The following is a 115,343-nucleotide window of genomic DNA, read 5'->3' as shown; positions in this document are numbered from 1 at the left end:
GCGCGATATCTCTGGCGACCACCCGATCGTCTTCGACTACAAGAATGCGTGCGGGCGTCATCATTTGCGCTTATCCACGTCCGTTTGCGTTGAAAAGAATGCTGCATGTCGTGCCACCCATGCGGCTTAGTTCCAGCGTTCCGTGCAGTTGATGCGTGAGATCGTGGACCAGCTGCAACCCAAGCGAGTCGGCTTCGTCGAGCGAAAATTCCGGCGCGATGCCAACGCCGTCATCGGCAACAGCCAGCCTGCACCGCCCTTCGCCGACCAGTCCGAGTTCCACGCGCACGCAGCCGCTACGCCCATCCGGAAACGCGTGTTTCAAGGCGTTGGAAACCAGTTCGTTGATAATCAGGCCGCAGGATACCGCCCGGTTCATGTCCAGTTGCACATCGTCAACCTCGATCTGCAATTCCACTGCCATCTGACGCATATCGTAGGCGCGCGCAAGATGACCGCACAGGTTCTTCACGTGCGTCGCCATCACAATGCGCGCGAAGTTGCCCGCGCGATACAGGTTCTCGTGCACCAGCGCCATCGACCGCACGCGGTTGCGGCTATCCGCGAAGAGTTCGGCGACCGACCTGTCGGTTACGCGCGACGCCTGCAGATTGAGCAGACTGCTGATCAGTTGCAGATTGTTCTTCACCCGATGGTGGACTTCCTGCAGCAGCGCCTCCTTCTCTTCGAGCAGCGCTTCTTTCTCTTCCAGCGACGCGTTTTCAAGAGAAATCGCGGCCTGCGACGCCAGAAGGTCGAGCACGGCGATGCGTGGCGGTGTGAACACGCCCGGTGCGAGGTCGTTTTCCAGATACAGCACACCGATCAGTTTCGCCTGCTTCATGAGCGGAAGACACAGAACGGCGCGAGAACGGCTTGAGCGCAGGTATTCGTCCGCCGAAAACGGATTGGGCAGCGATGCGTCGTCGAGCAGTACACGTTCCTGGGTGCGAATGCTGTGATGCAGAATCGATGCGGGCAAGTGGCGCGGTGTCACGACTTCGCTTTGAAGATGCACCTCCACGCCTTCGCGACCCGCCAGCGCTTCCGCTTCGATCCACAATGTCTCCGCACGCGGCAAAACAAGCAGCGCCCGTCCCGCGCCGGCATGCTCCAGCACGATGGTCATCAGCGTATGAATCAGCTTTTCGAACGCAATCTCACCCGAAATGGCCTGGGACGCCTTGACGACCGTCTCGACATCAAGTTGTTGCGCGACAAAGCTCCGCGTTGGTGCGTCGTTCGCCAGTTCACGGACCAGATTCGGATAACGCCGGTCAAGCGACTGAACCTTGGCCAGCGCCCCCCACCGAAGGTAGGCAAGCCGCGCATTGCCGAGATAGACGAACGCGATAGTCGCGAATCCGCGCGCCATAAAGAACGTTCCGGCAATTTCGTGCGCAAGCGCTTCGATCAGGGAGGACTCGTGCTCACGCGCGAGACGGATTGCGCTTTCGTATTCACGCATCGCCTCGAATTCGTTCCCCTTGATGCGCGCAATCTCGCCGGCGACCAATGCTGCGCGGCTGGCGAAATTACTCGGACAGTGTTCGGCCCAGGTCGCGAGTCTGGCGTGATGCTCGACGAGTTCGCGGAATTGCTCCGCCTGCTCCTCGGGCGTCGCATCGTCGTGCCGGCGCGCTCGTGCGAGTGCGGCGTAGAAATGGTACTCGGCAAGCTCGAAGTGCCCGGATGAAGTCCACAACAAGGGGGCCGCCTTCGTCGCGGCCGCCAGCGCCTGCGCTATATCCCCGGCGAAATAGCGCCCTTGCAGTTTGCGAATCCAGTACCAGCATGTTGCAATCGCCAGGCACGGATCGGCTTCGAGATGCTGCTCGAATGCCGCTTCGTCGAACGCTTCGTCATTGAAGGACCCAAACGTGGCGGTCAGGCCGCGCAAGGTTCGAATGAGTTGCAACTGCGCGCCGATGATATCGACAATCAGCCCAAATTTCGCGGCTTGCACCACACCCAGGCGCTGCTGGGCTTCGCGTTCGACGTCGGGGAGCGGATCGCCCGCAGCCAGTAGGCTGGTCACCAGGCAGCAACTGCTGAAGCCGGTGTACGTGAGGTCCCCGCTCTCACTCGCGGCATCGAACGCACGCCGCAAGAGCGGAAGTCCCGCGCGAATATGCCTGGTCCACGGCATCACGTGATAAGCAAAGCACATATACACGCGGGGCTTGAAGCGTTGCAGACCGCGTTCGTCGACGAGACCCAAGCCAAGCTGGCCAAAGCGGAACCCTGCCTCGTAATCACCGAACACCGGGCCGGCCACCATGCCGAGGTAGGCATAGCCGATCGACGACGCGTCGCAGTTGCCATGCTCGAGACTCAGATTCGCCATACGGGACAACACGAGACAGACCAGGTTTTCATCGCTGAAGAACGCCGGCGGCAAGACCGCTGTGAGCACGTCCAGGGTCGCGCGCCGGTCGGTATCGGTGAGCAGCGGCAGATCGATCAGCGATTCGATCGGCGACTCGCCGATTTGCAGCAGAAGCCGGTCGTATTCGCTGCGCGCCTGCTCGCGGGTGGGGTGCGGGTCCCAGTCAATCCCGACATCGCGCAGATAATCCAGGCAGATTTCCACTGCCCGGTCGCTTTGATCGAGCGCGGTGAACAGGGTCACTCGCAGCCACGTCACGGCAGCGCGGTCAGCCAGCGTAACAGCACGCCTCGACAGGTTCGATAGCCGCTCTTTGGCCGAGTCCGTGTCGCCGGTCAGAAACTCGCACTCCGCAAGGCTACTTTCCAGTGCGAACTTGAGTGAATAGCGGGTAACCCAAGCCTCAGCGCCGAGCATCGCGCTGCCCGCCGACAGGTAAGCCGCCGCCGACGCGTAGGCAGACGATGTCTTCGCACGCCGCCCGGCAATCAGATTGAATTCCACGACCCGTTCGCGCTCCGCCGGGTCGTGGATGAGTTCGGCCGCGCGGTTGTACTGGTTGACGATCTCGAAGATATTCTGTTCGAGATCCGCCGCCGTCGCGCTAGTCGCGAACATGCGACCGATGCCCAGATGGGCGGCCGCGCGCTCACCGGCGGGAATCAGCGCGTAGGCCGCTTCCCGCACGCGGTCGTGAAGAAATGCGTAGCCGTGCTCACGCCGAAACACGAGGCCGGCTTCCACCGCCTCGGCGAGTGCGCGATGCACGGCTGTGTCGGACGTACCCCCGACACGCGTGAGCATCGCGGTCGTCGCACTGTTGCCGAAACACGCAAATTGTTTGAGCGCGGTCTGCGTGATATCCGGCACACGTCCGATCTTGCCGACCATCAGGTCGACGACGCTATCCGAGAAGCGCGCCTCGCGAAGGCGCGCGACGTCCCATCCCCATCTGCGCCGCACCGGATCGAACACCAGGTGATGCTCGTCGGCAAGCGTCTTGAGAAACTGCACCGTGAAAAAGGGGTTGCCGCCCGTCTTCTCCAACATGAATTGCGCGAGGCCAAGCACTTCAGCCGTCCCGGCGTGCAGTGTTTCGCCGATCAGGCGCGCCACATCGCCTACTTGCAGGGGCGTCAGCACGATATCGTGAACCGGCACGCCCAACTTGCGGATCGCAGCCAGTGCACGGCTGAGCGGGTGCGCGGGACCCACTTCGTTGTCGCGATAGGCGCCGACGAGCAGGAGACTCGGCAGCTTCGGCGTGGCAAGAAGACTCTCGAGCAGGCAGATCGTGCCGGCGTCGAGCCATTGGAGATCGTCCAGAAAGAGCACGAGCGGATGATCGACGTGCGTCAAGGCGCCGATAAAACGTCCGAATACCCCGTGAAATCGAATCTGTGCATCCTGCGCCGGAAGTTCCGGCACGGCCGGCTGCGGACCGATGATTTTTTCCACTTCCGGAATCAGGTTGACGATCAATTGTCCGTTCGAACCGACTGCTTCGCTTAGCCGCTCGCGCCAATACGCGAACTCTGCCTGCCCCCTGTCGAGTATTTGCCGCGTCAGGCTTTGAAACGCCTGCCCGAGCGTCGTATAGGGAATGTCGCGCTTGTACTGCTCGAATTTGCCGGCGGCGAAGTGCCCATGAGAGAGCCCGAGCTTTTTTTTCAGTTCATGCACTAGCGACGATTTGCCGATACCGGAATATCCCGATACCAGCACAAGTTCGGCCTTGCCTTGCTGCACCACACGGTCGAACGCAGCATTCAATGCGGATGTCTGCGCTTCGCGTCCATACAACCGCTCCGGAATGAGCAAGCGCTCAGGGGCATCCTGTGCGCCGAGCGGAAATGGGTCGATACGTCCCGTTTGCTCCCACGCATCGAGACAGCGGCGCAGATCGCTTTCAAGGCCTTTTGCGGTTTGATACCGGTCCTCGGCGGTTTTCGCGAGCAGGCGCGTGACAATTGCGGCGAGCGGGGACGGCACATCGCTCGCGCGTTCGTTCAATGGAATCGGCGGTCTGGCGATGTGGCAGTGAATCCATTCACTGGGCGAGTTCGCGTGATAGGGAAACTCGCCGGTCAGCATTTCGTAGAACGTGATACCCAGCGAATAGAGGTCGGCGCGCGAATCGACCGGACGATTCATGCGACCGGTCTGCTCAGGCGCGAGGTAGGCGAGCGCTCCCGCTGTGACGTCAGACAGCACGCTCGCCGGCGCCTCGCCAAAAGCGCGTGAGGCGATGCCGAAGCCGGTCAGCGCCACGCTCCCCGTTTCCGCGTTGACGAGAACGTTTGCCGGCCTGATGTCCTTGTGAACAAGACCACGTCCGTGCAGCGCGCCGAGCGCCGCAGCGAGATTTCCGGCCATCGCGAGGAAGCGGCCGAGCGCTAGCGAACCCATCGGCATCGCAGAAAGCGAGACACCCCCGGGGTCTTCGAGTACCAGCGCGGCACTCCCACGGTACTCGATCAGCGCATGCGGCCGGGTGAGGAAGCGGCCGTCGAGCTGGCTGCGCAACTCATAAGCCTGTTCAAGACGTGCCTGACTGTTGGCCGCGGGCTGCAGGGCCGCCAAGCTGACAGTCAGCCATGTCTGGGCGCCGTCGTGCCTGTTGATCCGGGATAGTACGAACTCGCCATCGTCACAGAGCGTCTCGAATCTGAAATCTGACAACTCAATCATGCCGCTCCCGCCCGCCACTGTCGGACTAATCGTTCGCCGTCAACACATAGCCTGCATTGCGAACCGTCCTCAGCAAGGACCGCTCGAACCCCGCATCGATCTTGTGACGCAACTTGCTCACATGCACATCGATCACGTTCGTTTGCGGATCAAAGTGATAGTCCCAGATATTTTCGAGCAGCATGGTACGCGTGACGACCTGGTCCGCGTGCCGCATCAGGTATTCGAGCAACTTGAATTCGCGCGGCTTCAGCGCGATCGGCTTGCCGGCGCGCGCCGCTTTGCGTGCGAGCAGATCGATCGAGAGATCGCCCACCTTCAACGCGGTTTCCGCGTAGCTCTCGTCCGAGCGGCGCACCAGCGCTTCGAGCCTCGCTAGCACCTCGCCGAACGCAAACGGCTTGACGACGTAGTCGTCGCCGCCCGCCTTCAACCCGCGAATCCGCTCGTCAACCTCGTCTAGCGCGCTCACGATCAGAATGGGGACGCGATTTCCCGCTGCGCGCAAGCGTGCGATGATTCCCAGACCGTCGATACCGCCGGGAAGCATGCGATCCATGATAATTGCGTCATAGGTCTCGCTTTCAGCGAAGAGCATGCCGTCACGGCCGTTGTCCGCGCAATCGGCCACATGCCCCGCCTCCATCAGGCCTTTTTTCAGAAATCCGGCGACCTGTTCGTTATCTTCGACGAGCAAGATTTTCATTTTAATTCGAGAACTCCAAAACCCTCCCTAATCGCCCCGGCGTCCAGGCTCACCCGGGTTCAGTGCGCCCCGCTCTTGCGCCCGATAGCAAGCTCGATCGAATCGAGCAATACCTCTTCCGCAAAGGGTTTGCGCAGGAAACTGACCGCGCCGTGTTCCATCGCCCGCTGCACCGACTCGTCGTCGCCATGCGCGGACATGAACACGACAGGGATACGCCGTTGTTCCGCGTTCAGTTGCCGTTGCACTTCGAGACCCTGCATGCCTTGCATTCTAAGGTCGAGTAAAACACACAGCGCATCGTCGACCATCGGGGAGGCGAGGAATTCCTCTCCCGATGAAAACGTCATACTCGTATAACCCACTGCCTTAAGCAGGTTCCCGACGCCACTTCGTACCGAGGCGTCATCGTCGACGATGCAAACAAAGCTCATAGCTGCCAATACTCCAATTGCGCCGACGTAGTAACAGAGACAAATATCCGGCGCGATATTTACTGCATCAGGATGCTCACCGCGTCCGACGTATCAATTCCCACATTTTCGCCAGCTCAATGAGGGTCTTTGCCCGCATCTTGGTCATCACGCGCCGTTTGTGCACCTTCACCGTCACTTCCTGCGTGCCCAGCTCATGCGCGATCTGCTTGATCATCCTGCCTTCCACCGCGAGTTCGAAGACATCCCTTTCACGCGGCGTCAGCGACGCGGCACGCTGCAGCACCTCCGCGTTGAATGCGCGCTCCGCGAGGTTGGCCTCGTCCTGTGCAAGCGCCCGCCTGACCGCGTCGAGCAGTTCTTCGTCGTCGATCGGTTTGGTGAGGAATTCATGCGCGCCCGCCTTGATCGCACGCACCGACATCGGAATGGACCCGTACCCGGTCAGAAAAATAATCGGCACCTGCACGCCCTTCTGCGCGAGCTGGCTCTGGACGTCGAAGCCGGTCGTGGATTGCAGGTTCATATCCAGCAGGATGCACATGGGCACACTGGGCAAATCTTTTGACAGTATCTCGGCGGGCGACGCAAAACCCTGCGCGTTGAAACCCGCTGAGCGCAGCAGGCGCCATAGCGCGTCGCGCACCATTTCTTCGTCGTCGATCACATACACCATCGACTCGTGCTGCGAAGGACCCGGCATTTCAGATTCCAGAGAAATTGGGATTTGAGTGCCGTCATGGTACATGAGGCCAGGCTCCGAAAGGCCCTCTCCAAGTCTCATTGCCGCCCACTTCACCGCGCTGCGGCGGATTTCGCCGCAAGGCTGCTGCCAAGCGTCGCCGGCCTGAAACCGCGCTCGTAAGGCTGCTGGTAAGACCGCGCCAGATAGGCCGCGTTTCTCGTCAGCACGTCATCCGCCTCGTCCGATTCGTACAGTTTTCGCAGGGCATATTCGCGCGTCGATTCGAGCAGGAAATATTCTTTGGCCCTGCTGTCGAAGGTTGTCATGACGACGCACTTGGAAGCAAGGCCGACAATCGCCTCCGTCACTTCGGCGGGCGACAGGCGCTGACAGGCAGCAACGGCACAGGCCGCATCAAGGGAAAACCTTGCCGGCAAAATACCGAGCCGGTGCAGCACGGTCCGCTCCGTCGCGCTGAGAAGCTGATAGCTCCAGTCGAGCGTAGCCTCCAGCGTCTGCTGCCGTGGCGGCGCAGTACGACGGCCGCCCGTCAGAAACTGGAACCGGTCGTCGAGCTCGGAAACCGTCTTGCGGATGCCGAACACTGCCGCACGGGCCGCTGCCAGTTCGAGCGCAAGCGGCAAGCCGTCGAGCCGGCGGCAGATCGTCGCGACCATGTCGAGGCTGCCAGGGTCGGTGTCAACGCCGGCATTGAGTGCGCGCATCTGCGCCAGAAACATCCGTACCGAACTGCAGTCTGAAATTGCCTCCGGGCCTGCCTCGGCGCCCGGCGTGTCAAGCGGCGCGACCCAATAGAATTTCTCGTCCCGAGTTCGCAACGGCTCGCGGCTCGTCGTCAGAATGCGCAGGTCCGCGCTTGCCTGGACAAGCAGTTCGCACACGGTTGCCGCCGATTCGATCACATGCTCGCAGTTGTCCAGCACGACCAGCAATTTGCGCCCCTGGACCGCGGCGACGAGCGACTGTAGCGGAACGTCGCCATCGGCACGGCCGACGCCCAGCGCTTCGGCGATCATGCTGACAACGCGCTGGGCGTTCTCCACCGCGGCCAGCGTGATGAAGCACACTTCCCTGTCCGACAGAGCCGCGATCGACCTCGCCACCGCGATGCCGAGTTGCGTCTTGCCGATGCCCCCTGGTCCAAGCAAGGTGACAATCGGCGTCCCATTCAAGGCCCGCGTGATTTCAGCCATTGCGCCTTCGCGCCCAATCAATGGCGCATGGCAAATCGGCAGACCGCTCACGCGCGTCGCGCCTGCCTGTCCGCCCTGAACGGCTCCGGCGAGAGCAGCCGGCTCATTGCCTTCGGTTGGAATGGCGAGCCGGTAACCCCGCCCCGAGATCGTGCGAATCGCCTGTTTGTCCGCTCCCAGGATCCTCCTGAGCGCCGACAGTTGGACATGGATATTATTTTCTTCCACCACCGAATTCGGCCACACGCGCCGAAGAATCTCGTCTTTCGTGACAGTCTTGCCCCTCGCCTGGATCAGCAGCTCGAGGATATCGAATGCCCTTGACCCGACCTGGACCAGCCGATCATCCAGGTACACCTCGCGCATGTCCAGCGACACTGTTACTCGACCGATCTTTATCATGCTGCACTCACGCCTGGTTGATTAGCGGGACGGGCACGTTCGAAGTCCGCACCCTTGGCACTTACGTTGCCGGAGTGAGGCTTGCGTCGTTAGAACCATACTAATTGGGAAAATCATCCGAATCTATTACCCATAGGGATACGTACCCACGGTTGCGGCGGGCCACGGCTCAAACCCGCCAGAAGCGGTCCGGGGCGCATTAGCCACACCAGGCCGCGTCCTCACATCACACCTTGGTATGACTTCCTCATGCGTTCGCAGGATCACGCCTCCTCGGGATAGATGCCCGCGGACACAAGGCAAACGAATGCCGTTGCCTTTAATACGCACTCCACCGAAGACAGCAGGAATCCCAGCGGAAACACCCGGTATTCGGCAGGCAGGCCGAATGCAACGGCCATCAATCCAATCGTGCAAATAAACGCATAGGCGATGCGCGCTGAACGGCTTCCGGCCAGAACGAAGGACACGAGCGCCAGCCATAGCGCCTTTGCCGCGACGCAGCAGACTGCCTCCTGTGTGGTGCGACTGAACCAGACCTCAAATGGAAGCTCGCAGAGCGACCAGACGGCCGTCGCGATGACCACCCGCCGTGTCCATCGCCCGAGTACCGGCGCATCAGGCGCCGGCAGATCGGACGCGGGCCACGCCTTCATATCGGCCAGATCGGCATCCCGCAGGAACGCCGGATCGCTTCGATTCATGTCGTGTTGTGTATTGTCCAGGTAGCGCATGATGGTTCTCCAGGTTTCTTCTCGGACTCTGACGCGAAGACCGCGGGGACGCTGCCGCCAACGTTCAAGCCGCCTCTGCGTGTTGAGAACATTATTCGGCCGCCTGATCCGCCGATCTTTCCAGATCGCCTGTGCGGTTTCGAAAATGCACGGCACACAAGGCGCCGCATTCGGCGTGCGTGGCGCGCGTACCGATCGGCGTGCGAATATGAAACGGGCGGGCGTTTGAACAAGCACCGTGCGCAACAGCGAGCCATGATCTGCACTTCATGTTCCTCAACGAACGTCAAGTCACGCTTCGCACCGCGGGAGTTCATCATGCATCTCACTGGCGTACTCGATCTGTCGCGCGCCCAGTTCGCTATGACAGCCCTTTTTCACATCATGTGGCCGATCCTGACCATCAGTCTTTCGGCCTTCCTCGTACTGATCGAAGTATTGTGGCTGCGCACCGATAACATCCATTACTATCGGCAAGCGCGCTTCTGGAGCAAGCTGCTGGTGCTGAACTTTGCGGTGGGCGTGGTCAGCGGCATCCCGATGGAGTTCCAGTTCGGCACCAACTGGGCCGGCTTTTCCCGTTACAGCGGACAGTTCTTCGGCAACATCCTCGGCTTCGAAGGCGCGATGGCTTTCATGCTCGAAGCAGGTTTCATCGGCGTGATGCTGCGCGGCTGGGGACGCGTGCCGCGCGGCGTGCATCTCTTCGCCACCTCGATGGTCGCGCTGGGCTCCAGCATCTCCGCCTTCTGGATCATGGTCGCCAATTCGTGGATGCAAACGCCGGCGGGCATTACGGTCCAGAACGGCAAGATCGTCGTGACCGACTACGCTGCCGCGATCTTCAATCCGGATATGGTCTGGGGGGTCACGCACATGTGGGTCGCGGCGATCGAAACCGGCATGTTCGTGATCGCCGGCATTTCCGCGTGGAATCTGTTCAAACGCCGTAATCCGGATTTCTTCGCACGCTCATTCAAGATCGCGCTGCTGGTGCTCGTATTCGCCGCGCCGATCCAGATCTGGCTCGGCGATTCGAGCGGCGGCAGCGTATTCAAAACGCAGCCGGCAAAGGGCGCGGCGATTGAAGGCAACTGGATCACGAACAAGCCCGGCACCGGTGCGTCATGGTCGTTGCTCGCATGGCCGAACCAGAAGGCGCAGCGCAACGACTGGTCGATTGAAGTGCCGGGAATGCTGAGCATTCTCAGCACCCATACGCTGCACGGCCAGGTCAAAGGCCTCACCGATTTCCCGCCGGCCGAGCAGCCGCCGATGATTCCGCTGCTGTATTACGCGTTTCGTGTGATGGCCGGCATCGGCTTCGCTTTCATGGCGCTGGCGTTCTGGACTGCGTACGTGCTGCGCAAGACGCGCGGCGACCTCGAGCGCCTGCTCGCTCAACGCAAGCTACTGCTCGCATGGGTCCTGTGCATTCCCCTGCCCTATGCGGCGGTCGAGGCCGGCTGGATCGTGCGCGAGGTAGGCCGCCAACCTTGGGTCGTGTACGGGCTGTTACGCACGAAAGACGCTGTGTCGAGTGTGGCGCCGACGTCGGTGACCCTGAGCATGGTGATGTTCTTCGCCTTCTATGTGGTGCTGCTGCTCACCTTCTTCGTGCTCGCGCGCAACTGGCTGCGCACCGGTCCCGATCTCACGTTGATCCCGCCCGCGCCAGTCAAAGCCGAAGCCGCGGCGACCGTTACCGGGTACTAACCCATTCCCGTTACGAGGACATCTCATGGACAACGCGATTCACACGACGCTCGCATTCACCTGGTTCGGCCTGATCGGCCTGATGCTGGCGTTCTACGTGGTCACCGACGGCTTCGACCTCGGCATCGGCATACTCAGCCTGCTACGCAAGCGCCGCGAAGATCACGACGTGATGGTGCAGACGATCGGCCACGTCTGGGACGCCAACGAAACGTGGCTCGTCGTGCTCGGCGGTGCGCTTTTCGGGGCATTCCCCGAGGCGTATGCGCGGCTTTTGCAGGATCTGTATCTGCCGGTCATGGCGCTCATCGCAGGTCTGATCATGCGCGGCTCCGCGATCGAATTCCGTCATAGCGCGACGCACGGTCCACTGTGGGACAAGGTCTTCGGCATCGGCAGTCTCATCGCCGCGATCGCTCAGGGCGTGGTGCTCGGCAAGGTCATCACGGGATTCCTGCCGGGCGAACGGAGCGGCGTGTTCGTCACCGTTTCGGCGGTCGGCGTGGTGGCCGGTTATTCATTGCTCGGCTCGACCTACCTCGTCAACAAGACCGTGGGGGAGCTCGAACAATGGGCGCGCCGTCTCGCGCTGCTGAGCGCCTTCGTCACGGTCGCGGCGGCCGCGCTGCTGACCGCCGCGACCTGGTTCATCAGCGCGGTCGGCCATGACCGCTGGACCCAGCGCGGCGTGTTTCATCTGCTGATCGGGCTCGGCGCGGCCGCGGCGTTCGCATTCGCCTACGTCGTGGGCGCGCTCTCCATGGGAAGATCGCGCGCGCCATTCCGCGCGTCGGTCGCCCTGTTCGGTGTGTCGTTCATTGGCCTCGCGGTCAGCTTCTTTCCCGACTTCATTCCGGGCAAGCTCGGCATCGTCGAAGCAGCATCCGACTCTTCGACTCTCGTGTTCATGCTGATCGGGATCGGACTCATCTTCCCGGTGATGATCGGCTACAACCTCTATCAGTACTACATCTTCCGCGGCAAGGTAACGGCTGGTTCACACGTGGCTGAGCGGCCGTCGCATTAAGAGTCTGAAGTCCAGCCCAGGCCCGATGTACGGCCGGCTGGACGACCGCATGGCAATGCTGGCGGCGGGTAGCCAAACGCGCTGCCGCAGCCGCAAATGCCTGCCTGGCGGGGCTGCTAACGGTTCTTAGCAAAGGTTAACTGACGCGCCAAGGGGCACGTCCATGAGAATAGGTGCTGACGGATCAGGACACCATTAACCTTCCTACATTGGGGCACTCAATCATGAAACTGGGACGTTTCGACATTGATCTGGGAATGCGTCGCTTGCAACTGGATGGCCAGCTCGTTCGTCTCGGTTCTCGCGCCTTCGACATTCTTGCGGTGATCGTCTCCGCAGGTGGGCGTCTGGTGACGCGAGACGAGTTGATGAATGCAGTATGGCCAGGCATCATCGTCGAAGAAGGCAATATCGATGTGCATATGTCCGCGCTTCGCAAAGTACTCGGCGCGAATCGGGATCTCATCGTCACGGTGCCCGGTCGCGGATACCAACTTGCACGGCCTCAGATTCAGTCGGCGCCGGACCAGCCCCGGTCGCCGGCAACGGTGAAACCGTCCTTGCCGGCCCGTCGCGCGGCGCTTGTAGGACGGGATGCCGCGGCCAGCCAATTGCGCGAAGCATTGGATCGAGCGCCGGTCGTGACGCTGACCGGCACGGGTGGTGTCGGCAAGACCAGTCTCGCGATTGAAGTGGCCCACCAGCTGGCTTCCCAGTTCGACGAAATCGTCTCGTTCGTCGAGTTGGCTCCGCTGAACACAAAAGAAGCCGTGCTGCGCGCGATCATGGAAAGCTGTGGGCTACCGGTGGAAAGCAGCAGCGTTACCGTCCCGTCTCTCGCAGCGGCGCTGTCTGAAACACCACGACTGCTGTTGCTCGACAGCGCGGAGCATATCGTCAGCAGCGTTGCGGAAATCGTCGAGCCGTTGCTCTCGCAAAACGATGCGCTGCGGGTGCTGGTCACGAGTCGGGAACCATTGCGCATCCGCTCGGAGATGCTCTTCAAAGTCGACCCGCTGGACGTGCCGAAAGCCGATTCCAACGATGCAGACATTCTGCGAAGTCCCGCCGTCGACCTGTTCATTCAGCGTGCGAATTCGCTGCAGGCAAACGTCTGCACCGATAAGGGCGAAGTTCAGCTGATCGGCGAGATTTGCCGCAGACTGGACGGCATCCCGCTTGCGATCGAGCTGGCCGCGGGCCGTGCGGAGGCGCTGGGCGTCGAAGGTGTGCGTCGGCGCCTGGATGACCGTTTGGCGATTCTGACCGGCGGCTATCGCACCGCCATGCCACGCCACCGAACGTTGCGCGCAACATTTGATGCAAGCTTTGCGCTACTGAGCGAAACCGCTCAGTGCCTGTTCCAGCGCCTGTCCCTATTCAATAGTCCGTTCACCTTCGACTCGATGCGCGCCGTCGTGTGCGATACGGAACTGCCCGAAGAGGATGTGATCGATGGAATCGGCGAACTGGTGGCGAAATCGCTTGTGAACGTCATTCTCGACGAATCGGAAGCGAAGTATCGGCTGTTCGAGTCCACGCGCGCCTATGCCGCCGACAAGCTGCGGGATAAAGCCGACATGCGGCTGGTTGCGTCGCGCTATGCGCAATTTGTGTCGATGAACTTCGCGGCGGGCGCCAACCGTCATCACGCGGCTGCTGACGCTGCGGCGGATTCGCTGGTCATCGCATAGGGATACGCGCGGCTGCAAGGATGACCAGCGAGTCGTCAATCACCAAGGAAGCAACGTTCGACCGCCAGATCGACTAAAGCGTCGCGCTCAGAGTGCGACGGCGTTGTCGAGCACGGTGCGCAGAATCATCGCACCGGAGTTGAGCGGCACGGGACGGCAGGGCCGGGGCTTGTAGATCGCATCGCCCGGCTGGATCCCGCGTCCGCTCATGGCGCAAACGCCGGTCACGCGCGCGCGGCTTGCGTGCCAGACCTGATCGCCATAGGAACAGCGGGTCGGGTCGCGCCATATGACCGTTGCGGTCGACTTCGACGGCCGGTCGATCACATGCACCTGGACTTCAAAGCGTTTCCCCATGACCGGCAGCTCGCAATTCTTGCGGCCGTTCCGGGAAACCGCCGCGGCCAATTCGTTGACGCCAGCGTCGGCTCCGCCGGACAGGACAGACAGCAAACCAAGGGTTTGCATCCAGGGATCGGTGAAATTCGCATTCGCCAGCATGATTGCACTCCTGTTTCGGATAATCCGGTTGATCATCGAGGCGGCTCTGTTTAGCGATCGCCATTCGTTTTCCTCCTCCAGCAAAATGGGGTCTCCCCTACCAGGCGTTTGAACACCGTCGTAAAGTGAGCCTGCGATCGGAAGCCGCAGCTCAACGCAACGTCGAGCACGTTGTGTCTCGACTGGGCTAGAAGATGTTGTGCGTGTTCGATCCGGCGTCGCAACAGGTATTCGTGCGGACGCATGCCGGTCGCGCGACGGAACTGCGAAGCGAAATGCATGCGGGTCAACCCCGCGCTGCTGGCAATGTCCGCGAGACCGATCGACTCGGACAAATGCGCGTCGACATATTCAATCGCGCGGCTGAGCCGCCACGGCGGCAATGCACTCGCTTCGCGGGTCTGCCGTTCGGCAACCGTGAAGTGACGTGCGATCACGCGCGATACGATTGCGAGACTGACGCTGTCCGTGAAAACCTGACCGAGCGCGGCGTCGTCAGACTGCGACACGGCAAGCGCCTGACCGAGACGTTCGAGCGCCGGATCGCGCACGAGCTTCGGATCGTCGATACGAATATCGCCCGCATGCGGGTGGCCGAACATGTCTTCGAAGCATTCGCCAAGCACCTCTTGGGAGACGAATAGATGCAGGACGTCACCCGGCGACTCGAACACGGCGCTGCATGGCACCTCCGGTGCGGTGATCTGCACCGCGCCCGCAGTCACCCATCCACGCACGAGCGTCCTGCCGGCGTGAACGAACGTCAGCGACGTGCACTTCAGATTCATGGCGACACAATGGAGAGCGGCGCTGCCCGGATTGACAACCTCCAGTGGCTGGGCATCGTTCCGGGTCCAGCGCGAGACGAGAATATTCCTTCGCTGCCGCGCGCTGGCATCGGTGTCGCCGGGAGTGCGCCATTGATCCTCCACGGCGATCGGGCTACCCCGACTCCTCTGCACGACGTGCGCAGCGGGCGAAGTCAACGAGCTGATCATGGTCTGGTCATCCGATTGGTGGTGAGACAGTGCCCAATTGATCGGGCCCTGTGATGGCTCCAAGGTATCGCACCGCAAATACTCCAACTAGCCCTACATACGGTTGCCCGCAATGACCAATGGTAGGGTCGACTCATATCCAGGTTTAGTCATGTCTCAAAGGATGCGGACGGCACGGCCCCCGTCTGGCCGCCGCGAGCGCCAGAACATGGGGATTAAGACGGGATAGAGGCGGTATTCTTGCCAGAAACGGTGAGCGGCCTATACACAGGTATGAGATCGATGCCGGTGATGAGCGCGTGAACCACGCGCCAACAACGGACGGTCCCGCACGATGTGCTCAGGTACGCGAGTTGCGCGCCGCCGTCATGCCTTGCGGCGCCTTGATGCCGAGCGCCTCCGCCTTTAGCACGAAGTCGGCGAGCGAACGTGCGCCCATCTTGCGCATCGCCTGACCGCGATGAATCTTGACGGTGATTTCGCTCAGATTCAATTCGCCCGCGATCTGCTTGTTCATCAGCCCGGCCGCGACAAAGGCCATGACTTCGCGCTCGCGCGTGGTCAACGATTCATAACAACTCCGCAGATCCGCGACGGACCGGCTGGCCGCGCGTCGCGTCTCGTCGCTCGCCAGCGCATTCGCGACAGCATCCAGCATGTCCTGGTCACGAAACGGCTTGGCCAGAAAATCCTGCGCGCCGGCCTTCATGGCTTTGACTGTCATCGCGATATCGCCGTGGGCGGTCATGAAGACGATCGGCAAGCTGAGTTGACTGGCCGCGATCTGTTCCTGCACCGCGAGCCCGCTTTGACCTTTGAGGCGAACGTCGAGGATCAGACAACTCGGCACGTCCGGCATGTCGTAGGCGAGGAATTCCTGCGCGGAGCCGAAGGTTTCAACGCCGAGTCCGACCGAACGCAGCAACATGCTGACGGCCTCGCGCATCGACTCGTCGTCATCCACGACATAGACCACGGTGTGGCCCGCGTCGCTGCCGGCACTGCTATGCACATCACTGCTCATGACATCTCCCTTCATCAACGGGCAGGATGAACTGCAGCACCGCGCCGCCTGCTGCCGGCGATTCGGCCCAGATACGGCCGCCGTGTGCCTCAACGATCGAACGGCAGATCGACAACCCCATGCCCATGCCCTCGGCTTTGGTCGTAAAAAACGCATTGAACAAATGGCGGCTGTTTTCCTCACTGATCCCCGTGCCCGAATCCTGCACGATCACCTGCACATGCTCGTGGTCGAACCGGCGCGTGGCGATCCGGAGCTTGCGCGGCCCGGTCACATCGGCCATGGCCTGGACGCTGTTCATGATCAGGTTGATGAGCACCTGCTGCAGTTGCACACGATCGCAGCACGCCGTGGGCGGGGGCGCCACGAGGTCGCTTTTCAGCTCGACGCGGTGGCGCTCGAGTTCGAGCCGCATCAGTTCGATCGATTCGCCGACGATCCCATTCAGATCGACCGTAACCGGAAGACGGTCGCGCTTTTTGGCCATTGAACGGATCCGTTGAATGACCTCGTCCGCGCGCTTCGCATCGCGGATCATCTGCGTGACAGATTGCGCCGCTTCGTCGATCTCCGGTGCAGGACGGTTCAGCCAGCGCAACGCGGCACTGCCGCACGTCACGATAGCCGCGATCGGCTGCGTAACCTCGTGCGCAACCGAAGCAGCCATCTCGCCGAGCATGGTGATGCGCGTGACGTGAGCGAGTTCCGCAGTGGAGCGCGCGAGCGCTTCCTGAGCGAGATTGAGCATTTCTACCTGTTCATGCAACATCGCCGTCGCGGCCATATTTCTCAATGCCAGTATCGATGTGATGGCGATCGCCAGCAGGCTCACCGCGCACCGCGCAATCGCGCCGCCAGAATAAGCGCCATTGTGCGAGATCATGAAGCCGAGCAACATCAGCACCACACAGCCCCACGCGGCCGCGATCGTGGCCGGGCGGTTGCCGGCCGAGGCGACCAGCAGCACCACCACCCCATAGAACACGGCTGCCGCGATATCAAGGGAAGTCAGCGCGGCGATCCCGAACACGGCGAGCGCGATCACGGCTGCGAGCGTCGACACGACACGGACGTCGGGACGCACCGCGGGGGAAGCGCGTCGGCAATTTTTCATGGCGGGCGGATCAACAGGCCGCCGGCCGGCAATTGGCCGGAACGGAACAGACAGGCGTGGACATAGGCGTTCGAAACGGCGTTCATTGACGAATACCGGAAGCCTGTCCATCTGGATGACGGCCAGGATGGCTGTCAGGGCGCATGACACTCAGACCTACCGGTGACCGATAGCTTTTAAGCTGAATGTGATCATGCGGGGGCGCACGTCAAGAGCGGTACTTATTTTTCCTTAATCGTTCCAAAATCACGGCTGCGCGGCTACCGCCCCCGGCCGCCGCGCAAGCGCGTCCGTCAGTGCTGACCGTATTCCTGGCGTGCCACCGGGATGGTGCGGACCTTCGCATACTGAAAGGCCGGAATCGACTTGACCGCGTCGCGCGTGGCGCCCGCCCACACGAGCTTGCCGTTCACATAGTCCAGTTGCGACATCGGAATCGCTACGTCGTGCTGCGACACGCCGAGAAACTGATGAGCCGCCACGATCGCGAACGAGGCCGCGTTATCAGGCGCGATGATGATGTCGTGGAGTACTCCGACTTTCTCGCCATTGTCGTTATAGATGCTCTTGCCCAACAGGCTCTTCTTGGTACTCCAGCCTTCGACGATGAGCTGCGACTCTTCCACGCTGACGCCGATGGTCTGCGTGCCCGCGACCTGTGCGCTTGCCGACTGGCACACCGCACCAAACGCCGACGCGGCCAGAAATACAAGTGCCCACTTTACCTTCATGATAATTTTCTCCAGGAATTGCGTTGGTTTCAAAACGATAAATTGCACCAGGATGGGGGTGCCTGTGGTGTGGCGTGCCCATGTCGCGCTGACCACTACTTTGAACCGGTTGCGCTCGCGGTGTTTTCGAATTCGCACGGTTTCGGTATTCATGCGCTCAAATTGTGGTGCCTTGTGCGCCGCCGTCAGAGCAATGATCAATGGCTGCGCTGCGGCCTCAGCGTCACCGTGCAGGTCATGCCCATCGCTAGCTTGACCCCGGCGGGAATCTGATCAAGATGAATCCGCACCGGCACACGTTGCGCGAGCCGCACCCACGTGAAGATCGGGTTGACGTCCGCCAGCAGATCCCCGTTGCTGGTTGGGTTATCCCGATCGGCGATACCGCTCGCCAGGCTGTCGACATGCCCCTGGATGTCCTTGCCGCCTGACATCAGCCGCACGACCGCCTGATCGCCGACATGCACGTGCGGCAACTTCGTCTCTTCGAAATAGCCGTAGACCCAGAACGAATGAGAGTCGATCAGCGCCATACGCGCGACGCCGGCGGTAGCGAAATCGCCGGGATACAGGTTCAGGTTGGTGATATAGCCATCCGACGGCGCGTGCACTTCGCTGCGCGTCAGGTTAAGCAACGCGGTCTGCCGCTCGACCACGGCTGCTTTGTACAGGGCTTCCGCCGCGCCATAGGCAGCGACGTCGGCGGAATAGGACGAAGCGGACTGCCTCGCGAGCGACGCCGAATCTTGCCGGCTCTCGTCCGAGATCACATCGCCCGCGAGATTGGCCCGGCGCGCCGCCTGCGCGCGCTTCATCGCGAAGCTGGTTTCGCTGGCGGTCATCTGCGCCTTGGCCTGGGCCATCTGTGCCTGGGCCCGCTGCAGATCCGCGTCGGCTTGCGCGACGGCATAGTGAAAGCGGGCCGGATCGAGCACGAACAGAATGTCGCCTTGGCGTACCAATTGGTTGTCCCTCACGCGCACCTCGCTGACCAGCCCCGACACATCGGTTGCAACCTGCACGACCTTGGCGCGGACCCGGCCATCGCGGGTCCACGGCGAAAACATATAGTCCAGCCACAGCATGCGAACCAGCACGATCGCCACCACGAGAAGGGTCAGCGTGAAACTTGCACGCAGGATGGATTGCGTTTTCATCTTCGTTACCGGGCGTGAGCTGTCAGTGAATTCATGGGGACCTGTGGTGTTCAACGTTCAATATTCATTGCAACAGCAGCAGCGAAGCGCCGCTGAACAGCGCGGCGAACAGCGCGACCCGGAACAGGCCAGGATGCCACGTGTACTGATAGAAACCAAACCTGGCCAACACCAGATCGAGGACGATAAACAGCAGCACACACCCCGCGAGAACCGGCAGCAGACCAGGCACGAGCAAGGAAAACAGATCAATTTCGCCCGGCATCGTCCGCTCCAGGCGACACGTGGTCAGGGGACGCCGACGCGAATCCGCCGCCCAGCTCCTTCATCAGGAGCGCCCACGAATCGAGGCGTTTAGCCTGGATCTGCGCGAGGCTCTCCTCCTGCTGCAATTGTTCGTTCTGCGCCGCCAGCACGTTCAGGAATTCGGTGATGCCGCTGCGGTAGCCCGTATCGGCGAGCCGGAAGGAGGCGCGCGCGGAATCGAGCGTGTTTTCAACCGATGCCTGCTGCTGCTCGAGCGAGCGCAGCGACACGACTTGCATCGCAACCGCCTGCATCGCATTCACCACACTCTGGTTGTACGCATCGACGGCGGCGTCGCGGGACGAGACGGCCACACCATAATTGCCGCGCCGGCGCCCACCGTCGAAGATCGGCAGCGAGATCGCCGCGCCCACGCCGTGACCCATGCCGTTGCTGTTCACGAAGTTGAAGAAGCCGCCGAACGGCGCCGCGGAGCCCAGCGACGCAGTCGCCAGCAGGTTGATGTCCGGATAAAAATCCGCGTGCGCGGCATCGATACCCTTATCCGCCGCGAGCACGCGCCAGCGCCCCGCCACCACATCCGGCCGGTGCCCGATCAGTTCGGCCGGCAGCGAGGTCGGCAACGCCACCGGCACATTCAGCGCCAGGCTCGGACGGCGCAGCGAGTCACCGTAGCCCGGCCCCTTTCCGGCCAGACCGGCGATGCTAATACGGGTCAACGCGAGTTGCTGCTCCGCCTGCTGCACCCTCGTTGTGCTCATCGCGAACTGGGTCGACGCCTGACTGACTTCGAGTCGGCTGCCGACACCCGCGCGCCAGCGGCGCGTTGCGATATCCAGCGTGCGCTGCTGTTCGTTCTGCACGGCATGGTAGACATCGAGCAAGGCGTATTGCAGTTCCAGTTGCACGTAACTGCGCACCACTGCGGTCTGCAATTCGATTTCCGCGAAGCGCGCGTCCGCGGCGACCGCGTGCACGTTGTCGAGCGCGCCTTCGCGGATCGCGCGCGACTTGCCCCACAGATCCAGGTCATAGGATAGGTCGACCGCGATGTTGTTGCTCCACACCGTCGTGCCGCCGGGCGGCGCCGGCGTCGTGTAGCGAGCGTAACGTCTGCGCTCGAACGTGCCACCGGCATTGAGTTGCGGCAACGCGTTGGCGCCGGCGATCTGCGCCTGGAATCTCGCCTCGTCGATGCGCGTTTCCACGGCGCGCAGGCCGGGGTTGCCGGCGGTGGCGTCCTGAACAAGCGTGTCCAGTTGCGGGTCGTTCCACTGGCGCCACCAGCCATCGGCCGGCCATTTCGCATCTTGCTGGGTGGCGCGCAATGCAGCGCCCGGGTCGAGCGTTGCCGGGTCGATCATCGACGCCTGCGTGTGGATACCGCCGCTGTTGATACATCCGCCCAACAGCCACGCACATGCGAGAGCGGCGGCCGCCGATCGACTCGTTGTGGACACGCCAAGGCAACGCACTTTCACGCCCGCTGCCCCGCTGTTTGCCATAGGGACAAGGTATTGTCCAGCAGCGCGAGCTCGGTGAAATGCAGCAGCGCCCGCATCCGGCATTGCGTGAGCATCGTCGCATCGACCGCGCTATTCTGCGCGAACGGCAGCGTATCCAGCGCCCTTCGCGTCGCGACCAGCGCGGCGTCGGGGGCCTGCGGCGTGACAGCGGCGAACACGTCGGCGAGCGCCGCCAGCCAGGCGGTCTGCGCGTCGAGCCATCCCGCCGGCAGTCTCTCTCCGAGTTGTTCGGTGTCCAGCCGCATCTGGATCATCGCGCGGCCGATCTCCAGCGCCGCGAACGCCCAGCCAATCAGGTGATTACGGCCCACTCGCGCATCGGCCGGTGCCGACGCGATCTGGATAATGAAATCACGCAGACTCAATTCGAACGTGTAGAGCAGATCGTCGAGCTCGTCGTCCCGCGCACTATCCGACACCAGTGTGCGAATCTGTTTCAGGTATTGAGCCGAGATCCAGTCGCCCGCGCGCGGCACGATGATCGAAAACGCGGCGGCCGCCGCGGCGATGCCGACCAGCAAGGCAAAGCCAGTGTCGAGGTAAGCGCTCGGGTTGTAGACGGTCGGATTCGATATGCCGACGATGAAGCAGAAATAGATGTTGAAACCAAGGCCGAGGATCGACGTTTTGGCAAACGTATTCACATAGCTGCCGATCATCACGAAAATCGCAATCGATGCGGCCAGCAAGGTGAAACCATCGACGCGCGGCAGCAGAAAAAAGTTAAACGCGAAACCCGCGAGCCAACCGGCGAGGCAACCACAGAATATCTGCCAGCTCGCAACAGCAGGATTGGGCACGAGCGCAAACAGCGCGCTCGTAATCGCCACCGCGACGATCGCGCTCGATCCGCCCACCCATCCCGACGCGAGCCATGCCGAGCCGACCAGCATCACAGCCACGCCCGCGCGCGTGCCGGCGATGAGCGCGGCCGTACGGTTGGCCGTAGCGCGAGTTCTACCGATGCGGCCGATGGCATGGATCACCGACTGCGACCACGGCAGCCGATCGACCGCGCGTGCATCGACATAGTTTCTGCAGTACAGGCGCAGATCGGCAATCGAAAAGAACAGCGCAGAGCCGGTGGTCGCAACGAACTGTCGTTGATGCGGCGACAGATCCGCGAGTGAGTGGATCAGCCGGCCCAGTTGCGCGGGCAGTGCCTGCTCGAAAGCATCGAGACGGCTCAACAGTGTCTCGACCTGGTCGACCGTGATCAGTTCGAGCTGCGCCTCGGCCGGAACGATCGCGAGCAGCGCGTCGATCAGTTCATCGACAGCCGCGATCGCACGCGGATCGGCCTCCACGGCGACGCGCGCCTTCAATTGATGCAAGGCATGAATCCACGCGACCGTGTCGAGGAAACTCCTGTCGAGATCGAGAAAGACATGGTTGAAGAGGCGTATCGACGGGTCCTCGAATACCGCCCCGCTACGCAAACTTTCTATCCCGGCGCGCTCGCGAATCAGGTCGAGAAACGTGTCGAAACCGACAACAGTCGTCGCGCGTCCAAGCATCTCATGCACTGCTTTCAACAGGTTCGTGAAGTTTCTGCGACTCGACGCGTAGAGCGCCGGCGTGACAGGCTGCGGAAACACCACCGCACTGACAAGACTTGCACACACCACGCCGATCACCACTTCACTCACGGTAAACACGACGTTATCGAAAACGCCGTAGGGATTGGACCAGGCCGGCATCGCCGTGATGGCCGTACCATAACCCGTCAGGACGAAGCCGTAGGATTGAAAATTGCGGTAGTACGATGCGCCGAATACGCACGCACCGATCCACGCAGCCAGCGCGATAAAGAACAGCAGCGGTTGCTGCGGAAACACCGCGATGATCAACAGGCCGGCCATACTGCCGAACACCATGCCGAGGCCGCGATAGAAACCGCGCGCAATCACCATGCCGCTTTGCTGGTGCATCATCACGATCACGACCGAAACCATGGCCGTGGCCGGCGTGCGGAGTTCCAGCCGCATGCACAGTCCCATCGCGAGGCTCACCGCGGCAGCCACCTTCACGATATGCACGAACCGCGGGCCGTCGTCCTTCCAGTACGTCTTCAACTCGTCTAGCCATCGCGGCGAGGCTGGGCTGTCCGTCAGCAAAGTCATAAGCTACTCGTCAGTTCTGCGTGCGGCCAGCGCAAGTGGGGCCGTGCCAGTTCGACGATCTCATCGCCGCTTCCGTGGCGATCGCCCGCATTCAATCCGCCTAAGCTATTGGAGTGCCGCAAAAATGTCCTGAAATGGATCTGAAAACATCTGAAGGACACGCACTGACGGGCACGGGGAGAGCCGCGCCGCGGGGATCAAACGAGCACGGGTGAATGCCGCCTAGCCGCGCTCTCTGAATTTTGCGCTCGGCGGCGCTTCGAAAGCGCCTCCCACTGCAGGCGCGGCGACCGGACCGTTGGTGCCAGCAGCGGCCTGCTCGCTGGCCGCTGCCGCGATCCGCAGCAAATCGACAGCGGCTGTGAAGTCGTCCCAGTCGAGACCTTCGGTGATGATCGAGCAGGCCGACTTCAGGAGCTGCGCGGCCTCCACGCTTCGGCCTTGCGCGTGCCAAAGCCGGCCGAGGCTGGTCGCGGCCCGCAATTGCAGCGAGCGGCAGCCTTGCATCAGCGATTCCTCCAGCGCCGCGACCAGGCACGCTTGCGCATCCCTTGCCACCGCGTTGGACGGGGACGCGCCCGTCTGCTCCATCAGCAGCAGTTCGCCGTAGATGCGCCTGAGTTCGCTGGCATACCAATGGTCACCCGTTTCGTCACACTGAAGCAGCGCGTGCACTACGGCGGCAATGCCCTCTTCCCGCTGACCGGAGCGTCCGAGCGCGTAGCTGTACTGTCCGGTGAGCATGGCGCGCGGCGCACCGAACTCGAGCGACTCCAGATCGTCCAGCGCCGCGCGGAAAGCCTGCATACGCTCGGGTGACACGTCGTCCATCGAGCGCAGGTACTCATCGAAACAGCGGCAGCACGCTTGCACCACGCTCAAACCCGCGCGCGCCGACACCTCCTTCAGCAACCCGATCGCGTAGGCTGCCCGGTCCCGCTTGTCCGACAACAGCGCCAGCGGGACGAGCGCCTCGAGCAGCACATAACTCGTGACCATCGCCTGCTGCTGATCGCAAGCAGCGACCACGCTATCCTCTGCAAGCCGCAGCGCCTGATCGCGGAAACCTTGCAGCCACAGCACGCGCGCGAGCGTCGCGCAGCCGACGATCCGTTGATCCACGGACTGGCCCAGCGGCAGGCGCTGATACGGGCCGTCGCTTTGCCGCAGGAATTGTTCGAGCGACGCCCGGGCCTGCCGTTGATCGCCTGCGTAATGCGACGCGATGCCGAGCAACCTGCTGCCGAGCACCGCACAGCCCGTGTCGCCCACCTCGGAAGCGAGCAACGCGAAGCGCCCGGCGAACGCCAGCGCATTGCGCGCCGCACCGGACGATTGACTCGCGTTCCACATGCCCCACAATGCGCGGGCTTCAAACGCAGGGTCCCCAAGCGCAATCGCCGAGGCGAGAACCTCGGACCAGATGCCGAAGGTTTCCTGATTCGGTCCGTTGACGTAGACAAGGGCCGCCCCAAGCGCCGCCTTCAGTTGCATGCGCACACGGAGGTGGCGGGTCGAGCGCGAGCCATGATGCGTCGCAGCGACGCTATCGAGGGCTCGCCGCGCCCATGCGCAGCACTCGTCGACCAGCGAAAGTTCATAGAACAGGAACACGACTTTCACGGCCAGCGCTTCACCCAGCGCTTCGTCGCCCTTCGGCGACAGGGCCCAACCCAGCGCGATGCGCAAGTCGTCGAGCAGCGCGTGCATCTGATGATGCCAGCCGTCAGCGAAGGCGCGCGCGGAGTCCGCGCGGCTCAACGCTTCGCGCTCCAGCAGCGCAACGAAGTAACGCGCGTGATGGAGCGTGACGACGCGTTGCTCGCCGTTATCCTCGAGCTTCTGCATCGCGTACGCACGTGTGGTTTCCAGCAGGCGATAACTCGCCCCGCCGCACGCCATGCACCTCACCAGCAACGATTTTTCAACCAGCCCCGACACCGCCTCGATCACCTCGAGTTCCCGCAATGCGCCGTCGCTCACGACGGCGATCGCCGCGTCCATCGTGAAGTGGCTCGCGAAAATGCCCAGCCGGCGCAACGTCGTGCGCTCGGCATCGTCGAGCAATGCGTGGCTCCAGTCGAGCGTCGCCTTCAAGGTCTGGTGGCGCGGCAACGCGGTGCGATTGCCGCCGGTCAGCATGTTGAAACGGTCGTCGAGATGGCTGGCCAGTGTCGCGATACCGAGTATCGCCGCGCGCGCCGCTGCCAGTTCGATCGCCAACGGTATGCCGTCGAGCCGGCGGCATACCATGCCGGTCAGCTGAATGCTTCTTTCGTCCGATGAGAAGCGCGCATCGATCGCGCGGGCGCGTGACAGGAATAACTCGACCGCGCTGCATTGCAGGACATGCTGACTTTGCTCGTCCTGGGCGGGCACCTGCAGCGAAGCGACCCAATACAGGTGTTCGTCCTCGACGCGCAGCGCCTCCCGGCTGGTTGCGAGCACGCGCACCGCGGGACCGGCGCTCAGGAGCGTCTCGGCAAGCTCGGCGGCGTGGCCGAGCACATGCTCGCAGTTGTCGAGCACGAACAGCGCAGTGCGCTCGCGGAACTCCTTGCCGATACGCGCGAGCGTGAGCGGCCCGCTCGCCGGATTCACGCCGATGCTGGTCGCGAACGCCGCGAGGACGCTGCCCGCATCCGAAGCCGAGGCGAGCGCGACCAGATAGACGCCGTCTGGAAAGCGCCCCAGCGAACCGCGCGCGACTTCCACGGCGAGCCGGGTCTTGCCGATGCCGCCCGAGCCGACGAGCGTCACGTGACGGGCCGACGCGAGCGCCAGCGAAACATCGTCCAGCGCCCGGTCCCGTCCGATCAGCGCCGACAAATTGACAGGCAGGTTGTGAGGGACACGCGTGCCTTGCATGACGTCGTCGAGCGGGTCGTCATCTTCAGCGTTGCCGGAGGCAGCCGTCGATGAAACTCTCGGAACCAGCCGGTAGCCTCGTCCGGATACGGTCTGTATCAGTCCGCGGCTTTCGCCCAGCATCTTGCGCAGCGCGGACATATGAACCTGAAGATTGTTCTCTTCAACGATCGCGTTCGGCCAGACCTGTTTGAGCATCTCGTTCTTCGACACCAGCCCGCCGTTGGCGGCGATCAGCACGGCCAGCATGTCGAATGCGCGGCTCCCGAGGCGCACAGGCTGCCCGTCGAGAAACACTTCCCGACGCTCAACGTCTACCTGAAGCGGGCCAATGTGAATCATTACCTGAGCATCCCAAACACAGCGGATAAAGGAACAACCGGGGGAAGACCGAGGGGAGAACTGAGGAGAGAACACTCAGCGGCGGATCCCCCGGAGTCTAGAGCAGCGACGAATTCGCATGCGCGGAAAAATCCGAACATACAGTTCAAAAAATTTGTACTAAGCGCATCCGGCCTGAACGCGCGCGGCATCGCAAGCGGCCGTTGCGCGCGCGCCCGACCTGCCCTTGGCACGCTCAGCAGGCGCGGCCGCCGGGCGCCGTCGCCTAGCCAGACCAGGGTAATCTTTGTATGATCCGTCCGAACATCCTGGGTACCGAACACACCATGCCGAGAAAAGTACCAACGGTCGACGCAGCGTCGAAGAGCGAGGCGCATGAGAACGAGAAGGGCATCACGCGCCGCCTTGCCCCCGAAGTGCGTGAGCGCCAGATCGTGCTGAAGGCCGTCGACCACTTCGCCACGCACGGATTCTCCGGCAGCACCCGCGAACTCGCGCGCCAACTCGGCGTGACACAACCGCTTCTCTACCGTTACTTTCCGAGCAAGGAAGCATTGATCGACCGCGTCTACGAAGAGGTCTATCAATGGGACACGAGTTGGGAATGCCTGATCAAAGACCGCTCCGTGCCGATCCAGGAACGGATGGTCAGGTTCTACTCGGCGTACGCCGGCGTGATCCTGCGGCGCGAATGGATCCGGATTTTCATCTTCGCCGGCTTGACGCGCGAAGGCATCAACTCCAAATATCTGTCGCGGCTGCGCGAACGCGTGTTCCTGCCCGTCATGGCGGAAATCCGCTCGGCTTATGATCTCCCGGCATCGACCAGCACGAAGCAGCGCGACATCGACCTGGAGCTGATCTGGAGCCTGCACGCCAGCATCTTCTATCTCGGCGTGCGGAAATGGATCTACGGGCTGCCGGTCAGCGACAACGTTGAAGACCACATCGCGCGCCAGGTCGACGCCTTCCTCAATGGCGTGCCTGAAGCGCTCAAGCACGCGCCGAAAGCTTCCAGCAAAACCAAAGCCTGACGCTGGCCGGCACCACAGCCGGCCACTTGCTTCATCGCCCATTGCGCAACGCTCCTTTGCGTTTTCCAGCGAATTTTCCAGGGTAAACACCGTCGTCACGCCGCTTTCTCCAGGCGATGAATTCGCCTACTATTTATCTATCGATCACTAATCGATCGATAAATAGCATAGTAGGAGTTCCTTATGCCCGTGTCAAAACTTGCGCACTACTCGATCCGCACGATGGATCTCGAGAAATCCTGTCGTTTCTACGAGCGGATTCTCGGCTTCAAGCGGGGCTACCGCCCGCCTTTCGATTTTCCGGGCGCATGGCTTTATAAGGGCGGTGATGAGGCCGACTTCGGCACCGTCCACATCATTGGCGTCGATCCGGACAATCCCGCCGGGCTCACCGCCTATCTCGGCGACAAGGCACTGCCCGCCAGCGGGACCGGCACGGTCGACCACATCGCGTTTCTCGCGACGGGTGTCGAAGACATGTGGAAAACCTTGCAAGCGGAAGGCGTCGCCTGGCGCGATCGCACGGTACCGAGCCTCGGTCTGCACCAGGTGTTTATCGAGGACCCATCAGGCGTGACCATCGAACTGAATTTCCCCGCCGAAGAACTCACCGGTCTGGCCGCCCCCCATCCGGCCGGCGATCGGGCACCCATCATCGTAGGAGAGTAAGCATGGCCAATCCTTCCGCACGTTTAAAGGCGATCATCGTCGGTGGCTCGCTGGGCGGCCTGTTTGCGGCCAATCTGCTGGTGCGCAACGGCTGGGATGTCGACATCTTCGAGCGCGTTCCTGAAGAACTGGCCGGCCGCGGCGCCGGCATCGTCACCCATCCCGAGTTATTCGACGCCATGACTGCCGCGGGAATCGCAATCGACGACTCGATCGGCGTCAAAGTGCAGTCGCGCGTGACCTTCGCGCAGAGCGGCGCGGTGCTGTCCGAGCGCGAACTGCCGCAGACCCTGACTGCGTGGGGCAAGATGTATCACGTGCTGCGCGCCGCGCTCCCGGATGTCCACTACCATGCCGGCGGCACGGTCGTATCCGTGGAAGACGGAGCCGATCAGGCAAGCGTGTCGCTCAGTGACGGCACGGTATGGCGCGCGGACCTTGTCATTGCGGCGGACGGTTTCAAGTCGGCGATTCGCGAGCGGTTCCTGCCCGACGTGAAGCTTCAGTATGCCGGCTATGTCGCATGGCGCGGCCTGGTCGACGAAACGTCGCTGTCGCGAGCCACGCGCGAAGCGCTGTTCGACAAGTTTGCCTTCTGCCTGCCGCCGCGCGAACAGATTCTCGGCTATCCGGTTGCCGGCCAGGGCAACAGCACGACCCCGGGTGAACGCCGCTACAACTTCGTCTGGTATCGCGCGACGAGCGAAGACGTCCAGTTGCCCAACCTGCTGACCGATGAATCCGGCAAGCGCTGGGTGGGCGGCATTCCGCCAACGCTGATTCGCCGCGAGGTGCTCGCCGACATGGAAGAAGCGGCGCTCACGCTGCTCGCGCCGCAATTCGGCGAGGTGGTGACCAAATCGACGCAACCACTCTTTCAACCCATCTTCGACCTCGAAGTGCCGCACATGGCTTTCGGCCGGGTGGCCTTGCTGGGTGACGCGGCGTTCGTCGCGCGGCCGCACTGCGGCATGGGCGTCACCAAGGCAGCGAGCGACGCGATGGCGCTCGTCAGCGCATTGAAGAGCTACGCAGACGTTCAGGAAGCACTTGCGGAGTACAGCCGCGTGCGCACGCAAGTCGGCGCGGCCATCGTCCAGCACGCACGCCATCTCGGCGCTTACATGCAGGCGCAATTGAAAAACGAGGTCGACCGTGAAATGGCCGAGCGCTATCGCACGCCCGATGCGGTGATGCGCGAGACCGCGGTGCCCGCACGCTTTTAAATGTTCGTTGTGCTTGCGGCGGGTTCAATCAACTGTCGCAGCACCGATAAGAAGCCGTTTCGAAAGGAGACAAAGTGGAACATAGCGCCCCAACCTATCCGATGAGCGCGCAGCCCGTCGTCAGCGACCCGCCGCCCCCCGCACATCCGCTGCTCGACGATCCGCGTTTTCGCGCACTCGTGCGAGCGCGACGCACCTTCTCGTGGACGCTCACGATCCTGATGCTGGCTGTGTACTTTGCCTTCATTCTCACGCTTGCGTTCGCACCGGCGCTGCTCGGCCGGCCAATCGTCGACGGCTATCCGGCAACGTGGGGGATTCCGGTCGGCTTCGGCATGTTCGTCTTTACGTTCGTACTGGTCGCGGTGTATGTCGCGCGCGCCAATACCGCCCAGGACCGCGCCGTGAATGAAATCCGGCAAGGAGCACGGCAATGAAACGCAATCCTCTATGGCATGGCCGGTTGTTGAGCGCGGCACTGATCGGTGCCCTCACCGCCCTGCCCGCCTTCGCCGCCGAAACCGCAGCACCGGCGCGCTCGCACAATCCGATCGCGATCGGCATGTTCCTGCTGTTCGTCGCCTCGACGCTCTTCATCACCCGCTGGGCGGCAAAAAAGAACCATAGCGTTTCCGACCACTATGCGGCCGGTGGCAAGATCACGGCCCTCCAGAACGGCTGGGCGATCGCCGGCGACTATATGTCCGCCGCTTCGCTGCTCGGCATTTCCGCGCTGGTTTTCACAAGCGGTTATGACGGTCTGATCTATTCGATCGGCTTTCTCGCCAGTTGGCCCATCATTCTCTTTCTGATTGCCGAGCCACTGCGCAATCTCGGGCGCTATACGCTGGCCGACGTGGTGTCCTATCGACTGCAGCAGCGGCCGATCCGCGCCTTCGCCGCCTCGAGCTCGATCGTCATCGTGCTGCTCTATCTCGTGTCCCAGATGGTCGGCGCCGGCAAGCTCGTCGAATTGCTGTTCGGTTTCAACTATACGATCGCGGTCGTCATGGTCGGCGTACTGATGGTGGTGTACGTGTTTTTCGGCGGCATGCTCGCCACGACATGGATTCAGATCATCAAGGCAGCCTTGCTGCTGGCGGGCGCCGCCTTCATGGCGCTCATGGTGCTCAGCCACTTCGGCTTCAGTCTGAATGCCCTCTTCGCGCAGGCGATCCTCGCCCATCCGAAGCATGCCGCGATCATGCGGCCGGGCGGCCTCGTGTCGGACCCGGTTTCCGCCGTCTCGCTCGGCCTGGCGTTGATCTTCGGCACGGCCGGATTGCCGCACATCCTGATGCGCTTTTTCACGGTCGGCGACGCGAAGGCCGCCAGAAAAAGCATTCTGTACGCGACGGGCATTGTCGGCATCGGCTACGCCCTGATCATCATCATCGGCTTCGGCACGATTGCGCTGGTCGCGACCGATCCGCACTATCACACGACCTCCGGCGCGGTGATCGGCGGCGTGAATATGGTGGCCATCCATCTCGCGCATGCAGTAGGCGGCAACGTGTTTCTCGGCTTCATCTGCGCGGTCGCCTTCTCGACAATTCTCGCCGTCGTCGCGGGTCTGACGCTCGCCGGTTCCTCGGCGGTCTCGCATGATCTGTACGCGAATGTGATTCGCCGCGGTGCCGCCACGGACCGCGAAGAACTGCACGTGTCGCGGATCACCACGCTTGTGCTCGGCGTGCTCGCGATTCTGCTGGGCATTGCCTTCGAGAAGCAGAACATCGCGTTCATCGTCAGCCTGACTTTCTCGATTGCGGCCAGCTCAAACTTTCCGGTGTTGCTTCTTTCGATTTACTGGCGCGGCCTGACCACGCGAGGCGCGGTGCTCGGCGGCTCGCTCGGGTTGATCACGGCGGTGACCTTGACGATTCTTAGCCCGACAGTCTGGGTGCAGGTGCTTGGACACGCACATGCGATCTACCCGTACGAATACCCGGCACTCTTCTCGATGATCGTTGCCTTCGCCGGTGTGTTCTTTTTCTCGATCACCGACCGCTCGCCGCGTGGCGCGCACGAACGTGCGCTGTACGGCAACCAGCTCGTCGACTGCGAGCTCGGCATGGTGAAACAAGGGTAATGCTAAAAGCAGACAAAGGAGACCGATTCATGGATTGTATGTGTTGTGTTTCGCCGAAACGCCGCAAGCTGCTCGGGACGATGGCCGCGCTTGCCGGCGGCCTCGCATCGGCACTGCCGGCGTCAGCCACGGCCACCGGGCCCGCCGCCGGCAGCGTGGCGACCGCAGGCGCAGCGGGCACCGTCAGATCGATCGACATTCACGCTCACTACTACCCGGAGAGCTACTGCGACCTGGTAGGCGGCGAGGGACAGAAGTTCGGCGGCAAGTTCACCCGCGACGCCAGCAGCTTCAGCTTCCTGACACCGGCCGGCGGACTGGGACCGCTGCCGCTCAAGTTCATCAAGATCGACGAGCGGCTCGCGGACATGGATGCGTCCGGGGTCGACATGCAGGCGCTTTCATTGAGCGTGCCGATGGCCTACTGGGCCGACCGGTCCTTCAATGCCAAGCTTGCGACGACGTGGAACGCAGCGGCATCCGGCGTCCATCTGCAGCATCCGACTCGCTTCGTGGTGCTGGCAACACTGCCGATGCTCAATCCGCACGACGCGATCGACGAGCTCGAACGCGCGTCTGAGTTGCCGGGTGTCCGCGGGGTCTACATGGGGACCAACATCAACAACCGGGATCTTGACGATCCCTTGTTCGAACCGGTCTTCGCACGCATCGAGCAACTGGATCTGCCGGTGTTTCTGCATCCGCAGCAGACGGTTGGCGGCTCGCGGCTGGGCGACTTCTATCTGAGCAACCTGCTGGGCAACCCGTTCGACACCGCGATCGCCGGTTCGCACCTGATACTCGGCGGTGTGATGGACCGTCATCCGAAGTTGCGCATTACCTTGCCGCACGCCGGTGGCGCGTTGCCGATCCTGATGGGACGCATCGACGCGGGCTGGACGGTACGTCCGGAAACACGGCGGCTGGCGCAAAAGCCGAGCAGCTACCTGCGCCGTTTCAGCTATGACACGGTCTCGCATTCCGGACCGGTGCTGGACTTTCTGATTCAGAACATCGGCATCGACAGACTGGTACTCGGCAGCGACTATTGCTTCGATATGGGTTATGAGCAGCCGGTCAGGTTCCTGGATCGTCTTGAATTGCCGCCGGAGCAAAAGAATCTGATTCTTGGCGGCAATGCGGCACAACTGCTGAAGATCTGACGCGCATCGCCTTCCACTGCCATGGAGGGCGCACGCCTGATCCGGCGGTCCGGCGTTCCGGCGGTCCGGCGTTCCGGCGCTTCCGTAGAAATCCTCCCAACCCCTGCTCCCCCCTATACGCGCGGATGAACGGCGTGAATGCATTGATGAGTGCGGCACCAGTATGTAGGGATGGCGCGATCTCGTTGCTGATCGTATTGTCTTCACATCAGGCAAGACGTGTTGCCCAGTTCAACCGGATCCAGGCGTCAAGGAGTCAGTGGCTATGGACAGGCTTTTCAGCATGCGCGTATTTTCCCGGGTCGCGGAGACCGGCAACTTCAGCGTGGTTGCCAAACATATGGAATGCAGTGCCGGCAATATTTCTCGCGCGGTGGGGTCGCTCGAGGAGCATCTTCATACACGGTTGCTGCAACGAACGACTCGCCACGTCTCGCTTACCGAGTGCGGCGAGCGGTACTACCGCCGCTGCAAGAAGATCCTGGCCGATCTCGACGACGCGGAAGCCGAGGCCAGCGACGCTCACACGCTGCCGCGCGGCAGATTGAGAGTTCACGCCGTGCCCGACATTGGTCTGACGCAGTTGACGTCCACCATCGTCGAATACCGGCAGGCCTTCCCGGCTGTCTCCGTCGATCTGAAACTGCTGCCACGCATGGCGAATCTGGTCGAGGACGAGTTCGATGTGTCGATCGTGTCGGCCTCGGCCCTGCCGGACTCTCGCAATGTGAGCAAGCTCATAGGACGCTGCGAGCGCACGCTGGTCGCGGCTCCGGACTATCTCGCACGGCATCCCATTGCCACGGTGAACGACCTGCCTCACCACACGCTCATGCACACCAGTTCGAGCTTCGATCCGCCCTCCGGATGGCTTGCTGAGATTGCCGGACATGCCACTGCCGGCGCGGAGCTAGCCGGTCAATTCGTGGTCAACAACATGCAGGCGCTCAGAGTCGCGCTGCTCGCGGGCGCCGGGGTCGGCGCGGTACCCACTTATTCGGTGGTGGAGGATATTAAAGAGGGAAAACTCGTTCAGCTATTTCCCGAGTACCCGCTGCAAACAATCAACGTTTTTGTCATGTATCCGTCCCGTCGATTCGTCGACGCGAAGATAAAGACGTTCGTTGAATTCCTGACCGTGTCGTTAAAGGAAAAACTCGATCTGCGGATTGAGAATCTGGCGGCCGTCGATGCATCTGATCACTCATCCGAGCAACCCCAAGCAGAGCTGCAAGCCTGATCCTCGCCGCCATCGAAAGCAAGTTGAAGGAAATAAATCATCTGATCGCCGACCCGCCGAACCTGAACGAAAATTAATAAATGACGCCGGCATTTCCGAGATAATCGCGCTGCAATGCTGATTATCACCCTCTCCAGCTTTTGGCAAAGCGAACTGGCGCGACTGTAGCGCGACGAACGGAGGTGACGGATCATGTTTAACGGTGCGGAAACGGCCACCGCCACGGTAGCGCGGCAGAAGGACTCGCTCGGTTGTCTTTCGAATCAGTTGCACAAGGACCTGGAACTCAACACGGGTGAATTCACGTTTTATCGCAAATGCAGACGCCAGGAGAAAACCAGTGAAGTTGCAACCCCGGCTTCGGATCGCGGCTTCCTGATCGGCGTTTCGCTGGCGGCGGGCCATCGCAGGCGGATTTTTTCAGGAAACCGGTCTGCGTCGCAGGACTTCGAAAAAGATTCGGTCTACATACGTAATTTCGAAGAAGACTACCGGGCCGACTTGCATGGCGTTTTCGATTTCGTGCTGGTGGAGCTGTCGCGCGCTTTTATCGCCAACGCCTGCTATGAGCGAAACGGCGCGGCCATCGAGGGCTTCTCGTCGCCGGCGGGCCGCAAAGACCCGATTTTCGGCCACCTCGCGCAAGTATTGGCGCTGACACTCGATAGCCAGAGCGAGGCAAGCCCACTCTTCGTCGAGCAACTGGGCGTGACGATCGGAACCCATCTGCTCGACCAGTATGGCAATGCGCCGGCCCCGTCAAACAGGAAAAGCCCGCGGCTCTCGAACCTGCACGAAGCGCGCGCCAAAGACATGCTGCTCGCGAAGACGCAGGGCAACGTTTCGCTGGGTGAGATCGCGAGCGCCTGCAACCTGTCGCGCAGCTACTTCATCCGGGCGTTTCGCGAAACCACGCATCGCACACCGCATCAATGGCTGCTGGAGCAGCGCATCGATCGCGCGCGCGAGTTGCTCAGGCATTCCGACTCGTCCCTGTCGGACATCGCCATCGCATGCGGTTTCTCCGATCAAAGCCACTTCACGCGAACCTTCTCGCAACTGGTCGGCACACCGCCGGGCACGTGGCGCAGACAGTCCGGAATCTGAACCCGCCACCGGCTCTTCGCGGCTTGATCAGAAGGTAGCTCGACCGGGCGAGCGTCACCCCGGCTGCGCCCGTAGACTTTCCTACAAAGCATCGCACTAACATGCAAGACACATAAGTCATGGCGCGGTACTTTCGAGCGTGCCAAGCTCCGGCGCCCGCGACTGCCTCCCCCGCGCCGCCGGCACGCAAGTCTTCCGTGACTCGCTCACTGCTCCTGAACCTGAAAAAGTCATGATCGAATTAGGCCACTTTCAGATCGATCTCGAGATGCGCACGCTGCAGCGGAACGGCGAAGCCGTTCCGCTCGGGTCCCGCGCTTTCGACATCCTTGCCGCCGTGGCTTCCGCCGATGGTCGTCTCGTCACGAAAGACGAGTTGATGAATATCGTCTGGCCGGACACCATCGTCGAAGAAAACAACATTCAGGTCCATCTGTCCGCACTGCGCAAAGTACTCGGTCAGGACCGGGATCTGATTCTCACCGTGCCCGGGCGCGGGTATCAGCTTCGCCAGCGCCGGAGAAACGCCCTGTCCGACGAAGCCGGCGTACGGGCATCCGGCATACGGGCATCCGGCTCGCAGGCGTTGCGTGCTAGCCGTCTGCCGCCGCCTAAATCCCGCCTGCTGGGGCGCGACCTCGCGGTCAGGCAAATCCGTGCGCTGCTGGAACAGACACCTGTGTTGACGCTGGTGGGCGCCGGCGGCATTGGCAAAACGAGCGTCGCTGTCGAAGCAGCACACCATAGCTCGGCGGACTTTGAGGAGCCCGTCTGTTTTGTCGAACTGGCCCAGTTGACCACCGAGGAGGCCGTGCTCCGCGCCATCGTGGAGCGCTGCGGGCTGTCCGTGCCCGATCCGCAAGTCGGTGTCGAGCAGGTGGTGGCGGCTCTGGCCCGGCAGCGCAGATTGCTTGTACTCGATAACGCGGAGCATGTGATCGGCATCATGGCGCACATCGTCGAAGCACTGGCTGCCGGCAACGATGCGCTCCGGGTGCTCGTCACGAGCAGAGAACCGCTGCGCATCATGCCCGAGACGGTGTTTCGGGTTGAACCACTGGATGTGCCGCCGCCTCACTCCACCGATGCGGACATCCTGCGGTGTTCGGCGGTAAATCTGTTTCTGCGGCACGCCAATTCATTGCAAGGGAAAGTGGGCAGCGACAGCACGGAACTCCAGCTCGTCGGCGAGATTTGCCGTCGGCTTGACGGCATTCCGCTGGCGATCGAGCTCGCGGCGGCGCGCGTCGTCGCGCTCGGCGTGGAAGGCGTGCATCGCCGGCTGGACGATCGCATGGCGATTCTGGCGGGCGGCTACCGGACCGCGCTGCCGCGCCATCAGACCCTGCGGGCAACGTTCGACTGGAGCTTCGCGATACTCGATCAGAACGCCCGGTCGCTGTTCCGGCGTCTCGCGGTATTCGGCGACGCCTTTACGTTCGAGGCGATGTGCGCGGTCGTGTGCGATGAGGCGTACACGGTGGCGAACGCGATCGGCAGCATTGGCGAGCTGGTCGCAAAATCGCTTGTCGGCGTTGAATTCGAAGGTCCAGTGGCGAGGTACCGCCTGTCCGAATCGACCCGTGCGTATGCGATGGCGAAGCTCCAGGCGGAGGGCGAGCAGGACGACATCGCCGCGCGACATGCGCGCTATCTTCCTGCTACGCGGCAGTCGGCAGCGTGAAAACAAAAATCGTCCCGCGGGGGTAGCCGGGACCGGCGGTCAGCGTCCCGCCATGCGCTTCAATGATGGATTTGCAGATGGCAAGTCCCATGCCCATGCCGGTTTTCTTTGTCGTAAAGAAGGCGTCGAAAATACGCGCCCCGATCTCCTCGCTGATCCCGCTGCCATTGTCCTGCACGGACACGACCACCGATCCCCGATCACCGACGCGGGATGTGATGCTCAGCAAGCGCTGCTTCGCGTCGAGATGACTCATCGCATCCGCGGCGTTCATGACGAGATTGAACAGAACCTGCTGCAATTGCACCCGGTCGGCCATCACTGAGCGGCCAGCCGCCAGATCGAGGCGCACGGCGAGACTGCGCTGCTCGACTTCCGCGGCCGCGAGTTCGAACACTTCACGAACCACACCGTCGACCAGGGTGGGAACGAAGCTCGGCTTCGCTTCCTTCGCCAGAGACTGCAACGCCCGGATGATGTCGCCGGCTCGTTTGCCGTCTTTCACGATATCGCGCAAGCCTCCTAGCGCTTCCGGAATGTCGGGCACGGGACGGTTGAGCCAGCGTACCCCCGCGCTCGCATTCGACACGATCGACGCCAGCGGCTGATTGATTTCGTGTGCGATGGAAGCAGCCAGCTCGCCCATCGTGGTCGCCCGCGACGCTTTCGCCAGCTCGATCTTGGCGTTCTGCAACGCCAGTTCGGTCGTGTGCCGATCCGTGAAATCCGTGACGACGCCAACAAAGTTGCTGACACCCGACGGCTCGCCAAGCACCTCGAGATATTTGACGGCGCCGTCTGGCGTCACGATCCGATACTTCTGCCGGAACGGCGTGCGGTTGTGCGCGGCTCGCGTGACAGCCTCCTGGTAGAGGCCGACGTCTTCCGGATGAATCCGTTCGAGGACCGCCTGGGTGCTCGGGCTCCCCGCCTCGATCGGCAGGCCGAACACGTTATAAAGCTCTTTCGACCAGTAGCGCTCGCCCGTCAACGTGTTCCAGATATAGCTTCCCGAACGACTGATCCGTTGCCCAAGAGCGAGCGCCTCCTCACTCATGCGCAACGCCATTTCCGTTTCCTGGCGCCGCTTGTTTTCCTCCACGAGTTCGGCGTACAGACGGGCTGTTTCAAGTGAAATAGCGGCTTGCGAGGCCAGCATTTCCAGGACCGACGTGCGGCTCGCCGTGAACACGCCCGCGGTCAGGTTGTTCTCCAGATAGAGCACGCCAACGACGTTACCCTGTTTGACCAGCGGCAAACAGCACACGGAACGAACGGAACGGTTCGACAAGGAAACGTCGAATGAGAACCGCGGATCGCCTTGCGCGTCTTCCACAACGACCGGCTTGCGGGTGCGCAATGCCGTGTGCAACACCGAAGCCGGCACCTCCTCACGCGTCAACGTGTATTCACCCAGCTTCACCTGAACGCCACCTGGCTCGTCCCGCCCAATCGCCTCGACGACCGGCACGTTACCCTTCAACAGGATCAGCATCCCGCTTTGCGCACCGGCGTGAACGATGGCGAGCGAGACGAGTGTGTGGATGAGCTTGTCCAGTACGATTTCCTCGGACAGCGCCTGCGACGACTTCAATGCGGACACGAGGTCGAACTGCTGCTGCGCATCGGGGATTTCGACCGAAGGCCGCGATGTCACCAGCCGTTCGAGCGAAAGCTCGGCAGGAGGCTGGGCGCGTTCGAGCTGCCTGACTTTGGCCAGCGCGCCCCAACGCGTATAACTATCGATCGCGCGACGGCTGTGATGGCGTGCCGCGCTGAACAGACCGTTCGCCTCGGAGCATCCCGACGCGAGTTCGTGAGCCAGCGCGTTGCCGTGGTTGAAGCCGTTTTCCGAGGCCGCCTCGGCAGCCTGCTCGTACAACGACAGCGCCACGAGCGGCGAGCCGCCGAGCCGCGCCACTTCAGCCTCGACTAACAGGAGCTTGTCCCTGAACGTGGACGGATTGAGCTGAGCCCAATTGCGCAGCTTCGCCAGATGCGGCTCGATTGCAGCCACTGCGGCGCCCGCTTCCTCGCCACCGGACAGCTTCGCTAGAGTCAGCGCCGTGTAGAAGTGATAGTCCAGCAGATGAATGTGCGCGGGGGTCGCCCACTTCAGTTCGCCGGCTTCGGTGAGGCAATACCGCGCGTTCTGATAGTCGCCGTGAAAATAACAGGAGACACCCTTCAGCAGCCAGATCCAGAAGCGCAGCGTCGCCATCTGGGTATTGAGCACGCCGGCATCGAAGCTCATTTTGCCGTCCACCACGACGCCGAAATTGCCCGGCAGCCCAGGACCGCCCGTCAAACTGTGGACGAAGCGCTTCTGCAGTTCGAGGATCCCTTCAACGTCCTTGAAACGCACACGTCTTGCGAATGACAGCCCAAGGTCGATTTCCTTGTCGACCTGCTCAAGTGGCGCCCCAAGAATCAGCAGGTCCGACACGATGTGATTGCACGCGTAGCAGCTCATCGTCAGATCGCCGCTCGGGCCAGCCGACTCGAATGCGGCGCGTGCGCATTCCAGCACATACGAAAGGGGTTGGGTCCAGACCGCGACCTGATCGAGCGCAACCAGCGTGCTGGTGGCCACCGCGTGATAGCCGCGCTCCTCAACCAGCGTTCTTGCCAGGCGGGAGAATTCGAACCCTTGTGCGTACTCGCCGAAAAATTCCGCGACGTACACACCGAACCACGCGAGGCAATGCGTCGAGGCCGCGGTGATACCGTGGTCAATGGTCAGCTGCACCATATGGCACAGGTTGAGAAAGCCAAGCCTTTCGTTCACGAACGATGAAGGCGCGTAGATACTCACCAGCAGATTCAATTCTGATTCGATTGCCGCGTTGCGCAAAGGCGGCAGATCGGCGATCGAGGCGAGGGTTCGCCCTCCAAGCGATTGATTGAGCCGGCGGTAAGCCGCCTCGACATCCGCGGCTTCCGGATAACGCGGCAGATACGTACCGAACAGCTTGATCCCTTCGAGGGCGGTATCGACAGCCGCTTCATAGTCCGACAGATGCTGCTGCATGTCGGCTTTCAGCTTGTACACCGACGCGCGCGCAATGACCGACAGGTTCTGGTCCAGCAGTTTTTCGATCTGGGTGCCGGCGGCCTCGAAATTCGCCTCCAGAATGTGGCATTGCACCCGCAGAATACCGATCTCGTAGCCGAGCGATTGCGAATAGTCTTCTCCACTGGCGTCGAGCAGCGTCTGCCCGACGTCCAGATAGTTCAGCGCGGACTGGATAGCAATCGCTTCTTTGGCGTGACGGGCAGCCTGCAGACAGATTCTGCTGAAGACCGTCGTCTCGTGCGCGTCCAGTTCGCACAAAGCCCCGGCTGCCTGAGCGCGTTCGATATGGTGAGCAATGTCGAACGCCGGCCTCTGCAAGTCGCCGATGTCGAAATCTTCCAGCAGGATGCGCGCGATCCGGGCATGTTCGGCACCGCGCTCCTCCTCGGCAATCAGCGCGTATGCTGCCTCCTGGACCCGGTCGTGCGCAAAGGCGAATCCCGTCCGGTCCGACACCGTCAGACCCGCCTCTACCGCGGGATGCAGGCGGCGCTCCAATTCCACGCCGCCGTCAGGATCGATCCGCGCCAGGGTCGCCCTGTCGAGGCGCCGCCCCATTGACGCCAGCAGCCTGAGGACGGTCTGCGCCTCTGCTGGCAGCCTCGTCAAACGCGCAACCATCAGGTCAACGACGTTATCGGAGGACTCGTATTCGCCAATCCGATCGATATCCCATGTCCAGCGGCCGGCCATGCCGTCGTAACAGATCAACTGGTTGTCGGCCAGAGCGAGCAGCAGTTGTTTAATGAAAAAAGGATTGCCGCCCGTCTTCTCCTGAACGACCGACGCCAACGGATAAACGTGCGCGGAGCCGCAATGCAGCGCGTCTGCCAGCAAGGCCGCGACATTCGCGGTATCGAGCGGCGTCACGTCGATCGTGGAGATGCGTGCGCTTGCACTCGGCAACGAATTCAGGAAAGCCTTGAACCTGGGCGACCGGTCGACTTCATTGACGCGATATGCGCAGATCAGCAGCACATGCCGGTCCTCGACCGTCGTCAGGAAACACGCGATGAAATTCAAGGTTGCATCGTCGAACCAGTGAACGTCGTCGAAAAAAAGGATCAGCGGGTGCGCCTCGGTCGCGAAGACGGACAGCAGCCGAGTGATCAGCGCCTGGAAACGGAGCTGCGCTTCCACGGGCGGCAAGTCCGGCACCTCCGGCTGCACGCCGAGCACCAGTTCCAGTTCGGGGATGTAACTGACGAGAAGTTTGCCTTGCGTGCCGACAGCTTCGCGCAGCACGTCCCGCCAGTTGTCCAGCTCGCCATCGCTCTCGCCCAGAATACGCTGGAACAGCGAGCGTATCGCCTGCATCAGTGGCGCGTACGGCGCGTTCTGGCCGTACTGCTCGAACTTTCCCGAGGCGAACAGCGTGGCTGTCTGCGCGGTCGCGCGGTGCACGCTGCGCACGAGTTCGGATTTGCCCGCACCCGAGTATCCGGACACGAAAATCAGTTCCGCCATCGCCTGCCGCGCGTTGCGCCCGAACGCATCGAGCAGCGTATTGTATTCATACGCGCGGCCAAACAGACGATGCGTGACGGCGAGGTTTCTGACGTTGTCCTCCGCGGCGGGTTCGAACGGAACGATATGCTGCATCTCGTTCCAGTCAGCGAGACAACGGCGCAAATCGGCCTCGAGACTCGAGGCGCTTTGATAGCGTTCCGCTGGGTTTTTGGCCAGCAGTTTCAGGACGATCGAGCCCAGCACAGCGGGAAAGGATCGACGGTGTTGCCGCGGGTTGGCGGGCTTACGCGCCACGTGGTTATAGACCCATTCGACCGCATCCGCCGCCTCGAAGGGCAATTGCCCGGTGAGCAGCTCATATAACGTTACGCCGAGCGAGTACAGATCGCTTCGCTCGTCGGCATGCCCTTCCGCCCGCCGCGCCTGCTCCGGCGACATATAGGCCAGCGTGCCGTACAAGGTGTCTGGTGATTCGGTCAGCGGATCGCCGACAAGGCTGAAAGCGTCGCGAAAACCCAATAACCGGATCGTGCCATCACTGCATTCCAGCAGATTGGACGGCTTGAGGTCGCGATGCAGGACACCGCGTGCGTGCGCGAGACGCAGCGCGCGCGCGGCGCCGACCGCAATGCGCAGGAAACGGCCGACCGCAATCAGCCCGTTGGCGGGTGGCAGAACCAGCGTGCCGCCGTTGTCTTCGTACACCAACACCGGCCCCCGCGACAGCCGCACGAGTGCGACCGGCCGCACGGCCCATGTCGACTCGAGCTTGTCGGCCGGTGCGAATTCCTGCTGCAAGCGCCGCGATACCGCGTCCGAGGGCAGATCGGTCGGCACCGCGATCAGCCACGACCGCGCGCCTTCCTGCCACCCCGCGCGATAACGCACGATGTTTCCGTCGACCATTAGTGCCTCGAGCGCAAGCCGGTCAAACCACGCCTGGTCAAAATGCACGCTTACACCAGAGTCCGGCGACGATCCACGAACGCCCTCGACGATTGCCGCTGTACTCAATTCTTCTCTCCCGTCCATCCGATCGCCAGCAGTATCCCATCCAGCAGCGCCTTCCGGCGAGAAGGACGTCCCTACGCGGCGGCGGCCGTCAACTGGCTCAGGTACGCATGGATCTGACTGACCACGGCCGCGCCGTCGCCTACGGCCGCGGCCACCCGTTTCGCTGACTCCGAACGGACGTCGCCGACTGCAAACATGCCCGGTATGCTGGTTTCGAGCGGATACCGCTTGCCTGCTTCAGACAGCCCATGCTCACTGCGGGCGAAACCCGTGACGACAAACCCTCTGTTGTCGAGTTCCACGCCGCTCGATTCGAGCCAATCGGTTTTCGGGTCCGCGCCGACAAAGAGAAACAGATGACGCGTCTCGATCACTTCGTCCGCATCCTCGTCTTCACGCCGGATATGAAGGTGAGTGAGTCCGGCTTCGTCGCCATCGAGCGAACGCAGCGTGCAGTGCGTGCACAGCGTGACGTTAGACAAGGAGCCGATCCGGTCGATCAGGTATTTCGACATGCTGGCCTCGAGGTCCTTGCCACGAATCAGCACGCGAACGCTACGCGCGAAATTGGCGAGAAACACGATCGCCTGGCCGGCGGAGTTGCCCCCGCCTATCAACACGATGTCTTGCCCTTTCACCAGCTTGGCTTCGATTGTCGACGCCCAGTAGTACGTGCCGCGTCCGTCGAAACGATCAAAGCCGTTCACCGTCGGCTTCCGATAGGCGGCGCCGCTCGCGACCACGACCGTGCGGGCGCTGATGCGCTGCCCGTCGAGCAGCGAGAGCAGAAAGACGCCTTCATGGCGGCTCACATCTGTGACCTTGCCCGGGATCGCCAGATGCGCGCCGAACTTCAACGCCTGCTGGAATGCCCGCGCGGCGAGTGCCTGGCCCGAAATACCGGTGGGAAAACCCAGATAGTTCTCGATCCGCGAGCTGGCGCCGGCCTGGCCGCCAGGCGCGCGCTGATCGAATACGGCAACCGACAAGCCTTCCGTGGCGGCATACACGGACGCCGCCAGTCCGGCAGGCCCGGCACCGACGATCGCGACGTCATAGACGTGCGATTGCTCGAAGGTCGGCACGAGTCCAAGGCACGATGCGAGCTGGACTTCGTCGGGCGCGCGCAGCACGTTGCCGTTCGGGCAGAAGACGAGCGGAAAGTCGTCGGGGCCGGTAGTCATGCCGCCCAGCAGCGTGATCGCCTCGGGATCGCTACGCGCGTCGATCACCATCGCAGGGTACGCATTGCGACGCAGAAAACTTTGCAGCCCCATCAGCTTCGAGCAATCGCCATCACCCACGATGATCGGCCCGAGCCCCTGCTCGATCAGTCCGAGCCGCCGCAGGATCAGGGCGCGCATGATGTGTTCGCCAAGTTGTGCATCGGCCACGATCAACGCGCGCAACCTCTCCGGCTCGATCACGAGCGTCTCGACATCGGTCAGTGCGACGCCGTCGATCAATGCCGGTTTGCCGGAGAGCTGCGCCATCTCGGCCATGAAGTGTCCATCTTCATGTTCCGTCACGAGCGTCGAGCGGCCGAAACTGTCACGCGAATAGATTCTCACGCGCCCACGCAGCAACACGAACAGGCCGAGTGCAACGTGCCCCGTTTCGAAGATCAGTGCGCCGGCCTTGAACGACATCGGCCGGGCGAAACGCCGCAAACTTTGAATCTCTGCGGCTGACAGGCGGGGAAACATCTGGTGCCGACGGTACTCCAGCGAGGAGTTCGGTGTATCGAGTTCCGACAGTGTCGTCGCGTCGGCGGATAAATCGGGAGTGCTCATAACATGACCTCATCTGGCACGGTTGGCAAATAGCGCTTCTACCAGCCGAATTTGAGTTCCGCGCCTACGTAGTCGGAATTGCGGGCGCCCAGTTCGCGCAGCGACGGTCCGACCTGAAAATGCACGGCCTCGAGCGCCGCGGCGAGATTCGCGGCGACGGCCCAGTCAGCGCGAACCTGCGTATAGAACCCCGTCCAGCTACTGCCGTGTCCCGCCGTGCCCGGCACGACTGCCGAGCCTTGCTGGTAGACCGCGTCAGCGGTGGTCTCGCGCCATTGCAACCCCACGCCGGCCAGCAGTGTCAGCTTGCTGTTCGGTTTAAGGACGAGCGACGGCTTGACGTGAACCAGGTTCGAGTAGCCGGTATAGCCGGCCAGCGAGAAGTAGTAACCGTTCGGGAACAGCGGATTGAACGTACCGAGGCGGCCGTCCCCGGGATGGCTGTCGCCCGATGCGGCGTCGACCTGGATGCCGACCCGGGGTGTCCATGGCACGGCCGTCAGCGTGTAGCCGGCGAGCGAGCCCACCGCCCACGCGCCGATCGTCTTGCTGCCGACATGCCCCGACTGATACATCCCTTCGACGTCCCAGTCGATATGGTTGACGTTGCCGGAATAGCGCGCATCGAATACGTCGCGATGTTCGTCGCCCACAGCGTCGAGAAAGTGCGCGTTGCTGCGGTTGTAGCGGGAATAGTACGCGGACAGGTCGCCCGGTCCGACGTTTTTGTGCTCCACGCGCACGCCGCTGAATGTCAGATCGCGATTCGAGACATCGTCGAAATCCGAATTGTCGCGATACTGAACCGGCTGCGTCGCGTAGGCGATCCAGCGCCACGGACCGGTTTCATAGTCGGCCCAGAGCGCGTCGAATGCCTGACGCACGTTCGGGCCGTCGCGAACCGAGACGAAACGCTGCAAGTCGAACGCCATTTCCTGCCGGCCGACGCGAAACTTGAAGGTGCCGGGCCCAAGCGGTTCGGTAATCGCGACAAACGCCTGGCGCAAATCCAGCGGATTCTTGTCGACCGGCGTGACGTTATCCTTGCCGTAGGGGCGCGCGTCTTCGAACTGTGTGAAGATCTGCACGTGGGGGCCGAGGTGGACATCCGCATGAACGTCCAGACGTTGCAGCAAATACGTGTCGTCATGCCCCGAGCCGAGACCGAACAGCGGCGCGTCGTTCATCTCCAGGCGCTCCCGAAGCACCACGCCGAGCGAGATGTACGCGTCGGGATTGCCGAACAGCGGAATGTACTTCAGCGAATCGAACGGCCGTCTCGGCACACAAGGATTCGCCAATACCCCCCAGTTTTCCTGCCAGCGGTTGAACATGATTGCCGGCCGCGCACACGACGCACTCGCGGGAGCAGCAGTCACGGCGGGATTGGTCGTGGCGGTATCGTCAGCCCCGCCGAGCGCGGTGTCCGCCGCTGAAGCCGGCAGCGCGGCCGCAAGACCCGTGCTGATCAGCAAGGCACGGGCCGCGCGCAATGCGAAAACACGCGGCGCGCGCCTGCGCGCCTTCAGTGCTCTCAACGGCTTCGTGACGTTTGCTTCACTTGCCATCGTGAACTTCAGCAATGTACCGGCCCGGGAACTCGAGCATCGCGGTCGTACCCGTTGCGCTGTGGTACGGCGGGTAAAGCACCTTCGCGCCGGCCGCTTGGGCGCGCTCGATCGTCTGGGCGACATCGTCCACGGTATAACCGGTCGTTTCGGTCCCGAACGGGACCGGCAGCTTGCCGTCCGTGACGAATACGACCATATGGCCGAATCCCGAGCTGATTCGAATCACACGGATCGTCTCACCCGGCCGGCCGATCACCCCGGCGTCCGCACGCGGGTTGTCCGACACCACCTTGCCATGCGAGAAGTGCAGCCACCGGCGAACGAAGTTGTCCGCTTCATAGCGCGACACGTACACACGGTTGTCCGGCACGCTCTGCAACGGCGCATAGTTCGGCGCCTTGGTGTGCCAATAGAGCTGCATCGTGACGCCGCCCGGCCATTGAATGATCGCGTCCTTGCCGATTGGATCGTCGAACGTATCGACGACGACGTCGGCACCGGCCGAACGCGCGGCTTTCACCGCCTTATCGATATCGGTGACCAGATATCCGGTTCGTTCATTGCCGAACGGATACGGAATCGCCGTTTCGAAGCCGAACACCGAGAGCATGCCGACCGGCGTTTGCACATACTGCGACGCGGTCTTGCTCGGCGTGGGCGTTACCGTGAAAACCGCACGTGGGGATGCCTTGCCGCCGAATGTCGCGAGAAAGCTATTGACGAACGCGTCGAGATCGGCCGAAGCCACGTACACGTGAGTCGTGTCGTACTGCGCGCCGACCGATACGTCGGGCTGTCTCGCGGCGACTGCGGCTTTTCCGTTCGATACCTCCGGCGGCCCGGCATCGGCAAACGCGGATACGGATGCAACCGATGTCAATCCAATCAGTATCGCCGCGCAGAGAGACGCGAGTGAACGGGGCTGATGAAACGACTTGAACATAGTGTTATCCAAAAGGTGTTAGCAATGTTTGAATGGTCTGCCTCCGATCGAGGCGCTGTGTGTTGTCCGCCGAGCGTTTGCACAGCCCGCAATCGGCGCCGGGGCGCTGTCTTCGTCGATTCACGAACGATGTTCAGCGAGGCGAAGGACATGTGCCTGTCACGTCAGCCGCCCTGCTTCGTCGCGCCCGGCGCCACCGTCTTTTTCGCGTCGACGTCCTTCACCGGCCCAGTAACCTGAACCGCCGTCGTCTGCACAAAGAACTGCGCTTTGACAACCGGGATGGCGTGCTCGCCCAACACCATGCCGAGCAGCCCGGCCAGCGCAATCAGCGGCGGTGCCGGAGACTGCACCTTGAGTAGCCAATAGAGCAGCCCGATGCCGAAGCCGACTCCCAGAGAAATGATGTAGCCCATGCTATTCGTCCTTTTCGGAAACACCCTTCAATTCAACCAGTCCGATCCCAGCACCAGCCCGCAGAAATTCAAGCGGCGATAGTTCGGATCCCACCGGTCCAGTACATCGGCATTCACCGTTCCGAACGTCGTCTCCGGACGATGCTCCATGCCACGCGCATAGGCTTCGATGATCTTCTTCTTGAAACCTGATTCGCGCGGATAGGCCTGCACGATTTCATCGCGCTGTTGTACGGTGAATTCGTCGTGGCCGGCGCCCCGAACATCCATTTGCACACCGGCGCTGACGAGCGCAACCAGCGGCGACATATGTTCCGGAATGCCCGGTGTCGTGTGCAATGCGATCGCCGCCCATACTTCGTCGATCAGACAGTCGACAACGACGTGCTGCCGCAGAAAATCGCGCGCGGCGTTCGCGCCGTCCACCTCGAACCGGTAGGGCGAACGCTGATACTTCACATTCAGACCGACGTTGTGAAACATCGCAGCGACATAAAGCAGTTCCGCATCGAACGTCAGGTTCTCGCGATATCCTGTCAGCGCACCGAACAGAAATGCTCTTAGCGAGTGATGAAACATCAACTCCGACTCTGTACCCCGGATCTGATCGGTCGCCGCCTGAGCCATTACGCCATCGGGAATCTCAATGCCGGCAATGGTCTTCTTCATCTCAACTCCTCCGTGTCGCCTTTGCCCCTGGTGTGCCTCTATACGCATGCCAGACCGGTACCACAGCCAGGCGACGTTCAGGACGGTCGACGTCCAGGGAGCGCCAGTGCATTGCAGCGTATCGAATTAAATTCATAAAGACTTTGGCAAATCCTTAAAAACACTTAATCGGCGCAGTACGCCTGCGAATCCACTCAAAGCGACAGTTCATGAATGCGCCGCACGCCGTCACGAATCCATTGCAGAAAGCCGCCCGGGCTCTGCTCCGCACTACCCGGCGATGCAAGGACCATTTCCTCGGTTGCATGGTGTTCCGACAACAACCGGCACATTTCCTTCACCACCTCCGGGCGCTGCGCGAGGACCGGCGTCAACGCGCTTTTGTCCAGCCGGAACACGGTGGCGCGGGTCAGCGCACGCACGACAACAGCGGTCCGGACGCCAGCGAGAACGCCGGACTGGCCGATCGAATCACCCGGCGCGAGCCTTCGCAGTTCAACCTCGCCGCCGTCCTTCGGCACGATCACTTTCGCAACGCCCTGCGCCAGAATATGGAGTTCATGGCCGTCCACATCCGCCGCGGCATAGATGATGTCGTCGGCATCGAACTCATGTTTCGTCAATTGCGCTGCCAGATGCGATATCTCGTCACCTTCCAGCGTCTGGAAGATCAACACGTTGCCCAGCAAGCGATGTTTCTCGTCCGCTGCGTCGAGAATGGGCTCGGGGACCGACAGCGGCCGCAATACGACGCCGCGCGAGAGCAGATGTCGATGCGCGAGATCGAACAGCTCATTGCGCACGCCGATCTTTTTGCTCAAGGCGTCGACGTAGCAGACAATCTCGTACTCGATCGCATCGTTCGTGGCGCGGCGCACGCTGACAAGCGGTTTGGGATCGATCAGCACGTCCCCGGAACTGGCGGCAGCATTGGCGAGCGCCTCCAGCACGAGCGCGGGCCGGATCGACGGCTTGACCGGCAGCACGATGCTGATGCCGTGCGTATGCGACGGCTCATTGGCGTTGACGATATTGGTGCGTGCGGCCACGCTGTTCGGGATCACGACGATATTGCCCTGACCGTTCAGCAGGCTCGTCGCACGCCAGTTGCTTTCGACCACTTTGCCTTCCACGTCGCCGATCGTCACCCAATCGCCAATCTGAAACGGCTCCGTTGCGTTCAGGACGACGCCTGAAAACACATCGTTGAGCGTGCTCTGGATCGCGAGGCCGAGCACGACGGCGAGCGCGCCGGACGTGGCGAGCAGCCCTTTTACCGGCAGTTGCAGCACGAACGCGATCGCCCCCACAGCGGCGGCCATAAACACCAGCGCACCGAGCACATCCTGGAACAGACGCTCCCGGTGCCACGTCTCGGGCAACACCACGCGATCGAGCACGATGATCACGAGGCGAGCACCTTGCAGCCACCACACCACCTCCAGCACCTGCGCAAGCAGATGGCGCAGCGGTTCGTCCGGCCAGGGCGCCGCGCGTAGCGGATTCATCCCCGAACGGAACAGCACGTAGGTCGACAGCCCGAACATGAGCGCACGCAAGGCGAGGCGCCCCCGGTCGCTCTTACGGTCCATGAAGCGCCAGGCGAGGAAATCGAGGACCAGAATGCCCAGGCCAAACAACACACCGTCGGTCAGGGTCGGCATCGTGGTCCTCGCTCGCGTGGTGGCACGAACCCGTGGCGATCAGAATGCGAAACAGCTACATCCCAAGGCGCCCCAGAAACCGTTCGAGTCGCTGACCGGCACGTTTTTACGCCACACCCAGCCGTGGGCGTGGGCATGCACGCCGCACAGATTCACGCAGCCATCCACACAAGCCACCGCTGTCGGCTTGTAACGGCTGTAGCCGCCGAATTCCGCCACTGGCGACCACGACGGACTGACCGGAAGATCGGGCGGTCCGAGCGGCGCGAATTCATCGTCGGCGTACACGACCTTGCCACCCACCACCGTCATCGCCGAGGTCAGGAACTTGATGCGGCTTTCGTCGACAGTGAAGTAGTCTTCGCTAAGTACCGCGAAGTCCGCGAACTGACCGGGCACAAGCGCGCCTTTGCGGTCGTCCTCGTTCGAGAACCAGGCACTGCCTACCGTGTAGCGGCGCAACGCTTCCATCCGGTCCAGACGGTTCTCGCTGGAATACATGGCCGTGCCGCCGACCGTTTTACCCGACACCATCCAGTAAAGCGATACGAACGGGTTGAAGCTCGCGACGCGCGTGGCGTCCGTACCCGCACCAACGGGCAATCCGGCATCGAGCATATGGCGAATCGGCGGGGTGCGCTTGACGGCTTCTTCACCATATCGCTGGATGAAGTACTCGCCTTGAAAGGCCATCCGATGCTGGATCGCGATGCCGCCGCCGAGTGCTCGCACCCGCTCGATGTTCTTCTGCGTGATGGTCTCGCAATGGTCGAAGAACCAGCGCAGCCCGTTGAACGGGATCTCGGCGTTCACTCGCTCGAATACATTCAGGAAGCGCTCGATCGATTCGTTGTACGTGGCGTGAAGGCGGAACGGCCAGCGGTTCGCCACCAGCAGTTTGACGACCGCTTCCAGTTCGTCTTCCAGTGTATCCGGCAGATCCGGGCGTGGCTCGAGAAAATCTTCGAAGTCCGCTGCCGAGAACACCAGCATTTCACCGGCGCCATTGACGCGCAGGAAATCGTCGCCGTCGCCGGGTTTAGTCATCTTCACCCACTTCGCGAAATCTTCGATTTCCTTCTTGGCATTCTGCGTGAAGAGGTTGTATGCGATCCGCACACTCAGTTCGTTGCGCTTCGCAAGATCCATGATGACCGCGTAATCATCCGGATAGGCCTGGTAGCCGCCACCCGCGTCGATCGCGCTCGTCACGCCGAGGCGATTCAGTTCGCGCATGAAATGCAGCGTGGAATTGCGCTGGTCTTCCGGAGCGAGCTTCGGCCCTTTGGCGAGCGTCGCGTACAGGAGGCCGGCGTTCGGCCGTGCGATCAGCATGCCGGTCGGGTTGCCGCGCTTATCGCGCTGGATCTCGCCGCCGGGGGGATTAGGTGTGTCTTTGGTGTAACCGACCGCGCGCAGCGCCGCTGCATTCAGGAGCGCGCTGTCGTACAGATGCAGAATAAATACCGGCGTGTCCGGCGCGATCGCATTGACTTCTTCGAGTGTCGGCCCGCGGCCCTCGGCGAACTGGAATTCATTCCAGCCGCCCACCACGCGCACCCATTGCGGTGCCGGCGTGCGCGCCACCTGCTTCTTCAGCATGTCGAGCGCGTCCGCGAGCGACGGCACGCCGTCCCACCGCAACTCCATGTTGAAGTTCAATCCGCCTCGAATGATGTGCAGGTGGGAATCGTTCAGACCGGGGATGACCGTGCGCCCCTTGAGGTCAACCTGCCGCGTCGCGTCGTTCACGTGACGCATCACGACATCACGAGACCCCGCAGCGATGATACGGCTGTTCGCGACGGCAAGCGCATCGGCGAATGAACGCTTGTCGTCCTGCGTAGCGATCTTGCCGTTAAAGAAGACAACTTCGGCCGGCGTCGGCACGGAAGTATTGGAAGTCATGGCGATCCTCATAGGGAGCGCTCCGCTTCTCACGCGCGGAGCTATTCATGGGAAGCGGGCGCTCGGCGACTGCTTACTTCTTTGCAGGCACAGGTGCCAGAACCTCGTGCGACCCCGCCGCGCGCTGGGGAGCCTTGTGCACCATGGTGTAGGCATAGTCAACGCCCATCCCGTACGCACCCGAATGCTCTTTGGCAATCGCCATGACGTCGTTGTAAGTCTCTTTGTGCGCCCAATCGCGTTGCCATTCGAGCAGCACCTGTTGCCAGGTCATCGGAACCACGCCGGCCTGGATCATGCGCTGCATCGCGTAGTCATGCGCGTCCTTCGACGTGCCGCCCGATGCGTCGGCGACCATATAGATTTCGTAGTCGCCTTCGGCCATGGCGCATAGCGCAAACGTGTTGTTGCAAACCTCGGTCCACAAACCTGCCACCACTACCTTTTTCCGGCCATTGGCAGCCAGCGAGTCACGAACCTTCTGGTCGTCCCACGAATTCATGGATGAACGTTCGAGCACTTTGTGGCCCGGAAACACGTCCAGCAGCTCGGGGTACGTGTATCCCGAGAAACTTTCGGATTCCACTGTCGTAATAGTGGTAGGAATGTTGAACACCCGCGCTGCCTTCGCGAGTCCTACTACGTTGTTCTTAAGTACCTGACGGTCAATGGACTGAACCCCAAAGGCCATTTGCGGCTGTTGGTCGATGAAGATGATCTGCGAATTTGCAGGCGTCAGAACTTCGAGTTTCGGATTTGCCATGGCTTTGTACGTCCTAAAGAATTTGTGAACACGGGAAGACATGTCGCACTCGCTTCAAGTGCGAGAAAAACTGAAATCCATTCTATCGACGGCTTTCTAAAGAATCCTTCCCGAGAACCTTAATAGTTCTTAAAAAAGACTTTCAACAAGGGAAGCCCGGCTAATCCCGCCCCGGCCCTCGCCGCCGCCCGCTCAGAACATTTCACATTTTCTGCAGGACTTTATGTGCGCGGCATTCCTACACTTCAATCACCCGTAGTCGTGAACGCACGTTGCACCTATCGACACAATCAAATGGGTTCTCCATGAAAGAAGCACTTACCGCAGCAGCGCATCGCGCGGCGCCGTTCAGCCTTCGGGTGAGGTATGAAGCCGGGCTTCCAGAAACTGAAGAAGCGAGCGCACTTTGCTGGAGTGACGGCGATTGGGCAGATAGGCGGCATAGACGACTGCATCACCTTGATGAGGGCTCGCATCGAAAGTCTCGAGGAGGCGCATCAGGCGCCCCGCGCGAATCTCGGCGCCGACCAGCCATTCGGGCAGCAAGGCGACGCCGCGCCCCGCCATCACCGCCTCAAGCAGGAGGTCGAGACTGTTCGACAACAGATGGCCGCGCACCTCGACGCGCTGTTCGACGCTGTCCCGCCGGAAGGTCCAGACCTGGCGGGTGCGGTAGCCGCCGCCGTACGCGACACGAAGGCACTCGTGAGCTTCGAGCGCTTGCGGTGTCTGAGGCGTGCCGCTGCGCTCCAGGTAGTCGTGGCTTGCCACGACGTAGCGCAGATTGTTCGCCAGCCTTCTGACGATCACGTTGGCGTCACGATCGGGCAGCCCGATCCGGATCGCGACGTCGATCCGGTCGAGCGCGAGATCGACAAAGTGATCGGCCACGACGACGTCGAGAAACACGCGCGGATTCTCGGAAAGGAATGCCGCCAGATGCGGCGCAAGCCGCAAGCGGCTGTAAGTGGACGGTACCGAAATTCTGAGCGAACCGACCGGCGACGCGCCACTGTCGAAGACGCTCTCGTCCGCTTCGGCCAGATCGTCGAGCACCTTGCCGACCTGCTCGACGTACGCAATGCCGGCGTCCGTGAGGCTGACCTTTCTGGGTGTGCGGGTCAGCAGCGCGGTGCCCAGGGAGACCTCCAGCGAGTCCATCAGACGCGTAACAGACGACGTGGCCACCCCGAGACGTTGTGCGGCCTTTGAAAAACCGCCGGCGTCGGCCACTTCCAGCAACGTATTCAGGGCGAGGAGTTTGTCCATGCTTGGCCTTATCGACGGTTTGGTTGCGAATAACGCAACGCCAGGTTGCATTTTAGACACATTCTACAAATTCAACGCAACGCATAAGCTGCATTCATTACCTAGTGAGGGGTGCAACATGCGAGCCATTCAGGTCGAGTTCAACTACGACGTCACTTGTCCGTGGCGTTCCGCAGAGCAAAGGAACGCAGCATGAGATCGCTTGAGAAACCCCGCGCGGTCGTGATCGGCGGTTCGCTCGGTGGGCTGCTCGCGGCCACCACCTTGCGGGCGGCCGGCTGGCAGGTCGACGTGTTCGAAACATCGCCAAACGAGCTGGAAAGCCGCGGCGGCGGCGTCGTGCTTCAGCCGGATGTGCTGGATGCGCTCCATTTTGCCCGCGTTCCATTGCCGAACCCGCCTGGCGTGGCGTCGGGCGAGCGCATCTATCTGGACCGCGAAGACAACATCGTCGAACGACTGCACATGCCGCAGATGCAGACGTCATGGAGCCTGCTGTATCGCGCCATGAAAAATGCGCTACCTGCGGCGGCCGTGCACGCAGGCGAGACCTTTGTCGACTTCCGCATGGAAGGCGAGCAGATCGTCGCGCAGTTCGAGAGCGGCCGCAGCGAGCAGGCGGATTTGCTGATCGGCGCCGACGGCATACGTTCCACCCTCAGGCAGCGCCTGCTGCCCGATATCCTGCCAGCCTACGCGGGCTACGTGGCATGGCGCGGACTCGTCGACGAACCCGATCTGCCGCGGCGCGCAGCGGACATGCTGCGTGACCGGTTCACGTTTCAGGACGGCGGTGGGCACTCCGCTCTCGCCTATCTGATTCCGGGCGAGGGCGATTCGACCGCAGTCGGAGCGCGCCGCTGGAACTGGGTGTGGTACCGCAAATACAGCCGCGAAAAACTCGACGAGCTACTGGTCGACCGCCACGGCGTTGCGCGCGCGTTCTCCTTGCCGCCGGGCACGACCAAAAGCGCGGACATCGCACAACTGCGCGACGACGCACGCGCGCTGCTCGCGCCGACCTTTCGCGCCCTCGCCGACGCGACCGATGATCCGTTCATGCAACCCATCGTCGACCTGCGCTCGCCGAAGATGGTGTTCGGCCGGGCGATCCTGCTCGGCGACGCCGCATCCGTTCCGCGTCCACACACGGCGGGCAGCACCGCGAAGGCCGCGGCCAATGCCCATTCTTTGGCGCTTGCGTTGTCATCGACATGGCACAGCGGCGCAACGATCGACACCGCCCTCAAACGTTGGGAGAACCAACAGTTGCAACGCGGCAGGCTGATGACCGATCTGGGTATTTCGCTGGGCAACCGGTTAATGAACATCGCCCGCTGATATCCGGATTTTCCAGTTCTTCTACTTCAAGGAGTTGTCATGTCAACCCAGGCATCCACCACGGCGGGCGGCACAGGCCACGTCAAAATGACGCGTAGTCTGATCGCGTTGTTCGCGTTCTGTTGCGGCGCTATCGTCGCGAACCTGTACTACGCACAACCGATCACCGAACTGATCGCACCGGACATTCACATGTCCGGCAATACAGCCAGCATGATCGTTTCACTCACGCAGATCGGCTACGCATTCGGCCTGTTCTTTCTGGTGCCGCTCGGCGACCTGCTGGAGAACCGCAAGCTGATGATCACCACCGCGCTAGTCTCGATCGTGAGTCTCGGTGCCGCGGCTTTCGCTCATCAACCCGGCTGGTTCCTCGCGATCTCGCTGCTGGTTGGATTCAGCTCAGTGGCCGTACAGATTCTGATCCCGCTCGCCGCGCATCTCGCGCCGGACGAGTCGCGCGGCAAGGTGGTCGGCACCATCATGAGCGGCCTCTTGCTCGGCATTCTGCTGTCTCGTCCGATCTCGAGCCTGGTGGCCGGGCACTTCGGCTGGCGCGCGGTGTTCGGTTCCGCGGCGGTGCTGATGGCGATCGTCACCACCGTGCTGGCGCTGACTATTCCGCCGCGCCAACCGGACCACAAGGCCACCTACTTCGAACTGATCGGCTCGCTCGACCACCTGGTCCGCACGATGCCGGTTCTGCGTCACCGCTCGTTCTACCAGGGGCTGATGTTCGCTTCGTTCAGTCTCTTCTGGACCGCGATCCCGGTGGAGTTGACGCGGCATTACGGACTCTCGCAAACCGCGATCGCCGTCTTCGCGCTGGTCGGTGCGATCGGCGCAACCTCGGCGCCGGTGGCCGGACATCTGGCCGATGCGGGTCACACAGTGCGCGCGACGCTGATAGCACTCGTGGTGGGCGCCCTTGCTTACATGCCCGCACTGATCCATCCGGCGTGGGGTGTGTTCGGACTCGTCGCGACCGGCATCATCCTCGATTTCGCCGTGCAGATGAACATGGTGCTCGGCCAACGCGAAATCTATGCGTTGCATGCGGCGAGCAGAAACCGCTTGAACGCGCTGTATATGACCAGCATCTTCGTCGGCGGTGCTTTCGGTTCGGCGCTCGCCAGCCCGCTCTACGAACACGGTGGCTGGCCGCTGGTCGCCGGCGCAGCCACGGCCTTCCCGCTCATCGCACTGGCGCACTACCTCGCGATCGGCCGTCCGCACGCCGCCAGCATCGCTTGACTGCCTCTTTCCGCAGACAACCGGACGGCGCGCGGTGCGCGCGTGGTCCGGTTAACAAGATTTCAGCCTAGCTTCAGGAAATTCCGCGACGTTGGCGATACGCTGATCAACATCAGTCACGCTATCTGAGTGACGCACAGCTTAACGCTTGTGCATTCTTTGAATCAGAATTTCTCCGACAGGTGCATGAATGACTCGCAAGTCTAGATTGCTGACGTTAGGCGGCGTGGTCATCGTGGCCGCGCTGATCGTCGTCGCATTGCTGGTTTGGAAACCCGCCATCGCACCGATCAGCCCGCCGGCGGCATCGTCGTTCGACGCGCAGACAAAGCTCGCCGGCGCGCGCGTCGTGGCGCTCGGCGACTGTATCGTGTGTCACACCGCGAAGGGCGGCAAACCGTTCGCGGGGGGCCTGCCGCTCGCCACCCCGTTCGGCACCATCTACGCGACCAATCTCACGCCCGATGTCGAAACCGGCATCGGCAGCTGGTCGCTCGAAGCATTCACGCGAGCAGTGCGCCACGGCGTCTCGCGCGACGGTCACCTGCTCTATCCCGCGTTTCCTTATATTCACTTCACGCGCATGTCCGATGGCGACATTTCAGCCGCCTACGCGTACCTGATGACGCGCGAGCCGGTCAACGCGAGTGCGCCTGCCAACGACCTGATCTTCCCGTTGAACTTCCGGCCTTTGCTGGCCTTCTGGAACATCTTGTTCCTGCACCCCGGCGAACGGGCCGCGGATGTTTCGAAAGATGCCGAGTGGAATCGCGGCAAGCTGCTGGTGGACGGCCTCGGTCACTGTGCCTCGTGCCATTCGCCGCTCAACGCGATTGGCGGTGAAAAGCTGGGACATGCATTCGACGGCGGCATCGTCGACGGCTGGGAAGCTCCCCCGCTGAATGCACTCAGCGCGGCGCCGAAGCCCTGGACCCAGGAACAGCTCGTCACGTATCTGCGCAGCGGCCGCGCCAGCGAACACGGCGCCGCGGCCGGCCCGATGCTGCCCGTCACGCGTGACCTCGCTACGGTACCCGAAGAGGACGTGCAGGCGATTGCCACTTACATCCTGTCGATTCAGAAAGCGCGCCCGGCCGTCATGGATGCCGCTGCCGAGGGCGTCGATCACGCCGATGCGTCGCCTGCGGCGCAACGCGGCGCGACCCTGTTCGGCGCATCGTGCGCGCAGTGCCACGGCCCCGCCGCGCCGATGCAATCGATCGGCGAGCGCCCCACGCTGGCGTTCAGCACCGCCGTCAACGCAACAACACCCCGCAACGCCGCCCAGATGATTCTCAGCGGCAATGGCTGGCACGGCGAGGACAGCATGAACTACATGCCGTCCTTTAGCGAAATCTACAGTGACCAGCAGATCGCCGACCTGGTGTCCTATATCCGCGCGACCTATTCGCAGCGCGGAGAGTGGAAGGACGTCGAGGACACGGTGGTCAAAGTCAGAAAGGAGAATAACGCGCGATGATCAACCTTACCGTCAATGGCGTGCAGCACGCGCTGGATATCGATCCGTCGACGCCACTGCTTTACGCACTGCGCAACGACCTGCACCTGCACGGCGCCAAGTTCGGCTGCGGTCTCGGACAATGCGGCGCGTGCACGGTGATTGTGGGCGACAAGGCCGCATTTTCCTGCCTGATTCCCGTGTCGTCGATCGGCAGCCGCCCCGTGCGCACGATCGAGAGTCTCGGCACCGCCGAGCATCCCGGTCCGCTGCAGAAGTCGTTCATCGAACATCAAGCCGCGCAGTGCGGCTATTGCATCGCCGGCATGATCATGCGCGCTCAGGCGCTGCTCGAGCGCAATCCGCGGCCGACCGAGAATGAGCTGCGCGAACACATGGAGCCGAATCTTTGCCGTTGCGGTACCCACATGCGCATCCTCGCCGCGATCCGCGAAGTCGCGCACCTGCCCGCACCCGACGCTACGCCCGCCCCGCCTCAAGGCGCGGTGACCCATGGAGGCACGCAATGAGCGTCAAAGAAGACGATATCAACGAGGGACGCCGCCGCTTCATGATGTCCGGCGCGCTCGTGGTGAGCTTCAGTCTGTTCCCCGGCATCAAGGCCATGGCGCAGGAGGTGATCGCGGACGAAGGTGCTGCGGTACACGTGGCCAAAGCGACCGAAACGCTCGCGGGCAGCCTGAAGACCAATCCGTTTCTCGATGCATGGATCAAGATCGATCCCGCAGGCAAGGTGACTGTCTACACCGGCAAGGTGGAATTAGGCACCGGCGTGCGCACTGCGCTGCTGCAAATCGCAGCCGAAGAGCTGAACATGGCACCCTCGCTGATCACGTTCTTGACCGCCGATACGGGCGCCTCGCCGGACGAGGGACTCACGGCGGGCAGCCACACCATCGTCGACAGCGGCAGCGCCTTGCTGAACGCCTCCGCCCAGGTGCGCGGCCTGCTCGTCGATGCGGCGGCCAAACACTTCGGCGTCGAGAGCGGCGTGCTGCAAGTTCAGGACGCGGTCATCAAGGCACCCGACGGCCGCACGATGACGTACGGTCAGGCGGTCGGCGCGGTGGATCTCCATCGCATGGCAACGCCGGTGTCGCCGTTGAAAGACCCAGCCAGGTTCGTGACGATCGGCACATCATTGCCGCGCCTGGATATCCCGGGCAAGGTGACGGGCGGCCCGAGCTATGTGCAGGACATGTCGATGCCGGGCATGCTGCATGCGCGGGTGGTGCTGCCGCCGGTTTATGCTGCGAAGCTGCTGCAAACCAATACGCCCGAGATTCTGAAAATGCCGGGCGTCGTCAAGGTGATCAGGGACGGCAGCATGCTGGCCGTGGTCGCCAAAGGCGAATGGCAGGCGGTGCAGGCGCAACGCGCGCTGGCCGCGGGAAGTCAGTGGAGCGCCGGACGCACGTTGCCCGACCCGGCTACCGTACACCGCGATCTGAAAACGATTTCCACGCAACACATCGAGATCGCGAACACGCACAATGCAGCCGGCGCGCCCGTCAAAACGCTGAGCGCGAAGTACACCAAGCACTACATGCTGCACGGTTCGATCGGGCCATCCTGCTCGGTCGCGCATTTCAAGGACGGCACCATGACGGTCTGGACGCACTCGCAAGGCGTCTATCCGCTGCGCGATGCGCTCGCGGAAATGCTGTCGCTGCCGAAAGAGAATGTGCGCTGCGTTCACGTCGAAGGATCGGGCTGCTATGGGCACAACGGCGCGGACGACGTAGCCACGCACGCCGCCTTGATCGCCCGCGAGATGGCAGGCCAGCCGGTTCGCGTGCAATGGATGCGCGAACAGGAGCATACCTGGGATCACTTCACACCCGCCATGGTCACCGAAGTGAGCGCATCGCTCGACGCGAGTGGCAGCATCGTCAACTGGGATTACGCGCTGTGGAGCAGCTCGCACAACGAGCGGATCGTGAACGCGGGGCGGCTTCTTCCCGCGCAAATGCTGGAAAAACCCTTCGTGCCGGCGCCGTCGGTGCCGATGGTGCAACCCGAAGGCGGCGGCGACCGCAACGCGATTCCGCTGTACGCGTTCCCCAACATGCACGTGATGAACAACTTCTCGCCGACCATGCCGTTGCAAACGTCGGCGATGCGCTCGCTCGGCGCACATATGAACGTCTTCACGATTGAGACGTTCATGGACGAGTTGGCCGCCGCGGCCGGCGCCGACCCCGTCGCGTTCCGGCTCAAGCATATGCAGGATCCGCGCGCGCGCGACGTGATCCGGCTCGCGGCCGAAAAATTCGGCTGGCCGCGCGCGCCGCGCAAGGCCAATCACGGCGTCGGCTTTGCGTTCGGCAAGTACAAGAACCTGATGTCGTATGTGGCGATGGCCGTGGAGATATCCGTGGTGCCCGAGACGGGCCAGGTGATTCTCGAACACGCCGAAGTAGCGGTGGACGCGGGGCAGATCGTCAGCCCCGACGGCATCCGCAACCAGATCGAAGGCGGCCTGATTCAATCCACCAGTTGGACACTTTATGAACAATTGCAATTCGACACAGCGAGAATCCGCAGCTTCGACTGGAGCAGCTACCCGATCCTGCGGTATTCCGCCGTGCCGCGCGGTTTGAACGTGCATCTGATCAATCGGCCGGGCTTGCCGTTTCTCGGGGCTGCAGAAGCGTCGATGGGTCCGACCGCCGGCGCGCTCGGCAACGCGTTGTTCGATGCAACCGGAAAGCGCTTGCGCGACATGCCCCTGGGTGGCGATAACCTGCGCCGTCTGATTGACGTATAAAGAATCCGCACGGCGCAGCTTGCACAAGGTGGAGCTGCGTCGCGGATATCAGTAACGTTTCTACAAGGAACACGCCAGTGATCATCGATCTATCGGGCAAAACCGCCATTGTCAGCGCATCCGCGGCCGGCATCGGCCTCGCGATCGCCACAGGGATCGCGGCGGCAGGCGCGACCACCATTGTCAATGGACGCAAACAGGAAGCGGTGGACCGCGCCATCGACACGATTCTTAAGACTGTTCCCACGCCAAAGCTACGCGGGTTCGCCGGCGACCTCAGTACGCCCGAGGGCTGCGACGCGCTGGCGAAAGCCGTCCCGCAAGCGGACATCCTCGTGAACAATCTGGGCGTGTATGGCCCCGGCGACGTTTTCACCACCACCGACGACGACTGGGCGCGCTATTTCCAGGTCAACGTGATGTCAGGCGTAAGGCTGACGCGTGGCTACCTCAAGGGCATGATGGAACGCAAGTGGGGGCGCGTGGTGTTCATCTCGTCGGAGTCGGCACTGAACATTCCCCCCGACATGCTCGCGTACGGTTTCTCGAAGACCGCGCAATTGAGCATCGCGCGTGGCATCGCCAAACAGGCCGCCGGCACGGGCGTGACGGTGAACGCCGTGCTGCCGGGTCCCACTTTGTCGGACGGCTTTCGGGCGATGGTGGAAGAGACGGCGAAGGCGCAAGGCAAAACGGCCGAACAGGTCGGCATCGATTTCGTGCGCGCGCATCGCCGCAGTTCGATCATCCAGCGGCCGGCAAGCACGGAAGAAATCGCGAACATGGTCGTGTATGTGTGCTCGCAGCAGGCTTCGGCAACCACAGGCGCGGCCTTGCGGGTGGACGGCGGCGTGGTGGATACGATTGCGTGAGCGGATGACGGGCACACACTATCGGGCGCATCTGCCCCGCGATGCAGGAGAATGTCCGTCCGTCAGTTTTCGCCACGGTCGGACCGGGCAACACAGAAGGGACTCAATCGAAACACGATGAATAGCAAGAAAAATATGGCCACGGTACTCGCGGCGGTCCTGTTCACGGGTCAAGGTTTTGCACAGGGACTCGCTAACAACGCCACACAGAATGCCTCCGATGCGGGTAAGGGGCCGCCCGTCGCACAGCAAGGCAGTGGCCCCTCGGCGACGCGCACCAGCAGGCATCACATGTTGCATGACAATGCAAAGAAAAGCAGCAGTCCCACAGCAAAACCCAAGCCACAACTTAAGCCGGACTATGCGTGTCAAGATCTGCACGTCAAACCGATGAATTGCCCAACCCGATAGCGAGACGCGCCATCTTCCTGTTCGAACGGCCTGGCTTGCCGTCAGCCGGATTGGCAGAAGTCGTTAGTAGAAGCCCTTCTCCCCTTCCGGCCTGGTCTTGAAACGCTTGTGCACCCAGTAGTACTGCTCTGGAATATGCGGAATTTCTGCCTCGATCCACTCGTTCATGCGGCGCGCGTCCGTATAGTCATCGCCGCTCGCAAAAATACGTGAATCACGCAACCGATTGGAAATTTGCCAAACACGATCTCGTCTTGTGAATGCGCGCTATCTTTTTCTGAAGACCTTCGAAAGGCGCATCTGTGCCACCACCGCCCTCCCACTCAGTGCGACAATTGAGCCTATCAAACCGTGCGCAGTCCAGGACAGGCGCAATCAGGCAACTACCGCGGGAATCTTCGATGAAGCTGTCATTTGAGGTATTGGAAGCACTCGACGCAATCGATCGCACCGGCACGTTCGCGGAGGCGGCCGAACTTCTGCATCGTGTGCCGTCGTCGCTGAGCTATCTGGTGCAGAAGCTCGAAAGCGACCTCGAAGTCAACCTGTTCGATCGGAGCGGCCGGCGTGCGAAATTCACACACGCTGGACGCGTGGTGGTCGAGGAAGGCAGGCGTCTGCTGCAGGGCGCCGAAGAACTCGAGCTCAAGGCCAAACGCGTGCAACACGGCTGGGAAGCGGACCTGCGCATCTGCATCGACGAAATCCTGCCTTTCGACGCAATCTGGCCGCACGTCCATGCGTTTTACGACATGAACATGGAGACTCGCCTGCGCCTGTCCCGGGAAGTGTTGGGCGGCACGTGGGATGCATTGATTACGCGGCGTGCCGACCTCGTGGTTGGCGCCGCGGGCGATCCACCCAACTTGCCCAATCTCGTCACCCGCCCGATCGGCTCGATGCGCCATATTTTCGTGGTAGCGCCCACTCATCCGCTCGCGGAGCTTCCCGAACCGCTGACCATGGAAACCGTCGCACGCCATCGCGGCGCGGTCATCGGCGATACCTCGCGCGAATTGATGCCGCGCACCGTCGGTGCTGCCGCTACGCAAAATTGTCTGACGCTGCCCACGCTCGCCGGCAAACTCGCCGCGCAACTCGAAGGGCTCGCAGTCGGCACCATTCCCGAGTGCCTCGCGACAGCGCCTATTGCACGCGGCGAGCTCGTCGCCAAGCAGGTCTTCGGCATGCGGGATGTGACGCACTTTTATATGGCTTGGCGCGAAGATGAAACCGGGCAGGCGATGCGCTGGTGGATCGATCGACTCGACGCACCCGATCTCGTGGAGCGGTTCGTCAGCAACCAGTACGTATGACGGCGGCCGGTGCGTGTCAGGCGCCGATACAGGCCGGCCGGCAATCCTTGTTGTCGACGGCGGCGATTTTTACCTCCAGTTCGGCCAGCAAGGCGCGGCCGTCCTGAACATCCGGATCAGCCGGGTACTTGCTCAGGCGAGCCAGCGCTCGCGCCAGCAAGTCGCGCGCCTCGCCCAAACGGTCCTGCTCGATCCAGAGCCGCGCGAGACTACTCGCGGCACGCACCGCGAGAACAGCCGCGCTCTGCTGGCGTGCCGACTCCAGCGCGGTCGTGAACCACGCTGCGGCATCCGCGTCCCTTTGCAAGGCGCGCATCACGTCACCTTTCGCACGGCACAGCTCGGCGTAATACCACCGCTCCCCTGTCTCCTTGCAATGCTGCAAAGCTTCGTCGATCGCGGCCAGCGCTTCTGTGTACTGTTCCGCACGCATCAGCGCGCGGGCGAACTGACATAGCAGCATCGTCAGTTGCGCCAGAAAGTCGATGTCACGAAGTTCGTCCAGCGCGCCGCGAAATTGCGCCAGCCTGTGCGGATGCTCGCCGGACAGCGAAAACAGATACTCGTCATAGCACGCACAGCAGGTGTGCCAGATCGACAGCGACACGCGCGACGCAATGCCCTTCAGCATCGCAAGTCCGCGTTCTGCCGCCGCGCGCTCGCCCACGAGCAGCGCAAGCGGCACAAAAACGTCGCCGAGCACATAGCAGGTCACGAGTTCGAAATCGTGTTGAACGGCAGCCTCCAGCGCCTCTCCGGCAAGCCGCATGGCCCCTGCCGTGTCCCCCAGCGCCCACGTCACGCGCGCGAACAGCGCCCGCGCGACAATGGCCTGGTTGAACCTGAAGCCGATCGTGTTCCACCGATGATCCGAGGGTACCCAGGCGCTCAACATCTCTTCGAGCTTCTGGCGAGCCATGCGCTGCTCGCCGACGTAATGCAGCGCGGCGCCTTCCATGCGGCGGCCGATCAGACTGTGTGTCGCGTCTGTGAACTGACCGGCCAGCGCTTCGAAGCGCCGCGCCACGACCAGCGCCTGACGCGCCTCCCCGCCCGCCTGATACGAGTGCCGTAGTCCGCACAACGCGCGCGATTCAAAGCCGGCATGGTCCACAGCAACAGCAAGCGTCAACACTTCGGACCATGCTTCCATCGTCTCCATAGTCGGACCCTGCGTATAGACAAGCGCAGCCGCCCAGCTCGTCGTCAGCCTCAAGCGCGCTTCGGGCGGAAAGTTTGAAGGGTCTGTATCACGCGCGGCATCGAGCGCGGCGCGCGCGCGGCTACGGCATTCGTCGACCAGCGAAAGATCGAACAGATACGGCACGACAATCGAGGCAAGCTCGATGCCGACCACGTGATCGCCCGTGGCCGAAAAAGCCCAGTCGAGCGCGGCTCGCACATTGCCGATTTCACGCGTGAAATCCGCCAGACCGTCTTGCAGCGACGTCACCGCCAGATCGTCGCGCACGCGTTTGAAGCGCTCGCAGAATGACTTTGCGTGAGCGAGCGCGGCGGCGCCACGCTCGCCGTTGTCGTCGAGTCGCTGCAGCGCATAGGCGCGTGTCGTTTCCAGCAGACGATACCTCGGTGAAGCGCTGCCGTCGGCTCGAATCACCAGCGACTTCGACACGAGGCCGCTCAGCGCATTCAGAACTTCCGTCTGCGTGAAGCCAAGTTGCGCACCGACGTAGTTGGCCGAATCGAACGTGAACGCATCGACGAACATGCCGAGCCAGCGCAAGATGACACGTTCGCTATTGTCGAGCAGACGGTAGCTCCAGTCGAGTGTCGCCTTCAACGTCTGATGGCGCGGCAACGCCGTCCTGTAACCTCCCGACAGTATCCGCAAGCAGTCGTCGAGCCGCGCCGCCAGCACTTCAATGCCGAGGACCGCAGCACGCGCCGCCGCCAGTTCGATGGCGAGCGGAATGCCGTCCAGATGCCGGCAGACCTCTCCAATCAGAAAAATGCTGCGTTCGTCGGACGAAAATTGCGGATCGGCAGCGCGGGCGCGCGCGAGAAACAGCTGAACCGCACTCGTCTGCAACACATCATCGCTTGGGTTTTCAGGGCTGGGCACGTCGAGCGACAGAACCGGATAGACGACTTCGTCACGCGAGCGCAGCGCTTCGCGACTCGTCGCCAACACCCGCATACCTTCGCCGGCTGCCGCCAGCGCCTCCGCCATGGTGGCAGCGGCTTCGATTACGTGCTCGCAATTGTCCAGCACGATCAACAGGCGCTTGCCCCTCATCTCATGCGCGATCTGCGCAAGCGAAAGGCCGGACGAAGAAATCTTCATGCCGAGCGCCATTGCAAGTGCGTCCAGCGCAAAACGTGAGTCCGACACCGGCGCAAGCGACACGAACGCCACACCGTCGGGAAAGCGCGGCAACATCTGTCTCGCCGCTTCGATAACGAGGCGCGTCTTACCGATGCCGCCCGATCCGACGAGCGTCACGATTTGCGCAGGTTCGATGGCGGCCAGCACCTCCGCGACGGCGCATTGCCGCCCCACCAGCGCCGACACATGGAGAGGAAGATTGTGCGTGTTTAAGCGGTGCGCATCTGGCCGGTGTATCGCGAGGGCGTCCGCGCTCACCTTCGCGATCTCAGCGCCCGCCGCCATCTTCACGCCGGTCATACGGTAACCGCGGCCTGGCACCGTCACAATACGGTCGCGATCAGCGCCCAGCGCCTTGCGTATCGCCGTAATATGCACCTGGAGGTTGTTTTCTTCTACGATCGTGTCGGGCCAGACGTGCCGCATGATCTCATCCTTGGAGACCAGCGCCCCGTTGGCGGCAATCAGCAATTCAAGGACGTCGAAGGCGCGGCTGCCGAGACGCACTGATTCGCCATGCGAGCGTATTTCACGATGCTCGAGCGAAATGTGAAGTTGTCCAATTTGAATCATCGCAAGCTCGCGAATCCAGAAAAGTGAATCGATTGAGCGACAGCGTTGCGTATGTCTCGATAGTCTGTTCCTGGGTAGTCAGGTCCGGACGGACGCGTGGGCAACCGGAACCCGAAAAGTTTCGTGAGGAAGTCTATCTCGATAATCAGATTAGGGAAATACTACGGCAGTTCGAGTCCGCAAATAGCACAAATTTTTGATCGATCAAATCAAATTTCTTGACCCTTCGGTCATACAGGACGACCTGCGTGTTTCACTGACCGAAACTGGCTTGCATGCCGGCGTGCGGTGGGCTTCGCGATCGCCTACTGCGCCTTGTTCAATACCCTCTGCTTGCTGCTAGCCGCGGATCGCCCGCTAGTCTTTCCATTGCGCGCCCAGAATCAGTCCGCAGAAATTCACGCGGCAGTATTCAGGATCGATCCGCTCGAGCACGTCCGCGCTGACCGTCCCGAACGTCGATGCCGGCCGATGCGCGATGCCGCGCCCGATTGCGTCGATGATCCCTTCCTTGAACCCGCTGTCCCGCGGATACGCCTGCAGTATTTCGTCACGCTGTGTTTGCGTGCAGGCATTCAGGTTCTCCGCAAGCAGGTCCGTACGCACCGCCTCGGAAAGTCCCCGTGCAAGCGGCGACATATGCACCGGAATACCGGGCGTCATGTGCAGCGCAATCGCGTGCCAAACATCGTTCATCTCAGCAGCCGAGGCGCCGTAACGCCGCAGAAATTCCCGCGCTGCATTGGCGCTATCCACTTCATAGCGCAGTTGCGAATGACCGAATGCCGAACTCAGACCGACGCCGGCGAACATCGCGGCGACGTATAGCGTACCCGGATCGCACGCGAGCCCTTCGCGTTCGAGCGTCAGCGACGCAAACACGAACACACGCGCCGCATGACCGACCAGCACGTCCGGCAGGCACGCCAGCGCAGCGTCCGCAGCCGCCACAGCCATTGGACTTCGCGGGATCGGGACGCCCGCGACGATGTCAGGCGAAGTTGCACAACTAGGCGTCATGGCGCGGGCTCAGCGGAGTAGACCTGAATTGTTATTGGAACGGCTTATGCACGCCGGCTCGCCGGCGTTCGCGTAAACCATGAAACACGGTAGCGTCCCGCGCCGCCGATTACGATCGTGCCGAACAGGATCAACAGCATCCATGTTGAGACCGATGCCGTATCACGACTTGGGAAGCAGATTAGAGTGAGGGCGCACTAAAAGTCCTGACGACCACCTTAAATATTCTTAAACGTAGCCGCGGAGACTGCGTGAGAGAGCGCAAGACTGCGACGCTGGTTGTCAATGCTTGAGGGAACGACGCCTTTAGCAGGATTTATGACGCGCTCAGGACTTTTAAGGTATCCGTGCGCGATCATCGCCTCACCGATGTCCGCAATCTTGAGGGAACCTGCTATGTCTTACGATCCGTTTTCGCCCAACGCCTATGGGGTCGCGGCCGCAGGATCGAGAAGCCGAGGCACCCAGCCATGAAGACCACGTCCACATGGCGCCTGTTAGGGGCGATCTGCGCAACCCTCGTGGGCGTGGCGTTCTTCTTCACCATCATCGGTGTCTTCGGACTGCCAGCGTCGATCATCGCGCTCGCACTCTTCGTCGCGCTAGCCGTAGCGATCTCCCTGCGCCCCCAAACCGAACGGAAACAACCGTGAACCTCGATCCCGCCATCCTCGCGCGCGTCCAGTTCGCGTTCACCGTCAGCTTTCACATCATCTTTCCGACGATTTCCATCGGACTCGCTGCGTTTCTGGCCATCATGGAAGGCCTGTGGCTGAAGACCAAAGACCCGCTCTATCTGCAGATCTATCGTTTCTGGCTCGGCATCTTCGCGATGGGCTTCGGGGTCGGCGTGGTCACCGGGATCGTCCTCTCGTTCGAATTCGGCCTCAGCTTCGCCAGATTCGGACAGATGGCGGGCCCAGCCATCGGCCCGATGATCGGGCTGGAAGTGCTGACCTCTTTTTTCCTGGAAGCCGGGTTCCTTGGCATCATGCTGTTCGGCTTCAACCGGGTCGGACCGAAGCTTCACTTCCTCGCCACCTGCATGGTTGCGCTCGGCACGTTGCTGTCGGCATCGTGGATCCTCTCGGCCAACAGCTGGATGCAAACTCCTGACGGCGTGGTGGTCGAACACGGCCGGGTCGTGGTGACCGACTGGCTGAAGGTGATCGTCAACCCCTCCTGGCCGTATCGCCTGCCGCACATGCTGGTAGCGGCCTACATCACGGGCTCGTTCCTCGTTGCCGGCGTCGGCGCCTGGTATCTCCTGCGCGGCGAACATGAAGCGTTCGGACGCCGGACGGTCTCGATCGGGCTCACCTTCGCCACCATCCTGATCGGCTGCCAGGTCTTCGTCGGCGACATGCTGTACGGGAAAATGCTCGAGCATCAGCCGGCCAAGATGCAGGCTGCTGAAGGGTTCTGGGAAAAACAGTCGCAATCGCCCGCACCCTATTACTGGTTCATCGTCCCGGATCAGCAGAACCAACGCAATCGCTTCGCGCTCGGCACCCCTTACCTCGGAAGCATCTGGCTCACCCATAGCCTGAGCGGCCGGGTCGAAGGATTGAAGAACACGCCACGCGACCGCCAGCCGGTCATGGGTTGGGTCTTCTACGGCTTCCGCACGATGTACGGCCTTGCCATCATCATGTTCGGCGTATGTATTGCATCGCTGTGGCTGCGCTGGCAAGGCCGGCTCTTCACCACACGCTGGTTCCTGCGAACGCTCGTCGTGATGACGCCATCCGGCGTGATCGCGACGCTCGGCGGATGGTATCTCGCCGAGACGGGTCGCCAGCCTTGGGTGATCTACAACATCCTGCGCACGGCCGACGCCGTCTCGCCTGTCCCGGCAGGCGTACTGCTTTCGACGCTGATCGCGTTTGTCTGCATCTACGCGCTTTTCATGACGGCGTTCCTGATCTTCAGCTTGCGCATGATTCGGCGCGGTCCACAGGCGGCACAGTCCGAACCGGTGGCCACCGGCTCGCTCAAGCATGCGCTGAAGCCCGCGGTGATGAATGATCCTGCCGGCCGCAACCCGGCTCCAGTGGAGTAGCCCGTCATGATTCTGCCGCTGCTCTCCGCGCTGTTCACCGCCTTCGCGTTGTCGCTTTACGTCCTGCTGGACGGTTTCGATCTGGGTGTGGGCGCCTTGCTGCTCCTGCAATCCGATGAACGGCTGCGCGACCGCATGGTCGATTCGATCATGCCCACCTGGGACGGCAACGAAACCTGGCTAATCATGGCCGGTGTCGCGCTGCTCGCTGCCTTCCCCATTGCCTACGGTGTGTTGCTTCCGGCGTTCTATATTCCGCTGATCGTCATGTTGCTGGCGCTGGGACTACGCGGCGTCTCATTCGAGTTCCGCTACCAGATCGAGAAGGGGCGACGCTTCTGGGACGCGGCGTTCGGTGTCGGCTCGATCGTGGCCGCGCTCATGCAGGGGCTGATCGTCGGTGGGCTCATCCAGGGGGTGAGCGTCGTTGGTGACAGCTTCGGCGGCAGCGTCTTCGACGTTTTCCGGCCGTTCCCCGCGCTGACCGCGATCGCCGTGCTCGCCGGCTATATCGTCCTCGGCGCCGGCTGGCTCCATCTGAAAGCGACAGCGGCGCTGCGTGAATTCGCGGAGCGCTGCCTGCGTCTGGCGGTGCCGGGCTTCGTCTGTCTCGCCGCAGCAGCCTGTGCCGCCGCGGCGTGGGTTCAACCTGGCATTCGCGCGGCATGGGCCGCGCATACGATCGCCCTCGTGCTGATCACGGTGCTGTTTCTCGGTGTGACTGCCGCCCTCCTGCGGGCGATCGGCGGCCGTGCTGACGGACGCCCGTTCTTTCTGGCGCTGGCGCTGTTCGTACTGGGCGTAGCGGGCCTTGGTTTCGGTATTTTTCCGGACATCGTGCCCTTCCGTCTCACGCTCTGGGCCGCGGCATCGGCGACCCTCAGCCATGTCTTCCTCCTGATCGGTGCGGTGATTGTCACGCCGGTCGTACTCGCGTATTCTGCCTTCGCCTACCGCACGTTTCACGGCAAGACGCCCGAGGCGGGATGGGAAGCATGAGCCCGCGCATCCGGCGTCTGAGCTGGTTCGGCGGTCTCTATCTGGCGGCCGTCGCCACCCTGGTTCTCGTCACCGTGGTGATGCATGCCTTCTTGCGGCTCATTACGTGATCATCACCTGCAAATACAGATCGATCGGCTCCTGCCATGAGTGACACTGCACGGCCGACAGCGACGCCCGCTTCACCTCCGCCTGCACCGGCGCTCATGATGTCGCCGGTGCACACGCGCCTGCTGCTGATGGGCCTTGGCCTCGCCACCGGGATGGAGTTTTATACGTTCGACAGCATGAACCTGGTGCTGGCGGATCTGACCGGCACGTTGGGCGTGTCCGCGGACGAAGCGAGCTGGCTGCTGACCGTCTATAGCTGCGCGCTGTTTCTCGGCGTACCTGTCTCGATCTGGATGGCCGGGCACTACGGCTACAAGCGCTTCCTGCTCTCGACCATCGTCGTATTCGCGATCGCCTCGATGGGTTGCGCGATCTCTCCCGATCTCAGTTCGATGCTGATCTGGCGCGCCGTCCAGGGGCTGGCCGGGGCGGGCCTGGTCGTATGGTGGCGCGCGAGCATCTATGTGCTGATGCCCAAACCGCAGCGCAGCCCGTCGCTGATGAAGGCTTCCACGTTGCTCTATCTGTCGAGTGCGGCAGGGCTTCTGGTCAGCGGCTATATCACGGACCATTTCAACTGGCGCCTGATCTTCCTGCCCAATCTGCTCTATGCAGCCGCCGCGATATGGCTCCTGGCCCGCTACTTTCCGACACTCCCGCCGCCCGCCTCAGAGCGCGTGGTCAGCAGCGACTGGCTCGGCATTGTGCTGCTCGCGACGGCGCTGATCTCGCTTCAGATCATTCTCAATCGCGGCGAAATCGACGATTGGTTCGGATCGCTACATATTCGCGTGCTCGCCTTGACCGGCGGCGCGGCCCTGCTTCTGTTCGTCGTCTGGCAGGCAAGCCCTGCGAATCGAACGCCGCTTCTCTGGCTCGGTCTGCTGCGTGACCGTTACGTGTTGTCGTCCGCGTTGATCGGTGTCTTCACCGGCATGATCCTGTCAGGCAGCCTGTTCGTTCTACCCGAGTTTCTGCGCAATCTCTCGACCCATACCCATAGCGCGACGCAGACCGGGCAGATCATCTGCATCTATGCGTTGACCGCAGCCGCCATCCGGCCGCTTATGGTCGGTCTCATCGCGCGAATCGGCCAACGCAAGACGATCGTGCTTGCTCTCGTCATGCTGATCGCGTCGATGGTGCTGTTCAATCGTCTGCTGACGACGGACACGCCGGGCTATTACTATGTGGCTCCGCTGATTCTTTACGCCTGCTGCCTGTCCCCGTTGTTGCCGGCGGTGGGCAGCGGCACGGTGGCAAGAATCGAGCAGAACAAGCTGCTCGATGGCGTCTCCCTGTACATGACCTTCAGGCAGTTCGGCGCGTCGCTCGGGGTCGCGCTGCTGACCATTCTCATCGGGCATCGCGAGACGCTCCATTCATCGCGCCTGTTCGAGCACCTGCGCCACGACAATCCGGTGACGCGAGACTGGCTCTCGTCGGTGAGCGCAACGCTGGTCGCGCGCGGTGGCTATACCCCGTTCGAGAGCCAGCGCGCGGCGCTACACGTTCTCGCCGAAGCAGGCGCACGCCAGGCTGCCACGCTCGCGTACGCGGACGCGTTCGCCTTCATGGCGGTCGTCGGCGTGATCGCACTGTGCCTCGTCCCCATTATTCCGCCGACCCCGGTGGCCAAAAAATAAGCAACGCGGCCATGAAAACAGCGTCCCTTCCAACCCCAATCCATCCCCGCAGCCGGAGGCAGCGATGAGCGAAGCACCGCCGGTTCAAAAACCCGCCACCACACCGCCTGTCACCGCACCTGTTGCGCCTCCGCTGCCTGACAATCGACGCTGGCTGATCCTCGGTGTTCTCGCGCTGATCGTGCTGCTGGCGATCGCCGCGTATTTCCTCGTGCCGGACCTCTACGAGAAGCAGACGGACGACGCCTATATCGACGCGCATCTTGTCTCGGTCATCCCCAAGGTGCCGGCCTATGTGCAGACACTGCATGTCAACGACAACAGCAAGGTGACGGTCGGCGATCTCCTCGTCGAACTCGATCCGCGCGACTACGTCGTTCAGGTGGATCAGGCGCGCGCCAATGTCGCGGCAGCAGTTGGCAAGCTCGAAGAGGCGCGCAATCAGGTTGCGGTGGCCGACGCCAATATCGGCCAGCAAAAGGCCGAACTTGACGCTGCCCGCGCCAATGCCAAACTGGCCGTCGCCAATCTGGCGCGGCTGCAATCCGTCTCAGATGTGCGCGCCGTGTCATCGGAGCGCGTCGATGAGGGGAAGGCGGCCGCTGACGGGACGCGGGCTTCCGTGACGGCGGCCCAGGTCAAGGTCAACGCGTCTCAAGCGCAGGCGACGCTGGCGCGCTCTCAGGTCAAAACGGCCGAGGCCGCCGTCGCCCAGGCTCACGCCATGCTGGAGCAGGCAACGCTCAACCTCTCGTACACGAAAATCTACGCAACCGAGTCCGGCAGCGTGGCGAACAAGAGCGTCGAGCAGGGCAACTTTGTACAGCCCGGGCAAACGCTGTTGTCCGTCGTCCCGGACAAGCTCTATGTGACCGCGAACTACAAGGAGACGCAGTTGACTCACGTCCGACCGGGCCAGCAAGTCACTGTCCTCGTCGATGCATTTCCGGACCTGCGGCTTCGCGGTCACGTCGACAGCATTCAACGCGGAACCGGCTCGCACTTCGCGCTCCTGCCTCCGGAGAATGCAACGGGCAATTTCGTGAAAGTGGTGCAGCGGGTGCCGGTGAAAATCGAACTCGACAACCCTGGGGAAGCCCTTAAATTGATCTCGCCGGGCATGTCGGTCGAGACGGAAATTTTTGTCAGGGAGCGCCCGGCATGGCTTGGCTTCTGGAACTAGCGACAGCGCGGCCGGCGGGGCTTCCTCCTTACCGGCGGCGGCATGTCGCCGCCATCGTCGCGGCATGGGCGGCGCTCCTCGCGGGGTGCACCGTGGGTCCGGACTATGTGCCGCCGAAACTGGTCGTGCCGGCGAGTTTTACGGAACATACGGGCCCGGCGGCGAGCACCTCGCAAGGGTCGCCCACATCGAACGATGCGTGGTGGCAAGGCTTTGATGACGCGACGCTCAACTCGCTCATGGCCGACGCGTTGCACTCCGCTCCCGACCTGGCTGTTGCCGAAGCACGCATACGCGAAGCGCGTGCCTTGCGCGGTATCGCCGGAGCAGATCTATACCCAACCGCTGACGTCGGCGCCCAATACGATCGGACCCATGGCAGCGCCAATGTGCCGGTCGGCGTGCCGCCTGGCGGTCTCGGTCCGGGCGCCAACGGCAATCTATGGCAGACCGGCTTCGACGCATCGTGGGAAATCGACGTGTTCGGCGGCAAGCGGCGCGGCGTCGAGGCCGCTGACGCGTCGTATCAGGCGATCGTGGCGGACCGCGGGGATGTCGAGTTGACGTTGCTCGCCGAGGTCGCGCGCAACTACATCGAATTGCGTGGCGTGCAACGGCAACTCGCCGTCGCCCGCAGCAATCTGTCGATCCAGCAGGATTCGCTAGCGCTGACCCGCTCGCAATTCGATGCAGGGCTGGCCTCGCGTCTCGATGTGCTGCGTGCACAGGCGCAAGTCTCGGATACCGAAGCCGCCATTCCAACATTCGAGGCGAATGAACGCGCGTCCATTTATCGAATCGGTGCGCTGATCGGTCAACCGCCGGAACAACTGCTGGCCCAGTTGGATACCCCACAAGCGATTCCTTCGGCGATCGCGGACGTGCCGGTGGGTCTGCCCTCCGACCTTCTGCGCCGCCGTCCGGATATCCGCGCAGCCGAACGCAGAATTGCCGCCGCGAACGCCCGCATTGGCGTCGCTCAAGCCGATCTTTATCCGCACTTTTCGCTAACCGGGGTTGCGGGTCTGGAGAGCCTGAATGCGTCGACTTTTCTGACCGCGCCGAGCCGCTATTTCTCGATCGGACCGAGCATCAACTGGCTGATCTTCGATGCCGGCAAGGTTCGCTTTGAAATGCACGCTGAAGAAGCGCAAACCGATCAGGCCGCCGCCGCATACCAGCGGACGGTTCTCGGTGCGCTGCGGGATGTCGAGACCGCGCTCGTGTCTTATGCGCAATCACAAGTGCGGCATGAGAGGCTTACGGCCGAGGTCACCGCCGACCGGGAAGCCGTGACCATCGCAACGCGTCTTTATCGCCAAGGCCTCAATGACTTTCTCTCCGTGCTCGATGCCGAACGCTCGCTATACGCTGCCGACGACAAACTGGCGCAGAGCGAGCGTGACACGGCACTCGAACTCGTTACGCTTTACAAAGCGCTGGGCGGTGGTTGGCAGGCAGAAGGCGATGCTGCAAACAAGCAGGGAATATAGCAATGCTGCCGGATCAGAACGCCGGCAGCATCACTCTGTGCTTAGCCTTGATCGGCTTCGCCAAGCGTCAAGCTTACGACTGGAGGAATGCAAGAAGATCGGCGTTGACGCGATCCGCTTCCGTCGTGCACATGCCGTGAGGTGCGCCCGGATAGACCTTGAGCGTGGCGTTCCTGATGATCTCCGCGGACTTACGCCCGGAGTCATCCAACGGCACGATCTGATCGTCATCGCCATGCAGGATCAGCGTCGGAACATCGATCTTCTTGAGATCCGGCGTGTAGTCGACCTCGGAGAACTGCTTGATGCACTCGTATTGACCAAGTACCGACCCCATCATCCCTTCGCGCCAGAACTCGTCGATCACACCTTGCTGGACTTTTGCATTGGGCCGGTTATAGCCGTAGAAAGGCACTGCAAGGTCTTTGAAGAACTGCGACCGATTGCTCGCGGTATTGGCGCGAATACCGTCGAAGACCGACATGGGCAGCCCCGTCGGATTTGCTTCGGTCTTCAGCATAATAGGCGGCACTGCACCGATCAGGACCATTTTGGCAACACGTTTTGTTCCATGCCGACCAACGTAGTGAGAGATCTCTCCACCACCCGTGGAATGGCCGACGAGCGTGACGCCCTTCAGATCGAGCGCATCGATGACAGCAGCAAGATCGTCCGCGTAGGTGTCCATGTCGTTGCCGTGCGCGGTTTGACTCGAGCGGCCGTGCCCCCGGCGATCGTGAGCGATCACTCGATAGCCTTTCTGCACCAGAAACAACATTTGCGAGTCCCAGGCATCGGCATCGAGTGGCCAGCCATGGGAGAACACGACTGGGTGGCCCGAGCCCCAATCCTTGTAGAAAATCTGTGTGCCGTCCCTGGTAGTAACGAAGTTCATGGATCGTGCTCCTGTATGTGCAAGATGATTGCCGGTTTTGCTGCCCGATGCAGTGCCTGCGGCGTTGGCAACAGCAGGGATGACCGCCGCCGCAACCGCGCCGGCTCCGGCCATTAACATGTTGCGACGTGACGCGGAAGGGATTTCTTTATCGGTTCCAGTGGTCATTTTGACTTCCTTATCGTTTACGACGCCATTGGCGAGTTATTTTTCGCGTACACGACGTGGCGCGCCGGCCTCATACCGACGCGGCATCACGACTGATCAACAGATTAGGAGACTGAAGAGCTAAAAGTCCTGACGGCGGTCTTAAACATTCTTAAATGTATTATCACGCCGATTCACGTCCCGGATGATGTACCGCTGGCCCGGCCTGGTGCCACGTAACGGCTTTGCGCCTTCCCAGGCGGGCGCCTGTCCTCTTTCATACCTGGATATAACCAGGTCAGACGAACGGCAAATGCACACGGTGGCACGAATGGCGCGCCAGCGTGCATTTCATGTCATCGTGCAACGGGAGCCGGTATCGAGCCTGATTTCCCCGCATCACGGGCCAGCATGAAGAGTATGTCGAAACACAACTCCATGCATGGAAGAGCGGAACGCGTGGAGGCAAGGGGAAGTTGATGAGTCTGATCGTTCCGCTGTTGAGCGACGACGAGATTGCGTCTGTTTCCGCTTATGTGGCAGCGCTGAAGCAATGAAACCCCGGACGGCCGGTCACGCCGGCACTCCATTCGGCCAGGTCCTCTGATGGCATCATGATGCGGCGGTCGATTGACTCAGAACTCATGTTCCGCATGTTAATGCGTGGGGTTCTTCTGCCGAACGCAACGCCATTGCCGCATCACTATCGCACGGATCAGCGTGCCCTTGCCCGGTCAGGTCATCGGTGACGACCTCGGCACGCTCCGTGCGCTCTCCTTATGAGCATTGCACGACCGTCATGTCAGCCTCGCCCCGATTTTTGGGGATTCTCCGGAGGGCAGCCGTAGCAACGATTTCTGCCTCGTTTCGTTCTCTGGCGGTCAACGCTTGCTGGTCGTTTGAAAGCGATGGTATTGATGCCGGTTCATTGACGGAGCATGTCACGCGCCTGCCGTCGTGCAGTTGAACGGTCGTTACGTAACCGGGCTGCGGCGCCGCTGCCGACGCGGTACCGACTGAGGTAACGATCAAAGTAAAGACAGTAGCAATCTGATAAAACCTACGCATGGAAATCCTCCAATATCGAATTTTGACGCCGAAACGTTGCACCGATTCTGAACGAATCAGCCTTAACGTAACCTTAACGTTGCGCTCGAACGCATGAACGCACTTTCGAGTTCGATCAAGCCGCACCATACCTAAGTATGGTGCAGTCAAACTACCATTCATATCTCCTGTACACCTGCACGATTCACCCGACATCTGCCATTCGCTATATTCAATGAAATACACCTAAATGCAGAAAATCTGGACGCAACCCGCGTTCAACTGAAACCGCAAAAGGAGTTCAATCATGGTTACTGTAGCTGAACGACTAGTCGAGACACTCGAGGCAGCAGGCGTCAGAAGAATTTATGGACTGGTCGGTGATTCTCTTAACGGCATCACCGAATCGCTACGCACGCGCGAGAAAATCGAGTGGATGGCAGTGCGCCACGAAGAGGTGGCGGCATTCGCCGCTGGTGCGGATGCCCAACTCACAGACGAACTGGCGGTTTGCGCGGGTAGTTGCGGACCCGGCAATCTACACCTGATCAACGGGCTGTTCGACTGCCATCGCAACCGGGTGCCGGTCGTCGCGATCGCCGCGCACATCCCGAGCACGGAGACAGGCTCGGGGTATTTTCAGGAGACCCACCCGCAAATCCTGTTCAAGGAATGCAGCCACTATGTGGAACTGGTCACGGATGCTGCGCACGTGCCGCGTATTGTCGAAACAGCGATCCGTGAGGCGGTGACAAAGCGGGGTGTCGCGGTCATCGTCATTTCCGGGGACATTGCACTGCGCGAAGCGGGCGCACAACAACCCTCAGCGAATCTGATTCCTCGCACGCCGAAGTGTGTGGCTCAAGATGGCGACATCAAGGCACTGGCCGATCTGCTCAACGACAGCAACAATGTGACGCTATTCTGCGGAGCGGGCTGCGCCGGCGCGCACGACGAGGTCGTCGCGCTGGCCGCCAGGCTTAAGGCACCCGTTGTCCATGCGCTTCGAGGCAAGGAACACGTTGAATGGGATAACCCCTATGACGTCGGGATGACCGGTCTGATCGGTTTCTCATCTGGCTACCATGCCATGGGCGCATGCGACACGCTGCTGATGCTCGGCACCGACTTCCCTTATCGGCAATTCTATCCGGAGCACGCACGGATCGCTCAGGTGGACATCCGGGGCGAGAATCTCGGCAAGCGCTGCCGTCTTGAACTCGGCGTGATCGGAGAGGTCAAGGACACCGTAACCCGGTTGCTCGAGCAGCTAGACGAGAAAACGGATGACTCGCACCTGCAGGTTGCGCTCGATCACTACAAGGAGGCGCGTGCGGGTCTTGATGCGCTTGCACTCGGCACCTCCAGGCATCGTCGCATCCATCCTCAACTGGTCGCGAAGATCATCAGCGACACGGCCGCCGAGGACGCGATTGTGACCTGCGACGTCGGCGAGCCTACGGTCTGGGCGGCGCGCTATCTCCGCGTCAACGGCAAGCGCAGGCTGCTTGGTTCGTTCCTTCACGGTTCGATGGCTAATGCAATGCCTCAAGCGATTGGCGCGCAGACCGCATTCCCTGATCGCCAGGTGATATCGATGTCGGGCGACGGTGGTTTCACGATGCTCATGGGCGACCTGCTGACGCTGCGCCAGTCGAAACTGCCCATCAAGATCGTCGTTTTCAATAATGGTCTGCTCGGATTTGTCGATATTGAAATGAAGGCCGGAGGTTTCCTGCCGGTCGGCACGCATCTGGACAATCCGGACTTCGCCAAAGTTGCGCAGGCGATGGGCATCCATGGCGTTCGCGTTGAGGACCCGGCCCTGCTTGGCGATGCGATCAAGGAGGCGTTTGCACACGACGGCCCCGCTCTGATCGACGTCGTCACTGATCCGCTTGAACTGGTCATGCCACCGAAGATCACGGTGGACCAGGCCAAGGGATTCAGCGTCTGGATGATGAAGGCTGTGTTGAATGCTCAGGCCAGTGAAATCGTGGAACTCGCACGAACAGCATTCGATCGCTGATCCCTATCGCCACCCCGCCGGCCTCCTGAATTGAAGGAATTGCTATGTCCATTTCGCTATCGTCAGTCGATGCCGCAAAAAGAACGTCCCGGGCCTTCGCGGTTGCCTGGGCCTGCGCCACGATTTTTTATTTCCTGGAGTACGCCGGACGCTCCGCACCAGCGGTCATGATCCCGGAGCTCTCGCACGCATTTGGCGTCAGCGCGCTTGGTTTGAGTTCCATTCTCGGCGTTTACTACTACACGTACTCCAGTGCCAGCCTGGTCGCGGGCGTGTTGCTCGACCGCTTTGGCGCGAAACATGTCGTACCCGCTGGCATGATCGCTCTGGGGCTGGGGTGTTTGTTGTTTGCGGTACCCAATGAGCTCGCGGGGACGGTCGGTAGACTGTGTCAGGGCGCAGGCTCAGCGTTTGCATTTACTGGGGCGGTCTACCTGGCCGCACACGGTTTTTCGGCGCAGCGGCTGGCAACCGCAATCGGTGTGACGCAATGCGTCGGAATGCTGGGTGGCTCGCTCGGCCAACTGACCGTGGGTCCGATGATCCATAGTGTGTTATCGGTTAGCGGATTCTGGGTCCTGTTGGGTGCTCTCGTGATCGCAACCGGCGCGGCACTTGTGGTGCTTGCTCCTCGAGAGCAAGGACATGCTCCCGAAACGAGCGGCATCAGCGGCGTGCTCGCCCCCTATAAAGTCGTGTTCTCCAACCCACAATCGTATTTGTGCGGTCTGGCGACGGGGTTGTTGTTTGCGCCGACGACCATTGGTGACATGGTGTGGGGTGTCCGTCTCTTCCAGGAGGACCGGGGGTTCGGCTATCAAAGCGCAGTGTTTGCGGCCTCGATGGTGCCCTTGGGCTGGGTGATCGGCTGCCCGCTTCTCGGCTGGATTGCGGATGCAATGAAGCGTCGCAAGCCCGCATTGATCGGTGGCGCGGCCCTGATGCTTGTGTGTGGCATCCAGCTTTCGTTCGCGTCGGCACTTGTACCCGCCTGGCTCACCCTGCTGGTTCTGGGCATTGCGTCGGGGGCCGCGATGATCCCTTACACGATCATCAAGGAGGTCAATCCCGATCACGTCAAGGGGAGCGCCACCGGTGGCATCAATTTCATCACGTTCCTCGTGACGGCGGTGCTTGGATCGGTGTTTGCCTTCAGCATCGGCAAGTCACTCGGTTTGACGGGAACCGACGTGGTCGCGCATTTCCGTGACTCCGGGTTGTTCTGGGTGGGGACCATTGCTCTGGCACTGCTTGTGTCGCTGATGCTCCCTGAGACGGGCCACGCCTTCAAACAGGCCAGTGCTAGTGCAGGCAACGCCTGATTGCAGCGCCTGGCTTTGTCAAATAGTGGAGTCCGCGGCGCTGGCATGTGTGCCATCTAGCGCAGACAGCAACCGTCTCTGCGGTGTTCCGTGGGCGGGGCCCCCCATATTTCAGATCCTTTAACCTATGAAAATCGTCATCGCTGGTGGATCAATTGCGGGTCTTTCGAGCGCGCTCACGCTCAGTTGCATCGGACACGACGTGCACGTGTACGAACGTTCCGACGTCCCGCTGCGCGGGAGAGGCGGTGGTGTTGCTGTGCTGCGTCACATGATGAAGTTCCTTGAACAGCATGGCCACTACACTCAGCAAATGATCAGCGTGCCAACGATCATGCGACGGCGTATCGACATAAATGGGAATGTCCTAACCGAGGAGCCTGAGAAACTTCCGTTCTCCTCCTGGGACACCGTATATCGGTCGCTCTGCGCCATGCTGTCGAAAGACAGGATTTCGTACGGACGAGAAGTCGCAGGATTTACTGAGTATGACGAAACGATTGAGATTAATTTCGACCATGGAGAAAGCGTACGCGCCGATATTCTCGTCGCAGCAGACGGAATCGGCTCTCGCACGCGGGCGCAGCTTTTCCCAAACTACGAGTCAAGCTTCGCAGGATACGTCGCCTGGCGAGGCATTGTTGATGAATCAGCCTTTTCACCGCTGGAAGTCGAGGCGCTCACGAATAACTTCACCATGTTCCGAGATCCCGGACATATGTTCATGGCATTCCTGATTCCCGGCCTCGACGGATCACTGAAGCCAGGTAGACGGCGTTTCAACTGGCTCTGGTATCGAAATGAACCCGATGTTGCGGCGATGCACCGACATCTAACGGATGATCACGGACACCAGCATCATGCCTCTATTAGTCCCGGCCATCTGTCTGCCGAATCATTCGAGGAGCTGTGCGAACTGGCATCCCGACATCTCCCCGCTATATTCCAGCAACTTGTCCGCGAGACGCGGGCACCTTTCTTCCAATCGATACGCGATGCATTAAGCCCTAGCTTCTCTGTCGGACGAATCGCGTTGATTGGGGATGCCGCCTGCACAGTCCGCCCCCACACCGCTTCTGGCACGTCGAAAGCAGCAGATGACGCCGTTGCACTGGCCGAAGCCTTATCGACTGACACCGAATTGCACGTGAAGGAAGTACTCGCACTATGGGCCGCAGCCCGACGTGACGCAGTCGGCCGCCTACTCACGAAAGGGCCGAAACTAGCCGCGTCCTTCGGGTTGGGAGGCGCCGGTATAGTCAATGCCTCCTCTCCGTGGACAGATGAGCCGCAATGAGACAGGTTTGAATGGTTGCTGGGCACCGCCGGACCTCCTCTTCCCACCGACGCAGATTTGGGAGGGCGGACAGCCCTTCCTTGCATCTTCCTTTTCGAGAAAGTAACCCACGGAAATATAGCCATATCGGCAATTGTGTACGTGTCGCCCACGACGAAGCGATTAGCGCCAAGCCGCCGGTCGAGCACCTCGAAAAGGCGCCCCACTTGCCAACCCTCTTTATCCACTGTACGAACACGCATTGGGCATCACGTCGGGTGGCGTCACCATCGTCTACTCAAGCTACATGGGCGGTGCGTTGATCGCCCTTCTTCTGCTGGGACATCTGAGCGACCACGTCGGGTTCGTCCATGCGCTGAGAATCGCCGTGGTGTTATTACTGGCCGGTCTCCTCACTTCGGCCGTTGCCCACTCTCTCGCTGTTCTCGCGATCGGCCGCTTCGCTATCGGCATAGCCGCCGGCATTGCTTCAAGTGCCGCAACCGCGGGACGGGTCGCGCTTGAACCGGCATGGGAAGTCAAACGCGCCGCGCTGGTTGGCTCGATCATGAACATTGTAGGACTGGGGCTTGGACCGTTCGCGGGCGGCGTGGTCGCGCCTGGTGCATGAGCGCGCTTTGCGCGAGGCAGGTTTCAACACGATTCGGTGGATTCATCCCAGCTTGTCTGAAACCGGGGCCAGCGTGGGCGATGAAGACTTCTGGCGCAACTACCTGAGCTGCCCCCATGCCTTGTTGATAGAGGCAAAGACCTAGTGCTTAACTGCACGCCTCAGGGCACCCGACTCGACTACCACACGAATGGTACAAGACGATGCCGGACTCGTTTCTGGTATGCGGTATAGTCGGACAGATTCCTGGCAAGGAAGCGTTCCTCGTCAATAAGCCGCCATATTAGAAATGGCATCATCGCGGCGATTGACACAAACCCCCAATACGAGGCTAGCGCTAGCGGTGTGCCGAGAAGGTACAGGGATGCACTCGCGTACATCGGGTGGCGAACGACTGCATAGGGCCCGGTCGAAATAACCGTCTGATTCTCAGCGACCTCGATGATTGCTGAAGTGAACGTGTTTTCTCGATACACGAGGAAAATCAGAAAAAAACCAATCGCTACGAGCACGTCCCCCGCCATCACACCTTCGAGTGGCATGGTGGACCAACCAAAGCGATGGTCAAACGCGGGCACGACAAGAAGGGCTATGAAGGCGATTGACGTACACAGCATGATGAACTTCTGAGCGGGTTGCTTCTCCGCCGTCGGACCGCCGCTCATCCGACGCGCAAGAAGCGCCGGATCCTTTCGCGTGAGATAGAGCGTAATGAGGATCGATGCGCCTGTGAAGATCAATAAGTACACCCATGCCTCCCAATAGTGAACGGTCCCCGCGGGGACGAACAGTAGAAGGCCCATTACAACGGCGAGGACGGCAAGTGCGAGCCATGTCCTTACGTTAAGATTTTTCATAGCACAATTTTCCCGTACTCGAGAATCATCACCATAGCGTCGACAATCTTCAACTTTTCGTCCTCAGTGATTTTAGCGTTCGTACGTGTCCCAAACTGGAAGCCAGAGGGAGGCAAAACGATATCTTGTAGATCCCATCTAACAGGATCAAGATTGTGCTGACCGATGATGCTCACGCGTCGGTTCAGGATTCAGGCGTTTGACCGGTTCGACGTGAATAAATCAGGGAGAACCCCTATGAAAACTCCGGGTCATATCCGCGCCGTTAGTCGCCGCACGGTGCTCAAGGGGGCCGCTGCTGCAGCGGCGTTGCAGCTCGCCTCGCCCTTCATCATCAAGGCACGCGGCGAGACACCGCTGCGCATCGGCATGGTCGATCCATTGACCGGTGTTTATGCTGCAGTTGCACAGAATGAAGTGATGGGTGCGAGGCTCGCCGTGCAACAGATCAATGCCAACGGCGGCATTCTCGGGCGCCCCATCGAGCTGCTCGTGGAAGACTCGGCGAACGACGTCGGTACCGGCGTGCAGAAGGCGCGCAAGCTAATCGAACGTGATCAGGTCACGTTTCTGATCGGGGACGTGAATTCCGGCATCGCTCAGGCAATCGCCCAGGTCTCCAACGAGAAGAAGGTGTTGCACATCGTCTCGGGCGGCCACACCGACACGATCACCGGCAGCGACTGCAAGTGGAACGTATTTCGCGTTTGCAATACGACAAGCATGGAGGCCAACGCGGTCGCCGACCTCCTCTTCACCAAATACGGCAAGAAGTGGCATTTCATTACGCCGGACTACGCCTTCGGCCATACGCTGCAGAAGGCCGCGCTGGCGGATTTGCAAAAGCTCGGCGGCACGATGACCGGCAACGAGCTCACGCCGCTCGGCACGACCGATTTCTCTGCGTACCTGATCAAGGCGCGCGCCGCCAACCCCGATGTTCTGCTGGTGCTGCCGCAAGGTTCCGACATGGTCAACTGCCTGAAGCAGATCGCGCAGTTCGGCATCGGCAAGCAGATCCACGTTGCCGGGCTTCAGCAGGAGCTTGAATCGCTCGAGGCGATGCCGCCGGAGGCGCGCGTCGGATTCTGGATGTTCGAGTGGTACTGGAAGCAGCCGGGTGTCCCGGGCGTCGAGAAGTTCGTCGCCGACATCCGCAAGATGAACGGCGGCAAAGTCCCCACTGCACGCCACTGGTTCGGCTACACGTCGGTTCATACGCTCGCCGCGGTCGCCAACAAGGAAAAGAGCCTCGATGCGAAGAAACTCGCCGAGGCGCTCGGCGGGTTTGAACTCGCGGACGACGTTAAGCTGCAGCCCAACAAATGCTATTACCGCAAGGGAGACCACCAGCTGATGACCTCGGCGTTTGTCGGCGAAGCTCTGTCTCAGCCGGCGGGCGACCCGGAGGATCTGTTCCGTGTCGAACGCGTGGTCGCCGGCGACAAGACTGCGCCGCCCGAGGCTGCGACCGGCTGCAATCTGCAGTGGCCGGCCTGATCCCGAAGACAATGTCCGCGCGGTAGTGCCGGCAGCCGTCGCCATGAACCTGACACGCATGCGTGGCAACACAGCGACCCAGGCTGCCCGACGCGGCTCATGCACGGGTTGCGTCTGGACATGAGCGGCCGATGACTCAACTACTCCTTTTCAACATCACCAACGGGCTGATCATCGGTGCGTTTTACGTGCTGATGGCGCTTGGCCTGTCGCTCATTCTCAACTTGAGCAACGTGATCAACTTCGCCCATGGCGGCTTTCTCGTGATCGGCGGTTACATTGCCTATACGATCACGCCATATGTCGGGTTCTGGGGCGCATTGTTGATCGCGCCGCTATGCACGGCCGTCATCGGTCTCGCAGTCGAGCGCGTGCTGATCCGGCGAGTCTATGGGCGCGATCCGCTCTACAGCCTGCTGCTGACGTTCGGCCTTGCCTTCATGATCGAGGACGGCACCCGCTTCATTTGGGGTGCGCAGGGCAAGCCCGTGAGCATTCCGCCCGCGCTGGCTCAGCCCTTGAGCAACGAACTCTTCTTTATTACCGGCTACCGCCTGTTCATGGTCGGCACTGTAACCATCGCGGTTGCACTGCTCTTCATGCTGTTACGCTACAGCCGGCTCGGCATACGCATCCGCGCCGGCACGCTCGACCTCGAGACCGTCGCGGCGCTCGGCATCAACGTGGGCAGGCTGCGCGCGCTCAATTTCGCCGTCGGCATCTATCTCGCCGGTCTGAGCGGCGTGCTGGCCGCGGGCCAACTCGGGCTGGAGCCGACAATGGGAACCGGCCTCCTGATGCCGAGCTTCATCGCCATCATCGTCGGCGGGGTTGGCAGCCTCACCGGTACACTGCTCGGCGGCTTGCTGATCGGCGTGGCCTCGGGCATCACCGCGGTGTTCCTCCCTGCGGCAAGCGAGGCCATCATGTACGTGCTGATGGCTGTGGTTTTGCTGATCCGGCCGCGCGGCCTGCTCGGCGAAGAAGGCATGATGACGTGAGCGACTACCTCCACCCTCCCCGGCTCGTCGTCATCGCAGCACTCTGGGCTGTGCTCTTGCTGGCGCCCTACTGGATGCCGCTGCTCGGCGGCTACACCGCGCTCGGCACCCGCGTGCTCGTGCTCGGACTGGCGGCCATGTCAGTCAACTTCCTGCTCGGCTTCACCGGCGTGCTGTCCTTTGGACACGCGGCGTATTTCGGGCTCGGCGCTTACGGCGCAGGACTCGCGCTGAAGTTTCTCGCGCCGAGCACACCACTCGCGCTGCTGTGCGGCACGCTGCTCGGCGGCATTGCCGGCACACTGCTGGGCGCGCTCATCGCACGGCGACGCGGCGTCTACTTCGCGATGGTCACCATCGCGTTCGGGCAGGTCTTCTACTACATCGCCTTCCAATGGAGTTCCGTCACCGGCGGCGACGACGGCTTGCGCGGCTTTTCGCGCCAGCCGCTCGATCTCGGCTTCGCCCGGATCGACATCCTGTCGAACGCCAACGCGTTCTACTACTTCGTGCTGTTTTGCCTTGCGCTGGCAATCGGCGTGATGGGTTTCATCCTGCGCTCCCCGTTCGGGCGCACCATGATCGCGATCCGCGAAAATGAGCGGCGTGCTCGCTTTCTCGGCATTCCCGTCGATCGGCATATCTGGATCGCCTTTACGCTGTCTTGCTTCTTTATGGGGTTCGCCGGTGCGCTCTACGCTCTCCTGAACAACTTCGCCGATCCGCGCGGGCTGCATTACAGCCAGTCGGGCGATTTCGTGATGATGGCGGTCATGGGCGGCATGCGCAGCTTGTGGGGGCCGCTGCTCGGCGCCGCGGTATTTGTCGTGCTGCAGGACTATCTTTCGAGCATCACGGTCAACTGGATGTCGTTCGTCGGCATGCTGTTCGTCGCGATCGTGTTGTTTTTCCCGCGCGGGCTGCTCGGCTTCATTCAGCGCAGGAGCGACTCATGAGCGTGCTCGAAGTCAAGCGCGTCAGCAAGCGCTTCGGCAGCCTCGCCGCGGTGCGCGACGTATCGCTCGCCGTCGAGAAGGGCGAGCTGCGCGCTGTGATTGGGCCGAACGGCGCCGGCAAGACCACCTTCTTCAATCTCATCAGCGGCTTTTTCCCGCCGAGCATGGGTACGATCGTGTTCGACGGAGTCGACATCACAGCGCTTCCTGCGTATCGGCGCGTGGCGGCCGGCATCGCCCGCACGTTCCAGATCACCGAGATTTTTCCCGAGCTGACGGTATTCGAGAACGTGCGCATCAGTGCGGAGGTGACGGAGGGTTTTCGCCTGCGCCCGTGGATCAGCAGCACCGAGCGGGCGCGAGTTCGTCGTCACGTCGAGGAGGCGCTCGAGCTCACGGGTCTTGCCGGCAAATCGCACCGGCTGGTCGGAGAGCTGCCGCACGGCGACCAGCGGGTTGCCGAGATCGCGATGGCGCTGGCGTTGCGGCCGCACCTGCTGCTGCTCGACGAGCCCACCGCCGGCATGGGCGATCAGGAGACTCACGAGATTACGCAGCTCGTGCGCCGTCTGCACAGCGAGGGCAACTTCACCATCGTGCTGATCGAGCATGACATGCGCGTGGTCTTTCATCTGGCCGATCGCATCACGGTGCTCGACCAGGGAAGCCTCCTCGCCGAAGGCTCGCCAGATGAGATCGCTTCCAGCGAGGCCGTACAGGCCGCCTATCTGGGTAACACAGCATGAGCGCCGCGCCGAACCGCTCCAAGCAAGCTCGCACTCCCTCGGGGGGCAACGAGGACACGAAGTGCCGAACGTGGGGGCTCAAATGAACGCCGCCCTCACCGCCGCAGGGCTGCATACCTACTATGGCAAGAGCCATATCCTGAATGGCGTGAGTCTGGAGGTTGCGGAAGGCCGGATCACGGCATTGCTCGGTCGCAATGGAGCCGGCAAGACCACGACCCTGCGTACCCTCGTGGGTTTGACGCCCGCGCGCCAGGGGCGCGTGACGATCTTCGGGGCGGATACCACGCGCTGGCCGACCTTCCAGATCGCCGCGAGCGGCGTCGGCTACGTGCCCGAGGGGCGAAGAATCTTCGCTAATCTCAGTGTTGAGGAAAATCTGAAGGTCCCGCTGGAGCGCGGCGGACCATGGACGATCGCGCGGATCTACGAGCTGTTTCCACGCCTCGCCGAGCGCAAGTTCAGCCGCGGAAGGCTACTATCCGGCGGCGAACAGGAGATGCTATCGATTGCCCGCGCACTCCTGCTCAATCCCCGGCTGCTCGTTCTCGATGAACCATCGCAAGGCTTGGCCCCGCTGATCGTTCGGGAGGTGTTTCGAGTCGTGTCGCAGATGCGCGATGAGGGGATTTCGGTACTGCTGGTGGAGCAGAACGCACGCATGAGTCTCGAGATCGCCGATTATGCTTACGTACTGGACGATGGCAGCATCGTCTATTCGGGAGACGCGAGCGCGCTCGCCGCCGATGAAAGCCGGGTACGAGCGCTAACCGGTGCCAGCGTGGAGCAGTAAACGCCCTATACGCACAAAGCATCGTTAAATCGGCGGATTGTGGAAGCTTAAGAGATGCCCCGAAAAGCTCCGGGAGCGTTGTGGCGGAAGGCAGCCGGAGTCGAACCGACCTGAGAGCGTCTGACGCCCTCAACTGGATTTGAAGTCCAGCCGCACCACCGGATGCGAATGCCTTCCTACGGTGATTGAACTACTTGAACTACCTGAACCACGCCCTGCAACTCAAACACTGAATCAAATCAGATCGAGCCAACGACTATCCGTGCGCATCAGATGCAGGCCACGGTGGAAGCGAGTATATCCAACCCGGTCGAAGAATTCCAAAAGCTGGATCGCGCGTTTTCGCCCGAGCCCAGTGACATCGCGAAACGGTGCGGCCGCAACCGTCCCCCCATTCTTTTGTGCTTCGGAACCTGCAATCAAAGCGAGTTCGCGAATCACCTCATGGTGATAAAAGAGGTCGCGCACAACCTGAAAAAGCTCGCCCTGTCGCGCGAGTTTGCGCAGTAACTGCCGCACGCGGTCTTCGGATACGCCGTGTGCGTTTGCCAGATCACGCACCCAGGGCGGATCGAAACGTCCCTCTTTCAGCACCGGCAGCAGCGCCGCCGCGAGTGCACGATCGGCATCGTCGAGCGTCACCGCGTGGTCCGGCAGATGCAACCACGGCCCGCGTCTGACGATCTCGCCGCGCGCCGCCGCATCGTCGACTAGCGCGCGCCACAATGCATCGACGACGAGAGGCGCTGCGATCCGCCGTAAGCGCGATACATCCGGACCGAGTTCATCCGGCGAGCGCTCGTGGTACTGCCTTAGCGTCGTGGTCAGCCGCTCATTCAAGGCACGCCACGACGCATCGGCGATCAACAACGCGTCATTACCGCCGGGCAGTTCCACAACGCGCGAGTCAGATGGCAACGCGAGCACGGCCGCCTGCATACCCATCAGTCGTTCCAGCAACGAACGAGACAATCCATGCGGCGCCCTTGCCAGAACCGAATCCAGCGCGCCGGTGTCGAGCATGACCTGAATCGCATCGAGCCACGCCAGCCGCTCAGCCGAGCGACGCTTGCGCGAAGGCGCAAACGGATCGAGCACATGACCGCCGCCAACAGTGCGATTAGCCTGGGCATTGCGCACGACAAAGCGATCGCCAGGAAGGGCGCACACCGGCCGTTCGAACACGAGCTGCACGTGCGCCCGCTGACCTGCGCCGAGCGTCTCGCCATCGAGCAACGCGACATGCGCCACCTGATGCTGCGTGCCCAGATGCACATGCAGCGGCGTCCAATGCTCCAGCGTCAACGATGCATCGGTGAGCAGCGTAAGCATAACGTCGATGCGTTCCGAGGCTTCCGACAAACGTGGATCAACAATCCAGTCGCCGCGATCGATTGCGCTCTTCTCGATGCCCGCCAGATTCAACGCACAGCGCTCACCTGCCCTTCCAGTCTCGGCAGGACGATTCTGCGCATGAATGCTACGTACGCGCATCGGCTGATTTTTCGGCGCGAGCAGCATCGTGTCACCGACCGCTACGCGTCCCGACACAACGGTCCCGGTCACGATCGTGCCCTGGCCCGCGAGCGTGAAGACCCGGTCGACCGCGAGACGGAACAGACCGTCGTCGCGCCTCATGCGCCACGCTGCTGCCGCTGCGTGCAAATGCGCTTTCAATGCGGCCACGCCAGGATCATCGTCACGCGTCGCACAAGTGTCAAACACGGGCGCGTCCTGCAGCACGCTGCCACTCAGAAACGCTGTCACCTCGTCACGCACTGCCTGCAGCCGCTCAGCATCAACGCGATCTATCTTGGTCAGCGCTATCGCGCCGCGCTTGATGCCGAGCAGTTCCACAATCGCCAGATGTTCGCGCGTTTGCGGCATGACGCCATCATCGGCGGCGATCACGAGCAACGCGAAATCAATCCCGCTTGCTCCCGCGGTCATCGTATGGACGAGCTTTTCGTGGCCCGGCACATCGATCAGACCGAGCACGTCGCCGTTGTCGAGCGGCACGTACGCATAGCCCAGTTCGATCGAAATGCCGCGCGCCTTTTCTTCCTTGAGTCGATCCGTGTCGACGCCCGACAGCGCTCTCACCAGACTCGTCTTGCCGTGATCGATATGCCCGGCCGTACCTACGATCATGCCTGCATGTCCTTCAGTTGCTCGATCAACTGCGCTTCATCGGCGGCTTCGAGACAGCGCAGATCGAGACGCAATGCATCGTCCGCGATACGGCCGATAACCGGCCGCGCCATCTCGCGCAAGCGCTTCTCGAGCGCGAGCAATTGACGGCCGCCGCGCTTGCCGTCGGCGGTCCTGATCACGAGGCCGTAGCTCGGCAGCACATCGACAGGCAATGCACCGCTGCCGATCTGACTGAACATGGGCTCGGTCTCCACGACATAGCGCTCTCCGGCCACACGCTGCAACACAGGCTGCACCCGCTGCGCGGTAAGCCGGATGTCGTCGCTCGGTCGCGTGAGCAAACGCAGTGTAGTCAGCCGCTCAGCGAGTTTTTCCGGCGCACGATACATCTGCAGCACAGGCTCCAATGCCGCGAGCGTCAGTTTGCCGACCCGCAGCGCGCGTTTGAGGGGATGCTTCTTGATCTTTGCGATCAGATCACGCCGGCCGACGATCAACCCCGCCTGCGGGCCGCCAAGCAGTTTGTCGCCGCTGAACGTGACAAGATCGGCGCCGGCTTCGATGGTTTCGCGCACGGTCGTCTCACGCGGCAAACCCCATTGAGTCAGATCGACCAGCGTGCCGCTGCCGAGGTCCACCGCAACGGCAAGACCGCGTGCGTGGGCGAGCGGCGCGATGGCGTCGACCCCGACCTCTTTGGTGAATCCGCTGATCGCGTAATTGCTCGTGTGGACTTTCATCAGCAGCGCGGTTTGCGGACCGATGGCTTCGTCGTAGTCCTTCAGATGCGTGCGGTTGGTGGTACCGACTTCGCGCAGCCTGGCGCCCGCGCGGCTCATGATGTCGGGAATGCGAAACGCGCCGCCGATTTCAACCAGCTCGCCACGCGACACGATCACTTCTTTCTTCGACGCCAGCGCGGACAACGTGAGCAACACAGCCGCGGCATTGTTGTTGACCACGGTCGCCGCTTCGGCTCCTGTCAGTTCGCAGATGAGTTCGTCGATCAGATCGTCGCGATCACCGCGCTTGCCGGTGCCGAGATCGAACTCGAGGTTGGCCGGTTGCGTGAGCGCTTTCATGACGGCTTGCACCGCTTCGTCGGGCAGCAATGCGCGGCCGAGATTGGTATGCAGCACGGTGCCGGTCAGATTGAAGACGCTGCGCAAGCGGGCCGCGTTGCGCCGGCGCAGCGTGGCTTCGACGGAGGCCCGCAGTTGCGCGATATCGAGCGCGCTCACCGACGCATCGCCGGATTGCGCGCTGACGCGCCAGGCGTCGAGTGCGTCACGCAGAGCACCCAACACCTGCGTACGGCCGAACTCCGTCAGCAACACCGCAAACTCGGCAGACGCCATCACCTTTTCCACCGACGGCACGCGCGCCATCAGCGCCCGCAATTCAGAGCCGGTTACATCGCTCACGAAGCAATCCTCTTTCTCAGTCGGATTCGCCGGAAGAATCATCAGCCGCAGGATCGGCCTGTTCCGGCCAGAGCCACGGATGCGGCGACGCGCGCCGATAACCTTCCGCTCCCATCAGCAGGTCCAGCGTGAGACTGGCGAGATCATCCGCGAACGGTTCGAAATCGTAGTCCTTCGACTGAATGCCGATCTTCCGGTAAGTATGGCATTCGTCGCACGACTCCGCCTTCAAGGATGCATTCTTCGAATCGGCTTCTCGTGTGGCCTCATCGGCGTCCTGCGAGCCGACTGCGTGATAGGCAATGCCTTTGGTCGAATCGCAGTTAGAGCATTTCGCGCGGACCATGTGCCACTCCGTCGCACACAGGCCGCATTGCAGGTAACGGTAATTGTCATACGCACCGCCCACGCGCACCATGCTCGCCACCGGATGCGATCCGCACACCGGACACAGGCCTAACGTCTCGATGTACGGCACGTCGCGCTTGTCGATGTCGGCGGCGAGGTCGGTCCATACGACTTGCAGCGCGGCCATGATGAACGGCGCGCTCGCCGGATCGACTTCCTCGAAGCGCTGCGCGAAAATCGCGTCGGCCTGGGCTTCGAGAGTGACTTTATCGAGTATTCGCAGTCTGGCGAGGAGCGCTTCGAGCGGCGGTGTGAGTGAACCGGCAGCTTGCACCTTGTCGAGCAATTGAAGCAAAACGTCGTGCCACGCCGGATCGCGCACGCCGGAAAGCGCCGGAATCAGCGGCATGGAATGCTGCTGCGCACTCGCGATCAACTCGGCGCTGGGCGGCTTCGCCTTGAAGCCGGTGATCACGGCTTGCTGCGCGTCCGCCAGCACGGCCATCAGACGCAAATAGCCGGCGATCGGATTGCTGAGCGCCGCCAATTGACGCAGCCGCGCGGCGCGCGCCGAAAAGACCGCCAGCCGTTCCGGCGTACGGATGCGGGGAATCGCCGTGTGATCGAGCGATTCGATATCGCCGGCCTCAAGAATGCGTTGAACCAAAGTATCGACCTCTGAAAACTGCGCTGAAAACTGAAGAGCCGCCGCAGTTCGTCGAACAGGAGCGGCGGCTCGGGGTGCGTGGCAAATTGCGCCACGCTTGTTGCCGATCCTACTTGCCGATGATTTCCTTGAACCAGTTCGGATGATGCTTTCTCGCCCAGCCATAGGTCACGGTCCCGCGCGTCATCGCGCCGATCGAGCCCTTGATCCACAACGCCGCATAAATATGCACGACGATGCCGACGATCAACACGAACGCAGCCGCAGCATGAACCAGCGCCGCGAGGCGGATAATCTCGATCGGAAAATAGAACGAGAAATAGCGCCGCCAGATCACAACGCCGCTCGCCAGCAACAGCAGCAGGCAAATCACCATAGTGAAAAATAGCAGCTTTTGACCGGCGTTGTACTTTCCGATCGCGGGGAGCTTTTCCTCACGATTGTTGAGCACGTCGTCGATCTGCCTCATCCACTGGATGTCGGCTTTGTCCAGATAATTGTGATGCCAGAAGCGCAACGCAAGAATCAGGAACGACAGGAACATCACGCAACCGACAAACGGATGCAAAATCCGCGTCCATTGGCCGCCGCCGAAGATCGCGTACAGCCACGACATCGCCGGATGGAACATGGCGAGGCCGGACAGCGCCAGCAGAACGAACGTGATGGCGGTGATCCAGTGATTCGTCCGTTCATTCGGCGTGTAGCGCTGGATCAGGCTGTTGCCCTTCACGTCTTTCAGCACAACGTGCTCCTGATTGTCAGCGTGCTTCATCGGATGCCTCCCGCGAACGGCGTGCTTCATCAGCTTCGTGCTGTGCTTCGGCTTCTTCCGCCTCCGTCACCTCGTTCGGACCGACACGGGTGTAGTGGAAGAACCCTGCCACTGCAGCAAACGCGATCCCTGCCAGCGCCAGCGGTTTCGCCAGACCTTTCCATAGGTAAACCATCGCGCTGATCTTCGGATTCTGCGGCAAACCGTGATACAGGTTGGCTTTGTCGGCGTGGTGCAGCACATACATCACATGCGTGCCGCCCACGCCGGCAGGATCGTACAAACCGGCGTTCTGGAAACCGCGCTCCTTCAGATCGACAATCCGATCCGCCGCCTGCTGCTTCATGTCCTCCTTGGTGCCGAACATGATCGCGCCGGTCGGGCAGGTCTTCACGCACGCGGGCTCCTGACCGACAGCCACGCGATCCGAACACAGCGTGCACTTGTACGCACGGTTGTCCTTCTTCGAAATGCGCGGCACGTTGAACGGGCAACCGGTGATGCAATAGCCGCAGCCAATGCAGTTTTCCTCGTGAAAATCCACGATACCGTTCGTGTACTGCACGATCGCGCCCGGCGAAGGGCAGGCCTTCAGACAGCCTGGATCCTCGCAGTGCATGCAGCCGTCCTTGCGGATCAGCCACTCGAGATCGCCTTCGGTGTTCTCGTACTCCGAGAACCGCATGACGGTCCACGAATGCTCAGACAGATCGCGCGGGTTGTCATAGATGCCGGTTGTCGTGCCGATCTCGTCGCGCAGATCGTTCCACTCCATGCAGGCCGTCTGACACGCCTTGCAGCCAATGCACTTCGATACGTCGATGAGCTTGGCGACCGTGCCCGTCACCGGCTCACGCACTTGCGGTTCAGGCAAGGTCGTGGCCGAGAGGCGTTTGATATCCAGTGATTGCAGTGCCATCTCTTTTCCTTATGCCTTTTCGACCTTGACGAGGAACGACTTGAATTCCGGTGTTTGCGAATTCCCGTCGCCCACGGAAGGCGTCAGCGTATTGACGAGATAGCCCGGCTTCGCGAGCCCCTTGAAGCCCCAATGCAAGGGCAAGCCGACTGTCTGGACCTTTTTCCCTTCGATCATCAGCGGCTTGATCCGCTTGGTGACGAGCGCCACGGCGATGATGTGCCCGCGATTGGACGACACCTTCACGCGATCCCCCGCGACCACGCCCACCTCCTTCGCCAGATCCTCGCCGATCTCCACAAACTGTTGCGGCTGCACAATCGCGTTCAAACGCGCGTGCTTGGTCCAGTAGTGGAAATGTTCGGTCAGACGATACGTGGTGGCCGTATGCGGGAAGTTCTCATGCGTGCCGAAAGCGGCCCGATCGTCCGGGAACACGCGCGCCGCCGGACTGCTGACGACCGCCTTGTTATCCGGATGCAGCGGGTTGTAGCCGAGCGGTGTTTCGAACGGTTCGTAGTGCTCGGGGAATGGACCTTCCACCAGACCGTCGCGCGAGAAGAAGCGCGCCACGCCCTCCGCATTCATGATGAACGGATTCATGCCGTTTTCAGGCGGCTCGTCCACCTTGAAGTCGGGAATGTCCGCACCGCTCCACGTCTTGCCGTTCCACGTGATCAGCTTGCGCGTGGAGTCGAACGGTTTGCCGCTGACGTCGCACGAAGCACGGTTGTACAGAATCCGCCGGTTCGCAGGCCACGCCCATGCCCAGTTCAACGTATTGCCGATGCCGGTCGGGTCCGAATTGTCGCGGCGGCCCATCTGGTTGCCCGCCTGAGTCCACGAACCGCAGAAGATCCAGCAACCGCTCGCGGTGCTGCCGTCGTCGCGAAGCTGCGCGAAGCCCGCCAACTGCTCGCCCTTCTTGGCGAGCACCTTGGTTTTGTCGGTGGCGTCGGTCACGTCGGCGAGGGCCTTGCCGTTGAACTCCATGGCGATTTCTTCCGGCGTCGGGCTTTCCGGATCGGAGTACGGCCAGCTCATGTTGAGAATCGGATCGGGATAGTTGCCGCCGTTCTCCTTATAAGCCTTACGAATGCGCAGCCACAGCCCCGACATGATCTCGAGGTCGCTCTTCGCCTCGCCCGGCCCGTCGGCGCCCTGCCAGTGCCACTGCAGCACGCGGCTGGAACTGACCAGCGAGCCGCGTTCCTCAGCGAAACAGGTGGTAGGCAGACGGAAAACTTCGGTTTGAATCTTCGACGGATCGACGTCGTTGAACTCGCCGAAGTTCTTCCAGAACTCCGACGTTTCTGTGGCGAGCGGATCCATGATGACGAGCCACTTCAGTTTGGCCAGACTCGCGCCGATCTTCGCCTTGTTCGGCGCCGCGGCAAGCGGGTTGAAGCCCTGCGCGATGTAGCCGGTCATCTTGCCTTGATTCATCAGCTCGAAGACCTGCAGCATGTCGTATGACTTATCGAGCTTCGGCAGATAGTCGTAGCCGAAGTTGTTCTCGGCGGTCGCGTTATCGCCCCACCACGACTTCATGAAGCTGACATGAAACGCGCGGTAGTTGCGCCAGTAGCTCAACTGGTTCGGCCGCAACGGCTGGCTCGCGCGCTTCGTGATGAAGGCGTCGAAGTCCTGCTCGGCTTCCATCGGCAGCGTCATGTAGCCCGGCAACAGGTTCGACATCAAACCCAGGTCGGTCAAACCCTGAATGTTCGAGTGACCGCGCAGCGCGTTCATGCCGCCGCCCGCAATGCCGATGTTGCCCAGCAGCAATTGCACCATCGCGCCGGTGCGGATGATCTGCGCGCCGATCGAATGATGCGTCCAGCCGAGCGCGTACAGGATCGTGCCGGCGCGCCCGGGGACGGCCGTCGATGCCAGCATCTCGCACACCTTGAGGAATTTGTCCTTCGGCGTGCCGCAGGTCCGCTCGACCTGCTCGGGCGTATAGCGCGAGTAGTGCTGCTTCATCAACTGATAGACGCAGCGCGGATGCTGCAGCGTCGGATCGATTTTGGCGTAACCATCGTCGCCGCGCTCGTAGTCCCACGTGCTCTTGTCGTAGCTGCGTTTATCCGCGTCGTAGCCGGAATACAGGCCGTCCGTGAACGAGAAATCCTCGCGCACGATGAACGGCATATCCGTGTAATTCTTGACGTACTCGTGCTGAATCTTGTCGTTGGTGAGCAAATAGTTGATCACCCCGCCCAGGAACACGATGTCCGAGCCGGTCCGAATCTGCGCGTAGTAGTCCGCGACCGAGGCCGTACGCGTAAAGCGCGGATCGACCACGATCAACCTTGCCTTGCGATGCGCCTTCGCTTCCGTGACCCACTTGAAACCGCACGGGTGCGCCTCGGCTGCATTGCCGCCCATCACGAGAATCACATCCGCGTTCTTGATGTCGACCCAATGGTTCGTCATCGCTCCACGGCCAAACGTCGGGGCAAGACCTGCCACCGTCGGGCCGTGTCAAACACGTGCCTGATTATCGAACGCGAGCATGCCAAGACTGCGGACAGTCTTGTGCGTCAAATATCCCACTTCATTGCTACCGGCCGATGCCGCGAGCATGCCGGTGGTCAGCCAGCGGTTGACCTTCTTGCCGTCTTCCGTCGTCTCGACGAAATTGGCATCGCGGTCCTCCTTCATCAGCCTGGCGATACGATCGAGCGCGTCTTCCCAGGAAATCCGCTTCCATTCATTCGATCCAGCCGCGCGGTACTCCGGATACTTCAGACGGCTCGGACTGTGAATGAAATCGATCAGGCTCGCGCCCTTCGGGCACAACGTGCCGCGGTTCACCGGATGGTCGGGATCGCCTTCGATGTGGATGATGCTGGACTTTGCATTCTTGGCGTTGTCGCCAAGTCCATACATCAGGATGCCGCAGCCCACCGAGCAGTACGGGCAGGTGTTGCGGGTTTCAGTTGTGCGCGACAGTTTGTACTGACGAACCTCGGCTAGCGCAGGTGCCGGAGAGAAGCCCATGAGGGCCAAACTTGATCCGGCGAGCGTGGTGGCGGAGACCTTCAGAAACTGTCGCCGGGACATGTGGGTCATGTAATGGCCTCGGCTCTTTTCGGGATACTAATAACGATTATAGAGGCCGATATGAAGTCCTGCAGCGAGACTGGCACGTCATCAACGTCGTTAAATATGAAGCGCCGCAGCCGGTTTCAATGAAACCGGGCACTATTCCTCTTGCAGCAGTTGATTGCGTCCGCAACGACCAAGACCGTGGGCGCCCGCTGTCCTGCGCCGCGCGCGAACAACCGCCATAATGTGGTTATTCGAAGCCTGAAATCCGCGCCGCACATGACCGACACCCGCCCCGCCGCAAACCCTTCGCCCCGCCTGACCAGCCTGTCGCACGGCGGAGGCTGCGGCTGCAAGATCGCCCCCGGCCTGCTTGCCGATCTGCTCAAGCGCAGCGCGCCGCTGCCGTTCTTTCCCGACCTGCTGGTCGGCAACGATACCGCCGACGACGCCGCCGTCTACCGGCTCAACGACGAGCAGGCGATCGTCGCCACCACCGATTTCTTCATGCCGATCGTCGACGACCCGTTCGACTTCGGCCGCATCGCCGCAACCAATGCGCTGTCCGACGTCTACGCCATGGGCGGCAAGCCGATCATGGCGCTGGCGATCGTCGGCATGCCGATCAATGTGCTGCCGCACGACGTGATCGCGGCGGTGCTGAAGGGTGGCGAGTCCGTCTGCGCCGAAGCCGGCATTCCCCTCGCCGGCGGTCACTCGATCGATTCGGTGGAACCTATTTACGGCCTGGTAGCGATCGGTGTGGTCGATCCGCGGCGTGTCAAACGCAACGCCGGTGCGCGGGCAGGCGACGTGCTGATCCTCGGCAAGCCGCTGGGCGTGGGTGTGTTGTCGGCGGCGTTGAAAAAGGACCGGCTCGATTCAAACGGCTATGCCGCGATGATCGCGGCCACGACCAAGCTCAACCGGCCGGGCGCGGCGCTGTCCACGCTCGATGGCGTGCATGCCCTCACGGACATCACCGGTTTCGGCTTGCTGGGCCATACGCTGGAATTAGCCCGCGGGTCGAATCTGACCGCCCGCGTGCGCTATGCGGATCTGCCGTGGCTGCCGGACGTGGTCAGCTTCGCCCAGGCCGGCATTTTTACCGGCGCTTCGGGGCGCAACTGGGACGCTTACGGTCAGGACATTGTTTTGCCTTCCTCATTGCCGTCGACGGCTCGCACCCTGCTCACCGATCCGCAAACCTCGGGCGGCCTGCTGGTGTCGTGCGCGCCAGAAGCCGTCGACGAAGTGCTCGCCCTGTTCCGCGCCGACGGTTTCGACGAGGCGTGCGTAATCGGGGAAATGGTCAGCGGAGAACGGCGAGTCGAGGTGATCTGAGGCACGGACGGACCGACGGACAAAGCGAGGCACGGGCCTGGCAGATGGCTTCGTATTTCGCCTGATGCATGGCCTGGCATATGGCTTGAAGGCGAAACGGAACGGCTCGCCAGCCGGCATTGACGGCGCATGCGATAATTTCGCTTCTCCCGCCGGTCCGTTTCGTCCGTAACCCCTTGAAAAACCTACTTGTCAGCCTAGATCAAGCCGGTGATTTCGATGAAATCATCGACGTGCGCACGCCTCTAGAATTCGCCGAAGACCACATCCCCGGCGCGCTCAACGCGCCTGTGCTGAGCAACGAAGAGCGTGTTCTGGTCGGCACGACTTACAAGCAGGTCTCGCCATTCGAAGGCACCCGGATCGGCGCGGCGCTGGTTGCGCGCAACATCGCGCACCACCTGGAAACCACCTTCGCCGACCGGCCGCGCAACTGGCGGCCGCTGATCTATTGCTGGCGCGGCGGGAAACGTTCGGGTTCGGTCACGACGCTCTTCAATATGATCGGCTGGCAGGCACGTCAGCTAGACGGCGGCTATAAAGGCTACCGGCGCGCAACGCTGGACACCCTTGAGACGTTGCCGAAGAAATTCAATTACATCGCACTAGTGGGCCCGACCGGCAGCGGCAAGACACGCCTGTTGGAAGCGCTGCGCCAGGCGGGTGCGCAAACGCTGGACCTCGAAGCACTGGCCGCCCATCGCGGCTCGCTGCTCGGCGCATGGGCAGGCATTGAGCAGCCGTCGCAAAAGCGCTTCGACACGCTGCTGGTGAGCGCCCTGCGCACGTTCGATCCCAAACGGCCGGTGTTCGTCGAAGCGGAGAGCCGGCGGATCGGTTCGATTGCGCTGCCGCTCGCGCTCCTCGACACGTTTCATCAGGGCGCCTGCGTCGAAGTGTTATCGAGCCACGAAGACCGCGCGGCGTTCCTGCTGCATGACTATGCGCATCTGTTCGACGATCCTGAATCGTTGAAAGCGCAGTTGCAGAAGATGATCGGTTTGCATAGCCGCGAACGTGTTACGGGCTGGCAACACCTCGTCGATGAAAATAGCCGGGCCGAGCTCGCTCGCGAGCTGATCGAGCAGCACTATGATCCAGCGTATGCGCGTAGCAGCCATCAGCATTTCGTGCAGTTGCCGCGGGCGTTGCAAATGAATTTTCGGCCCAACGACGCCGATGTCGTTGAACAGGCAAAAGCCCTGCTTGCCCAACTCGATAACAGCGCGCTCGCTGTCATCTGACTAAAAACTAACGTTTAAGACCATCCAATATGCAATCAACCCTTCGGCAGCCCCGCGTCGCCCTTGGCTGGATCGTGTTCCTGCTGATCGCCGTCGTCGGACTCTTCTATGTGAAGTGGTTTCCGTACTACAACCGCGCGTTCGTCGCCGCGAGTCAGCATTCCATCGGCAAGTCGATCCTGATGGGCACGGCGTCGAGCGCACCGGCGGCCTCGTGGCAGGCGGCCATCGATTACGCGCTGGCCTACGGCAAGGCGATCTGGCAAGCCATGGTGCTCGGCCTTCTGCTGGGCTCGGCGGTACAGGCGCTGATTCCGCCGCAGTGGGTCGCACGCGCGCTCGGCCGGACCGATTTCAGCAGCGTGGTGAAGGGCGGCCTGATGTCGTTGCCGGGCATGATGTGCACGTGCTGCGCGGCGCCGGTCGTGGCCGGCTTGCGCGCCCGTCAGGCCGCACCGGGAGCGGCGATCGCGTTCTGGCTGGGCAATACCGCTTTGAACCCGGCCACGTTGATCTTCATGGGCTTCGTGCTCGGCTGGCAATGGATGGGTTTGCGGCTCGCCCTCGGCCTCGTGATGGTGTTCGGCCTCGGCTATCTGGTGAACCGCATGGTCACGCCGAAGGAAGCCGAAGCGTCGCGCGAAGCCATGGCGCAACTCGTCACCACCGACGATCCGGGCACCGCGTTCACACGCTGGGTGAAAATCCTCGGAACAATGACGCTGCGGCTGATTCCTGAGTACATCGTCCTGGTGCTGATTCTCGGCGCAGCGCGAGCATGGCTGTTCCCGCACATCGGACCCAGCATCGATAACAGCCTGCTGTGGATCGTCGCTTTGGCGATCGCCGGAACGTTGTTCGTGATTCCGACCGCGGGCGAAGTACCGATCATTCAGGCCATGCTCTCCTTCGGCATGGCCGCAGGCCCGGCCGGCGCGTTGCTGATGACGCTGCCGCTGATCAGCGTGCCGTCGATGGCCATGCTTGGGCGCTCGTTCCCCAGGCGCGTGCTGACGGTGGTGGCGCTGGCCGTGGTGGTTTGCGGGGTGGTCAGCGGGTTATTGGCTATTGCATTGGGGTTTTAAAGCATGAAACGTATTGCAGCATTCGCAGCTACTAGCTGGTCAGCCGCGGCCCTTCTTTACTTCGGACAGCATTCGGTAGCGCTGATCGTGGTAAGCGGGGTTGTCGTGCTGGCCGGCTTCGACCTGCTCCGTCCTTGACGGGATCTACGTCGGACGAATCGTCGCCGACTCGAGCGCCATCCTGCGACGCGCGCCGATCAGCGCGGCCAAAGCCGTGCCAATCCCTAACGCGAACAGGCACGCTGTCGGCACCAGCATCGGCGCGACATGGCTGTGTGCCACCTTGCCGACATAAGGCATCAGGTTCTGCCCGGCAAAGCCGCCGAGATTGCCGATCGCGTTGATCGCCGCCACGCTCGCTGCGGCTCTTGCGCCGGAGAAGAACCGCGGGGGCAGCGACCAGAAGCAGGGATAGAGCAACGGGATACACGCCCCGCCGAGACACAGCGCGGCGAAACGCAACGACGCGGTCGGCAAAACGAGGCTCGACGCAAAGCAAACGACGCCGATGCCGGCCACCACGCTCATTGCCTTCAACACGACGCGCTCACGCTTGAGCTTGCCGGGCAGCCACAGCAGAAGCAGTGTCGCGAGCGCCCACGGAATCATGTTCAGCAGACCGTTCAGCGACGACGACACGCCATCGCTTTTCAGCAGCGTCGGCATCCAGTAGGTCACCCCGTACAACGACGTCGACATCAGCATGTATGTCAACGCGAACATGAGAACCTTCGGATCGAGCAAGGCACCCCATGGCCGCGTCGCCTTGGCGTCATCGGACGCTTCCCGCTTGAGCGCGGCGATGACGACGTCCTTCTCCTGCTGCGAAAGGAACGGCGCTTCCTTCACCGAATTCGGCAAGAATTTGAGCGCGACGAACGCAATCAGAATGGCGGGAATGCCGGTGGCGATAAACACCCACTGCCAACCCGCGAAGCCCCATGTGCCGCCCAACGTCAGCAGAAGACCACCGACCAGCGAACCCAGCATGTTGGCAAGCGAACTGCCCAGCGTGAAGAACCCCAGCACTTTCGTGCGATAGCTTTGCGGGAACCACTGCGTGAGGTAGTAGATGACGCCGGGATAAAAACCGGCTTCGGCAACGCCCAGTGCGAAGCGAAATGAATAGAAGACGGGCAGCGAGCGCGCGAACGCCATCAGGACCGTGACCACGCCCCAAGTCATCATGATGCGGGCGAGCCAGGTCCGCGCGCCGAAGCGATGCAGCGCCAGTGTGCTGGGCACCTCGAAGATGAGGTAGCCGATGAAGAACAGCGAGGCGCCCAGCCCGTATGAAGCCTCCGTCATGCCGAGGGCGTGCACCATCTCGAGCTTGGCGAAACCGACGTTCTGGCGGTCGATAAACGAAATCAGAAACATGACGATCAGAAGCGGCATCAGCCGCCACGCCATCTTCTTCATTACCTGCTGCTCAAATCCTGCCTGCGTAGACATGTCCGCTCCGGTTTTCTCGCCGGCCGCCATCGACACTCGCCTCGCGGCATGGCAGCCGCTACGTCGAGGGAAACGGCCAGATTGATGTAGTCATATATATGTTTATATGAACTGGCATCGGACACCATGAGGTGATACCCGAATAGGCGCATGCGGCCCCAGCGGTCCTGGCGGCGCTGCGTTCAAAAAGCGGGGTGAGGTTGAGGCGGATCAGCTCCGCTGTATTCCAGCGGGCCGCCGACTCAGCGGATTTCCACCTGGTACTGAAACGTCGCGGCGGCGCCGCGCGTGCTACGCCATTCGAACGGTGTGCCCGCGAAGTCCGACGCGACACGGTGGACCTGAATGACAGGGCTGCCGACCGCTACATCGAGAAGCGAGGCATCGTCGGATGTGGCTTGTTCTACTCTTAAGATTTCCGTAGCGGACGCCACGATCTGCCGGCAAAGACGCTCATACAACGGATACAGCAAGTCCTCGAAATCGCCGAGCGGCAACGTGGCCAAGGGTTCGAAACGCGCACGCGGCAACCAGATTTCTTCAGACAGAACCGCTTGGCCTTCGATCAGCCGCACACGCGAAAGGTGGATCGCTTTCTCGGAGGCTTTCATCTGCAACGTAGAGCGAATTTCTTCGCCAGGTTTCACGATCTCGCGCTTGAGCACGCGCGCGGTCGGCCGCACCGGCTCGCCGTCGCGCGACTTGAAACGGAAGAAGCGAAACAGCGACGAATCGAAACGGGGCCGGCGAATAAATGTGCCCTTGCCCTGGCTGCGCGTGAGCACGCCGTCGACAACGAGCAGATCAACCGCTTTACGAACCGTGCCAGTGGAGACGTTATAAAACTGCCCCAACTCAGCCTCGGTGGCGATGGGTTCCTCCAGGGCCCACTCACCTGCAGCAATCCGGCCAACCAGGTCGTCACGCAATTGCTGATAACGGGGCAACCGACCATCCGGCTTGGTCACGAAAGAGGTTGCGTCCATAGCATTCATATAGTTGTTCAGAGGAGTAACTACTGTACAACATCCCACAACAGCAACGGGAGCAAGGGTTAATACTCAATGACTTTTGGCGGCTTTGCGACCACCATTCATGTAGTCATATATATGACTACATGATAAGCACGACGGAGACGGCTATGTTCACGTGGTACAAACAAGGCACGCCCCTTGAACGCAACACCTTCTGGGGGTGCTTTGCGGGTTGGGGGCTCGACGCGCTCGATGTGCAGATGTTCACCCTGGCCATCCCCGCGATCATTGCCGCGTACGGCATCGACCACACGCAGGCCGGCGCGATCAGCAGCGTGACGTTGATATCTTCGGCGCTCGGCGGCTGGATCGCAGGCGCGTTGTCGGACCGCATCGGACGCGTTCGGACGTTGCAAATAACGATCCTCTGGTTCGCCGGCTTCACCTTTCTCTGCGCGTTCGCCCAGAACTTCCCGCAACTCCTGGTTCTCAAGGCGCTTCAAGGATTTGGATTCGGCGGCGAGTGGGCGGCAGGTGCGGTACTGATGGCGGAAACCATTCGCACCGAACACCGCGGCAAGGCGATGGGTGCCGTGCAAAGCGCCTGGGCGGTCGGTTGGGGCGCGGCCGTGCTCGTGTATGCCGCGGCGTTCTCCTGGTTACCCTCGGACACCGCATGGCGCGTGATGTTCGCCGTCGGCCTCGTGCCGGCCGGCCTGGTTCTATTCGTGCGGCGCAATCTGAAGGAACCGGCACGCGTGGCGCCGGCAAGCGCTGCTCCCAAGGTCTCGGTGCTCGGGCAGATAACCCAGGTCTTCCAGCCGCGCGTGCTCCGGACCACCGTGATCGGCGCCGTGCTGGGCACCGGCGCTCACGGTGGGTACTACGCGATCATGACATGGCTGCCCACCTTCCTCGCCAAAGAACGGCACCTGTCGGTTCTGAACACCGGTGGCTATCTGGCGGTCGTCATCGTGGCCTTCTGGTGCGGCTGCATGGCGAGTGCTTATCTGCTCGACCGCATTGGCCGCCGGCGCAACGTCGCCCTCTTCGCGTTCTGCTGCATCGTGACGGTTCTCGCTTACGTGATGCTGCCGCTGACCAACACGCAAATGCTCGTGCTGGGCTTCCCACTCGGCTTGTTCGCCGCGGGCATCCCAGCGAGCCTCGGCCCGCTTTTCAACGAACTGTATCCGGCTGACATGCGCGGCACAGGCGTCGGATTCTGCTACAACTTCGGACGGATCGCCTCGGCGGGTTTCCCTGTGCTCGTCGGCTACATGAGTCATTCGATGTCGCTCGGTATGGCAATCGGAATCGACGCGGCCATTGCTTACGGCCTCGCGATGATCGCTGTGTTGCTGCTTCCCGAGACGCGCGGTAAACGTCTGCGTGGCGTGGTGCCTGAATCGGCGCCCGATGCCGTCGACAACGCGCGATTGACCCTGGACCCGCCGCGGGGCTGACCATGAGTGCTCCCGTATCCCTCGCTCAGTCCCACTCCTGCCGCGTGGACACTCACGCGCACGTCTTCGAGAGAGGCTTGCCGCTCACGGATAGCCGGCGTTACGCGCCTGGCTACGACGCCACGCTCGACACCTATTTGCAACTGCTGAACGCGCAAGACATCGGGCGCGCGGTTCTCGTGCAACCGAGCTTTCTCGGGACGGACAATCGCTACCTGCTGCAAGCACTATCGCAAGACACGCATCGCTTAAGGGGCGTAGCGGTAGTTGCGCCCGATGCTTCAGAGGAAGCGCTGGCCGAGCTGCACGGTCGAGGCATAACCGGCATACGGCTCAATCTTATCGAGCAGGCATTGCCGGATCTGGGAGCGAAACCATGGACGCCGTTCCTCGAACGATTGTCGAGGCTAGGTTGGCACATCGAACTACACCGGAATGCGCAGGACCTGGCACCGATGCTCGACCGGTTGCTGGAAGCAGGCGTACCCGTGGTCGTCGACCATTTCGGACGCCCCGATCCTGAGAAAGGAATTCACGATCCCGGCTTCAAGACCTTGCTCGGTTATGGCGGAACCGGCCGCGTGTGGGTCAAGGTCTCGGGCGCCTACCGATGTGCGGTTCCCGGTTCTGGCTTTGTGCATGAGGCGACGAGCCAGCTTGTCGAACACTTCGGTGCTGAGCGGCTGATGTGGGGAAGCGACTGGCCCCATACGCAGTACGAGCAGGTGATGAACTACGGCCAGTCGTTATCGACGCTATTGGAACTCGGCCTGGACGCAGCGGTGGTCGACACGATTCTATGCACGACCCCTGCGTTGTTCTACGGATTCGAACAGCGAACGAATCAGGCTGTGGCGAAATACAGGCAATACGAAGGGGAGAAACTGACAGGACAGCCGCACGATGACGATGTGCGCCGATGTGATGCGAGAACATGACAGTAGACGAAAGCGGAGCCGCTTTCGTCTACGTCACATATGCGTTGGTAGGCTCGATTGGATTCGAACCAACGACCCCCACCATGTCAAGGTGGTGCTCTAACCAACTGAGCTACGAGCCTTTAGAGGCGCGAATTATAGAGACTCCGGACGCGTCGCACAAGCCCTGCAGGGCAAGTATGTTTGCGGACGAGCGTCCGTCGGTTCGTTCGGTAATTCGTACGTGGTTCGTTGTTCAACCCGCTTCAGTTCGTCGACATCCACTCGGTCTGCGCGTCCAGCGGAAAAACCGGCCGCTTCACATGCTCGAACTTGAACAGCCCGTAATCCGAACTCGTCACGCCACGGCTATCGCACTCCACCAGGCCGGCGGCGATCGGCACAAAGACCGGCCGGCAGTACATGCGTGATTTGAGCAACAAGAAACGCGCGCGGCGCGGATCGATGCCGACGCTCTCGAATACGCCGAGGTCCCACGGTTCGTGCGTGCGCTCGGTTATCACGAGCTTGACCGTGCCGGTGTCGAGCACCGCCGCGCGCCCCATGAACGCGCGCTGACCTGTGTAGGTCGGGCCGCTGATCACGTATTCGCCATCGGTCAGCGCACGCACTACACCGGTCACGGCGACCGGCGGCTGCGACGTCACCGCGCTGCTTGCGACCTTGTTGCCGATCGTCACCGTCACCGTGCTGCCGACGCCCGCCGCCATCAGCGCCGCGACGGCCTGCGGATCGCACAACGGCCCGCTCACGACCCCTTCGAGCTTCTGCTTAAGCGCTTCCTCCAGCAGGTCCATCGTGTCGCACGTGCCGCCCGACATGCAGTTGTCGCCGTGATCGAGCAATAGCACGGGTTTGTCCGCGCCCTGCGCGAGCGCTGCGGCCTGTGCGACCGATTCGGCCAGCGGCGCGCTGTGATAAACGAAATCCTCGCGCTCGTTCCAGATCTGTCGCGCGATGCGCTCCGCAATAGCTTCCGCCTGCGCACGCTCGCCGTTCGCCACCACCACGACGCTGATACACGGCGCCTCGATATCAGCGAGCGAGAAGCCGGACAGCACCGACACAGCAAGCATGCCATCGGCCTCTGCCGCGCGCGCGGCGGCTACCGCGCGCTTCATCGCGCCTTCGGCCGTCGCGCTGCGCAGCGTATGCGTGAGCAGCGGCGGCTGGCGCCATGCGATCACTGGCTTCGCCCTGCCGTGGACCAGATCGAACAGCAAACGCGCCGCATGCGCGCCGGTCTCGTACATATCGACGTGCGGATAGGTTTTGAAACTGACGATCACGTCAACGTTGTCGATCATCTTCTGCGTGACGTTGCCATGCAGATCGAGTGCGACAGCAATCGGCGCATCAGGCAGCGCGGCGCGCACGCGTTCGAGCAGATCGCCTTCACCGTCGTTCGCATTCTCGGCGACCATCGCACCGTGCAGGTCGAGCATCACGGCATCGCAGCCCGTTGTGGCCGCAACGATTGCATCGCAGATCGCGTCGTACGCGGCGGCTTCGACGGGTCCGCTCGGATTCGCCGATGCGGAAATGGGCGTCACGATTCCAGCATGCTCGCGCTCGGCTGCATCGATGAACGCGGCCATTGCCGTCTGCATGCCCTTGTTGTCGTTGAGCGCGTCTTCGCCGTAGCTCGGGCCATTGCGGCCGAACGCTGCAAGCGGCGTGGCCACTGGCGAGAACGTGTTGGTCTCGTGGTTCATCCTTGCAATCAGGACTTTCATGCTTCCGTGCCCCCCGCCACTTGCGCGGCGTTCAGCATCGCCTGCAACAGCACGTTGCAGCCGGCTTCCAGATGGTCCGCGCGTGCGTCTTCGATTTCGTTGTGGCTGATGCCGTCCTTGCACGGTACGAAGATCATCGCTGCGGGTGCGACACGTGCGAGATAGACGGCGTCGTGACCAGCGCCGCTGATGACGTCCATCGACGAAAAACCGAGCGTGTCCGCACCTTGCTGAACCGCGGCGACCAGGTCCGCCGCGAACGGTTGGGGCGGAAAATACACCACTTGTTCGACGTCGACCGTGATGCCGGCCCTCTCACCCGCAGTCGAGCAGGCAGCGCGTAGTGCGGCATCCATCTCAGTAAGCGAGGCATCGTCAGCGGCACGCAGATCGACCGTTAAGGTCACGCGGCCTGGGATCACGTTGCGCGAATTCGGATGCACGTCGAGCCAGCCGACCGTGCCGCGTCCGTGCGGCGCGTGATCGAGAGCAATGCGATTCACCGCGTGAATCAGATCCGCTGCGACGAGCAATGCGTCGCGACGCAGTTCCATCGGTGTAGGCCCGGCGTGCGCTTCCATGCCGTGCACAGTCACGTCGTACCAGCGCTGACCTAGCGCACCCTGTACGACGCCGATCGTCGTGTCATGCGCCTCCAGCACCGGCCCTTGTTCGATATGCGCTTCGAAATACGCGCCGACCGCATGAGGCTTCCCGCTTTCGCCTGCGTAACCGATTGATGCAAGTGCGTCGCGCACCGAGATGCCCTCGCGATCGCGTTGTTCGAGTGCATGCTCCAACGTGAACGCACCGGCGAACACGCCTGAACCCATCATCACCGGCACGAAACGCGAGCCCTCCTCATTGGTCCACACCGCGACTTCCAGCGGCGCGAGCGTCCGCACGTTGGCATCGGCCAATGTGCGCAACACTTCAAGACCAGCCAGCACACCGTAATTGCCGTCGAACTTGCCGCCCGTGGGCTGTGTATCGATGTGGCTGCCGGTCATCACCGGTGGCAGGTCGTCACGCAAACCCGCGCGACGCGCGAAGATATTACCGATAGCATCGATCCGCACGCTGCACCCAATCTCTTTCGCCCACGCGATAAAGAGGTCGCGCGCCTTGCGGTCCAGGTCAGTCAACGCGAGCCGGCACACACCGCCCTTATTCGTCGCGCCGATTTGCGCGAGTTGCATGAGACTGTCCCAGAGCCGTGCGCCGTCGACACGCAGATCAGCGAGCGTCGCGACGGTTGTTGATTCATGAACTTGCATCGATGCTTCCTCGTAATGAAGACAGCGTGGGCGTCAGACGACGCCCACGCCCAGATAACGGTCCTTGATCGAATCGTCGGCGGCGAAGGAAGCGTTGTCACCTTCGTAGACGATCACGCCTTGTTCGATGATGTAATGGCGATCCGCGAGTTGTGTGCAGACTTCCAGATTCTGCTCAACCAGCAGAATCGCCACGCCCGCTTCACGGATCAACTTGAGTTGCGCGACGATCTCTTCGACGATCACCGGCGCGAGACCTTCAACCGGTTCGTCGAGCATTAACAATCGCGGATGATTCATCAACGCACGACCGATTGCGAGCATCTGCTGTTCGCCGCCGGAGAGTTGCGCACCACCGTTCGTGCGCCGCTCTTTCAGGCGCGGGAAAATGCGGTAGATGTCGTCGAGTTGCCACGGCGAATCCTTGCGCGCGCCGAGCCGCAGGTTTTCTTCGACGGTCAGCAGACGAAAGACGCCGCGATGTTCGGGCACGAAGCACACGCCGCGCGAAGCGATCTTGTGCGGCGGCATGCCGTTGATGGCAACGCCATTGAATGTCACCGTACCGCGCTGTGGTGCGACGACGCCGGCAATGGCCTTGAGCGTGGTCGACTTACCTGCGCCGTTACGGCCTAACAGCGTGACCGTCTCACCATCATTGATTTGCAGGGACACGCCTTGCAGGATGTGACTCTTGCCGTAGAAGCCGTGAATCTGTTGCACGTCGAGAATCATGCGCGGCCTCCGGTGATCATGTTGCCGAGATAGGCGCTGCGCACGCGCTCGTCGCCGCGAATGTCGTCCGGGCGCCCTTCCACCAGCACGCGCCCTTGCTGCATGACGGTGATCGTGTCGGAGATGTCCATCACGATGCCCATGTTGTGTTCGATCAGCACGACGGTGTAATCGTCGCGCAGGCCGCGGATCAATTGCTTCATGTCGTCGAGGTCGTCGATGCCCATGCCGGAAGTCGGCTCATCCAGAAAGATCGCCTTGGGCCGCGCTGCGAGCGCCATGCCGACTTCAAGCCGTCGCTGCTGACCATGCGATAGCGCGCCCGCAGGCACCTCGCTAAAGCGCTGCAACGCGAGGCGTTCAAGCACACTGTCGACGGTGTCCGCGTGGGTGAGTGCACCGTGCGGCGGCGTCCATGCGTTCAACGCACGCACCGCGTCGACACCTTGCGCGGCGAGCCGCAGATTTTCGCGCACACTCAGATTGGCGAACAGACTCGTCACCTGAAACGAACGCGCGACGCCGCGACGCACGCGTTTATGGTCGGGTTCATGCGTCACGTCATGACCGTCGAAGATGATCTTCCCGTCGGTGATAGGCAACGTGCCCGTCAACACGTGAAACAGCGTCGTCTTGCCTGCGCCGTTCGGACCGATCACCGAGTGCACGGTACGTGGCAAGACGCGCAGATTGACTTCGGAGAGCGCCGTGAATTTGCCATACCGCTTCACCACGCCGCTCGCTTGCAGAATCGCTTCGCTCATACGCGCTCCCTGGTTGCGTGGTTGCCTGCGCTGTTGCCTGTATCGTTGTCAGCGTCTGTGGATGAGTTACGCCGCAGTGCCTGCCAGATTCGTTCGCCCAAACCCCATATCCCACGCTGCATGAAAAGGCTAACGGCGATCAGCACGATACCGAGCAGCAACAGCCAGCGCGGCCATAGCGTGGACAACCAGTCGGCGAACAGCACATAGAACGCCGCGCCCAGCACCGATGCGAACAGATTGCCCGTGCCACCGATCACTGTCATCACGAGAATCATCTCGCTCGTGTGGTAATCGATGTTGGACAGCGGCGCGATGCCGGTCATCAACGCGTGCAACGCTCCAGCGAGGCCCGTCACCGCGCCGGAGATCACGAACGCCATGAGCTTGAAGCGCTTGACGTCATAGCCAACCGCGGCTGCGCGTGCCTCGTTGTCGCGAATCGCCAGCAACGTGCGGCCGAACACCGAGTGCGAGACACGCATCAGCAACCAGAACACCACGAGGAACAGCACGGCGACGAAAGCGTAGTACTGCCACGGCGAAGTCAACGGCACGAGTACTTTGCCGAACAATCCCAGGGCCGGGCGTGGGATGTCGAGCAGACCGTTGTCACCTCCGGTCAGATCGGGCGTGGTGTAGGCGAGGAAGTAGAACAGTTGCCCGAACGCGAGCGTCAACATCACGAAGTACGTACCGCGTTGGCGAATCGAAAACCAGCCGACCAGCGCAGCGGCAGCCGCGCCAATCACGATTGCGGCAAGCAGCGCCACGGGTATCGGCATGCCCGTTTTGGTAAGAACGAGGCCCGCGCAATAACTGCCGAGTCCGAAGAAGATGCCCTGCCCGAAGGAGAGCAAACCCGTATGGCCGAGCAGCAGATTGCAACCGAGTGCGGCGAGCGCGAACACCAGTACTTCCGTGGCTAACGATCCGGAACGCAGCGTCAGCGGCAATACACACACGACCAGCAACGCAAGCAACAGGAAGCGATAGCGGTGCAATGCGTGCTTCAAGCTGCGTTGAGCCGGCCGGGAAGAAGTGTCATGAACACCAGGTTTCGAGGTATCGATCATGCCGCTCTCCCGAGCAAGCCGTTCGGCCGTAGCAGCAGCACTGCGGCCATCGCAACATAGATCATCAGGCGTGCACCTTCCGGCCACAACGTACTCATCACGCTCTGCACGATGCCGACCAGCAACCCGCCAACCAGCGCGCCCAGAAAGTTGCCCATTCCACCGACTACCACCACCACGAACGCGACGCTGAGCGCCTCGATGCCCATGAACGGATCGACACCGCGAATCGGCGCGGCGAGTACACCGGCCAAAGCGGCAGTGGCGGCGCCCAGCGCGAACACCAGGCTGAAAACGCGCATCACGTTGATGCCAAGCAGCGACACCATCTCCGTCGATTCACTGCCGGCGCGCACCGCGCTACCGAGCCGTGTACCCTCCAGCACCCACCACAACAGCGCAGCCAGCACAGCCGTGAAGCCAATCACAAACAGGCGGTATTTCGGGTACACGAAACTGCCCCAGATCACGACGCCGTTCAACATGTCGGGAACCGGCACGTTGTCGCCGAGCGGCCCCCAGATCAGGATCGCGCATTCCTGCACGACGAGGGCGAGACCGACCGTCACGAGAATATGAAACTCATGCTGTTGCGCGTAGACGTGCCGCAGAATCAGCTTCTCGACGATCCACGCAAGCGCGCCGACGACGATCGGCACGACGACGAGCGCGGTCCAGAAATTCATCGACCACTGCATCGCCTGATAGCAAAAGTACGCGCCGAGCAGATAGAACGCGCCGTGCGCGAAATTCACGAAACGCAGCAGGCCGAACACGATCGACAACCCAACCGCGAGCAGGAAATACAACATTCCCACTCCGATACCGTTGACGATCTGCAGGAGATAAACGTTCATGGCGTCCGTCTAAAGGGTGTAGCGATGGAGTGCCGCTAATGAGCGTGCCGCGTTGCTTGCGGCACTGATGCATCAGGCCATCTTGCAGCCGGTCTTGTCGAGCGGGAGGAACGACTGGCCGGAGCTCACGATATCCGCGTAGTCGTCGGCGTTTTTCATCTTGTTCTTTGCCTTGCCCTTCAACAGATAGTAGTTCTTCAGTACCTGATGGTCGCCCTTGCGGACCTCCTCCGGACCGGTCAAACCGTCGTATTTCATCCCCTCGAGCGTTGCGACCACCTTCTTCGGATCGACTGTGCCCGCTTTCACGATGCCATCGAGCAAGATCTTTGTGCAGATGTAAGAACCCGCGAGGCTGTAGTTGGGATTGGCCTTGAATGCAGCATTGCTGCGCTTGACGAGATCGCGATTGAGCGGCGAGTCGATGTCGTGCCAATACTGTGCGCCGAAATAGACGCCTTCGCACAGGTCCGCACCGAGCGATTCGAACTGCTCCAGCCCGGAAGCCCACGCGAGCAGAATCGTGCAATTGTTCTTCATGCCGAAGCTCACGGCCTGGTGCAACGTGTCGGACGATTGCGAACCGAAGTTGAGAATCAGCAGGACGTCGGGCTTCGCGGCGACTGCATTCGTCAGATAGCCGCTGAATTCCTTCTCGTTGAGCGAGTGGTAGCTATTGCCCACGTGCTCAATGCCCTTCTCCTTGAAGATCGCCTTGGCTGCCGATAGCAAACCGTCGCCGAATACGTATTGCGGTGTGATGGTGTACCAGCGTTTTGCTTTTGGCATCATCTGGATCAACGGGCGCACGGTCTGGTCGATCGCACCGTAGGTCGGCACGGACCAGCGGAAAGTCGCGTCGTTGCAGTCTTTTCCAGTGATTTCGTCCGCGCCCGCCGTGGTGATAAAGATGCCGTCGGCCTTCTGCACTTCCTTGCCCATCGCCAAAGCTTCGGAGGACAAAATACCGCCGGCGAAGAAACGTGCATTCTTCTGCTGCGCGATTTCCTGCACGCGGCGCACTGCCGTCGCGGGCTTGCCTTCCGTATCGAGCACCGTGTACGCGAGCGGTTGACCGAGTACCTTGCCGTACTGCTCGATAGCGAGCTTCATGCCGAGGTCGGCATACTTGCCGTTCGCCGCGAACGGGCCCGACATCGGCACCGGACAGGCGAATTGCAAGGTCCCGGCCTGCGCGAACGCGCTACGCGCGACCAGCGAGCCCAACGTCCCCGGAACGGCCGACAACGCGGCCAGCTTCAACATATTTCGGCGATTCAAAATGACGCTCCTTAAGAAAGAGACACGCACTGACCGACTGCGAAACTGAAAGACTGCGCGAACGACGACGAAAGCCTGCTGGTCGCCGAGAAGTTTTCCACCACACCGGCTTTGTTCTATTTATCATGATAAATAGGTTGGACTCGATCGTAGGTACAATAAATTCGAGTGTCAATAAGGCAAAATTCCTGGCGGCAGCGACACGGCTTTCCGTGCCATGACGGGCCCGGCGGCCCGTCGAAAGCGTGCAGGACAAAACTGGGAGTAACGAAGATGACCATCGACCGCGCCAAGGCTGGCGCCGCGATTGAGATCAAGCAGCAAAAGCGTGGCGATCTGGTCGCCGAAGAGATCAAGCGGCTCATCACAGAGAAAGACCTGAAACCGGGTGACCGCCTGCCGCGTGAGGTGGAATTGCAGCAGCTCTTTTCGGTGAGCAAGAGCACGATTCGCGAGGCGCTGAAGTCGCTCGAGGTGCAGGGTCTCATCAAGGTGACCACGGGCCCTAGCGGCGGCGGCATGGTGGTTGAAGTGCCGCTCGATCGCACACTACAGCTCTTGCAGAACTACCTGTTCTTCAAGGATGTATCGATCGACGACATTTACACCGTGCGTAAATTGCTGGAGCCGGAGCTGGCGGCGGGTGCGGTGCCGCATCTGACGGAGCAGGACTTCGAGGCGCTCGAAGCAAGCATTGCGTGCTGCGACCGGCCGGCTTCGTCGCATGGCGGACAGGACATCGTTCGGCAACGTCAGGAAGACGTCAATTTTCACGACATCCTCGCGGCGGCGAATCCCAATCCATTCCTGCGGTTCAGTTGCGAGTTGATCAACGAAATGATCCGGCAATTGATCGAGTTTCGTAACGACACGCCGCAGGTCGAACATGAACGTTTTGGTCTCGCCAACGTGAAGATTCACAAAGCGATCACGAAAGCGGCGCGTGAACGTGACGTGGAAAAGGTGCGCGAGCTGATGGTGGTCCACATGACCGAAGCGCCACGTTATGTGAAACGGATGAAGGGTAAGTTGCGTGGCCGGCTGATTCTCGATTCGGAGATTCGCCGACGTGTGAGGGCGCGTAGTGTGGCGCCGGCTGATGAGCCGGATCAGGAGTGAAGCCGATTTGACAGGTGCCGCGGGCTGGATGGCGCGGCGCTTGCAGCGGAATGTGGGTTGCTTGCCTAGGTCTGAAGTGTACTAACAGTGTGTCCACGGTCGACCAAACCGCCGGGCACAACGACCAGGCAGGGCCTGGTGTATCCGGTCGCCATGATGCGGGACCGGGTGTTCAAGAGACTGTTCGATTCGACACTGCGACAAAACGAGGGGAATCGAAACACCCGTGCAATCGAGATGAAAGTTCGGGTGTACCGGTCAATCTATGCCGATTGGCTTAGGACCGCCATCCCACCGCTTTCGACGGCCAAATTGGGGCGTGTTAGCCGCGTAATAAGGGCTCAACCTTTTACCGCCCGCGCCGTTATTGCATCTGCACAGGCATAACACTGGACCGTCATGGCACAACCTATTCCGTTTTCCCGCAAAACTGGCGCTGCACGTGCTCGGCATGACAAAGCCATGCTGCTGCCAATCGCACGGCAGGTCGCCGACGACCTTGCCCTGCGCGTGCATCTGGCGCTCGACGCCTTGCGCCGCGGTGCCGGCAGCACGAGCGATGCGCAAACGCTCACGCAGGTCATGCTGTTGACGGGTTTTCTGGCTGAATCCGGTTTTGGCTCGACGACGGGCGAACAGATCGGTGCGGCGGAGAGAGCGGTGTCGGCGGCTTTCGATGCCGGCCGTGAGACCGGCGAGTGGAGATTGGACAGCGCAGGGTTCGCGCTTTTCGCCGAAATCGCATCGAACTACGATCGGCAACTGCACAGCGCACCCCTTTGGGCGATCACCGACGCCAGTGAACGACTTGACCGCTTCACCGCAGGCTTGTCGTATCAGACGCCGGTGCGGAAGAGGGCTTAAACGGATGGGATGACGCAGGACGGCGGGGGAACTAGCGTCGGCGATTTTGCGGCGTTACTGATAGGAGTCACGCCGGTAGAACAGGAGCCGCACCGGACAGGGTCTCACGGTGGCGATGTTTTCAGATGGCTGGTTTTTGCCGCGTAAACGCAGAAACCCCACCTTTGCGGGGTGGGGTTTCTGGTCTTGCAGGGGAGCCTGACGATTACCTACTTTCACACGGGAATCCGCACTATCATCGGCGTGGAGTCGTTTCACGGTCCTGTTCGGGATGGGAAGGGGTGGGACCGACTCGCTATGGTCATCAGGCATGACTTGTTGTCGTGCTGGGTGGGTTTGAAACCCGGGGCCAACACAACCAATCTGGAAGAAGTAGCTGAGAGGATGCCTCTCGGTATTACATTGGGCTGTGCTTGTACTGCACAACACTGATCTCAACCTGTGTGTTGCCCCCTGTGGGGGTTGTTTCGGCTAGGCGCTAAAGCGCAACCCGAAACGAAACACACCTGTTATAGGATCAAGCCTTACGGGCAATTAGTATCAGTTAGCTTAACGCATTACTGCGCTTCCACACCTGACCTATCAACGTCCTGGT

General features: G+C 61.6%; 87 protein-coding genes, 2 tRNA genes, 2 rRNA genes and 4 pseudogenes (1 of these 95 running past the window's edge). 43 read left to right on the top strand and 52 right to left on the bottom strand.

Going from position 1 to position 115,343, the window contains the following annotated elements; genetic code table 11:
* From P3T25_RS06365 to P3T25_RS06335, 7 genes are all read right to left on the bottom strand, one after another.
* A protein-coding gene (locus P3T25_RS06365; RefSeq protein ID WP_429357715.1) for a PAS domain S-box protein crosses the window boundary here: on the bottom strand, positions 1–64 show its 5' end (the start). Its footprint begins 2,513 nt before the window's first position; only the first 64 of its 2,577 coding nucleotides appear in the window; it begins with the start codon at positions 62–64; the stop codon falls past the left edge of the window.
* 6 nt (positions 65–70) lie between these two features.
* Positions 71–5,080 (bottom strand): AAA family ATPase, encoded by a 5,010-nt coding sequence (locus P3T25_RS06360; protein ID WP_408516549.1) that lies wholly within the window; start codon positions 5,078–5,080, stop codon positions 71–73.
* Positions 5,081–5,105: 25 nt separating this feature from the next.
* On the bottom strand, positions 5,106–5,786 hold the full coding sequence (locus P3T25_RS06355; protein WP_154558257.1) for a response regulator transcription factor: 681 nt from the start codon (positions 5,784–5,786) through the stop codon (positions 5,106–5,108).
* Between the two features lie 59 nt (positions 5,787–5,845).
* Positions 5,846–6,220, bottom strand: a complete 375-nt coding sequence (locus P3T25_RS06350) for a response regulator transcription factor (protein WP_154558256.1) — start codon at positions 6,218–6,220, stop codon at positions 5,846–5,848.
* A 76-nt stretch (positions 6,221–6,296) separates the two neighbouring features.
* Positions 6,297–6,923, bottom strand: a complete 627-nt coding sequence (locus tag P3T25_RS06345; RefSeq protein ID WP_154558255.1) for a response regulator transcription factor — start codon at positions 6,921–6,923, stop codon at positions 6,297–6,299.
* 92 nt (positions 6,924–7,015) lie between these two features.
* The gene (locus P3T25_RS06340; RefSeq protein ID WP_408516548.1) at positions 7,016–8,521 is read right to left on the bottom strand and encodes an ATP-binding protein; all 1,506 of its coding nucleotides are present in this window, start codon (positions 8,519–8,521) and stop codon (positions 7,016–7,018) included.
* Between the two features lie 263 nt (positions 8,522–8,784).
* Positions 8,785–9,255, bottom strand: a complete 471-nt coding sequence (locus P3T25_RS06335) for a hypothetical protein (RefSeq protein WP_154558253.1) — start codon at positions 9,253–9,255, stop codon at positions 8,785–8,787.
* A gap of 318 nt (positions 9,256–9,573) precedes the next feature.
* On the opposite strand from P3T25_RS06335, the gene P3T25_RS06330 reads away from it, so the two are divergent.
* The 3 genes from P3T25_RS06330 (at position 9,574) to P3T25_RS06320 (ending at position 13,692) form a co-directional block, all read left to right on the top strand.
* Entirely contained in the window at positions 9,574–10,971 is a 1,398-nt protein-coding gene (locus P3T25_RS06330; protein WP_171925570.1) for a cytochrome ubiquinol oxidase subunit I, read from the top strand.
* Between the two features lie 25 nt (positions 10,972–10,996).
* Complete coding sequence (locus tag P3T25_RS06325; RefSeq protein ID WP_154558251.1) at positions 10,997–11,998, top strand: cytochrome d ubiquinol oxidase subunit II; 1,002 nt, start codon at positions 10,997–10,999, stop codon at positions 11,996–11,998.
* 224 nt (positions 11,999–12,222) lie between these two features.
* Positions 12,223–13,692 carry an ATP-binding protein gene (locus tag P3T25_RS06320; RefSeq protein WP_154558250.1) on the top strand — a complete coding sequence of 490 codons (1,470 nt, stop codon included), beginning with the start codon at positions 12,223–12,225 and terminating at the stop codon, positions 13,690–13,692.
* 87 nt (positions 13,693–13,779) lie between these two features.
* Here the strand turns inward: P3T25_RS06320 and P3T25_RS06315 are convergent, their stop codons facing one another.
* The 10 genes from P3T25_RS06315 to P3T25_RS06270 form a co-directional block, all read right to left on the bottom strand.
* Positions 13,780–14,193 carry a DUF3331 domain-containing protein gene (locus tag P3T25_RS06315; RefSeq protein WP_154558249.1) on the bottom strand — a complete coding sequence of 138 codons (414 nt, stop codon included), beginning with the start codon at positions 14,191–14,193 and terminating at the stop codon, positions 13,780–13,782.
* A gap of 50 nt (positions 14,194–14,243) precedes the next feature.
* On the bottom strand, positions 14,244–15,191 hold the full coding sequence (locus P3T25_RS06310; RefSeq protein ID WP_154558248.1) for a helix-turn-helix domain-containing protein: 948 nt from the start codon (positions 15,189–15,191) through the stop codon (positions 14,244–14,246).
* A 340-nt stretch (positions 15,192–15,531) separates the two neighbouring features.
* Complete coding sequence (locus P3T25_RS06305) at positions 15,532–16,215, bottom strand: response regulator transcription factor (protein WP_408516547.1); 684 nt, start codon at positions 16,213–16,215, stop codon at positions 15,532–15,534.
* Positions 16,205–17,329, bottom strand: a complete 1,125-nt coding sequence (locus P3T25_RS06300; protein ID WP_408516546.1) for a sensor histidine kinase — start codon at positions 17,327–17,329, stop codon at positions 16,205–16,207. Before P3T25_RS06300 ends, P3T25_RS06305 begins: the two co-directional genes overlap by 11 nt.
* Positions 17,330–17,622: 293 nt before the next feature.
* Positions 17,623–18,060: a PRC-barrel domain-containing protein gene (locus P3T25_RS06295; RefSeq protein WP_154558298.1), complete on the bottom strand. Its 438-nt coding sequence runs from the start codon at positions 18,058–18,060 to the stop codon at positions 17,623–17,625.
* Positions 18,061–18,257: 197 nt separating this feature from the next.
* Entirely contained in the window at positions 18,258–19,217 is a 960-nt protein-coding gene (locus P3T25_RS06290; protein ID WP_154558245.1) for a biotin/lipoyl-binding protein, read from the bottom strand.
* 64 nt (positions 19,218–19,281) lie between these two features.
* Positions 19,282–19,482 carry a DUF1656 domain-containing protein gene (locus P3T25_RS06285; protein WP_408516544.1) on the bottom strand — a complete coding sequence of 67 codons (201 nt, stop codon included), beginning with the start codon at positions 19,480–19,482 and terminating at the stop codon, positions 19,282–19,284.
* Positions 19,466–20,989, bottom strand: coding sequence for an efflux transporter outer membrane subunit (locus P3T25_RS06280; protein WP_408516543.1), 1,524 nt, complete (start codon positions 20,987–20,989; stop codon positions 19,466–19,468). The genes P3T25_RS06285 and P3T25_RS06280 overlap by 17 nt, the downstream gene beginning before the upstream one ends.
* Positions 20,962–23,133, bottom strand: coding sequence for an FUSC family protein (locus P3T25_RS06275; protein ID WP_429357714.1), 2,172 nt, complete (start codon positions 23,131–23,133; stop codon positions 20,962–20,964). The genes P3T25_RS06280 and P3T25_RS06275 overlap by 28 nt, the downstream gene beginning before the upstream one ends.
* A gap of 222 nt (positions 23,134–23,355) precedes the next feature.
* Positions 23,356–26,343, bottom strand: a complete 2,988-nt coding sequence (locus P3T25_RS06270; RefSeq protein WP_429357713.1) for a winged helix-turn-helix domain-containing protein — start codon at positions 26,341–26,343, stop codon at positions 23,356–23,358.
* 326 nt (positions 26,344–26,669) lie between these two features.
* Here P3T25_RS06270 and P3T25_RS06265 point away from each other — a divergent pair, with 326 nt between their 5' ends.
* The 9 genes and pseudogenes from P3T25_RS06265 to P3T25_RS06225 all read left to right on the top strand — a co-directional run.
* The gene (locus tag P3T25_RS06265; protein WP_154558240.1) at positions 26,670–27,377 is read left to right on the top strand and encodes a TetR/AcrR family transcriptional regulator; all 708 of its coding nucleotides are present in this window, start codon (positions 26,670–26,672) and stop codon (positions 27,375–27,377) included.
* A 183-nt stretch (positions 27,378–27,560) separates the two neighbouring features.
* Positions 27,561–28,046 carry a VOC family protein gene (locus tag P3T25_RS06260; RefSeq protein WP_408516540.1) on the top strand — a complete coding sequence of 162 codons (486 nt, stop codon included), beginning with the start codon at positions 27,561–27,563 and terminating at the stop codon, positions 28,044–28,046.
* Positions 28,047–28,048: 2 nt separating this feature from the next.
* Entirely contained in the window at positions 28,049–29,272 is a 1,224-nt protein-coding gene (locus tag P3T25_RS06255) for an FAD binding domain-containing protein (RefSeq protein WP_429357712.1), read from the top strand.
* A gap of 74 nt (positions 29,273–29,346) precedes the next feature.
* Positions 29,347–29,709: a DUF485 domain-containing protein gene (locus P3T25_RS06250; protein ID WP_408381927.1), complete on the top strand. Its 363-nt coding sequence runs from the start codon at positions 29,347–29,349 to the stop codon at positions 29,707–29,709.
* On the top strand, positions 29,706–31,364 hold the full coding sequence (gene actP, locus P3T25_RS06245) for a cation/acetate symporter ActP (protein ID WP_171925559.1): 1,659 nt from the start codon (positions 29,706–29,708) through the stop codon (positions 31,362–31,364). Before P3T25_RS06250 ends, actP begins: the two co-directional genes overlap by 4 nt.
* A 29-nt stretch (positions 31,365–31,393) precedes the next feature.
* Entirely contained in the window at positions 31,394–32,527 is a 1,134-nt protein-coding gene (locus tag P3T25_RS06240) for an amidohydrolase family protein (RefSeq protein WP_408516537.1), read from the top strand.
* A 265-nt stretch (positions 32,528–32,792) separates the two neighbouring features.
* The gene (locus P3T25_RS06235) at positions 32,793–33,767 is read left to right on the top strand and encodes a LysR family transcriptional regulator (protein WP_408516536.1); all 975 of its coding nucleotides are present in this window, start codon (positions 32,793–32,795) and stop codon (positions 33,765–33,767) included.
* Between the two features lie 192 nt (positions 33,768–33,959).
* Positions 33,960–34,874 (top strand): helix-turn-helix domain-containing protein, encoded by a 915-nt coding sequence (locus P3T25_RS06230; RefSeq protein ID WP_429357711.1) that lies wholly within the window; start codon positions 33,960–33,962, stop codon positions 34,872–34,874.
* Positions 34,875–35,106: 232 nt separating this feature from the next.
* A pseudogene (locus P3T25_RS06225) lies at positions 35,107–36,531 on the top strand (ATP-binding protein); the annotation flags it as partial.
* 4 nt (positions 36,532–36,535) lie between these two features.
* On the opposite strand, the gene P3T25_RS06220 reads toward P3T25_RS06225, so the two are convergent.
* The 10 genes from P3T25_RS06220 to P3T25_RS06175 form a co-directional block, all read right to left on the bottom strand.
* Positions 36,536–42,118 (bottom strand): AAA family ATPase, encoded by a 5,583-nt coding sequence (locus P3T25_RS06220; RefSeq protein WP_429357710.1) that lies wholly within the window; start codon positions 42,116–42,118, stop codon positions 36,536–36,538.
* Positions 42,119–42,189: 71 nt separating this feature from the next.
* Complete coding sequence (locus P3T25_RS06215; protein ID WP_171925554.1) at positions 42,190–43,911, bottom strand: FAD-dependent oxidoreductase; 1,722 nt, start codon at positions 43,909–43,911, stop codon at positions 42,190–42,192.
* A 38-nt stretch (positions 43,912–43,949) separates the two neighbouring features.
* Positions 43,950–45,479, bottom strand: coding sequence for an alginate export family protein (locus P3T25_RS06210; protein WP_154558230.1), 1,530 nt, complete (start codon positions 45,477–45,479; stop codon positions 43,950–43,952).
* Positions 45,469–46,425, bottom strand: a complete 957-nt coding sequence (locus tag P3T25_RS06205) for a VOC family protein (RefSeq protein ID WP_154558229.1) — start codon at positions 46,423–46,425, stop codon at positions 45,469–45,471. The genes P3T25_RS06210 and P3T25_RS06205 overlap by 11 nt, the downstream gene beginning before the upstream one ends.
* A gap of 164 nt (positions 46,426–46,589) precedes the next feature.
* Entirely contained in the window at positions 46,590–46,841 is a 252-nt protein-coding gene (locus tag P3T25_RS06200; protein ID WP_408516533.1) for a DUF1427 family protein, read from the bottom strand.
* 27 nt (positions 46,842–46,868) lie between these two features.
* Entirely contained in the window at positions 46,869–47,510 is a 642-nt protein-coding gene (locus tag P3T25_RS06195; RefSeq protein WP_154558227.1) for an HD domain-containing protein, read from the bottom strand.
* 194 nt (positions 47,511–47,704) lie between these two features.
* The gene (locus P3T25_RS06190) at positions 47,705–49,174 is read right to left on the bottom strand and encodes a mechanosensitive ion channel family protein (protein WP_171925550.1); all 1,470 of its coding nucleotides are present in this window, start codon (positions 49,172–49,174) and stop codon (positions 47,705–47,707) included.
* 39 nt (positions 49,175–49,213) lie between these two features.
* Entirely contained in the window at positions 49,214–51,082 is a 1,869-nt protein-coding gene (locus tag P3T25_RS06185) for an amidohydrolase (protein WP_408516532.1), read from the bottom strand.
* Positions 51,083–51,155: 73 nt separating this feature from the next.
* On the bottom strand, positions 51,156–51,845 hold the full coding sequence (locus P3T25_RS06180) for a hydrolase (RefSeq protein WP_154558224.1): 690 nt from the start codon (positions 51,843–51,845) through the stop codon (positions 51,156–51,158).
* Between the two features lie 348 nt (positions 51,846–52,193).
* Positions 52,194–53,114, bottom strand: coding sequence for a LysR family transcriptional regulator (locus tag P3T25_RS06175; protein ID WP_171925548.1), 921 nt, complete (start codon positions 53,112–53,114; stop codon positions 52,194–52,196).
* A 192-nt stretch (positions 53,115–53,306) separates the two neighbouring features.
* On the opposite strand from P3T25_RS06175, the gene P3T25_RS06170 reads away from it, so the two are divergent.
* The 7 genes from P3T25_RS06170 to P3T25_RS06140 all read left to right on the top strand — a co-directional run bounded on the left by P3T25_RS06170 (position 53,307) and on the right by P3T25_RS06140 (position 61,242).
* Positions 53,307–54,455: an FAD binding domain-containing protein gene (locus tag P3T25_RS06170; RefSeq protein ID WP_408516531.1), complete on the top strand. Its 1,149-nt coding sequence runs from the start codon at positions 53,307–53,309 to the stop codon at positions 54,453–54,455.
* 39 nt (positions 54,456–54,494) lie between these two features.
* Positions 54,495–55,709 (top strand): MFS transporter, encoded by a 1,215-nt coding sequence (locus P3T25_RS06165; RefSeq protein WP_408516530.1) that lies wholly within the window; start codon positions 54,495–54,497, stop codon positions 55,707–55,709.
* A 190-nt stretch (positions 55,710–55,899) separates the two neighbouring features.
* Entirely contained in the window at positions 55,900–57,189 is a 1,290-nt protein-coding gene (locus P3T25_RS06160; protein WP_154558220.1) for a c-type cytochrome, read from the top strand.
* Positions 57,186–57,698 (top strand): (2Fe-2S)-binding protein, encoded by a 513-nt coding sequence (locus P3T25_RS06155; RefSeq protein ID WP_408516529.1) that lies wholly within the window; start codon positions 57,186–57,188, stop codon positions 57,696–57,698. Before P3T25_RS06160 ends, P3T25_RS06155 begins: the two co-directional genes overlap by 4 nt.
* On the top strand, positions 57,695–59,959 hold the full coding sequence (locus P3T25_RS06150; RefSeq protein WP_154558218.1) for a xanthine dehydrogenase family protein molybdopterin-binding subunit: 2,265 nt from the start codon (positions 57,695–57,697) through the stop codon (positions 59,957–59,959). Before P3T25_RS06155 ends, P3T25_RS06150 begins: the two co-directional genes overlap by 4 nt.
* 77 nt (positions 59,960–60,036) lie before the next feature.
* Entirely contained in the window at positions 60,037–60,831 is a 795-nt protein-coding gene (locus P3T25_RS06145) for an SDR family NAD(P)-dependent oxidoreductase (protein WP_429357709.1), read from the top strand.
* Positions 60,832–60,948: 117 nt separating this feature from the next.
* Entirely contained in the window at positions 60,949–61,242 is a 294-nt protein-coding gene (locus P3T25_RS06140) for a hypothetical protein (RefSeq protein WP_408516526.1), read from the top strand.
* Positions 61,243–61,305: 63 nt separating this feature from the next.
* Here the strand turns inward: P3T25_RS06140 and P3T25_RS06135 are convergent.
* A pseudogene (locus P3T25_RS06135) lies at positions 61,306–61,446 on the bottom strand (lipid A biosynthesis lauroyl acyltransferase); the annotation flags it as partial.
* A 197-nt stretch (positions 61,447–61,643) separates the two neighbouring features.
* Here P3T25_RS06135 and P3T25_RS06130 point away from each other — a divergent pair.
* Positions 61,644–62,558: a LysR family transcriptional regulator gene (locus tag P3T25_RS06130; RefSeq protein ID WP_154558215.1), complete on the top strand. Its 915-nt coding sequence runs from the start codon at positions 61,644–61,646 to the stop codon at positions 62,556–62,558.
* Positions 62,559–62,574: 16 nt separating this feature from the next.
* Here P3T25_RS06130 and P3T25_RS06125 read toward each other — a convergent pair whose 3' ends face one another.
* Together P3T25_RS06125 and P3T25_RS06120 are read right to left on the bottom strand one after the other, a co-directional pair.
* Positions 62,575–65,478: an ATP-binding protein gene (locus P3T25_RS06125; RefSeq protein WP_408516525.1), complete on the bottom strand. Its 2,904-nt coding sequence runs from the start codon at positions 65,476–65,478 to the stop codon at positions 62,575–62,577.
* A gap of 357 nt (positions 65,479–65,835) precedes the next feature.
* Entirely contained in the window at positions 65,836–66,498 is a 663-nt protein-coding gene (locus P3T25_RS06120) for a phosphohydrolase (RefSeq protein ID WP_429357708.1), read from the bottom strand.
* A 470-nt stretch (positions 66,499–66,968) separates the two neighbouring features.
* On the opposite strand from P3T25_RS06120, the gene P3T25_RS06115 reads away from it, so the two are divergent.
* From P3T25_RS06115 to P3T25_RS06090, 6 genes are all read left to right on the top strand, one after another.
* Entirely contained in the window at positions 66,969–67,151 is a 183-nt protein-coding gene (locus P3T25_RS06115) for a hypothetical protein (RefSeq protein WP_233464714.1), read from the top strand.
* Entirely contained in the window at positions 67,148–68,560 is a 1,413-nt protein-coding gene (locus P3T25_RS06110) for a cytochrome ubiquinol oxidase subunit I (RefSeq protein WP_233464713.1), read from the top strand. The genes P3T25_RS06115 and P3T25_RS06110 overlap by 4 nt, the downstream gene beginning before the upstream one ends.
* Positions 68,561–68,566: 6 nt before the next feature.
* On the top strand, positions 68,567–69,559 hold the full coding sequence (cydB, locus tag P3T25_RS06105; RefSeq protein WP_154558211.1) for a cytochrome d ubiquinol oxidase subunit II: 993 nt from the start codon (positions 68,567–68,569) through the stop codon (positions 69,557–69,559).
* A 146-nt stretch (positions 69,560–69,705) separates the two neighbouring features.
* Positions 69,706–71,316 (top strand): MFS transporter, encoded by a 1,611-nt coding sequence (locus P3T25_RS06100; RefSeq protein WP_408516523.1) that lies wholly within the window; start codon positions 69,706–69,708, stop codon positions 71,314–71,316.
* A gap of 64 nt (positions 71,317–71,380) precedes the next feature.
* Entirely contained in the window at positions 71,381–72,499 is a 1,119-nt protein-coding gene (locus tag P3T25_RS06095) for an HlyD family secretion protein (protein ID WP_408516522.1), read from the top strand.
* Entirely contained in the window at positions 72,478–73,992 is a 1,515-nt protein-coding gene (locus P3T25_RS06090) for an efflux transporter outer membrane subunit (protein ID WP_408516521.1), read from the top strand. The genes P3T25_RS06095 and P3T25_RS06090 overlap by 22 nt, the downstream gene beginning before the upstream one ends.
* A gap of 73 nt (positions 73,993–74,065) precedes the next feature.
* Here P3T25_RS06090 and P3T25_RS06085 read toward each other — a convergent pair whose 3' ends face one another.
* The gene (locus P3T25_RS06085) at positions 74,066–74,887 is read right to left on the bottom strand and encodes an alpha/beta fold hydrolase (RefSeq protein WP_154558295.1); all 822 of its coding nucleotides are present in this window, start codon (positions 74,885–74,887) and stop codon (positions 74,066–74,068) included.
* Between the two features lie 1,501 nt (positions 74,888–76,388).
* On the opposite strand from P3T25_RS06085, the gene poxB reads away from it, so the two are divergent.
* The 3 genes from poxB to P3T25_RS06070 all read left to right on the top strand — a co-directional run bounded on the left by poxB (position 76,389) and on the right by P3T25_RS06070 (position 80,729).
* Positions 76,389–78,110: a ubiquinone-dependent pyruvate dehydrogenase gene (gene poxB, locus P3T25_RS06080; protein WP_154558208.1), complete on the top strand. Its 1,722-nt coding sequence runs from the start codon at positions 76,389–76,391 to the stop codon at positions 78,108–78,110.
* A gap of 44 nt (positions 78,111–78,154) precedes the next feature.
* The gene (locus P3T25_RS06075) at positions 78,155–79,432 is read left to right on the top strand and encodes an MFS transporter (protein WP_429357707.1); all 1,278 of its coding nucleotides are present in this window, start codon (positions 78,155–78,157) and stop codon (positions 79,430–79,432) included.
* Between the two features lie 127 nt (positions 79,433–79,559).
* Positions 79,560–80,729: an FAD-dependent monooxygenase gene (locus P3T25_RS06070; RefSeq protein ID WP_429357706.1), complete on the top strand. Its 1,170-nt coding sequence runs from the start codon at positions 79,560–79,562 to the stop codon at positions 80,727–80,729.
* A 107-nt stretch (positions 80,730–80,836) separates the two neighbouring features.
* Here the strand turns inward: P3T25_RS06070 and P3T25_RS06065 are convergent.
* Positions 80,837–80,971: pseudogene (locus P3T25_RS06065) on the bottom strand (glutathione S-transferase C-terminal domain-containing protein); the annotation flags it as partial.
* On the opposite strand from P3T25_RS06065, the pseudogene P3T25_RS06060 reads away from it, so the two are divergent.
* A pseudogene (locus P3T25_RS06060) lies at positions 80,950–81,339 on the top strand (MFS transporter); the annotation flags it as partial. The pseudogenes P3T25_RS06065 and P3T25_RS06060 overlap by 22 nt on opposite strands.
* Positions 81,340–81,518: 179 nt before the next feature.
* Here the strand turns inward: P3T25_RS06060 and P3T25_RS06055 are convergent.
* Positions 81,519–82,196, bottom strand: coding sequence for a methyltransferase family protein (locus P3T25_RS06055; RefSeq protein ID WP_154558203.1), 678 nt, complete (start codon positions 82,194–82,196; stop codon positions 81,519–81,521).
* 237 nt (positions 82,197–82,433) lie between these two features.
* Here P3T25_RS06055 and P3T25_RS06050 point away from each other — a divergent pair, with 237 nt between their 5' ends.
* The 5 genes from P3T25_RS06050 to P3T25_RS06030 all read left to right on the top strand — a co-directional run bounded on the left by P3T25_RS06050 (position 82,434) and on the right by P3T25_RS06030 (position 87,192).
* Positions 82,434–83,696: an ABC transporter substrate-binding protein gene (locus P3T25_RS06050; protein ID WP_154558202.1), complete on the top strand. Its 1,263-nt coding sequence runs from the start codon at positions 82,434–82,436 to the stop codon at positions 83,694–83,696.
* 131 nt (positions 83,697–83,827) lie between these two features.
* A complete protein-coding gene (locus tag P3T25_RS06045; RefSeq protein WP_154558201.1) occupies positions 83,828–84,697 on the top strand; it encodes a branched-chain amino acid ABC transporter permease in 870 nt (289 codons plus the stop codon).
* Positions 84,694–85,653 carry a branched-chain amino acid ABC transporter permease gene (locus P3T25_RS06040; RefSeq protein WP_168435542.1) on the top strand — a complete coding sequence of 320 codons (960 nt, stop codon included), beginning with the start codon at positions 84,694–84,696 and terminating at the stop codon, positions 85,651–85,653. Before P3T25_RS06045 ends, P3T25_RS06040 begins: the two co-directional genes overlap by 4 nt.
* Positions 85,650–86,399 carry an ABC transporter ATP-binding protein gene (locus tag P3T25_RS06035; protein WP_154558200.1) on the top strand — a complete coding sequence of 250 codons (750 nt, stop codon included), beginning with the start codon at positions 85,650–85,652 and terminating at the stop codon, positions 86,397–86,399. The genes P3T25_RS06040 and P3T25_RS06035 overlap by 4 nt, the downstream gene beginning before the upstream one ends.
* 82 nt (positions 86,400–86,481) lie before the next feature.
* Entirely contained in the window at positions 86,482–87,192 is a 711-nt protein-coding gene (locus tag P3T25_RS06030) for an ABC transporter ATP-binding protein (protein ID WP_154558199.1), read from the top strand.
* Positions 87,193–87,273: 81 nt separating this feature from the next.
* Here the strand turns inward: P3T25_RS06030 and P3T25_RS06025 are convergent.
* The 7 genes from P3T25_RS06025 to fdnG all read right to left on the bottom strand — a co-directional run bounded on the left by P3T25_RS06025 (position 87,274) and on the right by fdnG (position 96,557).
* A tRNA-Sec gene (locus tag P3T25_RS06025) sits at positions 87,274–87,369 on the bottom strand.
* 57 nt (positions 87,370–87,426) lie between these two features.
* On the bottom strand, positions 87,427–89,343 hold the full coding sequence (gene selB, locus P3T25_RS06020) for a selenocysteine-specific translation elongation factor (protein ID WP_429357705.1): 1,917 nt from the start codon (positions 89,341–89,343) through the stop codon (positions 87,427–87,429).
* Positions 89,340–90,770: an L-seryl-tRNA(Sec) selenium transferase gene (gene selA, locus P3T25_RS06015; protein WP_408516516.1), complete on the bottom strand. Its 1,431-nt coding sequence runs from the start codon at positions 90,768–90,770 to the stop codon at positions 89,340–89,342. Before selA ends, selB begins: the two co-directional genes overlap by 4 nt.
* Positions 90,771–90,786: 16 nt before the next feature.
* Complete coding sequence (gene fdhE / locus P3T25_RS06010; protein ID WP_408516515.1) at positions 90,787–91,785, bottom strand: formate dehydrogenase accessory protein FdhE; 999 nt, start codon at positions 91,783–91,785, stop codon at positions 90,787–90,789.
* A gap of 109 nt (positions 91,786–91,894) precedes the next feature.
* Positions 91,895–92,560, bottom strand: coding sequence for a formate dehydrogenase subunit gamma (locus tag P3T25_RS06005; protein WP_408516514.1), 666 nt, complete (start codon positions 92,558–92,560; stop codon positions 91,895–91,897).
* Positions 92,547–93,479, bottom strand: coding sequence for a formate dehydrogenase subunit beta (gene fdxH, locus P3T25_RS06000; protein ID WP_097394619.1), 933 nt, complete (start codon positions 93,477–93,479; stop codon positions 92,547–92,549). The genes P3T25_RS06005 and fdxH overlap by 14 nt, the downstream gene beginning before the upstream one ends.
* 9 nt (positions 93,480–93,488) lie before the next feature.
* Complete coding sequence (gene fdnG / locus P3T25_RS05995) at positions 93,489–96,557, bottom strand: formate dehydrogenase-N subunit alpha (protein ID WP_408516513.1); 3,069 nt, start codon at positions 96,555–96,557, stop codon at positions 93,489–93,491.
* Between the two features lie 255 nt (positions 96,558–96,812).
* Between fdnG and selD the strand changes: the two genes are divergently transcribed.
* The 4 genes from selD (at position 96,813) to P3T25_RS05975 (ending at position 100,344) form a co-directional block, all read left to right on the top strand.
* Positions 96,813–97,877, top strand: a complete 1,065-nt coding sequence (gene selD, locus P3T25_RS05990) for a selenide, water dikinase SelD (protein WP_408516512.1) — start codon at positions 96,813–96,815, stop codon at positions 97,875–97,877.
* Between the two features lie 176 nt (positions 97,878–98,053).
* Entirely contained in the window at positions 98,054–99,121 is a 1,068-nt protein-coding gene (mnmH, locus tag P3T25_RS05985; RefSeq protein WP_408516511.1) for a tRNA 2-selenouridine(34) synthase MnmH, read from the top strand.
* 29 nt (positions 99,122–99,150) lie between these two features.
* Entirely contained in the window at positions 99,151–100,206 is a 1,056-nt protein-coding gene (locus P3T25_RS05980) for a permease (RefSeq protein WP_408516510.1), read from the top strand.
* A 3-nt stretch (positions 100,207–100,209) separates the two neighbouring features.
* Positions 100,210–100,344, top strand: coding sequence for a hypothetical protein (locus P3T25_RS05975; protein WP_266212432.1), 135 nt, complete (start codon positions 100,210–100,212; stop codon positions 100,342–100,344).
* Positions 100,345–100,350: 6 nt separating this feature from the next.
* On the opposite strand, the gene P3T25_RS05970 is transcribed toward P3T25_RS05975, so the two are convergent.
* Both P3T25_RS05970 and P3T25_RS05965 read right to left on the bottom strand, forming a co-directional pair.
* Positions 100,351–101,661, bottom strand: coding sequence for an MFS transporter (locus P3T25_RS05970; protein ID WP_408516509.1), 1,311 nt, complete (start codon positions 101,659–101,661; stop codon positions 100,351–100,353).
* Between the two features lie 242 nt (positions 101,662–101,903).
* Complete coding sequence (locus tag P3T25_RS05965) at positions 101,904–102,647, bottom strand: GntR family transcriptional regulator (RefSeq protein ID WP_429357704.1); 744 nt, start codon at positions 102,645–102,647, stop codon at positions 101,904–101,906.
* Between the two features lie 155 nt (positions 102,648–102,802).
* On the opposite strand from P3T25_RS05965, the gene P3T25_RS05960 reads away from it, so the two are divergent.
* On the top strand, positions 102,803–104,101 hold the full coding sequence (locus tag P3T25_RS05960; RefSeq protein ID WP_211702429.1) for an MFS transporter: 1,299 nt from the start codon (positions 102,803–102,805) through the stop codon (positions 104,099–104,101).
* Between the two features lie 2 nt (positions 104,102–104,103).
* Positions 104,104–105,039 carry an amidohydrolase family protein gene (locus P3T25_RS05955; RefSeq protein ID WP_429357703.1) on the top strand — a complete coding sequence of 312 codons (936 nt, stop codon included), beginning with the start codon at positions 104,104–104,106 and terminating at the stop codon, positions 105,037–105,039.
* A gap of 45 nt (positions 105,040–105,084) precedes the next feature.
* On the opposite strand, the gene P3T25_RS05950 is transcribed toward P3T25_RS05955, so the two are convergent.
* The 8 genes from P3T25_RS05950 to P3T25_RS05915 form a co-directional block, all read right to left on the bottom strand.
* Positions 105,085–105,161 (bottom strand) — tRNA-Val (locus P3T25_RS05950).
* 123 nt (positions 105,162–105,284) lie between these two features.
* Positions 105,285–106,775: a M81 family metallopeptidase gene (locus tag P3T25_RS05945; protein WP_171925525.1), complete on the bottom strand. Its 1,491-nt coding sequence runs from the start codon at positions 106,773–106,775 to the stop codon at positions 105,285–105,287.
* Positions 106,772–108,052 carry a Zn-dependent hydrolase gene (locus P3T25_RS05940; protein WP_154558186.1) on the bottom strand — a complete coding sequence of 427 codons (1,281 nt, stop codon included), beginning with the start codon at positions 108,050–108,052 and terminating at the stop codon, positions 106,772–106,774. The genes P3T25_RS05945 and P3T25_RS05940 overlap by 4 nt, the downstream gene beginning before the upstream one ends.
* 33 nt (positions 108,053–108,085) lie before the next feature.
* The gene (locus tag P3T25_RS05935; RefSeq protein WP_154558185.1) at positions 108,086–108,787 is read right to left on the bottom strand and encodes an ABC transporter ATP-binding protein; all 702 of its coding nucleotides are present in this window, start codon (positions 108,785–108,787) and stop codon (positions 108,086–108,088) included.
* Complete coding sequence (locus tag P3T25_RS05930) at positions 108,784–109,551, bottom strand: ABC transporter ATP-binding protein (protein ID WP_154558184.1); 768 nt, start codon at positions 109,549–109,551, stop codon at positions 108,784–108,786. Before P3T25_RS05930 ends, P3T25_RS05935 begins: the two co-directional genes overlap by 4 nt.
* On the bottom strand, positions 109,548–110,627 hold the full coding sequence (locus P3T25_RS05925; protein WP_154558183.1) for a branched-chain amino acid ABC transporter permease: 1,080 nt from the start codon (positions 110,625–110,627) through the stop codon (positions 109,548–109,550). Before P3T25_RS05925 ends, P3T25_RS05930 begins: the two co-directional genes overlap by 4 nt.
* Positions 110,624–111,484, bottom strand: a complete 861-nt coding sequence (locus P3T25_RS05920; RefSeq protein ID WP_054036982.1) for a branched-chain amino acid ABC transporter permease — start codon at positions 111,482–111,484, stop codon at positions 110,624–110,626. The genes P3T25_RS05925 and P3T25_RS05920 overlap by 4 nt, the downstream gene beginning before the upstream one ends.
* Positions 111,485–111,556: 72 nt before the next feature.
* Positions 111,557–112,765 carry an ABC transporter substrate-binding protein gene (locus P3T25_RS05915; protein ID WP_429357702.1) on the bottom strand — a complete coding sequence of 403 codons (1,209 nt, stop codon included), beginning with the start codon at positions 112,763–112,765 and terminating at the stop codon, positions 111,557–111,559.
* Positions 112,766–113,038: 273 nt separating this feature from the next.
* Here P3T25_RS05915 and P3T25_RS05910 point away from each other — a divergent pair, with 273 nt between their 5' ends.
* Together P3T25_RS05910 and P3T25_RS05905 are read left to right on the top strand one after the other, a co-directional pair.
* Entirely contained in the window at positions 113,039–113,884 is an 846-nt protein-coding gene (locus tag P3T25_RS05910) for a FadR/GntR family transcriptional regulator (RefSeq protein ID WP_171925519.1), read from the top strand.
* Between the two features lie 399 nt (positions 113,885–114,283).
* Entirely contained in the window at positions 114,284–114,748 is a 465-nt protein-coding gene (locus P3T25_RS05905) for a hypothetical protein (RefSeq protein WP_171925518.1), read from the top strand.
* A gap of 196 nt (positions 114,749–114,944) precedes the next feature.
* Here the strand turns inward: P3T25_RS05905 and rrf are convergent.
* Together rrf and P3T25_RS05895 are read right to left on the bottom strand one after the other, a co-directional pair.
* Positions 114,945–115,057, bottom strand: a 5S ribosomal RNA gene (gene rrf / locus P3T25_RS05900).
* A gap of 204 nt (positions 115,058–115,261) precedes the next feature.
* Positions 115,262–115,343: ribosomal RNA gene (locus P3T25_RS05895) — 23S ribosomal RNA — on the bottom strand; the annotation flags it as partial.

The organism is Paraburkholderia sp. GAS32 (assembly GCF_050434225.1).
GTDB classification, from domain to species: Bacteria; Pseudomonadota; Gammaproteobacteria; order Burkholderiales; family Burkholderiaceae; genus Paraburkholderia; species Paraburkholderia madseniana.
Note: the sequence above shows the minus strand (reverse complement) of the source record. Positions and strands in the feature narration are given on the sequence as shown.

What these genes read in the sequence shown, in the direction of transcription:
- P3T25_RS06360 (WP_408516549.1), bottom strand. Translation starts at nt 5,080, where the DNA reads ATGATTGAGTTGTCAGATTTCAGATTCGAGACGCTCTGTGACGATGGC.
- P3T25_RS06355 (WP_154558257.1), bottom strand. Translation starts at nt 5,786, where the DNA reads ATGAAAATCTTGCTCGTCGAAGATAACGAACAGGTCGCCGGATTTCTG.
- P3T25_RS06350 (WP_154558256.1), bottom strand. Translation starts at nt 6,220, where the DNA reads ATGAGCTTTGTTTGCATCGTCGACGATGACGCCTCGGTACGAAGTGGC.
- P3T25_RS06345 (WP_154558255.1), bottom strand. Translation starts at nt 6,923, where the DNA reads ATGCCGGGTCCTTCGCAGCACGAGTCGATGGTGTATGTGATCGACGAC.
- P3T25_RS06340 (WP_408516548.1), bottom strand. Translation starts at nt 8,521, where the DNA reads ATGATAAAGATCGGTCGAGTAACAGTGTCGCTGGACATGCGCGAGGTG.
- P3T25_RS06335 (WP_154558253.1), bottom strand. Translation starts at nt 9,255, where the DNA reads ATGCGCTACCTGGACAATACACAACACGACATGAATCGAAGCGATCCG.
- P3T25_RS06330 (WP_171925570.1), top strand. Translation starts at nt 9,574, where the DNA reads ATGCATCTCACTGGCGTACTCGATCTGTCGCGCGCCCAGTTCGCTATG.
- P3T25_RS06325 (WP_154558251.1), top strand. Translation starts at nt 10,997, where the DNA reads ATGGACAACGCGATTCACACGACGCTCGCATTCACCTGGTTCGGCCTG.
- P3T25_RS06320 (WP_154558250.1), top strand. Translation starts at nt 12,223, where the DNA reads ATGAAACTGGGACGTTTCGACATTGATCTGGGAATGCGTCGCTTGCAA.
- P3T25_RS06315 (WP_154558249.1), bottom strand. Translation starts at nt 14,193, where the DNA reads ATGCTGGCGAATGCGAATTTCACCGATCCCTGGATGCAAACCCTTGGT.
- P3T25_RS06310 (WP_154558248.1), bottom strand. Translation starts at nt 15,191, where the DNA reads ATGATCAGCTCGTTGACTTCGCCCGCTGCGCACGTCGTGCAGAGGAGT.
- P3T25_RS06305 (WP_408516547.1), bottom strand. Translation starts at nt 16,215, where the DNA reads ATGAGCAGTGATGTGCATAGCAGTGCCGGCAGCGACGCGGGCCACACC.
- P3T25_RS06300 (WP_408516546.1), bottom strand. Translation starts at nt 17,329, where the DNA reads ATGAAAAATTGCCGACGCGCTTCCCCCGCGGTGCGTCCCGACGTCCGT.
- P3T25_RS06295 (WP_154558298.1), bottom strand. Translation starts at nt 18,060, where the DNA reads ATGAAGGTAAAGTGGGCACTTGTATTTCTGGCCGCGTCGGCGTTTGGT.
- P3T25_RS06290 (WP_154558245.1), bottom strand. Translation starts at nt 19,217, where the DNA reads ATGAAAACGCAATCCATCCTGCGTGCAAGTTTCACGCTGACCCTTCTC.
- P3T25_RS06285 (WP_408516544.1), bottom strand. Translation starts at nt 19,482, where the DNA reads ATGCCGGGCGAAATTGATCTGTTTTCCTTGCTCGTGCCTGGTCTGCTG.
- P3T25_RS06280 (WP_408516543.1), bottom strand. Translation starts at nt 20,989, where the DNA reads ATGGCAAACAGCGGGGCAGCGGGCGTGAAAGTGCGTTGCCTTGGCGTG.
- P3T25_RS06275 (WP_429357714.1), bottom strand. Translation starts at nt 23,133, where the DNA reads ATGACTTTGCTGACGGACAGCCCAGCCTCGCCGCGATGGCTAGACGAG.
- P3T25_RS06270 (WP_429357713.1), bottom strand. Translation starts at nt 26,343, where the DNA reads ATGATTCACATTGGCCCGCTTCAGGTAGACGTTGAGCGTCGGGAAGTG.
- P3T25_RS06265 (WP_154558240.1), top strand. Translation starts at nt 26,670, where the DNA reads ATGCCGAGAAAAGTACCAACGGTCGACGCAGCGTCGAAGAGCGAGGCG.
- P3T25_RS06260 (WP_408516540.1), top strand. Translation starts at nt 27,561, where the DNA reads ATGCCCGTGTCAAAACTTGCGCACTACTCGATCCGCACGATGGATCTC.
- P3T25_RS06255 (WP_429357712.1), top strand. Translation starts at nt 28,049, where the DNA reads ATGGCCAATCCTTCCGCACGTTTAAAGGCGATCATCGTCGGTGGCTCG.
- actP (WP_171925559.1), top strand. Translation starts at nt 29,706, where the DNA reads ATGAAACGCAATCCTCTATGGCATGGCCGGTTGTTGAGCGCGGCACTG.
- P3T25_RS06240 (WP_408516537.1), top strand. Translation starts at nt 31,394, where the DNA reads ATGGATTGTATGTGTTGTGTTTCGCCGAAACGCCGCAAGCTGCTCGGG.
- P3T25_RS06235 (WP_408516536.1), top strand. Translation starts at nt 32,793, where the DNA reads ATGGACAGGCTTTTCAGCATGCGCGTATTTTCCCGGGTCGCGGAGACC.
- P3T25_RS06230 (WP_429357711.1), top strand. Translation starts at nt 33,960, where the DNA reads ATGTTTAACGGTGCGGAAACGGCCACCGCCACGGTAGCGCGGCAGAAG.
- P3T25_RS06215 (WP_171925554.1), bottom strand. Translation starts at nt 43,911, where the DNA reads ATGAGCACTCCCGATTTATCCGCCGACGCGACGACACTGTCGGAACTC.
- P3T25_RS06210 (WP_154558230.1), bottom strand. Translation starts at nt 45,479, where the DNA reads ATGGCAAGTGAAGCAAACGTCACGAAGCCGTTGAGAGCACTGAAGGCG.
- P3T25_RS06205 (WP_154558229.1), bottom strand. Translation starts at nt 46,425, where the DNA reads ATGTTCAAGTCGTTTCATCAGCCCCGTTCACTCGCGTCTCTCTGCGCG.
- P3T25_RS06200 (WP_408516533.1), bottom strand. Translation starts at nt 46,841, where the DNA reads ATGGGCTACATCATTTCTCTGGGAGTCGGCTTCGGCATCGGGCTGCTC.
- P3T25_RS06195 (WP_154558227.1), bottom strand. Translation starts at nt 47,510, where the DNA reads ATGAAGAAGACCATTGCCGGCATTGAGATTCCCGATGGCGTAATGGCT.
- P3T25_RS06190 (WP_171925550.1), bottom strand. Translation starts at nt 49,174, where the DNA reads ATGCCGACCCTGACCGACGGTGTGTTGTTTGGCCTGGGCATTCTGGTC.
- P3T25_RS06185 (WP_408516532.1), bottom strand. Translation starts at nt 51,082, where the DNA reads ATGACTTCCAATACTTCCGTGCCGACGCCGGCCGAAGTTGTCTTCTTT.
- P3T25_RS06180 (WP_154558224.1), bottom strand. Translation starts at nt 51,845, where the DNA reads ATGGCAAATCCGAAACTCGAAGTTCTGACGCCTGCAAATTCGCAGATC.
- P3T25_RS06175 (WP_171925548.1), bottom strand. Translation starts at nt 53,114, where the DNA reads ATGGACAAACTCCTCGCCCTGAATACGTTGCTGGAAGTGGCCGACGCC.
- P3T25_RS06170 (WP_408516531.1), top strand. Translation starts at nt 53,307, where the DNA reads ATGAGATCGCTTGAGAAACCCCGCGCGGTCGTGATCGGCGGTTCGCTC.
- P3T25_RS06165 (WP_408516530.1), top strand. Translation starts at nt 54,495, where the DNA reads ATGTCAACCCAGGCATCCACCACGGCGGGCGGCACAGGCCACGTCAAA.
- P3T25_RS06160 (WP_154558220.1), top strand. Translation starts at nt 55,900, where the DNA reads ATGACTCGCAAGTCTAGATTGCTGACGTTAGGCGGCGTGGTCATCGTG.
- P3T25_RS06155 (WP_408516529.1), top strand. Translation starts at nt 57,186, where the DNA reads ATGATCAACCTTACCGTCAATGGCGTGCAGCACGCGCTGGATATCGAT.
- P3T25_RS06150 (WP_154558218.1), top strand. Translation starts at nt 57,695, where the DNA reads ATGAGCGTCAAAGAAGACGATATCAACGAGGGACGCCGCCGCTTCATG.
- P3T25_RS06140 (WP_408516526.1), top strand. Translation starts at nt 60,949, where the DNA reads ATGAATAGCAAGAAAAATATGGCCACGGTACTCGCGGCGGTCCTGTTC.
- P3T25_RS06130 (WP_154558215.1), top strand. Translation starts at nt 61,644, where the DNA reads ATGAAGCTGTCATTTGAGGTATTGGAAGCACTCGACGCAATCGATCGC.
- P3T25_RS06125 (WP_408516525.1), bottom strand. Translation starts at nt 65,478, where the DNA reads ATGATTCAAATTGGACAACTTCACATTTCGCTCGAGCATCGTGAAATA.
- P3T25_RS06120 (WP_429357708.1), bottom strand. Translation starts at nt 66,498, where the DNA reads ATGACGCCTAGTTGTGCAACTTCGCCTGACATCGTCGCGGGCGTCCCG.
- P3T25_RS06115 (WP_233464714.1), top strand. Translation starts at nt 66,969, where the DNA reads ATGAAGACCACGTCCACATGGCGCCTGTTAGGGGCGATCTGCGCAACC.
- cydB (WP_154558211.1), top strand. Translation starts at nt 68,567, where the DNA reads ATGATTCTGCCGCTGCTCTCCGCGCTGTTCACCGCCTTCGCGTTGTCG.
- P3T25_RS06100 (WP_408516523.1), top strand. Translation starts at nt 69,706, where the DNA reads ATGAGTGACACTGCACGGCCGACAGCGACGCCCGCTTCACCTCCGCCT.
- P3T25_RS06095 (WP_408516522.1), top strand. Translation starts at nt 71,381, where the DNA reads ATGAGCGAAGCACCGCCGGTTCAAAAACCCGCCACCACACCGCCTGTC.
- P3T25_RS06090 (WP_408516521.1), top strand. Translation starts at nt 72,478, where the DNA reads ATGGCTTGGCTTCTGGAACTAGCGACAGCGCGGCCGGCGGGGCTTCCT.
- P3T25_RS06085 (WP_154558295.1), bottom strand. Translation starts at nt 74,887, where the DNA reads ATGAACTTCGTTACTACCAGGGACGGCACACAGATTTTCTACAAGGAT.
- poxB (WP_154558208.1), top strand. Translation starts at nt 76,389, where the DNA reads ATGGTTACTGTAGCTGAACGACTAGTCGAGACACTCGAGGCAGCAGGC.
- P3T25_RS06075 (WP_429357707.1), top strand. Translation starts at nt 78,155, where the DNA reads ATGTCCATTTCGCTATCGTCAGTCGATGCCGCAAAAAGAACGTCCCGG.
- P3T25_RS06070 (WP_429357706.1), top strand. Translation starts at nt 79,560, where the DNA reads ATGAAAATCGTCATCGCTGGTGGATCAATTGCGGGTCTTTCGAGCGCG.
- P3T25_RS06055 (WP_154558203.1), bottom strand. Translation starts at nt 82,196, where the DNA reads ATGAAAAATCTTAACGTAAGGACATGGCTCGCACTTGCCGTCCTCGCC.
- P3T25_RS06050 (WP_154558202.1), top strand. Translation starts at nt 82,434, where the DNA reads ATGAAAACTCCGGGTCATATCCGCGCCGTTAGTCGCCGCACGGTGCTC.
- P3T25_RS06045 (WP_154558201.1), top strand. Translation starts at nt 83,828, where the DNA reads ATGACTCAACTACTCCTTTTCAACATCACCAACGGGCTGATCATCGGT.
- P3T25_RS06035 (WP_154558200.1), top strand. Translation starts at nt 85,650, where the DNA reads ATGAGCGTGCTCGAAGTCAAGCGCGTCAGCAAGCGCTTCGGCAGCCTC.
- P3T25_RS06030 (WP_154558199.1), top strand. Translation starts at nt 86,482, where the DNA reads ATGAACGCCGCCCTCACCGCCGCAGGGCTGCATACCTACTATGGCAAG.
- selB (WP_429357705.1), bottom strand. Translation starts at nt 89,343, where the DNA reads ATGATCGTAGGTACGGCCGGGCATATCGATCACGGCAAGACGAGTCTG.
- P3T25_RS06005 (WP_408516514.1), bottom strand. Translation starts at nt 92,560, where the DNA reads ATGAAGCACGCTGACAATCAGGAGCACGTTGTGCTGAAAGACGTGAAG.
- fdxH (WP_097394619.1), bottom strand. Translation starts at nt 93,479, where the DNA reads ATGGCACTGCAATCACTGGATATCAAACGCCTCTCGGCCACGACCTTG.
- selD (WP_408516512.1), top strand. Translation starts at nt 96,813, where the DNA reads ATGACCGACACCCGCCCCGCCGCAAACCCTTCGCCCCGCCTGACCAGC.
- P3T25_RS05980 (WP_408516510.1), top strand. Translation starts at nt 99,151, where the DNA reads ATGCAATCAACCCTTCGGCAGCCCCGCGTCGCCCTTGGCTGGATCGTG.
- P3T25_RS05975 (WP_266212432.1), top strand. Translation starts at nt 100,210, where the DNA reads ATGAAACGTATTGCAGCATTCGCAGCTACTAGCTGGTCAGCCGCGGCC.
- P3T25_RS05970 (WP_408516509.1), bottom strand. Translation starts at nt 101,661, where the DNA reads ATGTCTACGCAGGCAGGATTTGAGCAGCAGGTAATGAAGAAGATGGCG.
- P3T25_RS05965 (WP_429357704.1), bottom strand. Translation starts at nt 102,647, where the DNA reads ATGGACGCAACCTCTTTCGTGACCAAGCCGGATGGTCGGTTGCCCCGT.
- P3T25_RS05960 (WP_211702429.1), top strand. Translation starts at nt 102,803, where the DNA reads ATGTTCACGTGGTACAAACAAGGCACGCCCCTTGAACGCAACACCTTC.
- P3T25_RS05955 (WP_429357703.1), top strand. Translation starts at nt 104,104, where the DNA reads ATGAGTGCTCCCGTATCCCTCGCTCAGTCCCACTCCTGCCGCGTGGAC.
- P3T25_RS05945 (WP_171925525.1), bottom strand. Translation starts at nt 106,775, where the DNA reads ATGAAAGTCCTGATTGCAAGGATGAACCACGAGACCAACACGTTCTCG.
- P3T25_RS05940 (WP_154558186.1), bottom strand. Translation starts at nt 108,052, where the DNA reads ATGCAAGTTCATGAATCAACAACCGTCGCGACGCTCGCTGATCTGCGT.
- P3T25_RS05935 (WP_154558185.1), bottom strand. Translation starts at nt 108,787, where the DNA reads ATGATTCTCGACGTGCAACAGATTCACGGCTTCTACGGCAAGAGTCAC.
- P3T25_RS05930 (WP_154558184.1), bottom strand. Translation starts at nt 109,551, where the DNA reads ATGAGCGAAGCGATTCTGCAAGCGAGCGGCGTGGTGAAGCGGTATGGC.
- P3T25_RS05925 (WP_154558183.1), bottom strand. Translation starts at nt 110,627, where the DNA reads ATGATCGATACCTCGAAACCTGGTGTTCATGACACTTCTTCCCGGCCG.
- P3T25_RS05920 (WP_054036982.1), bottom strand. Translation starts at nt 111,484, where the DNA reads ATGAACGTTTATCTCCTGCAGATCGTCAACGGTATCGGAGTGGGAATG.
- P3T25_RS05910 (WP_171925519.1), top strand. Translation starts at nt 113,039, where the DNA reads ATGACCATCGACCGCGCCAAGGCTGGCGCCGCGATTGAGATCAAGCAG.
- P3T25_RS05905 (WP_171925518.1), top strand. Translation starts at nt 114,284, where the DNA reads ATGGCACAACCTATTCCGTTTTCCCGCAAAACTGGCGCTGCACGTGCT.